Raw genomic sequence first — 101,138 nt, forward strand, 5'->3', positions numbered from 1 at the left:
TTTCGTCCTCTGGATGCGGTACTTGCACGCGCAAGTACCGCATCCAGAGGACGAAACGCGGGAGGGCGCGGACCGATAGTTAGCGAGACTCACGACTTCCGGCGGTGCCCAGGACGAAGCCCGCCTCCTAACGTCGATCACGGCCGCCTCCTCGGCGGTCCGACTGGGAGGTGTACCCCGATGCGATCGTCTCTCCGACGAACCCCGCTCAGAACACTCGCCGTCCTCGCCACCGTCGCGCTGCTGCCGGGTCTGGTCGCCCAGCCCGCGTCAGCCGCGGTGCCGGTGCACGGCTGGCCCGCCCCGATCGACGGGTCGACCTGGGAGAACCAGGACCACATGACGTGGGACGACTACCGCAAACCGCCCGGCACGAACTGGGCCGACCCCGCGTTGAAGCCGACGAAACGGACGTTCAAGGGTGCCGTGGTGCTCGCGGACTACCCCGATCAGGAGTTCGCGGTCACGCAACCGGCGCATTCGACGGTGTTCGGCAACCCCGGCCCCGCCGCGAGCGACATCCCGCGCGCGAACGTCGCGAAGTTCTACCAGGACTTCCTGAACAAGCCGCAGGCGATCAACCGCGGCCACACCATCAACGAATACTGGATGGAGGACTCCGGCGGCCGGATGGGCGTCGACCTGACCGCGTTCGGGCCGTACCGCCTGCCCGGCAAGTCCTTCGAATACGGCATGGAATTCCAGCCCGACGCCTGTCCGCCGGACGCGAACTGCAAACGCGACCTGCGCGCCGACGCGGGCGCGGCCTGGCGGGCGGACGTCGGTGACGTCGCCAAGCAGTTCGACTTCGTCTTCTATCTTTCCGCGGGCCAGGACGAGAGCGCGACCTGGCAGGAATTCGGCGTGATGAAATTCGGCGAACCGGGGAACGTGCCCGACGAATTCGGCCCCGGTGTCGCCGGAATGCCGAACGCCGCGTCCACCCGGTACGTTCCGTGGACGTCGTGGAAATCGGCGGCGAGTATCTGGCCGAACGCGGTCCCCGGTTCCTCGACCCAGGCCGAAAGCTCGGGCCAGGCGGTCTACGCGCACGAATTGAGCCATATCCTCGGCATCGGCGACAATTACAACAACCCGTTCGGCACTCCGCTGTCCAGGACCTACACCGGTCCGTGGGAGATGATGTCGCGCGGCAGCTTCAACGGTCCCGGGGGACCGCACACGCGCTGGCAGATCCCGGCGACGCAGGGCGGCTCGATGGGGTCGCACCACATGCTGCGCACCAAGATGAAGCTCGACATCATCGACCAGGAAGACGTTCTCAAACTCGACCGGAACTCCCTAGCCACGACCGGTCCGGTCTCGGCGAGGATCACCGCTCGTTCGGTCCTTCCCGGACAGGGCGCCTACAGCGGCATGAACATCGCGCTGACCGGCGGGGACCTTTCGCCGAAATGCGACCGGTCGAAGGATCCGTTCTGCGACGGCGGCGGATTCCACAATTACACCGTCGAGGTCGTCGACCGGATGGGCAGCGATTCCTTCGCCCCCGATTCCGGGGTCATCATCGCGAAGACGAAGAACCAGGACAACGCGCCGTTCGAATGGATCGTCGACGCGAATCCGGCCGACATCGGCATGACCGACTACAAGAAGCCGGACGGCACCCCGGTGCCGATCACGATCGGCGACTACCGCCAGCTCAACGACGCGGCGTTCAAGGCGGGCACCGGTTCCGCGAGCAAGTACGAGTACACCGACGAGGCGAACAGGCTGAAGTTCCTCGTCTCGGACGTCGAGCGCGACCGCAAGGGCGTGCTGTCCTACGTCGTCACGGTGGCTTCGCTCGACGGCGCGGGCTCGCGGGCCAGGGGCGTTTCGCTGTGGCCGTCGGCCCCGGCGTTCGCCAAGCAGGGCCTCGCGAGCTGCTCGTTCCCGGTGCTCAACACCGGCGACGCGAAGGGCGCCGTGGCGCCGTACGACACCGACACCTACCGCCTGAGCGCGTCCACCAACGCGAAGGGCTGGGAGGTGCGGCTGCCGAACGAGCTGTCCACCGTCCCGTTCGGCAAGCGGTCTTCGGCGACGGCGCACGCCAAACGGGCCGCCGGCGGTGACCACGTCGCGCATATCAAGCTGACCGCGACGTCGATCGCGGATCCGGCGAAGACGGCGACGTCGTTCTGCACCGCTTTCGCCTTCTGATCCAGCCCACCTCGTGAGCGGTAAGGACGGTTAGAACCGTCCTTACCGCTCACGAGGAAAGGGACAGGGCTACCCTCAGGGGCCATGAGCGCGGTGTACGACTGCAGCAAGCATGAATCCCGGGCCGACGGGCTCGCCGCGGCGGCGAGCGCCGTGCGCTCGAGCCGTCTCGTCGTCCTCCCGACCGACACGGTCTACGGCATCGGCGCGGACGCCTTCGACAGCGGCGCCGTCCAGTCCCTGCTCCGCGCCAAGAACCGCGGCCCGGACATGCCGGTCGGCGTCCTGGTCGGCTCCTGGTCCACTGTGGACGGACTCGTGCTCGGCACGCCGCCACAGGCCCGCGCGCTCATGGAGGCGTTCTGGCCCGGCGACCTCTCCATCGTCCTGCCGCACGCGCCGAGCCTGCAGTGGGATCTGGGGCAGTCACGCGGAACGGTGATGCTGCGGATGCCGCTGCACCCGGTCGCACTGGAACTGCTGCGTGACGTCGGCCCGATGGCGGTCTCCAGCGCCAACGTCTCCGGGCGGCCGCCCGCCTCCACCGCGCAGGAGGCCGTCGACCAGCTCGGCGACAGCGTCGCGGTGTACCTCGACGGCGGATCCACCGGGGAACCCGTCCCATCCACGATGGTCGACCTCACCGGCGACGACCCGGTCATCCTGCGGGAGGGCGCGGTCAGCCGGGCCGCCGTCGCGGAGGTACTGGGCGTGCCCGCGGAGTCGCTCGCCTAGCCGTCAAGCGTGATCGGACGGACGGCTCGCGAGCGGGTCCTGGTGACAGCAGGACCGTTGGCCGCCGTATCCCCCTGACGCGGTAGCGTGTTCGAGTGACTTGGACCTCGGTGGCGTAACGCATCATGCCTCCTACGCAAGGCCTCCCGATCCGGGAATACCTCCTCGTCGCCCTCACCGCGGCGGCCGTGACCTTCCTGCTCACCGGCGTCGTGCGCCGGGTCGCGATCCGGATCGGCGCGATCGCCAACCCGCGTGCCCGCGACGTCCACGTCACCCCGATCCCGCGGATGGGCGGGATCGGCATCTTCCTCGGTGTCGCCGCCGCGATGGGGCTCGCGCACCAGCTGCCCGCGCTGAGCCGCGGTTTCGACTTCTCCTTCGACTCACTGGGCGTCCTGCTCGCCGCGGGCGTGATCTCCCTGATCGGCGCACTCGACGACCGGTTCGAGCTGGACGCCTGGACGAAACTGGCCGGCCAGGTCATGTGCGCCGGGATCCTGGTGATCTTCGGTGTGCAGTGGGTGTCGTTCTGGGTGCCGTGGGGCGGCGGTGGCGAATCCTTCGGCCAGGTGCTGGTGCTGGACAAGAACCAGGGCGCGCTGCTGACCGTCGTGCTGGTGGTCGTCATGGTCAACGCGATGAACTTCGTCGACGGCCTCGACGGGCTCGCCGGCGGTCTCGGGTTCATCGCCGCCGCGGCGACCTGCTCCTTCTCCCTGGGCCTGCTCGACTCCTCGGGTGGCGACGTCGGCGCGTACCCGCCCGCCCTCATCGCCGCCACGCTCGCCGGGGCCTGTCTGGGCTTCCTGCCGTACAACTTCCAGCCCGCGAAGATCTTCATGGGCGACTCGGGCTCGATGATGATCGGCCTCATGCTGGCGGGCGCGACGACGTCCGCGTCGGGCCGCGTGCCCTATCCGCAGTTCAGCGGTAAGGACGCCCTCGCGCTGCTCTCGCCGCTCGTCGTGGTCGCCGCGGTGCTGTTCGTGCCGATGCTCGACCTGATCATGGCGGTCATCCGCCGCACCCGCCGCGGCGAGAGCCCGTTCGCCGCGGACAAGATGCACCTGCACCACCGCCTGCTGGAGATCGGCCACTCCCAGCGCCGCGCGGTACTGCTCATCTACTTGTGGGCTGGCCTGCTCGCGTTCGGCGCCGTTTCGGTCACGCTGTTCGACAGTGCCGCGGTCTTCTGGATCGTCGGGTTCGGTTTCCTGTTGGCGACCCTGGTGTCGATCGTGCCGAGGCTGCGGTCCCGGAACCGGACCGCCTGAACCGCCCGCGTCGGCGCGGGCCTACACTGGCGGGCTGAGACGACCAGGGAGTTTTCTGTGAGCGAGACCGAGAAGACCGTCGAGGCGGAGGAGAACCCTCACGCCAAGGTGGTCCTGCAGGCGGCCAACGCGATGACGAAGGCTTCCCTGAAGCTGGTTCCGCCCGCGGTGCTGATCTGCATCGTGGTGTTCACCATCCTCAATGGACTCCCGGGCCTGCTCGGCTCGGTCGTCGGTGGCGTGCTCGCCATCGTGTCCGCCCTCGCGACGCTGGGCCTGATGCGCTTCAGCGCCGGCATGGACCCGATGTTCGTGATGGTGATCGCTCTCGGTGGTTACGTGCTCAAGATCGTCCTCCTGTTCGGGGCGCTGACGCTGCTGCGCGGAGTGAGCTCGATCCACCCGATGGCCTTGGGCGTCACCATGATCGTCGCGATCCTCGTGGCCGCCGCGGTGGAGTTCGCCGCCTTCCGCAAGACCAAGATCCCGACGATCATCCCCGCTTCCCGCTGAGCGCGGGACCGAGGTCCTGACCTGGGGCGGGACCTAGGTCCTCGGCCGATCGGGGGCAATGTAGTACGCCTGTACGGCCCGCCGGTACCCCCTGATATGGTCCGCGTATGGGCGGCGGCCTCGGTCGCCGGCTCCTGATGACGAACCCCGAACAGCAGTGTGGCGACGGCGTTGAATCGTCCCTCTTACCCGCTGGTAGGCGTCTGTCTCCCGGGAGCACTGCATCGAGAATCCTCGTGTGCGGAACGTGAAGCCGTGTTCAGCACATCGTGGGGTGGCCGCCTCCGACGGCCCGATACGTGTCGGGTACGTTAAGTCCAGATCGTGACGATTCCCCCGGCGGAGTGAACGCCGGCCGGGAGAACCGGAAGGAGCCCAGTGGGCGCGCTGGTACTAGCCGAGGGTGCGGAGTTCGCGCCGCCTGGTGTCAAAGACTTCAACCTGCCGCCGTTGTTCGGTTCCGGCTATTGGTTGAGCTTCACCAAGCCGATGCTGCTGGTGATCATCTCCCTGATCATCATCGTCACCTACTTCATGGTGACGTCGCGCCGCCTCAAGGTCGTCCCCGGCAAGGGACAGTTCATCGCCGAAAGCATTTACAACTTCGGCCGCAACAACATCGCGCGTGAGCAGATCGGATCGGCCGACTTCAAGCCGTTCATTCCGCTGATCCTGGGGCTGTTCAGCTTCGTGCTGGTGAACAACCTGTTCGGGATCATCCCGTTCTTCCAGTTCCCGACCATGGCCCGAATCGGCTTCCCGGTCGCTCTCGCGTTCCTTGTCGTTTACCCGGTGTACCACTACGTCGGGTTCAAGCGCCACGGATTCAAGGGTTACCTCAAGAAGGAACTGGCTCCGGCGGGTATTCCCGGATTCGTTCTGCCGCTGTACTCCACCATCGAGTTCGCGCAGAAGTTCTTCATCGCACCGGCCACCCTGGCCATCCGAGTCTTCGCGGCGATGTTCGCCGGGCACCTCATCATCATGGTCTTCACGCTCGGCGGGAGTTTCCTGCTGACCGAGGGCGAAGGCATCGTGAAGGTCGCGTCGCCGGTGGCGTTCCTCTTCGCCATCGCGATGACGTTCCTGGAGGCCTTCATCCAGATCCTGCAGGCGTACATCTTCGCGCTGCTGTCCGCAGGGTACATCGGCGCCGCGCTGGCGTCGGAGCACTGAGAAACACCAAAAGCCCCCGATCCGCGTGAGTCGCGCGGACCGAGTTTGAAGGGAAACGCACGTGAGCAACATCGTTCTTGCGCAGGCCGCCACCGAGGCCGTCAGCATCAACAAGGGTCTTGCCGCCATCGGTTACGGCCTGGGCGCGATCGGCCCCGGTATCGGTGTGGGTCTCATCTTCGCCGCGGTCATCAACGGAACCGCCCGTCAGCCGGAGGCCCAGGGCAAGCTCCAGGGCATCGCCTTCTCGACCTTCGTGCTGACCGAGGTGCTCGCGCTGATCGGTATCGTCATCTACTTCCTCGCCTCCGCCTAGGGCTGAGTTCCGCTCATCGCTTAAGGAGACGTTGTGCTGAAGACCGAATTGGTGTTGGCCGCCGAAGAGGCGCCCAACCCGATCGTGCCGCACGTTCCCGAGCTCATCCTCGGGTTCATCGCCTTCCTTCTGCTGCTGTTCGTTCTGAAGAAGTACGTCGTCCCGCGTTTCGAGACGGCTTACGAGGAGCGGACCAAGCTGATCGAGGGTGGCATCGAGCGGGCCGAGAAGGCTCAGGCCGAAGCCGAAGAAAACCTTGCGCAGTACAAGGCGCAGCTGGCGGAAGCCCGTTCCGAGGCCGCGAAGATCCGCGACGACGCCCGGCTCGAAGCCGAGCAGATCAAGGCGGAGCTGCGGGCCGAGGCGGAGTCCGAGTCCCAGCGCATCGTCGCCCAGGGCCAGGCTCAGCTGCAGGCCCAGAAGGCGCAGATCATCGCCGAGCTGCGCGCCGAACTCGGCCGCAACTCCGTCGAGCTGGCCAGCCGCATCGTCGGCGAGTCGCTCGCGGACGACGCGCGCCGTCACGGCACCGTGGACCGGTTCCTTGCCGAGCTGGAGACCGCGGGCGCCTCCAACGGAGCGGGAAAGTAGACCAGAATGACGCTGCATGCTGCGAGCCGTGAAGCGCTCGACCTCGCCGAGAAGCGTCTCGGCGAGGTTCTGGCCGCCGCGGGCACCGACCCGGCGACGGTCGGCGACGAGCTGCTTTCGGTCGTCGCCCTGCTGGACCGGGAGATCGGCCTGCGCCGGGCCGTCGCCGACGGTTCGGCCACGCCCGAAGCCCGGATCGGCCTCGCCCGCGGGATCCTCGCGGGCAAGGTTTCCGAGCCGGCCCTGCAGGTGCTCGACTCCGTGGCGGGCAGCCGCTGGTCGAGCCCGCGCGAACTGACCGACGGGCTCGAGGCCCTCGGCCGCTCGGCGCTGCTCACCAGTGCGGAGAAGTCCGGGAACATCGACGCTGTCGAAGACCAGTTGTTCCGGGTCACTCGTATCGTTGCGGGTGCACCGGAGCTCGAACAGGCCCTGGCCGACCTGACCGCTCCCGCCGAGGCGAAGCGGACCCTCGTCCGCACCCTGTTCGCCGACAAGGTGGACGTGGTCACCAAGACCCTCGTCGAGCAGGTCGTCCTGCGCGCCAAGGGCCGCGGGGTCGCCAACGCCCTCGAGCGGCTGGTCCAGCTGGCCGCGGAACGCCGTCAGCGCTCGGTCGCCCAGGTGACCAGCGCGAGCGCGCTGTCCGACGAGCAGCACGCTCGGCTGAGCGAGAAGCTCAACGCCCTTTACGGGCGGCAGCTCGCGCTGCACGTCGAGGTCGACCCGTCACTGGGCGGCGGACTGGTCGTCCGCGTCGGCGACGAGGTCATCGACGGCAGCACCGCGGGGCGTATCGACGCCCTGCGTCGCCGCCTGGCCGGCTGACCCACAACAACGACTTTGCACACTGGCACGAACGAAGCGAGAGCGGGATTGAAATGGCGGAGCTGACGATCTCCTCGGATGAGATCCGTAGCGCGATCGAGAACTACGTCTCGAGTTACGCCCCGGACGTGAGCCGGGAAGAAGTCGGCGTCGTCATCGACGCCGGTGACGGTATCGCCCACGTCGAGGGGCTTCCCTCGGCGATGGCCAACGAACTGCTCGAGTTCCCCGGTGGGGTCCTCGGCGTGGCGCTGAACCTGGACGCGCGTTCCATCGGTGCCGCGATCCTTGGTGACTTCGAGACCGTCGTCGAAGGCCAGGAAGTCAAGCGGACCGGTCAGGTCCTCTCGGTTCCGGTCGGCGAGGGCTACCTCGGCCGGGTCGTGAACCCGCTGGGCGCCCCGATCGACGGCCTCGGCGAGATCGAGACCACCGGCCGCCGCCCGCTGGAGGTCAAGGCCGCTTCGGTGGTCGAGCGCCAGCCGGTGTCGGAGCCGCTGCAGACCGGTATCACCGCCATCGACGCGATGACCCCGATCGGCCGTGGCCAGCGTCAGCTGATCATCGGTGACCGCAAGACCGGTAAGACGGCCGTCGCGGTGGACACGATCATCAACCAGAAGGCCAACTGGGAGTCCGGCGACCCGAAGAAGCAGGTCCGCTGCATCTACGTCGCGGTCGGACAGAAGGGCTCCACGATCGCCGCGGTGAAGAAGTCCCTCGAGGACGCCGGCGCGATGGAGTACACCACCATCGTCGCGGCCCCCGCGTCGGACTCCGCCGGCTTCAAGTGGATCGCGCCGTACACCGGCTCGGCCATCGGCCAGCACTGGATGTACGAGGGCAAGCACGTCCTCATCGTGTTCGACGACCTGACCAAGCAGGCCGACGCCTACCGCGCGATCTCGCTGCTGCTGCGTCGCCCGCCGGGCCGTGAAGCCTTCCCCGGCGACGTCTTCTACTTGCACTCCCGTCTCCTCGAGCGGTGCGCGAAGCTCTCGGACGAGCTGGGCGCGGGCTCGCTGACCGGTCTCCCGATCATCGAGACCAAGGCGAACGACGTGTCGGCCTACATTCCGACGAACGTCATTTCGATCACCGACGGTCAGTGCTTCTTCCAGTCGGACCTGTTCAACGCCGGTCAGCGCCCGGCCATCGACGTGGGTATCTCGGTCTCCCGCGTGGGTGGTGCCGCGCAGGTCAAGGCGATGAAGGACGTTTCGGGTTCGCTCCGTATCGACCTGTCGCAGTATCGCGAGCTGGAGGCCTTCGCGGCCTTCGCTTCGGACCTCGACGACGCGTCGAAGGCGCAGCTCGAGCGTGGTGCCCGCCTGTACGAGGTGCTCAAGCAGCCGCAGTACTCGCCGATCCCGGTCGAGGAGCAGGTCGTCACGGTGTACCTCGGCACGAACGGTCACTTCGACACCGTTCCGACCGAGGACGTGCGCCGCTTCCGCGACGAGTTCGTCGACTCCGCGCGCCGCAAGCACGGAGAGCTCCTCAAGGACATCCGCGAATCGGGCAAGTTCTCCAAGGAGACCGCTTCCGGGCTGGTCGACGCGGTGAACGAGTTCAAGAAGGAGTTCACCACCTCCGAGGGCAAGAGCCTGGTCGAGGTCTCCGACGCGATGGACGCCGAGAAGGTCGGGCAGGAGACCGTCAAGGTCAACAAGCCCGCCCCGAAGAAGTGAGCTGATAGCTCATGGCCGCACAACTCCGAGAACTCCGGTCGCGTATCAAGGCGACCAAGTCCATCGGCAAGATCACCAAGGCGATGGAGCTCATCGCCACCGCGCGCATCACCAAGGCGCGGGCGAAGGTCGCGGCTTCCCGGCCGTACTCGGACGAGATCACGAACGTGCTCTCGGCCCTGGCCGGAGCCTCGGCGAACCTCGACCACCCGTTGCTGGTCGAGCGTCCGAACCCGAAGCGCGCGGCGGTCCTCGTGATCACCAGCGACAAGGGTCAGTGCGGTGGGTACAACTCCAACGTGCTGAAGGCGACCGAGGAGCTCCTCACGCTGCTGCGTGAGCAGGGCAAGGAGCCGGTGCTGTACGTGACCGGCAACAAGGGCCTGAGCTTCTACAAGTTCCGCGGGCGTGAGGTGGCCGAAAGCTGGACGGGATTCTCCGACCAGCCCGGTTACGTCAACGCCGCGGAGGCCGGTGAGCTCATCGTCGAGTCGTTCCTGAACGGCGCCGACGACGAGTCGGGCAACGCCGACGGCATCCTGGGTGTCGACGAGATCCACGTCGTCTACACCGAGTTCGTCTCGATGCTCACCCAGCGTCCCGTCGCCAAGCGCGTCGCGCCGCTCGAGGTCGAGTACACCGAGGGCGAAGAGGAGAAGCCCGACAGCCTGCTCCCGAGCTACGAGTTCGAGCCCAGCGCCGAGAAGCTGCTCGCCGCGTTGCTGCCGAAGTACATCAACACGCGGCTCTTCGCGGCGATGCTCGAGTCGGCGGCGTCCGAACTCGCGGCCCGCCGTACCGCGATGAAGGCGGCGTCGGACAACGCGAACGAACTGGTGAACACGCTGACGCGGGAGGCGAACCAGGCCCGCCAGGCGCAGATCACCCAGGAGATCTCCGAAATCGTCGGTGGGGCGAACGCTCTCACCGCAGCAGGAAGTGATGACTGATGACCAGTACTGAAGCCCGTGCCAAGGGGCGCATCGTCTCGGTGACCGGCCCGGTCGTCGACGTCGAATTCCCGCGCGGTTCCGTCCCCGACCAGTTCAACGCCCTCAAGGTCGAAATCGAGTTCGAGCAGCTGCGCAAGACGGTGACGCTCGAGGTCGCCAGCCACCTCGGCGACAACCTCGTCCGCACCATTTCGCTCCAGCCGCAGGACGGCCTCGTCCGTGGCGCCGAGGTCACCGACACCGGCGGCCCCATCACGGTGCCGGTCGGCGACAAGGTCAAGGGCCACGTCTACAACGCGCTCGGCGAGTGCCTCGACGAGCCTGGCTACGGCGACGACCTCGAGCGCTGGGGCATCCACCGCAACCCGCCGTCCTTCGACCAGCTCGAGGGCAAGACGGAGATGCTGGAGACCGGCCTCAAGGTCGTCGACCTGCTGACCCCGTACGTGCAGGGTGGCAAGATCGGCCTGTTCGGCGGTGCCGGCGTCGGCAAGACGGTGCTCATCAAGGAGATGATCACCCGTGTCGCCCGGAACTTCGGTGGTACCTCGGTGTTCGCCGGTGTCGGCGAGCGCACCCGTGAGGGCAACGACCTCTTCCTGGAGATGTCCGAGGACGGCGTCATCAACGACACCGCCCTCGTCTTCGGCCAGATGGACGAGCCGCCGGGCACCCGTATGCGGGTCGCGCTGTCCGCGCTGACCATGGCGGAGTACTTCCGCGATGTGCAGAACCAGGACGTGCTGCTCTTCATCGACAACATCTTCCGGTTCACCCAGGCCGGTTCCGAGGTGTCGACCCTGCTGGGCCGTATGCCTTCGGCCGTGGGTTACCAGCCGACGCTGGCCGACGAGATGGGTCAGCTCCAGGAGCGGATCACCTCGACCCGTGGTCGTTCGATCACCTCGATGCAGGCGATCTACGTCCCCGCGGACGACTACACCGACCCGGCCCCCGCGACGACGTTCGCCCACCTGGACGCCACCACGGAGCTTTCCCGTGGCGTGTTCCAGAAGGGCATCTTCCCGGCGGTGGACCCGCTGGCGTCGACGTCGACCATTCTCGACCCGGCCATCGTCGGTGAGGACCACTACCGCGTGGCCTCCGAGGTCATCCGGATCCTGCAGAAGTACAAGGAACTGCAGGACATCATCGCGATCCTCGGTATGGACGAGCTGTCGGAAGAGGACAAGCTGACCGTTCAGCGCGCGCGCCGCATCGAGCGGTTCCTGTCGCAGAACATGCTGGTCGCCGAGGCCTTCACCGGTCAGCCGGGCTCGACCGTGCCGCTGTCGGAGACCATCGAGTCCTTCGACCGCATCACCAAGGGCGACTTCGACCACTACCCGGAGCAGGCGTTCCTGGGTATCGGTGGCCTCGAAGACCTCGAGAAGAAGTACAAGGAAATCACCAAGAAGTGATGTTCCGATGAGCGGCGGGATCAGTGTCTACTGTGGACGCTGGTCCCGTCGTTCGCATTGATTCGAGGCAAGCTTTCCCGCCGAGAATCCATGAGCAGAGGGAACCTTGAAACTCCATTACACTCGGTGCCAGCACCTGAGGTGAAGGGAAGCTACGTGGCTGAGATTTCTGTCGAGCTGGTAGCCGTCGAGCGCCGTCTCTGGTCGGGTACCGCCACGTTCGTGGTGGCGCAGACCACCGAGGGCGAGATCGGCATCATGGCCGGTCACGAGCCGGTTCTCGGCCAGCTCGTCGAGGGTGGCGTCGTGAAGGTGACGACCACGGACGGCGAGACCGTGACCGCCGCGGTGCACGGCGGGTTCCTGTCGGTCACCGCGACCGGCGTGAGCATCCTCGCCGAGAGCGCGGAGCTTTCGGACGAGATCGACGTCGACGCGGCCAAGAAGGCGCTGAGCGGCGAAGACGAGCAAGAGCGGGCTAGGGCGACCGCCCAGCTCCGCGCGGCCGGTCAGTCAGTCTGACCGGGCGAAGGACAGGGGCCGGGCCGTGGAAATCGCCGTGGGTGTTCTCGGGGCCCTGACCGTCCTGGCCGTCGTCGTGGCCTGGTATTCGTTGCGGTGGGTCCGGATGCGCCGCGGTGGTGGCGTGAGTGTCGCCCTGCGGTGGCGTCCGGACGAGGCGCGGTCCAGCTGGCATCTGGGGCTGGGCCGCTACGAGGGCGACGAGTTCGTCTGGTTCCGGGTGTGGAGCCTGCGGACCGGCCCGGACCGGGTCTTCCAGCGGGCGAGTATGGAGATCGCGGACCGGCGCGATCCCTCCGGCACGGAGGCGTACGCCGTCCCCGAAGGCTCGATCGTCCTGCGGTGTGAGTCCGCCACGCAGGAGGCGATCGAGATCGCGATGGGCCCCGGCGCCCTCACCGGCTTCCTCTCCTGGCTGGAGTCGGCCCCGCCGGGCCGCCGCCTCCCGCGCGCCTCCTGAGCACGCGTGTCGTCCGTCTGATCACGTGAGTTACGCCTTCGATCACGCGAGTTACGGCTCTGATCACGCGAGTTACGGCTCTGATCACGCGAGTTCCGCGTTCGAGCACGCCGTATGCTCACGCCCGTGACCATCGTCGACATCCCCGGCTCGAAGTCGATCACCGCCCGAGGCCTGTTCCTCGCGGCCGCCGCCCACGGGACGACCGTGCTGAGCAGGCCGCTGCGTTCGGACGACTCCGAGGGTTTCGCCGAAGGCCTCCTCAAGCTCGGCTATCAGGTCTCCCGCTCCGAGTCGGAGTGGACGATCGAGGGCAGGCCCGAGGGCCCCGCCGTCGACAGCGCCGACGTCTTCTGTCGCGACGGCGCCACCACCGCCCGCTTCCTGCCCGCACTGGCCGCCGCCGGGCACGGCATCTTCCGCTTCGACGCCTCCGAGCAGATGCGCGCCCGTCCGCTGGGGCCGCTCACCGACGCGTTGCTGGAGCTGGGCGTCGACCTCACCTTCGAAGGCGAGCCGGGCCACCATCCGCTGGTGGTCCGCGCCGCCGGGATCAAGGGCGGGGAGCTGACGCTGGACGCGGGGCTGTCGTCGCAGTTCCTGACCGCGTTGCTGCTGGTCGGACCGCTGACGGCCGAGGGGCTGCGGATCACCGTGACCGACCTCGTTTCGGTGCCGTACGTCGAGATCACCATCGCGATGATGCGGCGCTTCGGCGTCGAGGTCGTCCGGGACGGGGACACGTTCGTCGTCCCGCCCACGCCGTACCGGGCCTGCCGCTACGAGATCGAGCCCGACGCCTCGACGTCCAGTTACTTCTTCGCGGCCGCCGCGCTGACCGGCAGCTCGGTGACCGTGCCGGGCCTTGGCGAGGGCGCGTTGCAGGGTGACCTGGCCTTCGTCGAGGTCCTGCGGCAGATGGGCGCGGACGTCCAGGTGGGCCCGGACGCCGTGACCGTGACCGGGACGGGCGGGCTGCGCGGCGTCACCGTGAACATGCGCGACATCTCCGACACCGTGCCGACGCTCGCGGCCATCGCGCCGTTCGCGGACGGGCCGGTGCGGATCGAGGACGTCTACAACACGCGGATCAAGGAGTGCGACCGGCTCGCGGCGTGCGAGGAGAACCTGCGCGCGATGGGTGTTTCGGTCGAGACGGGGCGGGACTGGATCGAGATCCGGCCGGGCGTGCCGGCGGGGACCTTGGTGAAGTGCCGTCGGGACCACCGGATCGCGATGGCGTTCAGCGTCACGGGGCTGCGGACGCCGGGGATCACGCTGGACGACCCGGGTTGCGTGAAGAAGACGTTCCCCGGCTTCCACGACGCCCTCGCTTCGCTTCGGGCTTCCTGGGGCCTCTGACGCATTTAGTCCTCTGAATGCGGCATTTCTACCGGCCTTCCGGTGTGATGCACGTCTATTCTCGGTCTATGACTCAGAGCGAGGACACGAACCGCTGGAGCCACCTTCCCGAACCCGTGTCCCTGGAGGACACGATCACGATGAAGGCGATCGACCCGGGCAAGGACGGCACGCCCGAAGTCGACCTCGAGCGCTATTGGGCAGCACAGGAGCAGGGCCGATTGTGAGCTGAAGGACGCTTTCGCCACATCCGATGCGGGAAAGCGTCCTTCAACTCGCCCCGCCGGGCTGCCACAGGATGTCGCCGTCCGGATTCGCCAGCCGCGACAGGATGAACAGCAGATCCGAGAGCCGGTTCAGGTACTTGATCGCCAGCTGGTTCGTCGTGGCCTGCTCGGCCTCGAACAGCGCCCAGCCGGACCGCTCCGCCCGCCGCGCGACCGTGCGGGCCTGATGCAGGAACGCCGCACCCGGGGTGCCGCCCGGCAGGATGAACGACGTCAGCTTCGGCACGCGCTCGTTGAACTCGTCGCACCAGCCTTCCAGCCGTTCGATGTACCGCTCGGTGATCCGCAGCGGCTCGTACGGCGGGTTCTCCACGATCGGCGCGCACAGATCCGCGCCGACGTCGAAGAGATCGTTCTGCACCGCACGCAGCACCCGCGTGATCTCCTCGGACAGGCCACCCATCGCGAGCGCGAGCCCGATGACGGAATTGGCTTCGTCGACGTCGGCGTACGCGCCCAGCCGCGGCGAGGTCTTCGGCACGCGGGAGCCGTCGCCGAGCGCCGTGGTGCCGTTGTCGCCGACCTTCGTGTACACGCGGTTGATGCGAACGACCATGAAGCCGACTCTACCGGCCCGGCGTAAGGCAAATCCGGGCGAGAGGGCATGATTGGCGCCCATGAGCGAGCACTTCGACGTGCACGGCGGAGCACGGCTGGTCGGCGAGGTCGACGTGGTCGGGGCCAAGAACAGCGTCCTGAAACTGATGGCCGCGGCCCTGCTGGCCGAGGGTACGACGACCATCACGAACTGCCCCCAGATCCTCGACGTCCCCCTGATGGGCGACGTCCTGCGCAGTGTCGGCTGCGATGTCGTCATCGACGGCGACACCGCCAAGATCACCACTCCGGCCGAGCTGTCGCACCGGGCCGATTCGGCCGCGATGGGCAAGCTGCGCGCGTCGGTGTGCGTGCTGGGCCCGCTGGTCGGACGGCTCAAGCAGGCCGTCGTGGCGCTGCCGGGCGGCGACGCCATCGGCTCCCGTCCGCTGGACATGCACCAGAACGGCCTGCGCAAGCTGGGCGCCACCAGCACCATCGAGCACGGCTGCGTCGTGGCGAAGGCCGACGGGCTGCGCGGCGCGCAGATCTGGCTGGACTTCCCCAGCGTCGGCGCCACCGAGAACATCCTGATGGCCGCCGTGCTCGCCGAGGGCACCACGGTCATCGACAACGCCGCGCGCGAGCCCGAGATCGTCGACATCTGCACGATGCTGACCGAGATGGGCGCGAAGGTCGAAGGCGCGGGCACCTCGACCCTCACCGTCGAGGGCGTCGAGAAGCTCCACCCGACGGAGCACCGCGTGATCGGCGACCGGATCGTCGGCGCGACCTGGGCGTTCGCCGCCGCGATGACCCGGGGCGACCTGACCGTCCGCGGCGTCAACCCGCACTACCTCGACCTGGTCCTCGACAAGCTCCGCCTGGCGGGCGCCGAGGTCGAGACGTTCGACGGCAAGGGTTTCCGCATCGTCCAGAACGAGCGCCCGAAGGCCGTCGACTGGGTGACGCTGCCGTACCCCGGTTTCGCGACCGACCTGCAGCCGTTCGCGGTCGCGCTGTCCGCGGTCTCCGAAGGCACGTCGATGATCACGGAGAACATCTACGAGGCCCGGTTCCGCTTCATCGAGGAGATGATGCGGCTTTCCGGCGACGCGCGTACCGACGGCCACCACGCCGTCGTGCGGGGCGTGGAGAAGCTTTCGAGCGCCCCGGTGTGGGCCGCGGACATCCGCGCCGGTGCCGGGCTGGTCCTGGCCGGGCTCTGCGCGGACGGCGTCACCGAGGTCTGGGACGTCTTCCACATCGACCGCGGTTACCCGCACTTCGTCGAGAACCTGAACCGGCTCGGTGCCAGGATCGAACGCGTGGCGGGAGAGCCCGACCGGGCTTGAGCGAACGCGCGTGAAGGCCCCCTTGCCTCGCTCAGCCGAGGAAAGAGGGCCTTCACGCGCGATCAGGGCAGGGCGACGAACGGCGCGAGGAAGTCACGCGACGACGGCGAGTCCAGCCGGTAGGTGACGTTGGTGGCGTAGCAGGGCCCGTCGCCGGTGATCGTCGTCGAGACCAGGACGCGCTTGCCGCCGATGGTGGCGAAGTTCGGCCCGCCGGAGTCGCCGTAGCAGGCGCCGCCGTTGCCCTGGGGCGCCGTCATCGCCAGCCGCACCCACGTGTTGTTGAGCGCGTTGAAGGTGACCGGCGCCTTCATCCGGACTCCGCCGCCCGGATGGGTGTGCCCGCCCGGCCCGTTCACGGCTTCCTGCGTGCCGTAGCCGGCGACCACGAACGGCGTCGAGTTCAGCCCCTGCGGCCCGAGCGCGTCGAGCTGGCCGGCGCTCGGCAACGTGGCCGGGGTGAAGCTCCAGCGCGCGGCGATCTGCTTCGCGGGCACCTGGACGACGGCGATGTCGTGCGAGTCGGCCGAGTTGCCGGGGTAGCCGGGCTCGTTGTGCGCGACCCCTTCCACGGCGACGGCCTTGGCGACCGCCACCGGGTCGCCGGGGTACTTCTTCGCCGCCGCGTCGAGACCCCCTTGCACGTCCTGGTCGAGCGAGACGAAGAACCGCACGTTCGCGGGCCAGTCGCTGGTGCAGTGCGCGGCGGTGAGGAAGGTGTCGGCGTCCACCATCGTGCCGGAGCACACCCAGTCGACCCGGTCGGGTGTGGCGGGGTCGCCGTCGTTGTCCCAGGTCGCGACCAGGGCGCCGACCTCGGTGCGCTCCGGTGCCGGGGTGGCGTTGTAGGAGTTGATCGCGGGCGCGGCGGTGGCGCCGCCCAGCAGCAGGGCGGCGGCCAGCGCCGCGACGGTGGCGGCGGGGGTGAACCTCACGAACGGCCTCCTCGTCTCGTGCTTCTGGAGACGGGATTCAACGTGGTGGGCGCCCGAAAGTCATCCGCCGAAAGTAGTCACGCGTCCCTGCGCCGCCGGGTCCCGGCGTACAGCGCGGCGCCCGCGGCCAGCGAACCCAGGCCGGTCAGCAGCACGGGTTCGAGCTCGAAACCGGTCTTGGCCAGCGAAGGCGGGCTCGCGACCGCGCTGTCGGCGCGAGGCGCGACGGCCGCGGCCTGGACCGCTGCCGGCACGACCGCGGGACGGACGACCTCGCCGTGCGATCCCCCGGGCGGGGGAGTCTCGGCCGGCGGGTTCGTGGCGGGCGGAGTCCGGTCCGGCACGCAGGCGGTGTGCGCGGGGTTGCCACGCCCGACGCCGTGGTTGCGGTCGCATTCGTAACCCGCGTTGGCATCGGAGCCTCCGGGCAGCTGTCCGGGCGGGTTCTTGTTGTCGGCCTTGCCGACGCAACCGGCGCAGGGCTTGCCGGCGGCCTCACCACCGCCGTTGCCGTTGGCCGACGGCGAACCGTCGCGTGTGGAGTCGTAGGGCCCGTGCTTGTTGGCACCGTGCCCGGAGAAGTCCGCTTTGGACGGCGGCTGCGGTTTGGTGGTGTCCTTGGCGTGGCCGGGAGGAGCGCCGCCGTTGCCGCGCTCTCCGGCGTCGGCCGGGCCCGCGCCGAGGAGAAGGAGGGAGAAGGCGGCTCCGACGATAACGCCGTAGGTCTTCTTGTTCATCGAAGCCTCCTAAGGTCGCGCCATTGCGACAACTGGAGTATCGCGTGAACGACCGAAGGGGTTACTCGAAAACTAGAGCGGCGCCGAAACCGACCAGCGCGGCCCCGGTGACGCCGTCGAGCGCGCGGCGCACTTTGCGGCGCTCCAGCCAGGCCCGCACGCGGTGCACGAAGAACAGCAGCAGAAGCTGGGCGACGGTGCCCGCCGCCGCGATCGTGTAGGCCAGCAGCAGGGCGTCGCCGGTGCCGGTGACGCCAGGGGTCAGGAACTGCGGCAGCACCGACAGGTACAGCACGAGGACCTTCGGATTGGTGAAGTTGGAGAGGAAACCCTCCCGCCAGCGGCGGAACCCGCTCCGCGTGGCGGCGGTTTCGGCGAGACGGCCGTAGTCGCCGCGGTAGGCGCCGATCAGGGCCCGGGCGCCGAGGTAGCAGAGGTAGGCCGCGCCCGCCCATTTCACGGCTTCGAACACCGGCCGCGAGTTCATGATGACCGCGCCGAGGCCGAGGGCCGCCGCCGTCGCCTGCGCGAGGTTCGCGACGCCGATGCCGAAACAGGCCCAGCCGCCACCGCGGACACCGCCGGACAGCGCGTTCTTCAGCACCACCATGTTGTCCGGCCCCGGAACGAGCGCCAGCGCCAGCATCATCAGCGCGAAACCGCCGTACACGCCCCAGGTCATGATTCGAGCACCAACGCCGCGCCGAAACCGACCAGCGCCGTCCCGGTGACGCCGTCGAGCGCGCGCCGGACCTTGCGGCGTTCCAGCCAGGCCCGCACGCGGTGCACGAAGAACAGCAGCGTCAGCAGCCAGACCGCGCCCAGCACCGCGACGGTGTACGCGAGCAGCAGCGCGTGCCATGCCGACGTCGTCGCCGGATCGAGGAACTGCGGCAGCACCGACAGGTACAACACGAGCACCTTCGGGTTGGTGATGTTGGAAAGGAAGCCCTCACGGAAGCGACGGAAGCCGCTCGACCGTTGCTGCTTCGCCGCGGTGACACCTGAGTAGTCGCCTCGCCACGCACCACGTAGCGCCTGGAAACCGAGGAAGACCAGATACGCGGCACCGACCCATTTGAGCGTCACGAACACCGGCTGCGACTGCGCGATGACGACGCCGAGCCCGAGCGCGGCGGCGGTGCCCTGGACGGCGTTGGCCACGAAGATCCCGGCCGTGGTGAGGAAGCCGCCGCGGGTGCCGCCCGAAAGCGAGTTCTTGAGCATCACCATCGTGTCCGGCCCCGGCGCGAGGACGATCAGGACGACGATGACCAGATAGCTGCTGTACGAACTCCACGTCACGGTCACCCACGCTAGACGCCGGGCACCGGGTGAGTCTCGCGGATTTCGGTCACAGTCCGGGCGGCTCCGGCGACTCGGATAGGTCCATTAGGCCCGGAATTTCACCGACGAACGGACACTCCTCGCCCATCCCCGGACGGGTAGTGTGCCGTGGCATGCATGAGGGGCAGATCGACCTCCTTCCAGGCGAACGGGTCATCTGGGCCGGGCAGCCGGTGCGCAGGCCCCTCTTCAATCCCGGCGACCGGTTCAACGTCCCCGTCGGCCTGCTCTGGCTCGGTGGCGTCACGCTGTTCTTCGCCGCCAACCACGAAACGGCGTTCCACCTGGCCGCGTGGGTCGTGCTCACCGCCGCGGGCGTCTTCCATCTCGCCGGCAGGCCGCTGATCCGCTATCTCAGGCTCGCCTCGACGACGTACGCCGTGACGGACGGCCGGGTCATCGCGACCAGTTCGCTCGTCCGGCGCAAGGAGGAGTCCGCTGCGCTGGCCGGGCTGGCCGACCCCGTTGTCACCCCCGGGCCGGGCAAGACCGGGACGATCACCTTCGGCAGGCTCGGCGTGCTGGCGTGGGCGTCGGCGAACTTCGGCGCGGGTACCGGGAAGGACCGCGAGCCGCCGATCATCCTGGTGGGGGTCAGCGATGTGGCCAAAGTGCGCGAGAAGCTCGCGAAAGCCGTCGACGAGGCAAGACAGCGTCAGGGATCGATGGCCGGAGAATGACCCGACTGTGTGCGATTCAACTTCGCAGCCGATGTTACCGGCCGGTACACTCAGGCGGTCGTCCAGTGCCGGAGGTGCACCGTGCCCTATCCCACGGACCGTGAACGGGACCGCCCCTGGGTGATGCGGACCTACGCGGGCCACTCGTCCGCGGCCGCGTCCAACGAGTTGTACCGCCGCAACCTCGCGAAGGGGCAGACAGGGCTCTCGGTCGCCTTCGATCTGCCGACGCAGACCGGCTACGACCCCGATCACCAGCTGTCCAAGGGCGAGGTCGGCAAGGTCGGCGTCCCGGTTTCGCATATCGGCGACATGCGGCGCCTCTTCGACGGCATCCCGCTCGCCGAGGCCAACACGTCGATGACGATCAACGCGCCCGCCATGTGGCTGCTGGCGCTCTACGTCTCCGTGGCGCGTGAGCAGGCCGAAGCCGAGGGCCGTGATGTGGACGAGGTGCTGGCGAAGCTCACCGGCACCACGCAGAACGACATCATCAAGGAATACCTCTCCCGCGGCACCTACATCTTCCCGCCGGGACCGAGCCTCCGCCTGATCACCGACATGATCGCGTGGACCGTGCACCACGTGCCGAAGTGGAACCCGATCAACATCTGCAGCTATCACCTGCAGGAAGCAGGCGCGACGCCGACGCAAGAGGTCGCGTACGCGTTGTGCACCGCCATCGCCGTCCTCGACGCGGTCCGCGATTCCGGCCAGGTGGAGCAGGCCGACATGGCCAAGGTCGTCGCGCGGATCTCGTTCTTCGTCAACGCCGGTGTGCGGTTCGTCGAAGAGATGTCGAAGATGCGCGCGTTCACCGCGCTCTGGGACGAAATCACCAGGGATCGTTACGGCGTCACGGATCCCAAGGCACGGCGGCTGCGCTACGGCGTGCAGGTCAACTCGCTGGGCCTGACCGAGGCGCAGCCCGAGAACAACGTCCAGCGCATCGTGCTGGAGATGCTCGCGGTCTCGCTTTCCCGCGGTGCCAGGGCCCGCGCGATCCAGCTGCCCGCGTGGAACGAGGCGCTCGGCCTGCCCCGGCCGTGGGACCAGCAGTGGGCGCTGCGGATGCAGCAGGTGCTCGCGTTCGAGACCGACCTGCTGGAGTACGAGGACATCTTCGACGGCTCCCACGTCATCCAGGCCAAGGTCGACGAGATCATGGCCGGCGCGCGCGAGGAGATCGCGCGCGTGCAGGATCTCGGCGGCGCCGTCGCGGCCGTGGAGAGCGGCTACATGAAATCCCAGCTCGTCGCCTCACTCGCGGAGTACCGGCGCGGTATGGAGAACGGCGAGCGGATCCTGGTCGGGGTCAACAAGTTCGAGACCACCGAGCCTTCGCCGTTGCAGGCCGAAGGGGCCAAGGCGATCGAGACGATCGACCCCGCCGTCGAGAAGCAGGCCGTCACCGCGATCGAGGAATGGCGGACGCGGCGCGACAACGCGGCCGCCGAGTCGGCGCTGGAGAAGCTGAAGACCATCGCGAAGACGTCGGAGAACCTGTTCGAGGCCACGATCGAGTGCGCCCGCGCGGGCGTCACGACCGGTGAATGGTCGGGCGCGCTGCGCGAGGTGTTCGGCGAATACCGCGCTCCCACCGGTGTTTCCGCGTCGGCGGCCGCGGGCGAGGGCAACGAGGAGATCCGCCGGGTCCGCGAGCGGGTCAAGGCGACGAACACCGAGATCGGCGAGCGGCTGCGGATCCTGGTCGGCAAACCCGGTCTCGACGGGCACTCCAACGGCGCGGAGCAGGTGGCCGTGCGGGCCCGCGACGTCGGTTTCGAGGTGGTGTACCAGGGCATCCGGCTCACGCCGGAGCAGATCGTCGCGGCCGCCGTCCAGGAGGGCGTGCACGTCGTCGGGCTCTCGGTGCTCTCGGGTTCGCATCTCGAGGTCGTGCCGCAGGTCGTGGACGGCCTGCGGGCCGCGGGCGCGGGCGACATCCCGGTCATCGTCGGCGGCATCATCCCGCCCGACGACGAGAAGCTCCTGCTCGAGCGGGGGATCGCGAAGGTGTTCACGCCGAAGGACTACGAACTCACCGACATCATGGACGGAATTGTCGGATTGGTGCGCGAGCGCCACGGCCTGAGCACCTAAAGTCACCGTAAATCTCGGTACCGTAACAGCGGATGGTTCGTCACCCGCTCACACTGCCCGCGCCAAGGTACCCACCTACGTTTCGATTAAAACCGATTAATCGAAAAGAGGTGCCGCGATGGTGCACGGCGAGTGGTCGAGGCGGGAGTTCTTTCGGCGGTCCGCGGTTCTCGGTGCGGTGACGATCGGCGGTCCGGTGCTGCTGTCCGCGTGCACGACGACGACGTCCGGGGACGCGTTGGAGGCGGCGAAAAGCGCCAAGAAGATCAAGATCGGTATCGCGAACGAGGCGCCGTACGGCTTCACGGACCAGAGCGGCAAGGTCACCGGTGAGGCGCCCGAGGTCGCCCGCGCCGTCTTCAAGGCCATGGGCATCGACAACGTGGACGCCGAAGCGGTCTCCTTCGACCAGTTGATCCCCGCGCTCAACGCCAGGAAGTACGACGTCGTCGCGGCGGGCATGAACATCAAGAAGGAACGGTGCGACGCGGCGGCCTTCTCGATCCCCGACTACTCGGCACTGACGGCTTTGCTGGTACCCAAGGGGAATCCGCAGCAGGTGCTGAAGTTCGAGGACATCGCGGCCAAGAAGGTCAAGGTCGCCGTGCTGTCGGCGGCCGTGGAGAAGGGGTACGCCACCGACTCCGGCGTCGCCGAGGACCAGATCGTCACGCTGGATTCGCAGGACAACATGCTCCGCGCGGTCACCGACGGCCGGGTCTACTGCGCCGCGCTCACCGACATCTCCCTCAAGGACGTGCTGAGCAAGAGCCCCGGCGCGGCCGCCGAGGTCACGCCAGGCTTCGACCCGATCAAGGACGGCAAACCGGTCGTGTCCGCCGGCGCCTTCGTCTTCCGCAAGGACGACAACCCGTTGCGCGAGGCGTTCAACGTCGAACTCAAGAAGCTGCAGGACAGCGGCGAATGGACGAGGATCGTGACACCGTTCGGGTTCTCGGCGGACAACCTGCCGAAGCCCGACGTCACCACCGAGAAACTCTGCGCGGTGTGACGAGGCGGACCACATGTCGTCGTCGGTATCGCATATCATCACGTCCGTCCTCAGTGGACTGACCGCGACCGTCACCGCGGCGCTCGGCGGGATCGCGCTCACCGTGGTGCTCTCGCTGGCCGCCGGGCTGGCGCTGAGGTCCCGGTCCCGGGCGGTGCGCGGGATCTCCCGGGTCTACGTCGAGATCTTCCGCGGCACCTCGGAAGTCGTCCAGTTGTTCTGGCTCTATTTCGTGCTTCCGGTGCTGGTCGGCCTCCAGCTGGTCCCGATGTTCGCCGGGATCCTGGTGCTGGGGCTCAACCACGGGGCCTACGGCGCGGAGATCGTCCGTGGCGCGGTGAACTCGGTCCCGCGCGCGCAGTTCGAGGGCGCCGTCGCGCTCAACCTGAGCCCGGCCCAGCGGATGCGGCGGGTGATCCTGCCGCAGGCGTTCGCGGAAATGCTGCCACCGTTCAACAATCTCTTCATCCAGTTGCTGAAGAGCACCGCGCTGCTGTCGTTCATCGGGGTACCGGAGATGGCCCGCCAGGGTGAACTGCTGCGGCCGGTGTTCAGTGCCGAGATCGGCTGGATCTACGGCACCGAACTCGTGCTCTACCTCGTGCTCGCGCTGCTGATCACGAGCGGGATGCGGCTGCTGGAACGGATCGCCGCACGGCGCCTCGGCCGGGCCCCGGCCAAGATGACGGCAACCGCGGGAGGTGTGTGATGGACTGGAGCTGGGAATCCGCCGCGAATTCGGTTCCCCTTCTGCTGGAAGGGCTTCTCGTCACCGTCGAGATCACGCTGCTCGCCTCGGCGGTCGGATACGTGCTCGGCCTGGTGTTCGCGTTGATCCACCGCACCGGGATACCCGTGCTGTCACAGGCGGTCCGGCTGTTCATCGAGTTCGTGCGCAGCACGCCGCTGCTGATCCAAATGTTCGTTCTCTACTACGTGATCCAGCCGGTGGGCGGCATGACCCTGTCCCCGTTCGTCACCGGCGTCATCGCGCTGGGCGTGCACTACGCGACGTACGCGGCCGAGGTCTACCGTGCCGGGATCGAAGCCGTCCCGAAAGGACAGTGGGAGGCCGCGACCGCGCTGAACCTCCCGAGGTCGCGGGTGTGGACCGCGGTCGTCCTGCCGCAGGCGGTGCCGCGGGTGCTGCCCGCGCTCGGCAACTACACGATCTCGATGTTCAAGGAAACGCCGCTGCTGCTGGCGATCGGCGTCGTCGACGTCCTGGCGAGGGCGAAGGAGGTCGGCGCCGACACGTTCCGCGTCGTCGAGCCGTACACCCTGGCCGGGGTGCTGTTCCTGCTGGTGAGCCTGCCGGCTTCGATTCTGGTGAGAAGGTTGGAGCGACGTGCCGCCCACAGTTGATTCCCCGATGATCCGGTTCTCGCAGGTGGTCAAGTCCTACGGGGAGCACGTCGTGCTGCGGGACCTCGATTTCACCGTCGCGCCGGGGGAGTTCGTCTCGCTGATCGGGCCGAGCGGGTCCGGGAAGACGACGATCCTGCGGCTGCTGATGACACTGGAGAAGGTCGACGGCGGGACCATCGAGGTCTGCGGCGACTACCTGAGTCATATGGAACGCGGCGGGAAACTGGTGCCCGCGGACGAGAAGTACCTGCGTGAGGCGCGCAAACGGATCGGCATGGTGTTCCAGCAGTTCAACCTGTTCCCCAACATGAACGTGCTGCGCAACATCACCGAGGCGCCGATCCATTCGCTCGGCGTCCCCAGGGACGAGGCCGAGGCGCGGGCCGTCGAACTGCTGGAAATGGTGGGGCTCACGGAGAAGAAGGACGAGCATCCCACCCGGCTTTCCGGCGGCCAGCAGCAGCGCGTCGCGATCGCCCGCGCGCTCGCGATGCGGCCGGACGTGCTGCTGCTGGACGAGGTGACTTCGGCGCTCGACCCGGAACTGGTCGCCGACGTCCTGCGCGTGCTGCGGGAGATCGCGACGTCCACCGACATCACTATCCTCTGTGTCACGCACGAGATGCAGTTCGCGCGCGATGTCTCGGACCGGGTGATGATGTTCGACCAGGGGCAGGTGCTGGAGGACGCCACGCCGGACAAGCTGTTCAACGATCCGGAGCACGACCGGACGCGGCGGTTCCTCAAGGCGGTCATCGACCGGGCTTGAGGCTCGGCTGTGCATGTCGCGAAAGCCACTTTCGGGACGTCAGACGTCCCGAAAGTGGCTTTCGCGACACCGGCGGGGCGAGCCCATCGCGCCTCAAAGGCTCGCCAGGATCTCCTTCGTCGAGGTGACCGTGGCGAACCCGCCGCCGTGCAGGTTCGTCGCGGTCGCCCGGTACAGCTCGTCCGCGGTCAGGACGCNTTCGGGACGTCAGACGTCCCGAAAGTGGCTTTCGCGACACCGGCGGGGCGAGCCCATCGCGCCTCAAAGGCTCGCCAGGATCTCCTTCGTCGAGGTGACCGTGGCGAACCCGCCGCCGTGCAGGTTCGTCGCGGTCGCCCGGTACAGCTCGTCCGCGGTCAGGACGCCGCCGTCCGGCCCGGCGAGGTCGAAGGTGAAGGTGGCGTCGAGCGCGAAAGTCACGTCGTAGCCGAGGTTCCCGCCGACGCGGGCGGTGGTCTCGCAGCAGAAGTTCGTCTGGATTCCGGCGAGCACGAACGACGTGATGCCGCGGGTCTTCAGCCAGCCGTCGAGATCGACGTCGCCGTGGAAGGCCGAGTTGACCTTCTTGCCGAACACCAGGTCCGCGCGCACGCCGTCGAGTTCGGGCTTGAAGTGGTTGCCCTCCTGCCCCGGCCGCAGCGACGAGCCGGGTTTCACGGAGTCGTGGTGCACCAGCACGATCGGCAGCCCGCGCTCCTGGAAGGCGTCGACGAGCGCCTTGATGTTGGCCTCCGCGCCGGGGTTGTTGCGCGGGCCCCAGACGGGCTTGTCGAAGCCGCGCTGGGCGTCGATCACGAGCAGGGCCTTGTTCTCAGTGGTCATGGCTTCGAGTTTCACGCGTTCCGCTGCCGGAGGGGAGTGGCAGAAGAAGCGCGATACGGTACTTTCCTGCCATGCGAACCGTGGGTGTGCTCCTCCTGCCGGGCAGCCGGTCCTTCGACCTGGGCGTGATCGGTGAGGTCTGGGGCGTGGACCGGACCGACAGCGGCATCGGGCCCTTCGAGGTCCGGCTCTGCGCGGCCGGCCGCGGCTCGATCGCCGTCCATCCGTTCGGCCGGATCGAGGCCACGCATGGGCTGAGCGGGCTGGCGGGCTGCGATCTCGTCCTCGTGCCCGGCCGGGTGGATCCGCACGCCGAGGTGCCCGCGGCGGTGGTCGCCGCGCTGCGCAAGGCGCACCGGGCGGGGATCACCGTGGCGTCGCTGTGCTCCGGGGCCTTCACGCTCGCCGCGGCCGGGTTGCTCGACGGCCGCTCCGTCACCACGCACTGGCGCCTCCTGGACGACCTCGAAGCCGCCGCTCGTGACGCCGTCGTCCAGCGGGACGTCCTGTTCACCGACGAGGGTGACGTCCTGACCTCCGCCGGGGTGGTCGGCGGGCTGGACCTCTGCCTGCATCTGGTGCGCCGCGATCACGGTGCCGAGGTCGCGGCCGCCCTCGCCCGGCGGCTGGTGATGCCGCCCGCGAGGGAGGGTGGCCAGCGGCAGTACGTCGACAACCCGTTGCCGCCCAAGCCGTCCCGGCCGAGCGTGTCGTCCACAATGGACTGGGCGCTGGAGCGGATCGCCGACGACATCGGCGTCGACGACCTCGTCGGGCACGCCGGGCTGAGCGAGCGGACCTTCCACCGCGAGTTCGCGGCGGCCACCGGCGTGACACCGGGGCGGTGGCTGCGCGCGCAGCGGGTGCGGCTCGCGCGACGGCTGCTGGAGACCACCGAGCTCCCGGTCGAGCGGGTCGCCCAGCGTTCCGGCCTCGGCACCGCCGCCAACCTGCGGCGACGGCTCCGTGCCGACGTCGGTGTCGGGCCCGATTCGTATCGCCGGACGTTCCGGTCGGTTACCGTCGAAGCATGGCCGAGTACGAGCACATCCTCGTGAAACGGGACGGGGACACCGTCACGATCACCATGAACCGCGCCGCGCGGCGGAACTCGCTGTCGGCGGACCACCTCGCCGAGCTCCTCGCGGCGTTCCGCGAGGCCGGGGAAACCGACGCCACCGGGATCGTCCTGGCGGGTGCCGGCCCGGTGTTCTCGGCGGGGCACGACTTCGGCGACGTCGCCGCGCGTGACCTGATGGGCGTGCGCGAACTGTTGCGGCTGTGCACGGACCTGATGGGCACGATGCAGTCCGTCCCGCAGGTCGTCGTCGCGCGGGTGCACGGGCTCGCGACCGCGGCGGGCTGCCAGCTGGTGGCCTCGTGCGACCTCGCCGTCGCCGCGGAGTCCGCCGGCTTCGCCCTTCCCGGTGGCAAGGGCGGCTGGTTCTGCCACACGCCCGCGGTACCGGTGGCGCGCGCGATCGGGCGGAAACGCCTGATGGAACTGGCGCTCACCGGCGACGTCGTCGACGCGGCCACCGCGCTGGACTGGGGCCTGGTGAACCGCGTCGTACCGGACGACTCGCTGGACGAAGCCGTCGCTTCGCTGCTCGGCCGTGCGACGCGCGGGAGCCGGGCCAGCAAGGCGATGGGCAAGCAGACCCTCTACGCGCAGCTGGACCGGCCCGAGGCCGACGCCTACGCGCTGGCGCTAGAGGTGATGGCTTCGGCTTCGCGGCTGCCCGGGGCGCGTGAGGGGATGGCCGCCTTCCTGGAGAAGCGTTCGCCGGTCTGGCCAGACTGAGTTCAGAGAACGCGCTCGCGCATGAGCAGAAGCGTGTAGGCGGCCAGCGTCTGGGAATCGGTGATGTCTCCCGAAGCGATCATCTTCTCGAACTCGCCTCGCTCGAACCACGCCGTGCGCATGTCCTGCTCCTCGACCTCGCGCTGGGCTTCGGCCTGCGTGAGCTCGGTGGCGAGGAACACGCGCCCGAGCTGGCTCGAAAACCCGGGCGCGACGTCGGTCCTGCCGAGGTCGGTCATCGAGCCCGCGATCAGCCCGGTCTCCTCCCGCAGTTCGCGGGCGGCGAGTTCGAGCGGCGGGACGTCGGCGAGCTCGGGCGCGGTGCCCATGGGGAACTCCCAGCGCCGCATCCCGACCGGATAGCGGAACTGCTCGACCAGGTGAAACCGGGCGCCGTCGAACGGGATCACCACGGCGCAGACCGGTTTGTCGACGACGGCGTAGATCCCCTCGGAACCATCGAGCCGCCGGACGGCGTCCTCGCGGACGGTCATCCAGTTGTTCCGGTACACCTCGCGGGAGCTGACACGCTGAACGGGGTCCATGCGCACAGTATCGCCGTGCTTGTCCTACCCTCGCGGGGTGCGCCTAGTGATCGCTCGCTGCCAGGTCGACTACGCCGGCCGTCTGACCGCCCATCTGCCGATGGCCACCCGGCTGCTGCTCGTGAAGGCCGACGGCTCGGTGTCCGTGCACTCGGACGACCGTGCCTACAAGCCGCTGAACTGGATGAGCCCGCCGTGCTGGCTGATCGAGGACGGCAAGCTGTGGATCGTCGAGAACAAGCAGGGGGAGAAGCTCGTCATCACGATCGACGAGATCTTCCACGACCACGCCCAGGAACTCGGCGCGGAACCGGGCCTGCAGAAGGACGGCGTCGAGGCGCACCTGCAGGAACTGCTCGCCGAGCACATCAAGACCCTCGGCGAGGGCTACACCCTGGTGCGGCGGGAGTTCCCGACCGCGATCGGGCCGGTCGACATCATGGCCCGCGACGCCGACGGCGCCAGTGTCGCCGTCGAGATCAAACGGCGCGGCGAGATCGACGGCGTCGAGCAGCTGACGCGGTACCTCGAACTGCTCAACCGCGACCCGCTGCTGGCGCCGGTGCAGGGCGTCTTCGCCGCGCAGGTCATCAAGCCGCAGGCGCGGGTGCTGGCCGAGGACCGGGGGATCCGGTGCCTCACGCTGGACTACGACGCGTTGCGCGGCATCGAATCGGACGAGTTCCGCCTGTTCTGAGTCTCCCCTCTCGCATTTAGTCCTCTGGATGCGGTAGTTGCGCGCGCAACCACCGCATCCAGAGGACTGAACGCGGCGGGTTCGGGCGCTGAACAGCCGATATCGAATCGAGTCCTCGGATTCGTATCTGCATTCTTTCCCGCGCCACAGAATGCCCTAAAGGGCGAGAGAAATTAACGAACTCGCGTTCTCCTGCAAAAGAACCAGCTGTTTTCGTGCCATTCGGGTGAACGCCGGATTGGCCGGTCTCGCGCTGTGTCACACTCGATTTCCGCGAGGGGTACCGCCGACATACGGCGGTCGCGGGCGCAGGGGTGATGGGCTATGGCCGATTCTCGGAAGAACGTCGATCTGGTGCTGGAAGGCGGCGGCGTCAAAGGCATCGGGCTGCTCGGCGCGGTACTGGAGTTGCACGACGCCGGTTATTCGTTTCCCCGGATCGCGGGGACGAGCGCGGGCGCGATCGTCGCGACACTGGTCGCCGCGTATCAGAAGGCGGGGAAGGATCTCGGCGGCCTGGAAGCGGTGATGAACGACCTGGACTGCCGCCGGTTCCAGGATCGGTCCCTGCTCGACAGGGTCACCGGCCCGATCGGGGACGGCGTCGATCTGCTCCTGCACGACGGGATGCACTCCGGTGACTATCTCGTCGAATGGCTCACGCCGTTGCTGGAAGAGGTCGGCGTGCGCACCTTCGCCGATCTCGCCATCGACGATCCCGAAGGTACTTTGCTTCCGTACCAACGGTATTCGCTCGTCGTCCACGTCAGCGACCTGACCAGGCGCGTACTCGTCCGGCTGCCTTGGGATTATTCCCAGTACGGCCGCGACCCCGGTGCGGAGAAGATCGTCGACGCCGTCCGCGCGTCGATGTCGATCCCACTGTATTTCCGGCCTGTGCAGTTCGACGTCCGCCCCGAGGGCACCGTCACGTGGGTCGACGGCGGTTTGCTCTCGAATTTCCCGATCACCGTCTTCGACCGGACCGACGCGAAGAAGCCGCGGTGGCCGACCTGGGGCGTGAAGCTGTCCGGCGAACCCGCGGGCGGCAAGGACAAGCCGGTGAAGAGCGCGTTGCGGATCGCCATCGGTTCGCTCGAAACCCTGCTGTCGGACTGGAATCGTTACCGGTTGCACGAGGAAGGTGTGAACCGGAGGACGGTGTACGTCGACACGACAGGGGTTTCCGCCGTCGACTTCGGGCTCGGCGAAGAGGAGAAGAAGCGCCTCTTCGAAAGCGGGCGTGAGGCCGCGCGGCGGTTTTTGGAAAAGATCGTGCCGCAATGAACTCGCCGGCGGTGTTTCCGGTGGGATGAGGGATAGGAGGATCCCATGCGTTATCGCCCGATCGGCAGTGACCCGGCGGACGGCCGCCTCGGCCGGTTCGTCCCGGACGACTGGCGCCACGTCGAGCGCTATCCGCTGACCGCGCTGGCCACCGAGGACCGGCCCACCCGGTCGCCGGTCGTCATCGGTGTCAACTGGTACAAGGAATTCGACGTACCGGAGAAGGACGAGAAGTCCGGCGAGTTCTTCGTCGCGAAAGGCGGCGCGAAATCGCTCACCAGGATCCGCGGCGGGCACTGCGTCTGCCTCGAACCCGGTGAATCGACCGACGGTGAGACCCAGTACGCCTTCTACGACCAGGGCAAGGAAGGCGCCTGCGTCGGTTTCGGCTGGTCGCGCTGCATGACGATGTTCAACGGCGACCTGTACGCCGCGCGGTGGCTGTGGGACCAGTCGAAGCTCCGTGACGAATGGGGCGAGACCAACCCCGGCGACAACAACGGCACGTCCGTCCGCGCGGCGGCCGAGGTGCTGCTCGAACTGGGCCACGTCCCGTGGTCGGAGACCTACGCGGACGACGACCACGTCGCGCGGGCCGCCTACACACCCGACGCCAAGAACGGCCTCCAGGCCTATCGCTGGGCGAAGACGGTCGACGAGGTGCACGAGGTCCTCGGCAACCCGCGGGCCGACGAACTCGGCGCCGTGCCGTTCCTCAACTCGTGGGGCTCGGGCTACCCGCACCGCACGTACCTGCCGGACGACGTCCTCGCCCGGTTGATCGAGGAGGACGGCGAAGTGGGCCTGCCCACGGACCGGTAAACCCCCGCCGGTCACGGGAAAGGGCCGTTCCGGCGACGGAGCGGCCCTTTTCCGCGATCATGACGGAGTGCGAGGAGAACCGCTGTCGAGAACATGGCCGCTCGCGCCGTCCGGCGCCACCGACTGGTTGCGTGAGATGTGCGGTGACGGCCTGACGGGGTTCATGCCGCCGCCGATGCCGGACGCCGTCTGGGTGCTCAGCGCGATGTACGAGCACGAGCAGGGGCCGTCCGAAACGTCGTACCACGAGCATCGCCAGGCTCTGGTGGCCGAAGGGAGCGTCGAGCCGCACATCATCGGCGGCCTCGATCTCGAAGCCGTGGGTGTGACCACCGGAGGGGGAATCGGCCGCTCCCGGCATCCCGGTCCCGGATGGCGGCGGCTGCGCTGGGCGGAGCTCGCCCGCCGCACCGGCGATCCGGTCGTCCCGCCGGGGATGATGCCGTGCTTCCGATGCTTCCCTTCGGTCAGGAAGGACGGCAGCTGGCCGCTCGGGATCATCCCGCCGGCCGAAGGGAGCCTGGACCGCGAGACCTGGACGCGGCTGATCGGCGTGCTCACCGAATTCGGTCCGGCGGGCCCGGATACTCCCTGCTTCGCCTACTACAACCCGCTGATCATGGGTGCCGAAGACTTCGAAAACCCGCACGTGCGGGCCGGGCGCCTCGGCGACGCCGAGCTCCTGTACGACCATTCCGAGGCGGATTTCAGCCCGTCCAATCTCTGGGCCGGAGATCGATCCTGGTGCCTGTGCACCGATTACGACCTGTGGGGCACCAAGGTCGCCGGTCCGCCCGCCCTGATCGAAGCCTTGCTGGACGACGCCGAAATCGAAGCGATCTCGACCGCCTGGTGACCGGACAAGAATTGTCAGGAACTGTCCCGAAACAGACACGTCGGGGCGGTCGTCGCCCACCCGCACTGCCGCTCCTGAATCCATGCAGTATGGTCCGCGATTGACGTGATCCAGGCGTTTCTCGTGGACATTTTCACTGTGGAGGTGAGTCGGTTGCACGTGCTGGCCGATGCGAACCTGCGGCTCGACGCGAGTCCGATCGACTACGTCCTGCTCGCCTTCTATTTCGCGCTGGTGCTCGGCATCGGGTACATGGCGCGAAGGTCGGTCTCGAGCAGCCTCGACTTCTTCCTCTCCGGCCGCTCGCTGCCCGCCTGGGTCACCGGTCTCGCCTTCATCTCGGCGAACCTCGGCGCGGTCGAGATCATGGGCATGTCGGCCAACGGCGTGCTCTACGGCCTGCCGACCGTCCATTACTTCTGGATCGGCGCGATCCCGGCGATGCTGTTCCTCGGCATCGTGATGATGCCGTTCTACTACGGCTCGAAGGTGCGCAGTGTCCCGGAGTTCATGCTCCGCCGGTTCGGCAAACCCGCGCACCTGGTCAACGGCATCAGCTTCGCGAGCGCGCAGATCCTCATCGCGGGCGCGAACCTGTTCCTGCTCGCCAGCGTGGTGAATCTCCTGCTCGGCTGGCCGCTGTGGGTGTCGATCATCGTCGCGGCCGCGGTCGTGCTCTCCTACACCGCGCTCGGCGGCCTCTCCGCCGCGATCTACAACGAGGTCCTGCAGTTCTTCGTGATCGTCGCGGCGCTGCTGCCGCTGACCATCGTCGGCCTGGTGAAGGTCGGCGGCTGGCAGGGCCTGGTCGACAAGGTCACCGCGAGCCCCGGCGGTGAAGCGCAGCTGCACTCGTGGCCGGGTGACAACCTCACCGGCTTCGGCAACAGCTTCCTGTCGGTGCTGGGTCTCGTCTTCGGTCTCGGTTTCGTGCTGTCCTTCGGTTACTGGACCACGAACTTCGTCGAGGTCCAGCGTGCGATGGCGTCGAAGAGCATGTCGGCCGCGCGGCGGACGCCGATCATCGGCGCCTTCCCGAAGATGCTGGTCCCGTTCATCGTGATCATCCCCGGCATGATCGCCGCGGTCACCGTCTCCGAGTACGTCCAGGACAAGCAGATCCTGCTCGAGGGCGGCGACGCGCCCAGCGGCGTGACCGCGAACAACGCGATCCTGCTGCTGATGCGCGACCTGCTGCCCAACGGCATGCTCGGCGTCGCGCTCGCCGGTCTGCTCGCCTCGTTCATGGCGGGCATGGCCGCGAACCTGAGCTCGTTCAACACCGTGTTCACCTACGACATCTGGCAGTCGTACGTGAAGAAGAACGAGTCGGACGGCTACTACCTGCGCCTCGGCCGCCTGGTCACCGCGATCGGCACCGTGCTCGCGATCGGCACCGCGTTCATCGCGTCGAACTCCGGCAACATCCTGACCTACCTGCAGGACCTGTTCTCCTTCTTCAACGCGCCGCTGTTCGCCACCTTCATTCTCGGTATGTTCTGGAAGCGGATGACGCCGACGGCGGGCTGGGTCGGCCTGGTGTCCGGTACCGCCTCCGCGATCACCGTGTGGCTGCTGTCGCAGGCCGGGGTCCTCGGGCTCACCGGGCAGGGCATCAGCTTCGTGGCCGCCGGTACCGCGTTCGTCGTCGACATCGCGGTCAGCGTCGGGGTCTCGCTCGCCACCGCGCCGAAGCCGGAGGCCCAGCTGGTCGGCCTCGTGTACTCCCTCACCCCGAAGGAGTCGCTGAAGCACGACGAGACCGGCGACGACGCGGGCTGGTACCGCAAGCCGGGACTGCTCGCGGGCATCGTGCTGATCCTGACCATCGTGCTCAACATCATCTTCTAGGAGGCCGGAGATGGCTGCGTCGCAAGCTCCCAAGAAGGCCGGCGTCTTCGACATCCGGCTGATCATCGCGCTGCTCATCGGCGGCTACGGGCTGGTGCTCACGATCATGGGCCTGTGGTTCACGACCGACGAGGAGCTGACCAAGGCCGCCGACGTCAACATCAACCTGTGGGCGGGCGTCGGCATGCTGGTGTTCGCGGCGCTGTTCGTGCTGTGGGCGAAGCTGCGTCCCATCGTGGTGCCGCCGAGCACCGAGGGCGAGGCGGGCGAATAGCCGGGTTGTCCGGACACCGGCGAGGAGCTCCGGCTACCGTGCACTTCGTGCTGTTCAACGCTCGACGTCGCCGGATCGCGTCCGTGCTGGCCCTGGTGGCCGCGCTCGGCGCGGTGTCGGCCTGCGGTCAGAACCTCGGCAAGTCCAACTTCGCCCGGACCACCGTCGCCGCCGAAGGTGGCTCCGGCGGGGTGCCCGACGGCGACATCAACGATCCCGCGGTCACCCCGGCGGTGCTGCGCACGATCGACCCGTGCGGGCTGGTGAGCAAGGAGGTCATGAGCGGCCTCGGGACTCCGGAGGAGCCGACGGCGAACCTCAGCTCGTTCGGCACCTGCCGGGCGAAGGCCGTGGACGCCGGAGGCAAGGCGCTCACGGTCAGGGTCGAAATCGGCGCGTCGACCTACTCCTCGAGCAACGGCGTCACCGTTTCGGCGGTCGAGGGATTGCCGCAGATCGAGCGGAAGGACAAGGACGGGAAGAGCTGCGACGTCGGCATCATGACGTTGCGCAAGCCCGAGCGCGGGATCAGCTTCTCGGTCACCTACGACGGCGGCGACGCGTGCGCGACAGGCCGTGCGGTGGCCGCGAAGGCCGTGAAGAGCCTGCACGCGTCACCGGCGAAGTACCCGGCCGTCGCGGGCACACTCACCGCGGTCGACCCGTGCACCGCCGCCGACACCGCCGTCCTCAACGAGGTGGTGCCGCATGGCGCGAGCACGCTGACCACCTTCCACTCCTGCGATTGGACGCCGGGCTCCAACCCGAGGATCTCGATCAATTTCCGCCGCGGCCTTCCGCCGGAGGAACGCGACGGGAACAAGAAGGTCGACATCGACGGTGTCAGCGCGTACCAGAAGATCGGCAGCGGCAGTGACGCCGAGTGCAAGATCGAGTGGCAGCACAAGCCGTGGGCCGACGACGAGGTCGAGATCGCCAGCGTGATCTACAAGAACTACGACGAGAAGAAGGACGAAGCGGCGTCGTGCGGCAAGGCGTCGAAGATCGCCAAATCGGTGATCTCCAAGCTCCCGAAGCCCTGACGCTGGCGGCATCCGGCCGCGCGAGGTAGGAAGGGGACACCCCACCCGCCGACGTGCCGGAGGCCACCCTTGAAGAAGATCATCAACGACCCGAAGACGGTGGTCGCCGAATCCTTGCGCGGGCTCGCCGCGGCGCACGCGGACGTCCTGCGCGTGGAGGACGACCCGGCGCTCGTGGTGCGCGTGGACGCGCCTGTGGCGGGCAAGGTCGCGGTGATCTCCGGTGGCGGCTCCGGGCACGAACCGCTGCACGGCGGCTTCGTCGGGCAGGGCATGCTCGCGGCCGCCGTCCCCGGCGCGGTGTTCACCTCGCCGACGCCGGACGCAGTGGAGGCCGCGGTCAAGGCCACCACCGGCGGCGCGGGCGCGTTGCTGATCGTGAAGAACTACACCGGTGACGTCCTCAACTTCGAGACCGCCGCGGAACTCGCCGCCGCCGAAGGGCTGGACGTGCGCAGCGTGGTGATCGACGACGACGTCGCGGTCAAGGACTCCACCTACACCGCCGGCCGTCGCGGGGTCGGCGGCACGGTACTGCTGGAGAAGGTCACCGGTGCCGCCGCCGAACGAGGCGACACACTCGACGCGGTGGAGGCCTTGGCGCGCAAGGTGATCGGCCAGGTCCGGTCGATCGGCGTCGCGCTCACCGCGCCGACCGTGCCCCACGCGGGCGAGCCGAGTTTCGACCTCGCCGACGACGAGATCGAGTTCGGCATCGGCATCCACGGCGAGCCCGGTATCGAGCGGACCGCGGTGGTGACGGCCGACGAGCTCGTCGCGCGCATGGTGGACGCGGTGGTCACGGATCTGCCCTTCGCCGAGGGCGACAAGGTCCTGCTGTTCACGAACTCGATGGGCGGGACCCCGCTGGTCGAGCTGTACCTGGCACACGGGATCGCCGAGCGGCTGCTGGCCGAGCGTGGCATCGTGGTCGAACGGCGGCTGGTGGGGCCGTACATCACCAGCCTCGAGATGCAGGGGATGAGCCTGACGTTGCTGAAACTGGACGACGAGCTGACCGAGTTGTGGGACGCGCCGGTGAACACCCCGGCCCTGAGGTGGGGAGTCTGATGGCCTGCACCGCCGAGACGCTCGCCGCCGCCTTGCGGGCGGCGGCCGCCGTGATCGCCGAGCACCGAGCCGAACTGGTCGACCTCGACCGCGCGATCGGCGACGCCGACCACGGCGAGAACATGGACCGCGGGTTCGGCGCCATCGTGTCCGCTTTGGACACCGCGACGCCAGAGACTCCCGCCGCGGTCGCGAAGCTCGCCGCCACGACGCTGATCTCGAAGGTCGGCGGCGCGGCGGGCCCGTTGTACGGCACGGCGTTCCTGCGTGCGTCGGTCAAGCTGGGCGACGCGGCCGAAGTGGACGGTCCGCTGCTCGTCGACGCCCTGCGCGCGGCACTCGAAGGAGTGCAGGCGCGCGGCAAGGCCGTCGGGGGAGACGCGACCATGGTCGACGCCCTGATCCCCGCCGTCTCCGCCGCCGAGGAGGCCTCCGGCTCCGGTATCGCGGAGATCCTGACCACCGCGGCGGACGCCGCGGACAAGGGCGCGGAGTCCACTGTGGAGCTCGTACCGCGCAAGGGCCGGGCCTCGTACCTCGGCGAGCGGGCGAAGGGCCATATGGATCCCGGTGCCCGTTCGACGGCTCTGCTGCTGCGCGCGTTCGCGGAGGCCGCCAAGTGAGCGTCGGAATCGTGCTCGTCTCCCACAGCGCCAAACTCGCCGAAGGGCTCGCGGAACTCGCCGCGCAGATGGCGCCGGACGTCACCATCGCGGCGGCGGGCGGCCTGGCCGACGGCGGGATCGGGACGGACTACGACGAGGTCGTCGCCGCGACGCAGCGCGCCGATTCGGGCGCGGGCGTCGTCCTGCTCTACGACCTCGGCAGCGCGCAGATGACCGCGGAACTGGCCGTCGAATCGCTCGCCGACCCGTCGGCCGCGGTCGTCGTGGACGCGCCGCTGGTCGAAGGCGCGATCGCCGCCGCCGTCGCGGCGCAGGGCGGGGCGGACCGGAAGGCCGTCGCCGAAGCCGCGGCGGCGGCGGGCGCGCCGCCGGACCTGACGTTCGACGAAGGCGCGCAGGACGGCGAGAGCAGCGTCGAACTCACGCTGCGGAACGACGTCGGGCTGCACGCGCGGCCCGCCGCCGTCCTGGTCCGGAGCATCGCGGGGCTGGACGCGCAGGTCACCGTGCGGCTCGGCGACGAGACCGCGGACGCCAACAGCGTGCTCGCGCTGATGGCGCTCGGTGCGCGTCAGGGCGACCGGATCGAGGTCCGCGCGAAGGGCGCGCAGGCCGAGGAAGCACTCAGCAAGGTGAAGGACCTCGTCGACCAGAACTTCGGAGAGTGAGCTGAGGCCGGCACCGACATGTCGCGAAAGCCACTTTCGGGACATCAGGCGTCTCGAAAGTGNAGGTCCGCGCGAAGGGCGCGCAGGCCGAGGAAGCACTCAGCAAGGTGAAGGACCTCGTCGACCAGAACTTCGGAGAGTGAGCTGAGGCCGGCACCGACATGTCGCGAAAGCCACTTTCGGGACATCAGGCGTCTCGAAAGTGGCTTTCGCGACATGGAGGGCCGGACGTTCGGGAGCGGGCGCCCACGACCGCGGTCAGGTGGTGGTAAAGGTCCCTTGATCCGGCCATCGACGCCGGAGGAAAAGCGTCTTCCGGCGTTCGTCCGCGAGTGACACTTACTCGATTCGGAGGGTGACAGCCGCTGCTTTCCACGCCCCGGCATGGCACGATCGGAGAAACTACCAGCGAGTAACCTCCGGAGGCCGGTTGTGGCGCGGGAAATCTCGAGTGTGGGAGTCATCGGTCTCGGCACCATGGGCGCCGGGATCGCCGAGGTGCTCGCGCGGAGCGGCGTGTCCGTGGTCGCGGTGGAGATCGACGACGACGGCGTCCACCGCGGCCGCGGTCATCTGGAGCATTCGACCGAACGGGCGGTGACCGGCGGCAAACTCGACGCCGGCGGCCGGAGCGCGCTGCTCGACCGGATCCGGTACACCACGTCGCTGGCCGAACTGTCCGATGTGGACCTGGTGATCGAGGCGATCCCGGAGAACCTCGAAGCGAAATCCGACGTGTTCGCCCAGCTGGACAAGATCACCGGCCCGGACACGATCTTCGTCTCGAACACCTCGTCGCTGTCGATCACCGAGATCGGCGTGCACACCGCGCGGCCGGGCAAGGTCGTCGGGATGCACTTCTTCAACCCGGCGCCGATCCTCAAACTGGTCGAGATCGTCCGCACCGTCGTCACCGAACCCGAGGTGGTCACCGACGTCGTCGCGTTCGCCGAACGCCTCGGCAAGACCCCGGTGGTGATCGGCGACCGCGCCGGGTTCATCGCCAACGCCCTGCTCTTCGGGTACCTCAACCACGCAGTGCGGATGTACGAGCAGCGCTACGCCACGCGCGAGGATCTCGACGCGGCGATGCGGTTCGGCTGCGGATATCCCATGGGGCCCTTGGCTTTGCTCGACCTCATCGGGCTGGACACCGCGTACGAGATCCTCGACACGATGTACCACCAGTCGCGCAACCGGCTGCACGCGCCGGCGCCGCTGCTGAAGCAGATGATCACCGCCGGGCTGCTCGGCCGGAAGACGGGCCGGGGTTTCTACACCTACGACGAGCCCGATTCGCCGACGGTGACCGACGCGGTGACGGAGTCCACAGTGTCCACATCGGACACTGTCCCGCCTCGCGAGGTGCGCAAGGTCGGCGTCGTGGGGACCGGGACCATGGCGACGGGCATCGTCGAGGTGTTCGCGAAACGCGGTTACGAGGTCATCCTCCGGGCGCGGAGCGCCGAGAAGGCCGCGGCGTCCGTCGCGCGGGTGAAGAAGTCGCTGGACAAGGCCGTCGTCAAGGGCAAGCTGTCCGAGGAGGACGCCGCCGCCGCGCTCGGCAGGATCTCGCCGGCGGTGGAGTTCGACGAACTGGCCGACGTCGACCTCGTCGTCGAGGCGGTGGCCGAAGACCTGGCCGTCAAGCAGGCGGTCTTCGCCGCGCTCGACGACGTCGTGAAGCCGGGCGCGGTGCTGGCGACGACGACGTCGTCCCTGCCGGTCATCGAATGCGCTGCCGCCACCTCGCGGCCTTCGGACGTGGTCGGCGTGCACTTCTTCAATCCGGCGGCGGTGATGAAACTCGTCGAGGTCGTCTCGACCATCGCCACCGCGCCCGACGTGATCGCGACCGTCGACGCCGTCTGCGCGGCGGTGGGCAAGCACCCGGTGCACTGCGGCGACCGGGCGGGCTTCATCGTCAACGCGCTGCTGTTCCCGTACCTGAACGACGCGGTGAAGATGCTCGAAGCGCACTACGCGGAGGCCGACGACATCGACACCGCGATGAAGGTGGGCTGCGGGCTGCCGATGGGCCCGTTCGAGCTGCTCGACGTCGTCGGGCTGGACGTCTCACTGGCGATCCAGCGGACCCTGTACAACGAATTCCGTGAAGAGGGCTTCGCGCCCGCGCCGCTGCTCGAACACCTCGTGACCGCCGGACGGCTCGGCCGGAAGACCGGAAAGGGCTTCAAGGACTACTCGGCCCGGTAACTTGGGGGCCATGCCGGTTTCCTCGGGGGTCAGGAAGCGGATCAAAGAGCTTCTCGATCCGGACGACGAGATCCACTACGTGTTCCCTGCCGACATCCTCGGCAGTACCAATCCCAGCGTGTTCTTCGCGGTGACCCGCAAGACGATCACGATCCTCACCACCGGGTACCTGAGCCGGAAGACCCCGAAACGGGTCGTCGCGACGACACTGCGGAACCACCGGATCGGACCGGTCGACACCTCGACCGTCCCGTGGTTCAAGTTCAACGGCGTCGACTACGAGATCGACGACGAGTACATCGCGGTCGTGCACGCCGCCGATGCCGAGATCATGCGGGCAAAACCTGAAGATCCGTTGCCGGACCTCTAAGCTCCCGGGAGTGCGTCAGCTCACCTACGACGGGGTGCCCATCCCCGGCCTGAACGACCTGGTCCGGACGGCCATCCGGCTGCATCCCGCGCCGGGGGTGCCCGGTCCGGACGAAAGCCACTTCGGCGGTCCGCTGCTCTGGCCGTCGGACGAGCCGTGGCCGGAGTGCCCGGTGACCTGGCCGCCCGACCCGGACGCGTCCGACGACGGGTGGCGGGCCGGGCATCGGCTCGACGGCCCTGTCCCGGCGATGGTCGGCGCGGCCCAGTTCTTCCGCGACGACTTCCCGGAGCTGCCCTTCCCCGAGGGCACCGACGTCCTGCAGATCCTCTTCTGCCCGATGGAGCACGACAGCCCGCATCACCAGGGGCCCGCGGTCCGGCTGGTCTGGCGTGATTCGGGCGAGGTGCGGGACATCATGGACATGCCTCCTATCCCTGAAAACGCCGTAGCCGCCTACCTGCCGGATCCCTGCGTTTTCGAACCGTGCTCGATCGACGAGCTTCCCCGGCTCTGCGACTTCCCGGCGGAGACCCGCGCCGCGCTCGGCATCCCCGAGGGCGCGGGTGATGACCCGGACGGCTGGCCCGAGCTGGACCAGTACTCGAAGATCGGCGGCTGGACCGCCTGGGACGCGACCGATCGGCACGAGCTGGGCTGCCGGGAGTGCGGCGCCGAACTGCGCCAGACGATCGCGCTGGCCTCGGAGGAACACGAGGTCGGCTGCGGATGCGAGGTCGCCGAGGGCGAGGCGGCGGGCTGGTCGTTCCGTCGTCAGGGCGTGCTGAACGTCTTCACGTGCCCTGCCGACGTCACGCATCCCTTCAAGGTCCGGATCGATTAGGCGGGCGGTAGCAAAGGTCCCCCGCTCCAGTGCTGGAAGACCAGGTTCGTGTGCACCCGGGCGACCTCGTCGCGGGCGGTCAGCTCGTCGAGGACCAGCCGTTGGAGCTCGGTCGCCGACGCGGTGGCGACGTGCGCGAGGAAGTCGTCCGGGCCGGTCAGGTGGTAGACGGCGCGGACCTCGGGCAGGGCCAGCAGATGCTCGACGAACGAATCGACCAGCGCCCGCCGGTGCGGGCGGACCTGGACGAACAGGAGCGCTTCGAGCGGGCGGCCGAGTTTGGCGGCGTCCACCTCGGCGCGCTGGCCGGTGATCACCCCGAGCTCGCGCAGCCGGTTGACGCGGTCGAGACAGGTCGAGGGCGCGACGCCGACCTCGGCCGCGAGATCCTTGTTCGAGATCCGGGCGTCGTTCTGCAACAGCCGCAGAATACGAAGATCAACCGTGCTCAGTTCGACGGAATCCGACATCGGCGAATGATATCCGAGGATATTGCGGTCGATCCGGTGAAAATCGCACCATCTGGGGCATGACCGCAACGCTGCGCACCCGAGCCGTCCACGCCGGCCGTGACGATCTCACGGACCTCGGCGTCCACGCCGCTCCGCTCGACCTGTCCACGACCTACCCGTCGCGGGACAGCGTCGAAGAGGCGGGCCGCATCGACGAATTCGCCGCATCGGGCTCGCTGTCCGGGCTCCCGGTCTACGGGCGGCTGAGCAACCCGACCGTCGAACGCTTCGAGAAGGCACTGGCCGAACTCGAAGGGTTCGAAGACGCCGTCGCGTTCGCCACCGGCATGGCCGCGGTATCGGCTTCATTGCTCGCCGCCGTCGCGCAGGGCAAACGGCATGTCGTCGCCGTCCGGCCGGTCTACGGCTGCACCGACCACATGCTCACGTCCGGCCTGCTCGGCACCGAGGTGACCTGGGCCGATCCGGAAGGCGTCGCGTCGGCGCTCCGGCCGGACACCGGGCTGGTGCTGCTCGAAACGCCCGCGAACCCGACCCTGCGGGAGGTCGACATCGCCGAGATCGTGCGTGCCGCGGGCGAGGTCCCGGTGCTGGTCGACAACACCTTCGCGACTCCTGTGCTCCAGCGGCCGGGGCGGCACGGCGCCCGGTTCGTCCTGCACAGCGCGACCAAGTTCCTCGGCGGCCACGGCGACGTCATGGGCGGCGTCGTCGCTTGCAACGCCGAAGACGCGGGGATGCTGCGGCAGATCCGCTTCGCCACCGGAGGCGTGCTGCACCCCCTCGCCGGATACATGCTGCTTCGCGGCCTATCGACACTTCCGCTGCGCGTCAACGCCGCGTCCGCGACGGCCGCCGAACTCGTCGAGCGGCTTCGCGGTCACGCGAACGTGAGCGCCGTCCACTACCCGGCAGTCGGCGGCCCGCTGATCGCGTTCGAGGTCGAGGGTGATCCGCACGCGCTCATCGGCGCGGTCCGGCTGATAACGCCGGCCGTCAGCCTCGGCAGCGTGGACTCGCTCATCCAGCACCCCGCCTCGATCAGCCACCGGATCGTCGCCGAGGACGACCGGCGCGGCGCGGGCGTCACCGACCGGCTCATCCGCATGTCGGTGGGACTGGAGGACGTCGAGGACCTGTGGCACGACCTGGATCAGGCACTCAAGACTTGCTGAGTTCTGCGATCGTCGTCACCGGGATGTCGACAAATCGTCCGGCCTGGCTAACCTGGTCGGGTGAAAGATCTGGTCTCGTCCTGGGTGGAATCTTCGGCTCGTAGCACACTTTCCCGGCTGCACCAGCAGATCGGTGTCGCCGGGCTGGCCGCTGCGGCGACCGTGCCCGGGCTGTCGGCCGTCTTCGATCAGCACTCCGCCGCGGTGCGGGACATCCTCGCGGCGGGGGTCGAAGGTTCGGCGGCGGTAGCCGGGGTCGTCCTTCTCGCCGGCTACACGCGCGGGCTGCTCGACGAGGCGAAGACCAAGGGGTGGACGTTCCGCATCCCGGCCGATCTGTCCGCCTGGACCACCAGCGACTGGATGACCGCGCGGCTGGTCGGCGTGTGTTCGCTGGCCGCCTCGATGGACGACCGGCGGACCCAGCCGAGCGGGAACGGGTAGGGCGGCCGGACGCCCCACCCGCTCCCGTGGAAGGTCAGCGGTACTCCGGCGGAGGGGGCATGTTTCCACCGGGAGGCCGCTGGCCGGGATCCTGGTGCTGGGGCACCTGACCCTGGCTGGGCGGGAACTGCTGGTGCTGCGTCGGCGCGTCCGGGTTCGCGGCGTGGTGCCCGGCGGACACCGGCTGGTGGACGGTCGTCCGCTCGGCGGGCACCCCGCCCGAGCGTCCGGCGTCCTCACGTCCGCGCTGGTAGGCCTCGGCCTGCGCCTTCGCGGCGGGGATCTCCGCCTCGGCCCGGCCGAGCCAGGTCTCCCAGCGCTGCTGCATCGGCTTGATGAGACCACCGCCGACACCGACGACGGCGATACCGCCGACCGTGGCGAGCACGGCGATCAGCACCGGCATCGTGACCGCGGTGGCCACGCCGATCTGGTTCAGCGCGGCGATCGCGCCGAGGCCCCAGATGAACACCGAGGCGATGGTGGCGAGCACCTTGCCGTAGGAGACACCGCCGAGGGCGTTGCCGATCAGGTCCTTGACCGCCTTGGCGACCGCGCCGGCGATCACCACGATGACGATCGCGACGATGGCGCGCGGCAGCCACGCGACGATGTCGTTGAGCAGCGCGCTCACCGGGTTCGGGCCGAACACGCCGAACGCGAACTGCAGGGCGATCAGCAGGATCGCGTAGTAGACGATCTTGCTGATGATGTTCGACGCGTCGAACTGGCTGCGCGCGAGCATCTGTTTGAAGCCCCCGCGTTCGAGGAGCCGGTTGAACCCGACCTTCTCGAGCACCATGCTCACGGCCTTCGAGAGCGCCTTGGCGATCAGCCAGCCGATGAACAGGATGACCAGGAACGCGAGCAGTTTCGGGACGAAGGTGGCGACCGAACTCCAGGCGCTCGACACGCCCTGACCGAAGTCGACGGCCGCCAGTGCTGATGTGGCCACTGGACTTTCTCCCTTCCCACCACTGGAGCTTCCAGACTGGTGGGAAAGGGGTACCCGCCATTCGGGCGATCACACGTTGCGCCACCCGAACGGGTGGGTCAACCGCAGCAGCCGCCTCCGCAGCAACCGCCTCCACTTGCGGGAACGGGGGCGGGGCCGGAAGCCGACCCGGTCAGCGCGACGGTCGTCAGCAGTTTGACGGTGTCCTGGTGGCCCTCCGGGCACGGGGCGGGCGCACCGGACTCGCTCATCGGCCGCAGGAGTTCGAAGGTCCCGGCGCATTCGCGGCAGCGGTAGGCGTAAGTCGGCATGTCCGGCATTATCCCATCTCCTTTCGCGCTCCGGGATGGCAAGCTGGCCTGGTGGAACTGCCTGTCGCGGCGCACGTGCCGCATCTCGGCCAAGTCGTCCCGTCCGTGCTCTCCGCCCTCGGCGCCGACGGGTTCGCGAACTCGTTGAGCCTGGCGGAGGCGTCCAGTGCCTGCGTCCTGCTCATCGACGGTCTCGGCTGGGAACTGCTGGCCGGGTACGCCGCCGACGCACCCGTGCTCACCCAGCTGGCGAAGTCGCCGCTGCGGGTCGGTTTCCCGGCGACGACGGCGGCCGGACTCGGCGCGATCGGCACCGGCCTGGCGTCGGGGGAGCACGGCCTGGTCGGCTACAGCTTCGAGGTACCGGGCACCGGCGTCCTGAACGCGCTGCGCTGGAGCAGCCATGTGGACGGCGGCGATCTCCGCGGCGCGCTGCCGCCGCGGGAGGTGCAGCCGCTGCCGACGACGTTCGAACGCGCGGCGGCCGCCGGGATCACGACGAGCGTGGTGTCCTCGGCGAAGTTCGCCGACACCGCGCTCACCCGCGCGACGCAGTCCGGTGCGCGTTACGTGGGTGTCCACGCGCTCGGCGATCTGGCCGCCTGTGTCCTGCACTGCCTCGGCACGCGGCCCGCGTTCTGCTGGGGCTATCACAGCGAACTCGACATGCTGGGCCACATCTACGGGCCCGGTTCGGCGCCGTGGCGGATGCAGCTGCGCCAGGTCGACCGGCTGGTCGAGTCCATTGTGGACGGGCTGACGCCCGGTGCGCTCCTCGCGGTCGTGGCCGACCACGGCATGGTGACGGTCGAGGGCGCGCTCGACATCGACGAGACCCCCGCGCTGCTCGGCGGTGTCCGGGCGATCGGGGGCGAGGTGCGGGCGCGGCACGTCTACAGCGAACCGGGCGCGGAGGCCGACGTCCTCGCCGCGTGGCGCGAGGTCGTCGGTGAGCGGGCGTGGATCCTCCCGCGCGACGAGGCCATCGAGGCCGGCTGGTTCGGCCCGGTTTCCGACCGGGTGCGCCCGCGTATCGGCGACGTCGTCGTGGCGTCGAAAGGACGGTTCGGGCTCGTGCGGGAGCTGGCGGAGGCCGTCGAGTCCTCTTTGATCGGCCAGCACGGCTCGCTGACGCCGGCCGAACAACTCGTCCCGCTGGTCCTCGCGCGCGGCTGACCCCCGCATTTCGTCCTCTGGATGCGGTCCTTGCGCGTGCAACTACCGCATCCAGAGGACGAAATGCGTCAGGCGGGCTTCCGGGCCGAGAACTTCACGGAGCGCTTCGGCACGTGGTCGACCTTGACGTCGGTGAACCCGGCGTCGGTGAGCCGGGGCCAGAGCGAAACCGGGTCGAGCGCGTTCATCGTGTCGCCGATGTGGAGCAGCCGGAACGGCAGGCTCTCCAGGCTGTCGATCGCGCGGAGGACACCGCCGGGGCGGAGCACGCGGAACGCCTCGGCGAAGATCGAGTCCTGCAACGCCGTCGTCGGCACATGGTGCAGCATCGTGAAGCAGACGACCGCCGAGAACTCGCCGTCCTCGAAGGGCAACGCCGCTCCGTCGCCCCGGACGATCCGCACCCGGCCGTCGAACTCCCGTTTGAGGAGGTCCGCCGACGCTTCGTCGATCTCAACGGCCGTGAGCCGGGGAACGAGACTTTCGAGGGCGCGCGTGGTCGCGCCGAAGCCCGGGCCGATCTCCAGCACGGAGTCGCCGAGGTCGAAGCCGGCGACGTTGCCCGGCATCTCGTGGGCGACGGCCTTCGCCCACAGCGCGGAACTGCAGAGTTTGCGGTGCACCAGGTTCATCGGCATGAAGCCGAACCTAACGGTGACCGGTAGGCGATAGGCTGCCAACTGATGTCGCAAATCGGACTCCTGCCGCCGATGTCGACGGCGATGGTGCTCGGCGAGATGGATCTGTCCGCGGGCACCTGGCTCCCGTGGCACGAGCACGACGGCCACCAGCTCGCCTGGGCGGCCAGGGGGATCTTGAGCGTGAACGTCGGCGATCGGTACTGGGTGCTGCCGCCGACGCGGGCGCTCTGGATCCCGGCGGGCGTCGTCCACCGGACCGGCGCCACCGCGCAGACCGTGTTGCGGGGGATCTACGCCGCCCGCGACCGATGCCCGGTGCGCTGGCCCGAACCGACGCTCGTCGCCGTCCGCCCGCTGCTGCGGGAACTACTGGAGCACCTCGGCGCCGCCGACCTCGGCGACGACGCGCGCCGCCGGGCCGAGGCCGTCGCCTTCGACCTGCTCGAACCGGTGGACGTCGTGCCGATCACCGTGCCGATGCCGTCGGACGGACGCGCGCTGACCGTCGCGCGGGCGGTGATCGCCGATCCGGCGGACCGCCGTGGTCTCGCCGACTTCGCGTACGAAGCGGGCGCGAGCGAACGGACCCTCGCGCGCCTGTTCCTGACGGAGTGCCGCACGACGTTCGGCGCGTGGCGGGTGCAGGCCCGGCTGCGCGCGTCCTTGCCGCTGCTGGCCGAGGGCATGCCGCTGACCGCGGTCTCCCGCCGGATCGGCTACTCCTCGCCGAGCGCGTTCGTCGCCGCCTTCCGGCGCGCGGTCGGTGTGACGCCGGGCGCCTACTTCGGCGGCTAGCCCGCGAGTTCCGTCTTCCGTCACGCGAGTTACGCCTTTAATCACGCGAGTTACGCCTTCAATCACGCGAGTTACGCCTTCAGACACGCGAGTTACGCCTTCAATCACGCGAGTTGCGTCTGCGATCACGCGAGTTCCGTCTTCCGTCACGCGTGATCGGATGGACACCACGCGTGATCCGGCCGACACGCGTGATTGGGTGGCCCACATGCGTGATCGGGTGGCCGCCATGTATCCACGGCCCGGTTCCACCACGTGCCGCCCCTCCGGTCACGTGTTGGCCACCCGATCACACGTGATGGCCGCCGGATCACGCGTGATCGCAGGCGGAACTCACGTGATCGCAGGCGGATCACACGTGGCTGGAGGCGTAACTCGCGTGTCTGGAGGCGTAACTCGCGTGACGGAAGGCGCAACTCGCGTGTCTGGAGGCGTAACTCGCGTGATCGGAGGCGTAACTCGCGTGTTCGACAGGCGGGACGAACACCGAGCGAGCGGGATCACACGGCATCCGGCCGTATACCGTTTCGGGCGTGCCACGACGTAACCGGCCCGAACGCGGTGGACGCCCCGACCTCGGCGCGTCGACCGGCTGGGCGCGTTCCGAATCCGCCGCCGACGGCGACTGGCTGGTGCGCACCGTGCCCGGCGCGCAGGCCACCAAGGACTACCGCTGCCCCGGTTGCGATCACGAGATCCGGCAGGGGACCCCGCATGTGGTCGCCTGGCCCGCCGACGACACCGGCGGGGTCGCCGACCGCCGCCATTGGCACAAGGCGTGCTGGGGCGCGCGGTCCAGGCGCCGTCCCGGACGCTGGTGACTCAGCGCCGCATGTGCAGTGAGGGCGCTCCCTCGAACTCCTCCTCCGTGTGGATCTTGAAGCCGAGCCGCTCGGCGACCCGGATCGACGGTTCGTTGGCCACCATGATGTTGGCGATCACCGGGACGTCGGGGATCTCCCGTTCGGCCCATTCGACGACGGCGGCCGCCATCTCCGTCGCGTAGCCCTTGCCCCAGGCGAACGGCCAGAAGCGGTACGCGAGGTTCAGCACGCGCTCGCCGTTCCATTCGTGATACCGGACGCCGCCGAACCCGACGATCACCTCGGGATCGTCCAAAGCGGACACCGCGAGATAGCCGAATCCGTGCTCGGCCCAATGCTTCATCCAGGCGTCGTACAGCTCCCGCGCGCCCTCGACGGTATGCGGCACGCCGTTGAACTTGTTCGTCTCCGGATCGGCCTGCAGCGCGACGATGTTCTCGCGGTCCGCCTCGCGCAGCCTCCGCAGCAGCAGCCTCTCCGTTTTGATCTCTGTCAGCACGGATCTGACGATAGCCCCAGGGTGCGACAGAATCATCGCCATGAAGGATCTCCCGCTGGTACTGCTGCACGCCTTCCCCGTCGACGCCCGCATGTGGGACGCGGTCCGCGCGCCGCTCTCGGAACGCCTGCGGCTGATCACCCCCGACCAGCGCGGCCTCGGCCGCAGCCCGCTGCCGGAAACCGACCGGGAACCGGATCTGGACGACGCCGCCCGCGACGTCGTGGCGCTGCTCGACCGGCTCGGTCTCGACAAGGTCGTCCTCGGTGGCTGCTCGATGGGCGGCTACCTGACGATGGCGGTGCTGCGCCTGGCGCCGGAGCGGGTCGGCGGCCTCGTGTTCATCGACACGAAGGCGACGGCCGACACCCCCGAGGCCGCGCAGGCCCGGCACGACGTCGCGGCCAGGGTGGAAGCGGAAGGCACCGCCTGGATGCCCGAAGCCGTCACGCCCGGATTGCTCGCCGAAAAGGCCCGTCCTGAAGTGGCCGAACGGCTTCGTGAACTGATCACGACGCAACCGCCGTCCGGCGTGGCGTGGGCGGCACGCGCGATGGCGGCGCGGCCCGATTCACTCGAAACGCTGCGTTCGGCGGACGTGCCGGCGTTGGTCGTGGTCGGCGAAGAGGACGGCCTGACTCCACTGGCGGAGGCGAACACCCTCGTGGAAACGCTGCCGGACGCCACGCTGGTCGTGCTGCCGGAGGCCGGGCATCTGACGCCGCTGGAGGATCCGGCCGGAGTCGTCGAAGCGATCTTGGGCTGGTATCCCGCGTAAAAACGTTTCCCCTGCCCCTTCCAAGGTATAGCGGACCCCGGGGCTTGCGGCAAGCCCCCATTCCCGGTCCACAATTCGTGCCTTCACGTTTTTGCCGAAGGGGGATTCCCATGCGTGTACTCCTGTCCACCATCGGGACGAGGGGTGAGGTGCAGCCGCTGGTGGCCTTGGCGGTGCGATTGCGGGAACTCGGTCAGGACGTCCGGCTTTGCGCGCCGCCCGATTTCCGCGGCTGGGCCGAAGGCCTCGGGATTCCTTTCGCGCCGCTGGGTCCGGAACTCCGGCCGACCGCGAAGCCGGATTCCGCCATGACCAAGGCGATGGCCACACCCGAGGGGCGGCGGGCGATGGCCGAGGCCATGGTCGTCGGGCAATTCGAGACGATGCCGGAGGTGGCCGAAGGCTGCGACGCCGTCGTCGCGGGAATGGCCTTGAACATCGCCGCGCATTCGGTGGCCGAGCGGAAAGGAATTCCTTATTTCTTCACCGCCTATTGCCCGATAACGCTGCCTTCACTGCACCATCGTCCGCCCGTTTTCCCGGGCTGGGCACCGAAGAATCCCGATGCCGCCATCCCGGCCCTGTGGGCGGACGACGCGGAACGGTGGAACGCGCAATGGGGTGGTGTGCTGAACGCACAGCGGGAAAAGCTCGGTCTCTCATCGGTCGACGACGTCCGCGGGCATATCTTCACCGAATCCCCGTGGCTGGCCGCAGATCCGGTGCTGGCGCCGTGGCGGGGACCATCGGCGCTCGACGTGCACCAGACCGGCGCCTGGCTCCTGCCGGACCACAGTCCGTTGTCCCCGGAGCTGGAGGCCTTCCTCGACGACGGGGAACCCCCGGTCTACTTCGGATTCGGGAGCATCCGCGCCCCGGAGGAGATCGCGAAGGCGATGATCGAGTCGGCGCGGGCGCACGGGCGGCGGGCGATCGTGTTCCGCGGCTGGACGGAGCTGGCGCCGATCGACGACGAACCCGACTGCCTCGCCATCGGGGACGTCAACCAGCAGGCGCTCTTCCCGCGGGTCGCCGCGGTCGTGCACCACGGCGGCGCCGGCACGACGACGGCGGCGACGCGGGCCGGGGTGCCGCAGGTGCTCGTCCCGCAGATGTTCGATCAGCCGTACTTCGCGCAGCGGGTCGGGGAACTCGGGGTGGGGACGTCGATCACCGGTGAGCCCTCCGCCGAAGCGCTGACGCTCGCTCTGGACGAGGTGCTGCGTCCCGGCGTCGCCGAGCGGGCGCGTCAGGTCGGGGGTGAGGTGCGGACGGACGGCGTCGACGTGGCGGCCGAGCTCCTGATCTCCCGCGTTTAGTCCTCTCGATGCGGTAGTTGCGCGTGCAAGGACCGCATTCAGAGGACTAAATGCGGGAGAAGTAGCGCTCCAGGGCGGCTTCGGCCTCAGGGAGCCGCGCCGGGAAGCGCCGCGCGATCACGAAGCGCCAAGGGACCTCGAACAACCGCCGCAACGCGATGAACGGCTCCAGCGACGCGGGCGTCACATCGGCCGGGTACGCGGCCAAGGTCTCGTGCCCGGCCTCCGCGAACAGCACGCCGAGGTCCCACCCGAGCGGTCCGCGCCAGGTGTCCTCGAAGTCGAGCCAGCACGGTCCGGCCGCCGTCGCGACGACGTTCCCCCGATGGGCGTCACCGTGCAGCGGCCGCGGCTCGGTGTCCGGCAGCGCGGCCGCCACCCGCTCGAGTTCCTCGTACAACCGGGGTGCCGCGTCCCCAAGGAGAGCCCCGTTCCGGTCGAGCAGCGTCCGGAGTTCGCGGACCGGTCCGAGTTCGGGCAGTTCACCGGGGTAGTCCGCGAGCGCGTCGTGCACCCGGGCGAGCGAAAGAGCCACCTCGCGCGGCGACAGCGTGTGCCCCGGCTCGTGCGGGGTGTAGTGCCAGAGAGTGACCGGGAGACCGCCGGCGAAATGCGGTCCCGCCGGGGGATCCGTGGTCGGTGAGACGACGAGCACACCACGTTCCGTGAGGTACCGCGACAGCTCGACGTCGCGCCTGAGCCAGTCTTCGGGCGAGGGTCGCGCGAAGCGCGTCGTGCCGGGCACCCGCGCCACCACCGGACCCAGTCTCACCAGCACGTTCGACTTGAAATGCAGGACCTCGGGGGCGCCGGTCGGCAGCCCGTACCGGGCACCGACGGCGACCGCCGCGGCCACTCCCGCACGGGTGTGTTCGTCGGTCACGGCGCGATCTTGCCAGCCGGTGCGCGCGACTGTCGGTAGTGAGGGCTACGATCCCCACTAGCCGCCGGAGTGGGTCCCGAACCCGCCCGGCGACCGCAAATTGACCACCACAAGGTTTGAGTGTTGGAGGCAGGAGTGACGGCCGTAGCCCCCAAGCCGATCGCCACGCGCCCGTATCCCGCGCGCGAGTCGGTTAAGGGTTCGTACCTGCTGCGGTTGTTCCGCACGACGGACCACAAGCAAATCGGCATCATGTACCTGGTCACGTCGTTCGCCTTCTTCATGGTGGGCGGCGCGATGGCGATGCTGATCCGCTCCGAGCTGGCGCGTCCCGGGCAGCAGTTCCTTTCGCAGGAGCAGTACAACCAGCTGTTCACCATGCACGGCACGATCATGCTGCTGCTGTACGCGACGCCGATCCTCTTCGGTTTCGCGAACTTCATCCTGCCGCTGCAGATCGGTTCGCCCGACGTCGCCTTCCCGCGGCTGAACGCGTTCTCGTACTGGCTGTACCTCTTCGGTGGCCTGATCGTGATGTCCGGCTTCCTGACCCCGGGTGGCGCCGCCGACTTCGGCTGGTTCGCCTACACCCCGCTGTCGGACGCCATCCACTCGCCCGGCGTCGGCGCCGACCTGTGGATCTCCGGTCTGGTCGTCTCCGGTCTCGGCACCATCCTCGGTGGCGTCAACATGATCACCACGGTGGTCTGCCTGCGCGCCCCCGGTATGACGATGTACCGGATGCCGATCTTCACCTGGAACATCCTGGTCACCAGCATCCTGATCCTGCTGGCGTTCCCGATCCTGACCGCGGCCCTGATGGGCCTGCTGGCGGACCGGCATCTCGGGGCGCACGTGTTCGACCCCGCGAACGGCGGCGTGATCCTCTGGCAGCACCTGTTCTGGTTCTTCGGCCATCCAGAGGTCTACATCGTCGCCCTGCCGTTCTTCGGGATCGTGTCGGAGATCTTCCCGGTCTTCAGCCGCAAGCCGATCTTCGGTTACAAGGGCCTGGTCTGGGCGACGCTGGCGATCGCCGCGCTGTCGGTGGCCGTGTGGGCGCACCACATGTACGCGACCGGCGCCGTGCTGCTGCCGTTCTTCTCCTTCATGACCTTCCTGATCGCGGTCCCGACCGGCGTGAAGTTCTTCAACTGGATCGGCACGATGTGGAAGGGCCAGCTGTCCTTCGAGACGCCGATGATCTTCTCGATGGGCTTCATCGTCACGTTCCTCTTCGGCGGTCTGACCGGCATCATGCTGGCCGCGCCGGCGATCGACTTCCACGTGTCCGACAGCTACTTCGTCGTCGCGCACTTCCACTACGTGCTCTACGGCACGATCGTGTTCGCCACGTTCGCCGGGATCTACTTCTGGTTCCCGAAGATCACCGGCCGCATGATGGACGAGAAGCTCGGCAAGTGGCACTTCTGGACCACGTTCATCGGCTTCCACGCCACGTTCCTGGTGCAGCACTGGCTCGGCGCCGAAGGCATGCCGCGCCGGTACGCGGACTACCTGCAGTCCGACGGGTTCACCACGCTGAACACGATCTCCACGATCGGCGCGTACATCCTCGGTGCCTCGACGCTGCCGTTCATCTGGAACGTCTTCAAGAGCTACCGGTACGGCGAGATCGTCACGGTGGACGACCCGTGGGGCTACGGCAACTCGCTCGAATGGGCGACGTCCTGCCCGCCGCCGCGGCACAACTTCACCGAGCTGCCGCGGATCCGGTCCGAGCGCCCGGCGTTCGAGCTGCACTACCCGCATATGGTCGAGCGCATCCACAAGGAGGGTGAGATCGGCTTCTTCGGGAAGCAGAAGGTCAACACCCATCGCGCGCCGTCCCAGGTGCTCACCGAGGCGGCCATGCCGGGTGACCACTCCAAGGACAACTCCAGCGAGAAGTGACCCGATAAGCGGAATCGGCGCGTGCCTTGCCTCACACAGGGGCAAGGCACGCGCCGTTTTCGCGTTCGGCTGAGGGAGACTGACCCCGTGACGCAGACACCAGTTCTCATCACCACCACCGGTCCCGACAAGCCGGGTGTGTCCTCGGTNCGGCGCGTGCCTTGCCTCACACCGGGGCAAGGCACGCGCCGTTTTCGCGTTCGGCTGAGGGAGACTGACCCCGTGACGCAGACACCAGTTCTCATCACCACCACCGGTCCCGACAAGCCGGGTGTGTCCTCGGTGCTGTTCGCCGTGCTGTCGCGCCACGACGTCGACGTCCTCGACGTCGAGCAGGTCGTCATCCGCGGCCAGCTGGTGCTCGGCGTGCTCGCCGGCGTGTACCGCGACCCCGAGGGCCTGCAGGAATACGTCGAGCAGGCGATGGCGTCGGTCGGGATGGAGGTCGAGGTGAAGATCGGATCGGCCATCGGCGCCGACCCGTTCGCCATCGGTCAGAAGGACTCGACGCATGTCCTGCTGATGCTCGGCCGCCCGGTGACCGCGCGGGCGTTCTCCGACGTCGCGCGCCGCCTCGCCGCGCTGGACGTCAACATCGACTCGATCCGCAGCGTCGCCGACTACCCGGTGACCGGGCTGGAGCTGTACGCCTCGCTCGCCCAGGACACCCCGGAGGCCGACGCCGCGCTGCGCACCGCGCTGGCGGACGCCGCCGTCGAGGCCGGGATCGACATCTCGGTCGAGCGGGCCGGGCTGGCCCGCCGTGCCAAACGCCTGGTCGTCTTCGACGTCGACTCCACGCTCATCCAGGGCGAGGTCATCGAGATGCTCGGCGCGCACGCCGGCGTCGAACCGCAGGTCCGCGAGATCACCGAGGCCGCGATGCGCGGCGAGCTGAACTTCGGCGAGTCGCTGGAGCGCCGGGTCGCGCTGCTGGAGGGGCTTCCGGAGACCGTGCTGGACGAGGTCGCCGCGTCCATCGAGCTCACCCCGGGCGCGCGCACGACCATTCGCACGCTGAAGCGCATGGGCTTCCGCTGTGGCGTCGTTTCGGGTGGTTTCACCAAGATCATCCAGTCCCTCGTGGACGACCTCGGTCTCGACTTCGCCGCCGCGAACGAACTCGAAGTGGTCGACGGCAAGCTCACCGGCCGGGTGGTCGGGGACATCGTCGACCGCGCGGGCAAGGCGACGGCGCTGCGCCGGTTCGCCGAGGAGTACGAGATCTCGCTGGAGCAGTGCGTCGCCGTCGGTGACGGGGCGAACGACATCGACATGCTGTCGGTCGCCGGGATGGGTGTCGCCTTCAACGCGAAGCCCGCGCTGCGCGAGGTCGCCGACACCGCGCTCTCCCACCCGTACCTCGACGCCGTGCTGTTCCTGCTCGGGGTCACCAGGGGCGAGATCGAGGCGGCCGACGCGGCCGACGGTCTCGAACTCTCCCGGCCATGAGCGTTCTGGAGCCGCTGGCCGCGCGCTACGCGTACTGGCTGGGGCTGCCCGCCGAAGACACGGAAGACACCTCGGACGAGGATCCCGCCGAGGTCCGCGCGATGCCGGTGATCCTGCGGATGGAACGGGCCGAACCACCGTCCCGTACCGCGTTGCTGGAGGCCGCGGCGGCCGCCGCGATCGCGGTCTGCCTCGACGAACGCACGTTGCCCGAAGGCGAATGGCACGAGCCGCTCAAGGCGTGGGTCGACGGCCGGATCCGCAAGGTCGCCCGGCGGGCGCGCGGCGCGCACTGGCACGCGGTCCAGGAGTTGCCGGGGATCACGATCGAGGTCGACGGCGCCGAGGCGCGGGCCTTGCTTCCCTGCCGCGTCGTCGAGACGCCGAAGGAGGTCTCGCGGCTGCAGATCTCCGGGAGCGAACTCCCGGCCGACGAGCCGGGCCCTGCACCGGACGGTGTCCCGCGGCTGCTGCTGAACCCCGAGGTCTCGATGACCGTCGGCAAGGGGGCGGCCCAGGTCGGGCACGCGACGATGATCCTCGCCGCACTGCTGGACGAGGCCGAACGGGCGGCCTGGGCCGAGACCGGGTTCCGGTGCTCGGTGCGGACGCCGCCGGTCGCGATCTGGAAGGCGCTTTGCCCGGTCGAGGACCCCGAAGGATCGTGGCGCCGTGACGGTGTCGTCGCGGTCCGGGACGCCGGTTTCACCGAAGTCGATCCCGGAACAGTCACGGTCATAGCCCAAAGGGCTTAGCCTCCTATACTCCCCGCATGGGTGACCGGCTGATCGCCGGGCGCTATCGCTTGGAGGAGCGGATCGGCGCCGGGGGCATGGGTGTGGTCTGGCGTGCCACCGATCTGGACCTCGGCCGGGTCGTCGCCCTCAAACGCTCGCAGGCCGGGGACAGCGGCCAGATCCGGCGCGAGGCGCGGATCGGCGCGGGCCTGCATCACCCGAATGTGGTCACCGTCTTCGACGCGGTGAACGACGGCGACGACCGCTGGCTGGTCATGGAGTACCTGCCTTCGCGAAGCCTCGCCGACGTCATCGACTCCGAGGGGCCGCTGCCACCCGGCAAGGTGGCCAAGATCGGCGTCCAGCTCGCCGCGGCGCTCGCGGCGATGCACGAGAAGGGCATGGTCCACCGCGACCTCAAACCGGGCAACGTCCTGGTGGCCGACGACGGTACGGCCAAACTCACCGACCTCGGCATCGCGCAGTGGGCCGAGGTGACCCGAACCGGCGGCGGCCTCGACGTGGGGACTCCCGGCTACGTCGCCCCGGAGATGGCCGAGGGGCGCCAGGCGGGTGCCGCGGCGGACGTGTTCTCGCTCGGCGCGACACTGTTCGCCGCCGTCGAGGGCACGTCGGTGTGGGGAGACGCGAGCGTCGGGCCGTTCGTCCAGCTCCGGCGGGCAACGTCGTACACGCTGGAGCCGATCCGCCGGGCGGGACCGCTGGCGCCCGCGCTGATGGAGCTGCTGCGGCGCAAACCCGCCGGGCGGCCGGACGCCGTCCGAGCCGCCGAGCTGCTTTCCGAGGTCGCGGACGTCGTCGTTCCCGCGCGGGTACGACGATTCCGGGTGACCAGGCGCGCCATCGCGATGGCGGTCGTCGCGGCGGTACTGGTGCTGACCGCGGGCTTGGTCTACGCCACGCGGGAACCGGCGTCGATCGCGGCGGGCCCGCCGTCCGAGCTGATCGGTGACCGGCGGTCGGCGGATCCTTGCGCGCTGGTGGACCCGTCCGTGCTGAACCACCTGGGATCCCCCGAACTGGACAGTGCCCGCGGCAATTTCAACTCCTGCGGTGTCCGGCTGCGCCTGAGCCCGGACGAGGACGACATCGTCGACGTCCGCCTCGAACTGACGACACCGACGTCACCCCTGCTGGAGAAGCCGGTGCCGGGGAAGCTGATCGTGCGCGAGATCCCGAGCGACTCCGAGGACAAATGCGCGCGTGGCATCCCGCTGCCGGACGGCAACCAGGTGTGGGTGCACGCCCGGCACATCCGGAACTGGCACGCGCATCTGTGCGATTACGTCGACCCGGTGGCCACGCACGCGGTGAGCGTGCTGAACCGGGAGCCGGTCGAGCGGCGTCCCGCGCCCTTCCCCGCCGGTTCGCTCGGGAGCCTGGACGCCTGCGCGCTGGGGGCGGACCTGCCGGAGGCGATCGTCGGCGGCCCGGCCACCCCGGATCCGGTCTTCGGCAACTGGGAGTGCTACTGGAACCATCGCGAGACGGAGGTGACGATCCGGTTCGAACGGGAACGGGCGCCGTTCGGGGACGGCGGCAGACGGGTCGCTCTCGGATCGCGGGAAGCCTTCGTGGAGGTCGCGCCGGAGTGGAAGGCTTGCCAGGCCGAGATCCCGCACCGGACCTTCACCGGCGACGGTCGTGCCATGATCGAGACGGTGGAGATCTATGTGGCGGACAAGGTCAAGCAGCCGCCCGAGATGTGCCCGGCCGCGGAACGGCTCGCCGGCGAGATCGCCCCCAGGCTGCCGCCACTCTGAAAGGGAGAACCGTGTCTTTGGAAGTCCAGCGCGACGGTGAGCACCGCTTCATCGGCCGCAACGAACGCGGTGCCGAGGTCGTGATCGGCCGCAAGGGCGCCGAGGGCGCCTTCTCACCCGCGGAACTGCTGCAGATCGCCGCGGCGGGCTGTTCGGCCGTCACCGCCGAGAACCTCATCACGCGCCGGATCGGGGAGGACTCGAAGTTCCGGGTCGGCGTGACCGCGGACCAGCGCGAAGGCGCTTCGGAGCTCGACGCCGTCCACGTGGCTTTCGATGTCGACGTGTCCTCGCTGGCCGCCGCGGATCGAGAGGCGCTTGCGGCGGCTGTGGACCGCGCGATCGAACGGTTGTGCACGGTGAGCCGGACGTTGAAGAAGGGCATCCCGGTCACGGAGGGCTTCCCGGTCGAGTAGCACCTGGGCTCAGTGTTTGGCGGGGTGGCCTTCGGCGCTCCAGACCACGTACGCCTCGTCGGCGTCGGTGGTCATGGCCTCGATGAACTTCTCGTTGTCGAAGCCGGGCAGCGTCTGCAGCCGCTCGATCAGCGCGTCGGCGGCCGGGTCGCCGCTGGGGATCGCGGTGCCCTTCCCGTCGGCGCCGGCGAGCATGAAGAAGACGTCTTCCTTCCACGGGCCTTCAGGGATCACTCTGACCACCACCGCGGACAGCTCGGACCACGTGACGGCTTCCTCGCTGCCGTCCGCGAGCTGGCGCCGCACTCCGGTGTCATCGACGCTGACGGTCCGGGATTGTGCGTTGGGCGACTCGTGGGACAACCGGTTCTCCCTGTCTTCGGCGTTCCGTTAACGGTACTCGGCCGTGTTCCAGGCCACTCAGGCCGGGGCGGCGGCGTCGAGGCGGCGCAGCGCGTCGCGGGCGACCTTCGGGTCCATGGTCGGCCAGAACGGCGGCAGCGAGGCGCGCAGGAATCCGCCGTAGCGGGCGGTGGCCAGCCGCGAATCCAGGATCGCCACGACGCCGCGATCGCTGACCGAACGGTGCAGCCGTCCGGTGCCCTGCGCGAGCAGCAGCGCCGCGTGCGTGGCCGCGACGGTCAGGAAACCGTTGCCGCCCCTGGCTTCCACGGCCCGTTGCCGGGCCGAGGAGACCGGGTCGTCCGGGCGGGGGAACGGGATCCTGTCGACCACCACGAGCTGGAGCGACGGACCGGGCACGTCGACGCCCTGCCACAGCGAAAGCGTGCCGAACAGGCAGGTGCGCGCGTCCTCGGAGAACTTCTGCACCAGCAGGCCGGTGGCGTCGTCACCCTGGCAGAGGATCGGCAGGTCGAGCCGCTCCCGCATCTCCTCGGTGGCCTGCTTCGCCGCGCGCATCGAAGAGAACAGGCCGAGCGTGCGCCCGCCGGCGGCCTCGATCAGCTCGGCCAGCTCGTCCATGGTCGAGGGCTGCAACCCGTCCCGGCCCGGCGGCGGCAGATGCTTGGCCAGGTACAGGATGCCGTTGCGTTTGTGGTCGAACGGGGAGCCGACGTCGAGACCGGTCCACTTCGGGCCGTCCGCGTCGTCACTGTCGGCGGGGGCGGCCTTGTCGGTCGCCGCGCCAGGTGCCTTCTCGACGCGCATACCGCCGGGCGGGAGACCCCACTGGCGGGCCATCGTGTCGAACGTGCCGCCCAGGGTCAGCGTCGCCGAGGTGAGGACCGTCGTGTGCTGGTTGAAGACCCGCTCGCGCAGCAGACCGGCGACACCCAGCGGGGCGACCTTCAGCGCGGGCGGGCGCGGGTTCGTGGAGAAGCGGTCCCCGGTCAGCCAGACGACGTCGCGCTGGTGCGCCTTGTCGTCGTCGAAGGCCTCCAGAAGCCGGACCGCGGTGTCGTGGACCTCTTCGAGCAGCGACCGCGCCAGCTTGCGGGCGGTGGCCTCGTCGACGTCCTCCTTGCGATCCTTGCCGAGCGCGGTGAGGCAGCGATGCGCGGCGTCACGGACCGCGGGGATCGCACCGGTGAGGGCCTGCGGCAGCGAGTCCATCCGGCCCGACGGCAGGTCGTCGAGGATCAGGGCCAGCCCGTCGCTCGCCTCCAGCAACTGGTCGGCCACGTCGTCGTCGACCAGTTTCCCGCAGCGCCGGGCGGCGGCGGAGACCATGCCGCTGGTCAGCTCGCCGGTCGCCACGGAGGTCACGCGGTCCACCAGGTCGTGCGCCTCGTCGATGATCACCAGGTCGTGCTCGGGGAGCACCTGGTAGCCCTGCAGCGCGTCGATCGCCAGCAGGGCGTGGTTGGTGACGACGACGTCGGCCTTGCCCGCCTCGGCGCGGGACCGCTCGGCGAAACAGTCCGTGCCGATGGGGCAGCGTGACGCGCCAAGGCATTCCTTGGCCGTGACCGACACCTGGCGCCACGCCTGGTCCGAGACGCCGGGGACGAGCTCGTCGCGGTCGCCGGTTTCGGTGTCGGACGACCATTCCCGCAGGCGGGTGACCTCCTTGCCCAGCCTGGAGACGGCGAACGGGTCGAACAGCTGCTGATCCTCCGGCTCGTCCGGGGCGCCGGAATCGAGCCGGTGGAGGCAGAGGTAGTTACGGCGGCCCTTGAGGATCGCGAAGGTGGGCTCGCGGCCGAGGGGTTTCTTCAGTGCCTTCGCCAGCCGGGGGAGATCTCTGTCGACGAGCTGGCGCTGCAGCGCGATGGTGGCCGTGGAGACCACGACCGTGGCCTCCTTCTCGACCGCGTGGCGGATCGCGGGTACGAGATAGGCCAACGACTTCCCGGTGCCCGTGCCGGCTTGGACGGCCAGGTGCTCGCCGGTGCGGATGGCCCGGCCGACGGCGTCCGCCATCTTGACCTGGCCCTCGCGTTCGGCACCGCCCACGGACTCGACCGCGTGGGTCAGGAGTTCGAGGACACCGGGGAAATCAGCACGGGAGGGCACGGGACAAGACGATAGCCGGGGGCACCGTCAAGATCGTCCGCCCCGTGCGATGAAAGGTCCCTTGCTCGCAAAATTTGCGGGCAAGGGACCTTTCATCGCGGCTTGTGGGGTGGTGAAAGGGCCGGTCACGACTCCTTGCGGAAGCGAGAGACCAGCGCCCAGGTGCCCGGAAGCAGCGCCGCCGCGACGGCGATCTTCAGCGCGTCACCGATGAGGAACGGCACGACACCCTTCTCCAGTGCGGTCGACAGGCCGAAGCCGGTCGACGCCATCAGCCACGGCACGCCGACCGAGTAGATGGCGAGGTTGCCCAGCACCATCGTCCCCGCCGTGCGCAACGGTGTGCGGTCACCGCCGCGGCCGGCGAGCGCGCCGACCAGCGCGCCCGCGAGCACGAAGCCGACGATGTAGCCGGCGCTGGCGCCGAACAGGCCGGAAGAACCGTTCTGGAACCAGCCGAACCCGGCGGCGCCGACGGCGAGGTACAGCGCCATCGACAGCGCGCCGCGCTTCCAGCCGAGCGCCGCGCCGACCAGCAGGGCGGCGAACGTCTGGCCGGTCATCGGCACCGGGGAGCCGGGCACCGGGATCAGGATCTGCGCGGCCGCACCGGTCAGGGCGGCCCCACCGGCGACCAGGACCGCGTCACGGGCCAGAGCGCCGGGAACGAGGTCGGCGAGGACCGGACGGCGACCGGCCACAGACAGCGAAGACACTCAGACCTCCTATGAGTACACGAATGTGAACCGAGGTTAACGCCAGACGACGGGCCGCGGACCGAATGTCGGCCACCTCACGGTCATCGCGCGTCCACTCGTCCGGGTGGCATGACCCTGCAGGGGCCAGGCGGTTGGTGGAGGCTGCCGGATATGAGGAAACCCGTTTCGAGGCTGTTGTCGGTGACGATGCTGACCGGGGCGCTGGTGGCGGGAGGTCCGGCGGCCGCGTCGGCCGGTCCCGCGCCCGCGACGGCGGCCGCGTCGGTCGGTTCGGTCGACGTGGAGATCGGCGACGAACACGTGGTCACGGGCGAGCTCGCGCCGTGCGACGTCGACGGTCCTTTGAGCGCGAAGACCCAGGGCGGGTCCGTCGGTGACTTCGCCCGGTTCAGCGGGGGTGAGTCGCGCTGCGGCCGGAACGGCGCGGTGGCCGTCGGCGAGGCGGCCGGGCGGCGGTTCGAGACGACGTTGCTCAACCGCTTCGGCGGCCCGGTGCTCAAGGTCCGCTCGTTCATGGCGAAGTGCAGCACCACCGAGGACGGCAGCCTCGGCTACATCGAGTTCGGCGACGTCACCGGGTTCACGCTGCCGGAGAACATCCCGCAGAACTACCGGCTGACCATCCCGGGCGGGAAGGCCGGGACGCCGCTGGCGTCGCTCACGGTCAACGAGACCGTCACGCCGACCCCGCCCGACGGGAGCCTCGTGACGCACATGCTGCACATCAAGCTGTTCCCGCAGGGCGGCGGACCGGCGAAGGGCGACATCTACCTCGGTACCGCGCGCTGCGACCCGTACGGCAAGAAGAAGCCGACCCCCTGAACCCCGCGTTTCGTCCTCTGGACGCGGTCCTTGCACACGCAAGTACCGCATCCAGAGGACTAACTGCGTCAGGTGCGCGAGACGTACTTCGCGGCCGCGGCGACGAACTCGCTCGCCCGGGCCGCCAGATCGGTCAGCGACCCTTTCGAGGTGAGCGCGTCGCCGAGAAGCGGCGTGGCGGCCGCGACGGCGATCGAGCCGGACTCGAGGTAATTCGCGACGTCGGCCAGGTGGACGCCGCCGGTCGGGACGAGCGGGATGTCCGGCATCGGCGCCCGGATCGCCCGCAGGTAGGCGATCCCGCCGACGGCCGCGATCGGGAAGACCTTCACCGCCGCCGCGCCGAGACGCCACGCCTGGTCGATCTCGGTCGGCGTCAGCGCGCCGCAGACCACCGGCAGCCCGCGTTCGTGCGCGCGCTCCATGACCAGCGGATTCACCGTCGGCGTGACCAGGAAGGTCGCGCCCGCGTCCGCCGAGATGTCCACATCGGACACCTCGCGCACGCTCCCGGCGCCGATATGCGCGTCGTCGCCGAGCTTCTTGCGGATGGTCGCGATGGCGTCCGTGGCGCCAGGCGTGGTCAACGCCGCTTCGAGCACCCGCACGCCCGCCGCGTGCAGCACCGTTGCGGCGTCGGCGAACCGGCTCGCGTCCGCGGCCCGCAGGATCGCGACGAGCCGGTTTTCGATCAGGGTGTCCTGGAGGTCGTGCTGGATCATGCGGCCGGGACCGGCGCCTTCCCGGTGTAGGTCACGCCCGCCTCGTCGAAGTCCTTGAGCGCGGCGTCGACGGTCGGCTGCGAGCCCCCGACCGTGAGGTCAAGCAGCACCCGGACCTTGAAACCGGCCTTCGCCGCGTCGAGCGCCGTGGCGCGGACGCAGAAGTCGGTCGCGATGCCGACGACGTCGACCTCGGTGACGTCGTGCTCCTTCAGCCACGCGTCGAGCGTCTTGCCGTCGCGCGCGTTGCCTTCGAAACCGGAGTACGCGGCGGTGTACTCGCCCTTGGAGAAGACCTCGCGGATCGGGACCACGTCGAGCGCGGGGTGGAACGACGCGCCGGAAGTGCCCGCGACGCAGTGACGCGGCCAGCTGTCCTTGAAGTCCGGCGTCTCGCTGAAGTGATCGCCCGGGTCGATGTGGTAGTCGCGGGTGGCGACGACGTGCGCGTAGCCGCCTTCCGCGGCCTGCTTGGAGATCGCTTCGGCGGCGGCGGCGCCTCCGGGCAGGCCGAGCGACCCGCCTTCGCAGAAGTCGTTCTGCACATCGACCACGATCAAGGCGGTCCCCATGTGTTGCTCCTGAGTTCTCTTTAGACGAATACGGTCGGGATGGCGGGTTCTCCGTGCGAGAGCTTGAGGCCTTCCCACGGAAGGCTCACCAGTGCCCGCCGAAGCCGCTGGCGCGCGTCGTCCAGCGTGGGCAAATCATCCACCGTCCGGCCGTCCCGGACCAGCGGAATCTGCAATTCGTGGTCGTCCGGTCCCTGTTCCGGGACCTCCGAGCCGGCCGTCCAGATCACCTCTTCGACGGCGGTGCCGGTCTCGCGGTGCCGCCGCAGCGCGGATTTCCTGCCACCGCGTGATTCCTTGTGCGCGCTGCGCTTGGCGACCGGCCTGCCGTCGACCTCGACGAGCTTGTAGACCATGCCCGCGGTCGGCGCGCCGGAACCGGTGACGACCGAGGTCCCGACGCCGTACGCGTCGACCGGTTCCGCCCGCAGCGCCGCGATGGCGTGTTCGTCGAGGTCGCCCGACACCACGATGCGGGTGTCCTTGGCGCCGAGGGCGTCCAGCTGCTCGCGGGCCTTGCGCGCCAGCGGGCCCACGTCGCCGGAGTCGATGCGGATCGCGCCGAGCTCGGTGCCCGCCACCCGGACGGCCGTCTCGATGCCCTTGGTGATGTCGTAGGTGTCCACCAGGAGGGTGGTGTCGGTGCCCATCTTGTCCACCTGCGCGCGGAACGCCTGCTCTTCGCTGTCGTGCAGCAACATGAACGCGTGCGCGACGGTGCCCCGCGTCGGGATGCCGTAGCGGCGGCCGGCTTCGAGGTTGGAGGTCGTGGCGAACCCGGCTAGGTACGCGGCCCGCGCGGCGGCGACGGCGGCGTACTCGTGCGTGCGGCGGCCGCCCATCTCGATGATCGGCCTGCCGTGCGCGGCGCCCGACATCCGTGCCGCGGCGGACGCGATCGCGCTGTCGTGGTTGAGGATCGAGAGGATCAGCGTCTCCAGCACGACGGCCTCGCCGAAGGAGCCGGTGACGGTCAGGATCGGGGAGCCGGGGAAGTAGAGCTCGCCCTCGGGGTAACCGTCGATGTTCCCCGAGAAGGAGTAGTCCGCGAGCCACGAAAGGGTGGCGTCGTCGACGACGGCCGTCGCCTCCAGCTGGCTCAGCTCGGCGTCGGTGAACCGGAAGTCGGCGATCGCGTCGAGGACCCGCCCCGTGCCCGCGACGACGCCGTAGCGGCGGCCGTCGGGCAGACGACGTGCGAAGACCTCGAAGACGCATGGCCGGTCCGCCGTCCCGTCGGACAGGGCGCTGGCCAGCATGGTCAGCTCGTAGTGGTCGGTGAGCAGCGCGGTGCTGGCGCCAGTGGCCGCCTCGGGGGAACCCATGGCACCAGCCTATTCACCCACATGGCCGGACCTGCCAGCCCATACCGGAACCGGCCCGTGACACCATGGAGTGCATGTCCACGCCTGTCGCATCCGAGCAGACGCAGGTTGATCCACAGGGAGTAGAGGTCGTCTCTGAGGACAAACCCTGGCGGACGGTCGTCTGGAACGATCCGGTGAACCTCATGTCCTATGTGACGTACGTGTTCCAGAAGCTGTTCGGTTACAGCCGGGACCACGCGACGAAACTGATGCTCGACGTGCACCAGAAGGGCAAGGCGATCGTGTCGTCCGGTTCCAAGGAGAAGGTGGAGACCGACGTCGCGAAGCTCCACGCGGCCGGCCTCTGGGCCACCATGGAGCAGCCTTCATGAACGGATGGCGCCGTAAGGGCGACACCATCGTCGCGGGGTTCGAGCAGCAGGAGGCCGCGGTGCTGCGCGGCCTGGTCAGCCAGCTGGAGGACATGCTCACCGCGCGCGCCGAGGAGGCGCCCCAGGACGAGCTGGCGGAGCTGACCGGGATCCGGATGGGCCCGACCGAATCGCCGGACGACCCGGTGCTTTCCCGGCTGCTGCCGGACTTCCACAAGCTGGACCCGGACAACCCGACCCGCGAGGACATCGACTCGGCCGCCGCGATGCGGTCGATCCACGAGCCCGAGCTGCTGGACAAGAAGGTCGGCGTCGCCAAGATCGTGCTGGACACCCTGCCGCGTGACGGCGGGAACGTGCGGCTGACCTTCGAGCAGGCCGACGCGTGGCTGGGCGCGCTCAACGACGTCCGGCTGGCGCTGGGCACCGCGCTCGACGTCACCGAGGACATGCCCGACGAACTGCCCGAGGACGATCCCCGCGCGCCGCATCTCGGCGTCTACCACTGGCTGACCTGGGTGCAGGAGACCCTCATCCAGTCGCTGACGTCATGATCACCGACGTCCCGGGGGTGCTGGTCGGGCATCACGAGCGGGTCGGCGGCGGCTGGGCGACCGGGACGACGGTCGTGCTGGTCCCCGGCGGCGCGGTCGGGGCCGTCGACCAGCGCGGCGGCGCGCCCGGAACGCGCGAGACCAACCTGCTGGAGCCGGAGAACCTGGTCCAGCACGTCAACGCGATCTGCCTGTCCGGCGGGAGCGCGTACGGCCTGGCCGCCGCGGACGGCGTCATGCGCTGGCTGGCCGAGCGGAACCTGGGCATCCCTGTGGGCACTCAGCCGCACGAGGTGGTGCCGATCGTGCCCGCCGCGGTGTTGTTCGACCTGCCGCGCAGCGAGTGGGGAAACCGTCCGGACGCCTCCTTCGGTTACGCGGCCTGCGAAGCGGCTGCCGGAGGTCCGGTCGCGCTCGGGACCGTCGGCGCGGGCGCCGGGGCGAAGGCGGGATCGCTCAAAGGCGGGATCGGGACGGCCTCGGAGAAGGTCGGGGAGTTCACCGTCGGCGTCGTCGCCGCCGTGAACGCCGCCGGCGAGGCCGTGGATCTCTCGACGGGCCGCGCGTACGCGGCGGACCACGAGGTCGACGGCGAGTTCGGTGTCCGCTGGCCCGAGCGGCCGGGCGACGTCGAGGCGAAGGCCGCCGGCCTCAACACGACCATCGGCGTGGTCGCGGTCGACGCGGCGCTGTCCAAGGCGGAGGCGCGGCGGCTCGCGGTGGCCGCGCAAGACGGTCTCGCCAGGGCAGTGCGGCCCGCGCACACGATGTTCGACGGTGACACGGTGTTCGCGCTGGCGACCGGCGACCGGGAACTGCCCGGCGGCGCGGGCCCCGTCGCGGCTGCGCGGCGCGCGATGGTGCTGGACACGCTGTGCTCGGCGGCCGCCAGGGTCTTCGGGCGCGCGATGGTGCACGGAGTGCTTTCGGCCACTTCGGCGGGGGACATGCGCGCGTACCGGGACGTCTGGCCGGAAGCCTTCTCCTGACCCCCGCGTTTCGTCCTCTGGATGCGGTCCTTGCGCGTGCAACTACCGCATCCAGAGGACGAAATGCGGGGAGTCAGGCGGCGAAGTGCTCCAGCAGCAAGACCTGCGCCTCGCCGACGGCGAAACCCAGGACGGCACCGGTCGCGATCAGTATCCATTCGTCCTGCNTCCTCTGGATGCGGTCCTTGCGCGTGCAACTACCGCATCCAGAGGACGAAACGCGGGTGGGGAGTGGCGGCGATCTCAGAGTGTGGACCCACCCTTTCCAGCACCTAAGATGGGCGACGTGCTCCGGATCCGCCGTGAACTCGTCGACGAGATCGTCGCCCATGCCCGTCGTGACCATCCCGATGAGGCGTGCGGGGTGATCGCCGGTCCCGAGGGGTCGGACAGCCCCGAGCGGTACATCCCCATGCTGAACGCGGCGCGCTCGCCGACGTTCTACGAATTCGACTCGGGCGATCTGCTCAAGCTCTACCGCGAGATGGACGCCAACGACGAGGTGCCGGTGGTCATCTACCACTCGCACACCGCGACCGACGCCTATCCGTCCCGCACCGATGTCTCGTACGCCTCGGAACCCGACGCGCACTACGTGCTCGTTTCCACCAAGGACCCCGATTCGCACCAGTTCCGGTCGTACCGGATCGTGGACGGGGAGATCACCGAGGAGCCCGTCGAGATCATCGGCTGAACCCTGGCCCGGGAATATCCCGGACCGGCCCGAACGTCTGCGTAGCAGAGAACCCACCGGAGGTAGAAAACCATGGCCGTGACCGTGTCCATCCCGACCATCCTGCGTACGCACACCGGCGGCGAGAAGTCCGTCGAGGCGACCGGCAAGACCGTGCTCGAGGTGATCGACGACATCGAGTCCCGCCACGGCGGCCTCAAGGCCCGCCTGGTCAAGGAAGAGAAGCTGCATCGCTTCGTCAACGTCTACGTCAACGACGAGGACGTCCGTTTCTCCGGCGGTCTCGAGGCCGAGGTCAAGGACGGCGACACCCTGACCATCCTGCCCGCCGTGGCCGGTGGCTGATCGATGGCTCGCTTCGAGTCGCTGCTCGACGCGCTCGGCGGCACCCCGCTGGTCGGGCTTCCCCGGCTTTCGCCCACCCATGACGTGCGGTTGTGGGCGAAGCTGGAGGACCGCAACCCGACCGGTTCGATCAAGGATCGCCCCGCGCTGGCGATGATCGAGGCCGCCGAGCGCGAAGGCACGCTCCGGCGCGGCTCCACGATCCTGGAGCCGACGTCGGGCAACACCGGGATCGCGCTCGCCATGGCCGCGAAGCTCAAGGGCTACGGCCTCGTGTGCGTGATGCCGGAGAACACCTCGACCGAGCGCAAGCAGCTGCTGCAGGCGTACGGCGCGCGGATCGTCTTCTCCCCGGCCGCCGGCGGATCCAACGAGGCCGTGCGCCGGGCGAAGGAACTGGCCGAGGCCAACCCGGACTGGGTGATGCTCTACCAGTACGGCAACCCGGCGAACGCCGACGCGCACTACCGCGGCACCGGGCCCGAACTGCTCAAGGACCTGCCGACCCTGACACATTTCGTCGGCGGCCTCGGCACCACCGGCACCCTGGTCGGTGTCGGGCGCTACCTGCACGAGGCGAAGCCGGACGTGCAGATCATCGCGGCCGAACCACGCTACGGCGAGCTGGTGTACGGCCTGCGGAACCTCGATGAGGGCTTCGTCCCGGAGCTCTACGACGCGAGCGTGCTCAACGGCCGGTACTCCGTCGGCGCGTACGACGCGCTTCGCCGGACACGCGAGCTGCTGGAGCACGAAGGCATCTTCGCGGGGATCTCGACGGGGGCCGTGCTGCACGCGGCGCTCGCCGTCGCCGAGAAGGCCGCCGCGGCGGGGAAGCCCGCCGATGTGGCCTTCGTGGTCGCTGACGCGGGGTGGAAGTACCTCTCGACGGGCGCGTACTCCGGCTCGCTCGACGAAGCGGCCGAAAGGCTCGACGGGCAGCTCTGGGCCTGACCCCTCGCGCTGGGCCTGGTCTTGGTGATCCCCACCGAAAGGGTCCGTGAAGGACCCCTTCATTGCGTCTAGCGCAGTGAAGGGGTCCTTCACGTATTCGGCGAGGTGTGAAGGTCGAGTTTCTCCGGCTGTGTCGAGGGAGGGCGCCTTCACGCGCCACCGCTGTGACTCCTGGGACAGGTGGTGTTGCCCGGCTTCGGATGGCGATCGCGTAGTCCGTGAAGGCCTCCTTGCCTACCCTCAAGGTAGGCAAGGAGGCCTTCACGGACCTTCGACCAACGCCACGTCCAGCAGGTACCTAACCGTCCTCACCACTCACGAGACCCGGCGCCCGCGCGGCGCTGGCACGATGGCGGACATGAAGGTCATCGGGTTGCTGGGCGGGATGAGCTGGGAATCGTCGGCCGAGTACTACCGCCTGGTCAACGAACGCGTCCGCGAGCTGCGCGGTGGGTACCACTCCGCGCGCACCGTGCTGTACTCCGTGGACTTCGCCGAGATCGAAGCGATGCAGGCCGAAGGACGCTGGGACGACGCCGGGCGGGAACTGAACCGCGCCGCCCTCGCCCTCGAAGCCGCCGGAGCCGACTTCGTCGTCCTCTGCACCAACACGATGCACAAGGTCGCCGACCAGCTCACCGACGGGCTGGGCGTGCCGCTCCTGCACCTCGCCGACACCACGGCGGCCGCGATCAAGGCCCGGCAAATCACCAGGGTCGGGCTCCTGGGCACCGGGTTCACCATGGCCCAGCCGTTCTACCGCGAACGCCTCGCCGCGCACGGCCTCGACGTGCTCGTGCCCGGCGAAGAGGACCGCGAGACGGTGCACCGGGTCATCTACGACGAGCTCGTCCACGGCGTCGTCACCGAGGATTCCCGTGAGCGGTACCGCGAGGTCATCGCGAGGCTCGTCGAGGCGGGCGCGGAAGGCGTGATCTACGGGTGCACGGAGATCGAACTGCTCGTCGGCCCCGAAGACAGCAAGGTGCCCACCTTCCCCACCACCAGGCTGCACGCCGAAGCGGCCGTGGACTACGCGCTGGGCAAGGCCTCACTCCCTCCCACGGTGTGACGTTCGTGCTGGGCGACGGCCTGCCGCCACAGCCTGTCCTGTTCTTCACCGGTGAAACCATTGCGAGCCACGCCGAAGACGTCCTCGAGCGCCGTCCACCACTCGGCCGGTGATTCCAGCACGGTCTTGCCGCCCGGCAGACCGCTCAAGGTCAGGGCGCGCAGCGAATCCACCCCCTCCGCGTCGCGCCGCTGCACCACCAGCGTGCGGACGAAGCCGGAATCCTCGGACGTGGACAGCTCGACGTGCTTTTCGGCGAAATCGGCCATCACGGCCGCCTCCGGCGCGAAATCCATCCCGACGAAACTGCCCTGCGGATCGTGGTCGAACCGCCAGCCGCCGGGCGTGATCTCCGACGGCCGTATCCGGAACACCAGCGGGCCCTGTTTGTACTCGCCTTCACGCAACGGCAGCGGCTCGTGGATGCCGTCCCCGAGCCCGACGTCGACCAGCCAGCCGGCGTCGGGCTCGTCCGGCAGCCCGGTCACCGTCAGGGCCAGGTGGTTGAGGTGGATCCCGGCCTGCGCGTCCGGCATCTGTGCCCCGCTCGGGTGGCGGGTGACCTGGTAGCCGAGCGCCCGTAGCAGCGCCGAGAACGCGCCGTTGAGGTGATAGCAGTAGCCGCCGCGGCCGGCGGCGATCCGGCCGAACGACACCGCCGGGTCCAGCGAGGTCACCCGGCCCAGCTGGACTTCGAAATCCTCGTACGGCACCCGCTCCACATGGGCCTTGTGCAGCCGGACGAGGGCGTCGAGGCTCGGCGGCTCGTGCTCGAGGCCGAGTCGCGCGAGGTAGGCGGGCACGTCGACGTGCTCGGAAGAAGGGAACCCCATGCGATCGACCGTAGCGGCACCCACCGACAATTCAGGGTTCTCACGGAGGCGATCCCGCCGTTCGCCGCCGTAGCCTGTGGAGGTGACCACTTTGCCTTCCCAGCCGGTCCCGGCGAGCGAGCCCGGTAGCGATCCGGCCAAACGCGTCCTGCCGCCGAACCCGAGGGCCGCCGCGATCGTCGCGCTGGCCTTCACCGCGCTGCTCTACCTGGTCGAGCTGGTCGACGTCGTCCTGCCAGCCGACCTCGATCAGAGCGGCGGCATCGTCGCGCGCGAGCTCTCCGACCTCGACGGCGTCCTCTGGGCGCCGTTGCTGCACGCGGGCTGGGGGCATCTGTTCTCCAACACCGTCCCGGTGCTGGTGTTCGCCTTCCTCGCGATGTCCGCGGGTATCGGCCGGTGGGTGCTGGTCACCGCGATCATCTGGGTGCTTTCCGGCGTCGGTGTCTGGCTGATCGCGCCGGGTGGCACGGTGACCGTGGGCGCGTCCGGCGTCGCCTTCGGCTGGCTCGCGTTCCTGCTGGTCCGAGGCATTTTCAACCGCGCCGTCGGGCAGATCCTGGTGGCCGTGGTGCTGCTGGGCATCTGGAGCGGGATGCTCTGGGGACTGCTTCCGGGCGACCCGGGCGTCTCCTGGCAGGGTCACCTGTTCGGCGCGCTGTCCGGGGTCTTCGCCGCCTGGTTGATGGCGCGGGTGGACAGGTCCCAGGCCAGGAAAGCGACCGGTCCCGGTAGCCTCGCCGTGTGACCAAGCCGAGCGCCGACGCCCCCATCGGCGTCTTCGATTCCGGAGTGGGCGGGCTCACCGTCGCCAGGGCGATCCTGGAACAGCTGCCCGGTGAGCAGTTGCGCTACGTCGGCGACACCGCCCGCAACCCGTACGGTCCGCTTCCCATCGCCACCGCGCGCCAGTACGCGCTGGAAGCGCTGGACGACATCGTCGAGGGCGGGGTGAAGGCGCTGGTCATCGCCTGCAACACCGCCTCCGCCGCCTGCCTTCGCGACGCGAGGGAGCGCTACGACGTCCCTGTGATCGAGGTCGTCCTCCCGGCCGCGCGCCGGGCCGTTTCCGCGACGCGCTCCGGCCGTATCGGTGTCATCGGCACCGAGGGAACCGTGCGGTCGCGCGCCTACGACGACGCCTTCAACGCCGCGCAAGACGTGCAGATCACCAGCGTCGCGTGCCCGCGGTTCGTCGACTTCGTCGAACGCGGGATCACCACCGGGCGCCAGGTGCTCGGGCTCGCGCAGGGCTATCTCGAACCACTGCTGGACGCGCAGGTCGACACGCTGGTCATGGGCTGCACGCACTATCCCTTGCTGTCCGGGGTGCTGCAGATCGTCATGGGCCAGGACGTCACGCTGGTGTCCAGCGCCGAGGAGACCGCGCGTGACCTCGTGCGCGTCCTCACCGAGGCCGACCTCCTCGCCGAGCGCGACACCCCGCCGCGGCACGAGTTCGTCGCCACCGGATCCGCCGAGCCGTTCACGAGGCTCGCTCAGCGGTTCATGGGCTTCGCTCCGGGTGTGCTGGCTCCCACCAGCGCCTAAAATCGCCGATTCCGTGCTTAAGGTGTCACAGTGCGTCTCACGATCCTCGGCTGCTCCGGCAGCATCCCCGGGCCCAACGCCGCCGCGTCCGGCTACCTGATCGAGGCGGACGGGTTCGTCCTGGGGCTCGAGCTCGGCAACGGGACGCTCGCCAGGCTGCAGGCGCTGCGCGACCCGTTCGATCTGGACGCGCTGATCCTTTCGCACCTGCACCCCGACCACTGCGCCGACGTCAGCGCGCTCACCGTGCTGCGCCGGTACCACCCCGCGCTGCCGTACCCGGCGAGGCCGCGGCGGCTGCCGGTGTACGGGCCGTCGGACGTGCGGGAGCGGCTCACCTACGCGTACGCGGCGAACCAGGACGAGCGGGCGACCACCGATCTCACGGACGTCTTCGCCTTCGAGACGCTGCGGTGCGAGCCCATGAAGATCGGGCCGTTCGAGGTCACCGCGGTCCCGGTCGACCATCCGACCCCGGCGTTCGGCCTGCGGTTCGCGCACGGCGGCAAGACCCTCGCCTACACCGGGGACACCGGCGTCTGCGACAACCTGACCGATCTCGCGGGCGGCGTCGACGTCCTGCTGTCCGAAGCGTCGTGGACCGACTCGCCCGACCGGCCCGCCGGCGTCCACCTGTCCGGCAAGGAGGCGGGGGAGCTGGGACGCAAGGCCGGGGTCGGGCGACTGCTGCTCACCCACGTCGCGCCCTGGACCGACCGCGACGCGGTCCTCGCCGAGGCGGCCGTCGCGTTCCCCGCGGCCGAGCTGGTCGAGCAGGGCGCCGTCTACGACCTCTGACGCGGGGTTCTAGAGTGGCGGCCGTGGCGAGAAAAGACGGCAGGAACGACGACCAGCTTCGCGACATCAAGATCACCCGCGGTTTCCAGCGGTGGCCCGCGGGCTCGGTGTTGATCGAATTCGGCGACACCCGGGTGCTGTGCGCGGCGAGCGTCACCGAAGGCGTCCCCCGCTGGCGGGCCGGTTCCGGCCTCGGCTGGGTCACCGCCGAGTACGCGATGCTGCCGTCGGCGACCAACACCCGCAGCGACCGCGAATCCATCAAGGGCCGCGTCGGCGGCCGCACCCACGAGATCTCCCGGCTGATCGGCCGGTCGCTGCGCGCCTGCATCGACCTGGCGGCGCTGGGGGAGAACACGATCGTCATCGACTGCGACGTCATCCAGGCCGACGGCGGCACCCGCACGGCCGCGGTGACCGGCGGTTACGTCGCGCTCGCCGACGCCGTCACCTGGCTCGGCGCGGCGGGCCGCCTCGCCGACCCGCAGCCGCTTTCGTCTTCGGTGGCCGCGGTGAGCGTCGGCGTCGTCGACGGCCGGGTGCGCCTCGACCTGCCCTACGAAGAGGACTCGCGCGCGGAGGTCGACATGAACGTCGTCGCCACCGACGCGGGCACCTTGATCGAGGTGCAGGGCACCGGCGAGGGCGCCACCTTCGCCCGCTCCACTTTGGACACCATGCTGGACATGGCGCTCGCGGGCTGCGAGGAACTGACCCGTTTGCAGACCGAGGCGCTCGCGTTGCCGTATCCCGGCGAACTGCCCGAGCCGCGTCCGGACAAGAAGAAGGGCGCGAAGTGACCAAGCTGCTCCTCGCCACCCGCAACGCGAAGAAGCTCGGCGAGCTCCGGCGCATCCTGGTCGCCGAAGGGATCGAGGGCGTCGAGGTCATCGGCCTCGCCGACGTCCCCGAGTTCCCCGAAGCGCCCGAAACCGCTCCGGACTTCGAAGGCAACGCGCTCGCGAAGGCCCGGGACGCGGCCGCCGCGACCGGTCTCCCGGCCATCGCCGACGACTCCGGCATCGCCGTGGACGCGCTCAACGGCATGCCGGGCGTGCTCTCGGCACGCTGGTCGGGAAAGCACGGCGACGACGAGGCGAACCTGGATCTCGTGCTGGCGCAGCTGTCCGACACCCCAGACGAGCGCATGGGCGCGGCTTTCGTCTGCGCGGCCGCTTTGGTCGTCCCCGGTGGCGACGAAACCGTGGTGCGCGGGGAATGGCGCGGCTCGCTGATCCGGGAACGCCGTGGTACCAACGGATTCGGGTATGACCCGATCTTCGTGCCCGAGGGGGAGACGCGGACCTCGGCGGAGCTGGAACCGTCCGAAAAGGATGAAGCTTCGCATCGGGGGAAGGCGTTGCGGGCGTTGGTGGGGGAGCTGCGGAAGCTGGCCGGCTGAGTTGGTCGCGAGTGGCCGTTTCGGGTTATTGAGGCGTAAGACGACGTGTCAGGTCCCGACGAGCCCAGACGTCACAAGGGCCTGGGGGCCGCGACTGTCCACAAGGGACCCAAGGTCAGTCCCTGGTGACCGATTTGAGCGCCTTGCGCCTTCTTGTGCCGGGATCGTGAGTGACAATGAGGGTTGTTGAGGGGTAAGGCGACCTGGCGTGTTTGTGGTGCCGGTCAGCGGCCCTGCGAAACGTCCGGCCCCGGGACGAACACTGTGTGGATTTTTGGACGTTGGATGACCAGAAATCCACACGGTCCCCGTGTGACCGGTCCGGTCACGACGGCCAGACCGCCGGAGATGCGAGGGTGTGTGGAAATAGGGACGTTGAACGTCCCTATTTCCACACACCCCTCACTCGCAGTAAAATGCCCCATTAACCACCCCGAGTGACCACCCGGGGGGCGAAGACACAGTCTCTCAGCGACCGATCGCGACTACGCGACACGTTTGCCTACCCCTCAATTGAACTCGGAAAACAGGGTGCGGTGCTCTTCGCCGATCGCGTTCTCCGCCCGCATGGTCGTCCCGTCGCGGCGGCTGGAGTGTTTCTCGAACCAGTCCTTCGGGCGGTCGTCGCGGCGCGAGCTCTCCGAAGACACGGAAAGGCTGAGGTAGGCGACCGTCAGCGGCAGCGTCGGCTGGTCGTCTTTGGTCAGCCCGAGCAGATCGAGCCTGTCCAGTTTCCGCGCGAGCAGGCTCAGGTACTCCGCCCTGAACTCCGCGTCGTGGTCGGTTCCCGCGGGAGCGGTGAGGCTCGTCTTCGGGACCCGCGCGAGGAGCTGGTCCAGCTGGTCCGACTGCCGGGACAGGCGTCCCAAGATCTCGGCGAGCGTCGTCGGCTGGAACGACGGCAGATGCCGCACCACCATCACCAGATGACGGCAGGCCTGATCCAACGCCAGTTCGTACAGCTGCGCCGCCCGCTCGGCGAGCAGGGCCGAGCGGGCGGGGAACTGTTCGCGGACGCGCCGGGCCAGAAGTTCCGGATCGGCGTCGTCCGCCAGGAGGGCTTCATCGGAGAGATCGACCTTGCCGAGCGTGTCTTCGACAGCGAGGAACGCGGCGTCGATCTCGTTTTCGGGCAGCGACGAGAAGCGCGCGGTGAGGACCGGCTTCAGCTCGTCGGCCACCTGCAGGCCGATCGTCTCCACCAGGTTCTCGAGCTTGCGTTTCTCCAGCGGACCTTTGAGCTCGTCCGCCGCCAGCTCGGCGAGGCTCGACTCGCGCTCGGTCTTCTTGCGCCGTCGTTGCAGCCACGACTTCGCCGCGTGCGTGGCGATACTGCCGCCCAGTTTGAGTGCGGGCCCCTCCAGTCCCGTCATCGTCAGGACGCCAGGTCGAGGTCCCGCAGCAGTTTCGCGACGTGGCCGGTGGCGCGCACGTTGTACTGCGCCACGGCGATCTTGCCCTCGGGGTCGACGACGAACGTCGAGCGGATGACGCCTTCGTAGACCCTGCCGTAGTTCTTCTTCTCGCCGAAGGCGCTGTACGCCTTGAGGACGGTCTTCTCGGTGTCGGACAGCAGCGGGAAGGTCAGCCCCTCCGCCTCGGCGAACTTCGCGAGCTTCGCGGGCTTGTCGGGCGAGATGCCGAGCACCTGGTAGCCGGCGTCGTTGAGCTGCGCGAGGCTGTCCCGGAAGTCGCAGGCCTGCTTCGTGCAGCCCGGCGTGCCGGCGTTCGGGTAGAAGTACACGACGACCGACTTGCCGCGGAAGTCGCTGAGCTTGACGTCGTTGCCCTCACTGTCGGGGAGGGTGAAGTCGGGCGCTTTGTCGCCGGGGGAAAGTCGCTGCTCGGTCATGACGCACACGGTAGCGAATCGGCGGCGTCAGACCTTTCCGCAGTACTTCGCGGCGACCGGCTCCGCAGGGCTCGGCCGCACCTGAAGGCGGAGGTTCACCGGCCTGTCCGGAACGGCGAAGGCGAGGTTCAGCTGGACCGACCGGCCGGGCGCCACGTCCTTGCCCGCGTCCGCGATGCCGTTGTAGCCCTGCACCGGGTCGACGACCTGTTTGACCGCTGAAGCCTCTCCGTCGACCTCGCCCGTCACGGACAGGCCGGAAAGCCGGTAGGTGGCGTCGCCCGCGTTCGTCACCTCGATGGCGAAGGCCACCGCGCGGGGGCTCTGCGGGTACGCCGACGCGCTGGGGCGGAACGCCTTCGGTGCCGGCACGGAGATCGTGACCCCGGTGGCGAACCGGTGCGGGGCGCCGAAGGCGAGGTCGCCGTCCGCGTGCGTCGCGGCCAGGCCCTGCGCCGGAGCGTCCGCGCCGAGCACGGCGGCCCCTTTTTCCGGTGCCGGGACCCCGCACGCGGTCGCCAGCAGCAACGAGCAGGCGGCGATCAAGAGCTTCGGGGTGCGCGGGGGCGCCATGTGGGGTTACTCCAGTCGGCGGTGCGGGTGGGCCGTTCGAGGTAGGTATTAGTGCCGAAGAGTCCAGACTGACGGTCTTCCGCAGCCGAGAGGAGCGGCGAAGCCGGGTTGAGGCGCACCTGGTGTACAGCCGTGGCCGATCCGTGATCGGAAGGACACGACTAGTGACAGTCGTCACCTCGGTGACACATCGCCAGGGGTCAGACGGCGAAGGCGAAGAACAGGATGAAGATCGCCAGACCGGACACCCAGGCCACGATCAGCCAGCCGAAGTCGCGCATCGGATCGACCGCCCGGCTTTCCTCGCCGGGGACGTAGACGCCGCGCTCTTCGAACCAGTCGGCCCATCGGGTCAGCCAGCGAATGGGGCTTCGAGACGCCATGTCGTCACAGTACGGGTATGCGTGAGCCGCGTCAGCCATGGAGGGCGCCCCGAAAGGGCGAATCGGACGTGTCGGCTATCGCCCGCTAAGGCCTTTTGCCCCACTCGTTCACCCGTCAGGCTGTAACCAGGGCGCTGGGAATTGATATCTACAGCCGCTATCAATCCGTCACCTATCGGCGCGCAGTCAAGGATCACGGCGTGACCTTCGTGTTCGTCAAGCTCACCGACGGTGGCGGCCTGCCGAACGGCGGGCGCAACACCGGCGACGCGCTGGTGGCGAGCCCTTCGCCCGAGGCGCAGGCCGACGTGTTCATCGCGGAGGTGCGGCGGCTCGGGGCGACAGGCTGTGTCCGATGCTCGATCTCGAGGACAACCCGCCGGGTTCGGGGCACCGAACATCCCCGACGGGCGCGAACGGGACTTCTCGATCAGTTTCTGCGAACGCGGAAACGGTGCCCTTGTTCCGAAAAGTGTCTCTTGTGGACAGTCGCGCGCGGTGTCGCCAAGGAGCCGCGAAGGCACATCGCTCCCGAACCCTGCTCAAGGGAAGGTGACGACCTGCCGGACGGCGGCGCCCCGCCGAAGCCGGTCGAATCCAGTGTTGATCTCCTCCAGCCCGATCCGGTGTGTCAGCAGCACCTCGACGGGCAGCAGCCCGGCCCGGTACAGGGCGATGAACCGGGGGATGTCGCGCCGGGGGACGCACGAGCCGAGGTAGCTGCCGCGCAGCGTCTTTTCCTCCGCCACCAGGCTTTGCGCGGGCAGCGCGAGCTCGGCGGAGGGATCGGGAAGGCCGACGGTGACCGTGGTGCCGCCCGGTCGGGTGGCCCGGTACGCCTGATGAAGGGCGGCGACCACACCGGTGGTGTCGACGGCGTGGTCGGCGCCGCCGCCGGTGAGTTCCTTGATCACCTCGACGTCGCCCTCGAGTGCGTGGGTGGCGCCGAGGGACAGTGCCAGTTCGCGCTTTTCGGCGACGAGGTCCACGGCCACCAGGGGCGCCGCGCCGGCGACCTTCGCGGCGAGGAGCGCGGCGAGGCCGACGCCACCGAGGCCGAACACGGCGACGCTGTCTCCCGGCCGTACGTCGGTCGCGTTGAAGACGGCGCCGGCGCCGGTGAGCACCGCGCAGCCGAAGAGGGCCGCGACGTCGAACGGCAGTGTGTCGTCGACAGCGACCGCCGAACGCGCCGAGACGACGATGTGCTCGGCGAACGCGGAGACGCCGAGGTGGTGCCCCGGCCGGTCGCCGGGGGAAGACCAGCGTGTACCGCCGCCGAGCAGGGTGCCGTTCCGGTTCGACTCGGCCGCCGGACCGCACAGGGCGGGACGTCCGGTGAGGCAGGGCCGGCAATCGCCGCAGGAGGGCACGAACGACAGCACGACATGCTGACCCGCCGTGAAACCGGTGCCCTGCCCCGCCTCGACCACCTCACCCGCGGCCTCGTGTCCCAGGACCATCGGCAGCGGCCGGGGCCGCGAGCCGTCGATCACCGACAGATCCGAGTGACACAGACCGGCGGCCCGCACCCGGACGAGCAGCTCACCGGGCCCGGGCCGCTCCAGCGTCATCGTCTCGATCTTCAGCGGGCGGCCGACTTCACGGAGCACCGCGCCCCGCACCCGCATCATCGCTCACTCCCGGCCGGAACACAGGTGGTGACCTGGCGTTCGGACAGCAGCGGCACGACCTCGCCGAGCACGATCCGCCGGAAGTGCTCCGACTCGCAGTGCGCGGTGAAGTCCTGTTCGGACTCGTACTCCTCGACGATCACCACCACTCCGTCCCCGGTTCCGGAGTGGACGGTGTAACTGAGACAGCCGGGCTCACGCCGCGAGGCGGCGGCCATCGGCTCCAGCAGTCCGAGGACGTGGTCCCGGTGCGCGGTCACGTACCGGGCCACCACGACGAAACTCATTTTTCTCCTGAGCTCAGCCGGGACCGGGTCAACGACCACAGCCCCGAATCGGACGACGCGGCGCCCAGTGCGCCCATCGCGAGGGAATGCGCCACCCCGGACCGGTCGGTGACGAAGCCGGCCGCCACGAACGGCGACATGACTTCGCGGGCCTGCGCCGACATCCACGGGATGATCGGCGCGGGCATGAGCTCCACCAGGTCGGGGCGGCTGCGTTTCACCGCTTCCAGGCTGCGGTTCAGGTTCGACCGGTCGGTGACGAACACCTTGTGCATCGTGAGCATCGACAACGTGCGCGCCCGTTCGATCGGGGCGACCCGGGTGCTGACCACCCCGGTCGCCCCGATCTCCTGGAGGAAGTCCACGCCGCCGCGGTCGGTGGCGAGGCCGGGACAGGAATCGATGTTGACGAAGAGGATCTTCTCCAGTCCCGTCAGCACCGGCACGATCTTGGCCAGCTGCCCGACCGGGACCGCCGCGAGGATGCCGACGCGGGACGCCGAGTTCGCGAAGTCGCCCACCTTGGTGGTGCCGACCACCGACGCGCATACCGGGACGTCCGCGAACGCCGCCGTGATCCTCTCGTTCATACGGTCCACAGTGGTCGATCAGCTCGTGGAGTCAAGGGGGTTCGGCCCGAAGTCACTGGGCAACCCGAGTTTGCCCGGGTTGAGCAGGCCCTGCGGATCGAGGGTTCGCTTCACGGCGACGAAGGTGTCGAAGCCCGTGCCGAGCGTGTCCGCGAGGTACGGTCCGCGAAGCAGACCGGAACCGTGGTGGTGGCTCAGCGCGGCCCCGTTGCGCACGAGCACGGCATTGGCCGCGTCCCACGCCGAGCGGTACCAGTGCCGCCGCTTCTCCGGCTCCACGTCGCCGCGCAGCGAGAAGTACAGGCAGGCGCCGTCGGTGTAGGCGTGGGACTGGTGCGCGGACGCGGCCAAGGTGCCGGGAACGGCCTTGATCGCGGCCACGACCTCGTCGTAGATCACGGGCAGCGCCGACCACGGGCCTGCCATCTCGAGGGTGTCGGCGACGAAACCCGGGCCGGGGGTGAATCCGTCGGCCGACTTGCCGACCAGCATCCGCTCGTCCAGCCAGCGCTCGAAGAGGGCCTCACCGTCCAGTTCGGACCCGGTCGCCGCGCAGACCTCTGAGCTGACACGGAGCATCGCGTCGACCAGCACCGGGTCGCCTTCGTCGGCGATCAGCAGCAGGTTGGTGTCCGGCAGGCCGAAATGCGTTCCGCTCTCCAGCTTGTCGTAGAGCCGCATCGCGGCCGGGGTCGCGCCGCGCTGCATGATCAGACGGCACGCCTCCAGTCCCTCGGCGAAGGTTTTGAAACCGTAGGCGACGGCCTTGGCATAGCCGGGCAGCGGATGGGTGCGCAGCCGCACGGAGGTGATCACGCCGAGCGTGCCCTCCGAACCGACGAACAGCTGGCGCAGGTCGGGGCCGGTGGCGGCGCGCGGGTAGTCGCCGAACCGGGCGAGCGTGCCGTCGGCCAGCACGACGTCGAGGCCGACCACCATGTCTTCGATCTTCCCGTAGCGGGTGGAGAGCTGACCCGCGCCGCGGCAGGCCACCCAACCGCCCACAGTGGACAGTGCGAAGGCCGACGGCCAGTGTCCCGTGGTGGCACCGTGCGCCTTCTGCAGCTCGGTTTCGAACAGGTCGCCGAACATGCCTGCCTGCACGTCGACGATCTGGGAGTCCGCGTCGAAGGACAGGATCCGGTTCAGCCCGCAGACGTCCAGCACCACCCCGCCGAAGACCGGGAGCGCCGCGCCGGTGACGTTGCTGCGCCCGGCGGACACGGTCAGCGGCACCCCGTGCTCACCGCACAACCGGACCACGGCCTGGACCTGCTCGACCGTGCTCACTTCGGCGATCACCGCGTCCGGGGTCGCCGGGTTCCCGGCGGTCTCGCCGATCATCGATCCGGCCCACCAGTCACGGGTGCGCAGCACGACCTCGTCGTGGTCGGTGTGCACCGCGTCCGCGACGCCCCGCAGCGACTCGGTCAGCGCGGCGGGCACGGCGACGGTGGTCGTCTGCAACGAGGCCGCGCCTTGGCCGGGTGGGGTGCGGTCGCCCCAGCGTGGCGGCGTCGGCGCGCCGACCACGTACTTGCCCCGGTTGAACGGGTGGGCGATGGCCTGGCTGCTGATCATACGTTGTCTCCCAACAGAATCGACTTCTCCCGGGCGACGTCCGCCCGATAGTCCTCCACTTGCGCGGCCACGGTTTCCTGCGACAGCCCGAGTTCGGCGCCGAGCAGTTCGCCCACGAGCGGAGCGGCCTCGACGGAGGCGTCCCTGGCGAACAACCGCAGCCGGGTGCGCCGGGACAGCACGTCGTCCACCGAACGCGCCATTTCCGACCTTGCCGCGAACACGACCTCGGCCTTGAGATGCGGCTGGCCGGGGATGAGCGGCTCGCCGAGCGCCGGGTCCTCGTCGACGAGCTCGCTCACGAAACGGGCTTCGGTGCCGTAGCGGCCGCCGAGATGCGCGGCGATCCCGCCGGTCGCCGCGGTGGCCTCGGCGTCGTATCCGGCGCCGCCGAGCAGAGGCAGGTTCTTGGTGCGGCAGCGGGCTTTCCGGTCCAGCAGGCCGAGGGCCTTGTCCACGACGAGTTCGCCCATATGCCTGCTCGTGGTGAGCTTGCCGCCGGTCACGGTGACCATGCCCGAGGCGACGGTGATGTGATGATCGCGCCGCATGTCGAGCGTGGTGCCCTCGGAACCGCCGACGAGCGGCCGCAGACCCGCGTAACCGCCCAGCACGTCTTCAGGACCGAGCTTGGTGTCGAAGGCGATCGTGGCGCCTTCGAGCAGGAACTCCATCTCGTCGCGGGTGCAGTGCACGTCGTCGGTCGGGCCGTCGTAGTCCGTGTCGGTGGTGCCGACGACGACCACATCACCCCAGCGGGTGCACGTCGCCCGCCTCGCCCGGCCCGGGATCGGCACCGTCACCGTGCAGTCGTTGCGGATCTTGGACCAGGGCAGCACGATGTGGACGCCCTTCGCCGGGCGCACCTGAGGCCGGTGTCCCGCGGAGGCCATGCCGTCGACGCTGTCCGCCCACACCCCGGTCGCGTTGACGACCACGCGTGCCCGGACGTCGATCCGCTCGCCGTCGGCATCGACCGTCGCACCGGTCACCCGTCCGCCGGTGGTGCGGAGACCGGTCACCTCGGCACCGTTGACGACGACCGCGCCGAGCCTGACCGCACTGCGCACGATCGCGAGGGTCAGCCGGGCGTCGTCGGCGCGGCTGTCGTAGTACATCAGCCCGCCGCGCAGATGGTCCGCGCGCAGGGTGGGGGCGTGCGCCAGCACCTCGTCGACCGTGAGCCGCTGGTGCAGTTTGCCGATCCGCCAGCCGCCCGCGAGGTCGTATGTCCACAAGAGACTCTCGAAGGCGCGGGCGATCCTGGCGTCGAAAACGCCGTCCTTCGCCAGGATCGGGAACAGGAAGGGCAGGCGCTGCACCAGATGCGGGGCGTTGCGGCGGAACCGCTGGCGCTCCAGCAGGGAATGCCGCACCAGATCCAAGTTGCCCTGTTCGATGTAGCGCAGCCCGCCGTGCACCATCTTGGACGATTTGGACGACGTCCCCGAGGCGAAGTCGTCCCGTTCGACCAGCGCGACCGACAGACCGCGGGAGACGGCGTCCAGCGCGGTGTAGGCGCCGGTGATCCCGCCTCCGATCACGAGCAGGTCGAACTCGCCGGTGTCGAGTCCGGTGAGCGCGGTGCGACGGTCCAGCCGCAGTGGTGCCGAAGGGGTCGCTCCCGCGACGACGGCGTTGGGCCGCCGGGACGGCAGTGTGAACATCGAGAAGCCTTTCCGATCAGAACAAGGGGTATTCACGACAGCGAAACGGCGAGCACGTCTTGCCAGCGCGCCCGCAGCTTCAGCCGGTCGGTTTCGGCGAGGCCGGGTTCGAAGATCCGCTCCGGGGGCCGGTGGGCTACCGCGTCGGCCAGCGACGGCCACAGCCCGAGCCGCGTGCCGGCGAGATAGGCGGCGCCGCGCAGGCTGGCGGTCGCCGAATCCGCCACCCGCTCGATGGCGAGACCGGTGAAATCGGCCTGGCTCTGGAGCAGCGCGTCGCTCGCCGCCAGACCGCCGCCCACCCGCAGATGCGTCATCGGCCGGTCCATGGTCGTCCGCAAGGCGTCGACGGTGTCGCTCACCGCGTGGGCGATCCCGTCGATCACCGCGCGTGCCAGGACTTCCCGTGTGGTGGCCAAGCTCAGCCCGGCCAGCACACCGCGCGCTTCGGGCCGCAGCACCGGCGTGCGCAGCCCGGCGAGCGTCGGCACGAACCAGGTCGCCTCGCCACTCGGCTGGGTCGCGGCCAGCGCGCTGATCTCGGCCGCCGACGTGAACAGGCCGAGATCCTCGGTGAGCCAGCGCAGGGCGGAGCCGGTGGTCGAGGTGTAGGCCTCCAGGCTGAACCGGCTGTGGCCGCGGCTACGCCAGGCGACCAGGCACAGCACGCCGTCGAGCCCACCCACCGCCTCGGGCGGTTCGTCACCGGCCAGCGCGCCGACGAACGTGCCGGTGCCGTGGACGCAGGTGCCCTGGCCCGGCGACAGCGCGCCGAGCGCGATCAGCGAGGCGTGCTGATCGCCCATGACCGCCGCGATCGGCACACGGATACCGAGCAGTTCCGGGTCCGTGTACCCGTAATCGCCGTCGTCGTCTTGGGGCGGCGGTGCCAGCTCGGCGGGAAAACCGAGTGCTGCCAACCATTCCTGGTCCCACGCGTGCTCACGCAACCGATATCCGCCGAACGCGACGGCGTTGGTCGCCGAGATCGTGAAGCGCTCGCGACCGCTGAGATGCCACACCAGCCAGGTGTCGACGGAACCGAACAGCACCCGCTCCGCCGGGACGTCGAGCCGCTCGAGTTGCCGTGCCGCCCACAGGAACGGGGCGCGAGTCCCCACCGGACGCCCGGTCGCCGGCCACAGGTACCGGTCCCACTCCGGAGCGAGCTGCGCCAGCTCCGCGGCGTAACGGCTGTCCTGCCACACCACGGCGGGGGCCAGCGGACGACCGGTCTCCCGGTCCCACAGGACGGCCGTCGCCCGCTGCGTGCAGATCGACATGCCCTCGATCTCCACGCCGTTCCCGGCCGCCCACGCCACCGCTTGACGGGCGACGTCGAGGGTCCGGTCCAGCAGCTGCATCGCGTCCTGTTCGACCTGCGCCGGTTCGGGGTGGCTCACGTCGATGGAGGTGTAGAAGGAGGGCCCGCACCTGCCGTCCTCGCCGACGACGGCCGCCCTCGTGCCGGTGGAACCCTCGTCGACGGCCAGGATCCCGCGCCGCATCAGGCGCTCCCGAGCCTGAGGTCGATCGTCTCGTCGTCGGGGTCGATCCCGCTGCGCGTGGGGTCCCAGCGCACGATCAGGCACGAGACCAGGCCGAGGAACGGCACCACCGCGAGCAGGGCGATCGTCGGCCCGAGGCCCATCGCCTCCTTGATCTGCGGGAACACGTACAGCCCGATGACGCTGCCGAAGCTGCCGAGCATCCCGGTCACCCCGGTGCCGAGCGTGCGGATGTCGCTGCGGTAGGACAGCGCCGCGATCGACTTGCCGTTCGCGCCGGGGCCCGCGGAGTGGAAGAAGATGAACAGGAACGGGAGCAGGAAGCCGACGGCGATGGGCAGCTTCCCGAAACCCAGCCCCATCACCAGCAGGATGGCGAACGCGAACGCGTAACCGATGGCCGAGCTCGTCCGGAGCCCGATCTTCCTGCCGACGTACGCCGACAGCGCGCCGCCGATGATCCCGGCGATGTTGAAGATCATCGAACCGAGGGTCGCGGTCTGGAACGCCTGCCCGAAGATCGCCAGGCTGATCACCGGCAGGTACCACCCGACGGCGAAGTACTGCATCGACTGCGTCAGCGAGATCGCCGTGGACAGGAAGGTCCGCGGCAGATACGGCTTGCGGAACAGCACGCCCGCGTGCCGGAACCCGATCTTCTGTTCCGTGGCGGGATCCGGCCCGCTGCTCGCTCCGGGGGTCACCTGGAAACCGTAGATCCGGCGGAGGCTGACCGCGGCCTCGGCGAGCCTGCCCTTGGCCGCGAGCCACGACGGGCTCTCGACGAGGAACGTCACCTGCAGGACCAGCAGCACGATCGCGAAGACACCGGCCGAGCCGACCGACCACCGCCAGATCCCCACCCCGGCGTCGAGGTGGAAGAACACCAGCGTCAGCCCCAGGTTCACGGTGGTGGCGACGTACCAGACGGACTGCCAGAGGTTGAGCCGTCCGCGCAGTTTCGCGGGGGTGTACTCGGCGAGCATGGCCATCGCGACCGCGAAGTCGATGCCGTAGGCGACACCGACCAAGCCGCGACCGAACCACACCTCGCCGAAGCCGCCCGCCGTCGCCGTCAGCACGGCGCCGATCGCCGCGATCGCCTTGGCGGCGATGAGCGGTTTGACGCGCCCGACGCGGGCGGCCAGCCAGCCGCCGATCGGGTTGAACAGGATGGCGACCGCGGGCGCGGTCGCGGTCAGCACGCCGACCTGGGTGGAGCTGAGGCCGAGTTCCTTGATCATCGGCGACAGGCCGGCGCCGAGCGCGGCGTTGGAGTAGGCGTCCAGGAACAGGCCGCCCAGCACGAGGTACCACAGCAGATTCGCCTTGCGCGGCAACCTCGAAAGGCTGTTGATCAGCGCGGCTACCTGGGAAACGTTCGAGATCGAGCCTGTCGGGCTGAGCGTCGATGAACTCATGGACCGCCAACTTTCTGCGCTGGCTGTCAGCGATCCGACACAAAAAAACAGACACGACGAAGACCGCTGACAGTGGCTCTTCGTCTGTGCCTGTCTGAAGGGAGAAGAGTAGATCCCGATCCGTGGCCCGTCAAGACGGTGCTCGGTCCGGCCACAAAGGACAGTCGTCGGCCGCGCTCATCGCCTCCCGGTCCGACACCGGGAGCCACTGCCGCTCCGGGTCGAACGGCCGGTAGGCGGAGCGGACGTGCTCGATCAGCGACCGCAGCGTCGGGTGCCGGTTCTCGTACCGCCACAGCAGGGAGAACGGATACACCGGCGTCGGGTCGACGAGCGGGATCTGGACGACGTCCGGATGCCACGGCACGTGCATTTTCGCGCCGACGAAACCCAGCCTGTCCGTCGACTCGCTCAGCACCTCGATGTGGTGTTCGAGCCCGAAGTTCGGGCCGTCGGTGTCGACCAGGATGCCGAACTCCGGGCACAGTTCCTGCCAGAACTCCGCCCATTCGCTGGCCCGCGCGTTGTAGGGCATCCACGCCGTCAGGCCTGCCAGCTCCGCCATCGCGACCCGGCGCCGCCGTGCGAGCGGATGCCGTCGTCCGACCAGCAGGTTCGCCGGCTCCAGGTAGGCGGGCGTGCGGGCGATGCCCGGGGACGGCACGGTGCTGACGCGGGCGAAGGCCGCATCGACGGAATCCGGCAGCAGGGACCGGCGCATCGCGCCCAGCCCGGGCGTGACGATCTCCAGTTCGTCGTCGTGTTCGGCGTGGAAGGCCCGGACGACCTCCATGGTCGCCAGCCGCGTGCCGAGGACGTCGACGCGCAGCGCCCGCCGCCTGCCGCGGAGGCGTTCGACGGCCTGGTCCGCGAGGCTGATCAGCGCACGGGCGTGAGTGAGGAACTCTTCGCCGTCTTCGGTCGGCTCGGCCCCGCCGCGGGTCCGTGACAGCAGCCGCACGCCGAGATCCGACTCCAGCTTCGCGACGCGTTTGGAGATCGCCTGCTGGCTGATCTCCAGCCGGATAGCCGCCTCGCTGAAGTACCGGTCGTCGGCCACCGCGACGAACGCGCGCACCGCGCCCAGATCCAGCTCCACTGTGTCTCCCTACAACTTCTGGTTGTCGACGGTCGCGTGTCGCTTGTTGGACAACATCGGCACGGCGACGGTCCAATCGCCGCGTCGGACCGGAATCGTACAACCGTGGGGAGTGACCGGTGGACTCCTTCGTGCACCTGCACGTTCATACCGAGTACTCGATGCTCGACGGCGCGGCCAAGATCGCGCCCCTGTTCGCCGAGGCCAAGCGGCTCGGCATGCCCGCGGTGGGCATGACCGACCACGGGAACATGTACGGCGCGGACGAGTTCTACCGGCAGTCCGTCCAGGCGGGGCTCAAACCGGTGATCGGCATCGAGGCCTACCTCGCGCCGGAGTCCCGTTTTCACAAGAAACCGGTGTCCTGGGGACGGCGTGGGGACGGCGGCGACGTCTCCGGTGGCGGCGCCTACACGCATATGACCATGCTGGCGGAGAACGCGACCGGGTTGCGGAACCTGTTCAAGCTGTCCTCGCTGGCCAGCCTGGAGGGTTACTACCGCAAACCCCGGATGGACCGCGAACTCCTCGCCCGGCACCACGAAGGCATCATCGCCACCACCGGATGCCCGTCGGGCGAGGTGCAGACCAGGCTCCGGCTCGGGCAGCCCGGCGAGGCGATCCAGGCGGCATCGGACTACCGCGACATCTTCGGCGCGGACGGCTTCTTCCTCGAACTGATGGACCACGGGCTCCCGATCGAACGGTCCGTGCGGGACGGGTTGCTGGACATCGGCCGCAGACTCGGGCTGAAACCCTTGGCCACCAACGATTCGCATTACGTCACGCGGGACAAGGCCGCCGCGCATTCGGCGCTGCTGTGCGTCCAGTCCGGCAAGACCCTCGACGATCCCGGCCGGTTCAAGTTCGACGGCGACGGCTACTACCTCAAGTCCGCGGAGGAGATGCGGGAGTACTGGGACACGGAGGTCCCAGGCGCGGCGGACTCCACGTTGCTCATCGCCGAACGGATCGAGCCGTACGACGACGTCTACCGGCACGTCGACCGCATGCCGGTCTTCGAGGTCCCTGACGGGCATGACGAGGAGTCCTGGCTACGCGAGGAGGTCGCGGCCGGGCTGCGGCGTCGTCTGCCGGACGGTGTCCCCGAGGCGTACCTCGCCCGCGCCGAGTTCGAGATCGGCGTGATCGCCGAAAAGGGTTTCCCGGCGTACTTCCTGATCACCGCCGACCTGATGAACCACGCGCGCCGCGTCGGCATCCGCGTCGGGCCGGGCCGCGGCTCGGCGGCGGGCTCGCTCGTGGCGTACGCGCTCGGCATCACCAACCTGGACCCGATCGATCTCGGCCTGCTCTTCGAACGGTTCCTCAACCCGGAGCGGGTCTCCATGCCGGACATCGACATGGACTTCGACGACCGGCGCCGCGGCGAGATGATCCGGTACGCCACCGACAAGTACGGTGCCGAGCACGTCGCACAGGTGATCACCTTCGGCACCATCAAGACGAAGGCGGCCATCAAGGACGCCGCCCGTGTCCACTATGGACAGAGCGGATACGCGATCGCGGACCGGATCTCGAAAGCGCTCCCGCCGCCCGTCGCGGCGAAGGACATCCCGCTCGCGGGGATCGTCGAGCCGGGCCACGAGCGGTACGCCGAAGCGGCGGAAGTCCGCGCGCTGCTGGAAGGCGACGGTGAGGCGGCCAAGATCTTCGAGACCGCGCGCGGTCTCGAAGGCCTGATCCGCAACGCCGGCGTCCACGCCTGCGCCGTCATCATGTCGAGTGAACCGCTGCTCGACGCGATACCGTTGTGGCGGCGGGACGACGGCGCGGTCATCACCGGCTGGGACTATCCGTCGTGCGAGGCCATCGGCCTGCTGAAGATGGACTTCCTGGGCCTGCGGAACCTCACTGTCATCGGTGACGCGCTCGACAACATCAAGGCCAATCGCGGCGAGGAGATCGATCTCGACACGCTCGGCGTCGAGGATCCGGCGACCTACGAACTGCTCGCCCGCGGAGACAGTCTCGGCGTCTTCCAGCTCGACGGCGGCGCGATGCGGGATCTGCTGCGCAGGCTGAGGCCGACCGGATTCGGCGACATCATCGCGGTGAACGCGTTGTACCGGCCGGGCCCGATCGCGATGAACACGCACAACAACTACGCGGACCGCAAGAACGGCAGGCAGCCGATCGAGTCGATCCACCCCGAACTCGCCGAGCCCCTACGCGAGATCCTGGCCGAGACGCACGGCCTGATCGTGTACCAGGAACAGATCATGCGGATCGCGCGGGACGTAGCGGGCTACTCCATGGGGCGCGCCGACGTGCTGCGCAAGGCGATGGGCAAGAAGAAGAAAGAGGTACTGGAGAAGGAGTTCGAGGGTTTCCGCGACGGCATGGTCGCCAACGGCTTCTCGCGCGAGGCCGTGCAGGCCCTTTGGGACGCGATCCTGCCGTTCGCCGGCTACGCGTTCAACAAGTCCCATGCCGCCGGCTATGGCCTGGTCGGCTATTGGACCGCGTACCTGAAGGCGAATTACCCGGCCGAGTACATGGCGGGCCTGCTGACTTCGGTGGGGGACAACAAGGACAAGTCGGCGGTCTACCTCTCGGAATGCCGTCGGCTGGGGATCAAGGTGCTGCCGCCGGACGTCAACGAATCCGGGCTCCGGTTCTCCGCGGTGGGGGACGCGATCCGGTTCGGGCTGGGCGCGGTGCGCAACGTCGGCGCGAACGTCGTCGACGCGATCATCAAGACCCGGCAGGAGAAGGGGAAGTACGCGTCGTTCACCGACTTCCTCGGCAAGTCGGAACTGGTGGCCTGCAACAAACGTGTCATCGAATCCCTGGCCAAGGCGGGTGCGTTCGATTCGCTCGGGCATACGCGGCTCTCGATCCAGCGAGTGCACGAGGACGCGGTGGACGCCGTGGTGCCGCTGAAGCGCAAGCAGGCGATGGGCCAGTTCGATCTCTTCGGGCCGGGTGAGGAGAGCGACGACGGCACCTCGCCGCTCGCGCACCTCAAGCTCGGTGTCGAAGAGTGGCCCCGTAAGGAATTGCTCGCGCACGAACGGGAAATGCTCGGGCTGTACGTGTCCGCGCATCCGCTCGATGGCGCCGAACACGCCCTGCGGGCGCACGCGCCCCGGCCGATCGCGGCGATCCTCGACAATCCGCCGCGCGAGGGTGAACTGGTCGTCGCCGGGATCGTCACGTCACTGGAGCGGCGGGTGAACAAGAAGGGCGAGCCGTGGGCGATCTGCACGATCGAGGATCTGGACGCCGCGCTCGAAGTGCTGTTCTTTCCCAAGGCGTACGCGCTGTTCGCGGCGGATCTCGCCGAGGACGCCGCCGTCCGCGTCAGCGGCCGGGTGAACTGGCGGGAGGACAAGATGTCGGTGTTCGGCGGCGGTCTCGTGCCGCTCGATCTCTCCGCGGCGGGCGACGGTGAGCCGCCGCTGACGCTGCACGCGACCGCCGAGCGGCTGACCGAGGACGCGGTCCTCGAACTGAAGCGGACTTTGCTGGCGTACAAGGGAAGAACCCCGGTCCGCGTCGAACTCGCCGGGACGTTGTACGCGCTCGACGACTATCCGGTCGCCGTCAGTTCGATGCTTCTCGGCGAGCTGAAGTCCATCCCCGGCGTCACACCGAGCCGCGCCGCAGCAACCTGAGCTGCCCGATCTCGGCCACGTTCTTCATCAGTTCGGAGTTCACCCAGGCGACAGTGTGGGCGAAGGTCAGCCCGGCGTCCTCGCCCCACGGATAGGCGGAAGGCGCGTCCAGGTCGGTGTCGGTCAACCGATCCAGCACCGCCAGCCATTCCTCGCGGAGACCGCGCAGCCACTCGATGGTGGAATCTTCGCCGGGCCAGGTGATTTCCTCGCGCTCGCGCGGAGCCCGTCCGTTCGCGTGATCCAGCGCGACACTCCACCACCAGCCGATATGCCAGGTGAGCCAGGCGATCGTGGGGACCGGGATCGGGTCGGGTTCGGTGCCGGCCCAGTCCGGGGTGCCGTCCGGCCGGATCGTCCAGCACCGGGCCGAGGGCTCCCAGCGGAAGTCCGCCGGTTCGAGATCGGCGAGGTGGTAATCGAACAACGACCAGGTCAGATCGAACTGCCAGCGCGACAGCTCGGTACGCGATGCGGACACCCGCGGGATCCTTCCGCCGGGGCACGGCGCCCGCAACCGGATTACGGTGCGGGCATGAGTCCTCATGTCGCGCAGCTGAACGGCCGGACGGCGACCGCCGAAGAGCTGGCGCCGCTCGCCTTCGCCGGTTTCGCGCATTTCACCGCCATGCAGGTGCGGGACGGCCGGGTGCGCGGTCTCGACCTGCACCTGGGCCGGCTCCGCACCGCCTCGCTGGAGCTGTTCGGCGACGCCCTGCCCGACGACCGGATCCGTTCGTATATGCGCGAGGCACTGAAATCCGGCCCGGCGGACGTCTCCCTGACCGTGACGGTCCACCTGCCGGGTGACCTCGAAGTCCTGGTGCGCACCCGGCCGCCGGCGTCCGGTCCGGCGGGGCCGCTGGCGCTGACGGCCGTGGAACACGAGCGCGCCCTCCCCGCCTTCAAGCACACCGGCGAGATGGCGAAGACGTACTACCGGCGGCGGGCTATCAGCGAAGGTTTCGACGACGCGGCGTTCGTCGACCGTCGGGGCAGGCTGAGCGAGGCGACGATCTGGAACCTCGCCTTCTGGGACGGCGATACGGTGGTGTGGCCGGACGCCGACCTGCTGGCGGGGACCACGATGGGCGTCGTCCAGCGGCGGCTGGGGGCGCTCGGTGTGCCGCAACGGGTCCAGGAGGTCACGCTCGCCGAATCGCCGGGGCTCGCGGGCGCGGTGGTCATGAACTCGTGGACGCCGGGGATCGCGGTCCGCCGGATCGGCGCGACGCCGCTGCCGGAAGCGACGTCGTTCGTCACGGCGCTGCACCGGGCTTACGAAACCGAACCACTCACGCGACCTTGAAGGGAAAGACGCCGATGAAGATCCTCGTGATCGGTGCCACCGGGACGATCGGAGCCGCCGTCTCGTCGGTACTCACCGCGCGCGGGCACGCCGTGCTCCCCGCGTCCCGCTCCGGTGAGGTCAAGGTGGACGTCGAGCAGCCCGCCACGTTCGACGAGCTCTTCGCCGCCGAGCCGGGGATCGAGCACGTCGTGTGCTGTGCGGGGAGCGGCTCGCTGGTGCCGGTCGACGGCGGTACCGACGAAGAGTTCACCCAAGGGCTGCAAGGGAAACTGCTCGGTCAGGTGTTCCTGCTGCGGCGCGCGATCCCTCATCTGCCGGATGGCGGCTCGGTCACCTTGACCGCCGGCCGGATCCCGGAGACGTTGCGCGGCAGCGCTTTCGGCGTCCTGACCAACGCCGGTCTCGAAGAGTTCGTCGCCGCGGCCGCGCGTGAACTGCCGCGCGGCATCCGGGTCAACGCCGTCAGCCCCGGCTGGGTGAGCGAAACCCTCGCCGCGCTCGGCGAGCCGGAAGGCGGCACCCCGGCGGCCGACGTCGCGCGGAGCTATGTCGAAGCCGTGGAGAACGCGAGCCTCACCGGGCGCACGCTGGTGCCGTAAGTCGCTTGACCGCGCTGCCACAGTGGACAGCCGTGACCACCCATGACAAGGACAGACAGGAATTCCTCCGGCTGGCGGGGCTCGCGACGCCGATGGCGCTGCGGGTCGCGGTGACCTTGGGGCTGCCGGACAGGTTGTCCGGACCCTGCGCGGCCGTCGACGATCTGGCGGCGGAGCTGGGCCAATCCCCGCTCGCCCTCGGCTTGTTGCTCGGACATCTCGCGACCCTCGGCGTCGTCGAGGCGACTCCGGACGGCTATCGCACCACCGAGTACGGGGCGAAACTCCGCGCAGACGCGGGGAACGGGCTCGCCGGGCTCCTGGACATGAACGCCGCCGGCGGGCGCGGTGAGCTGGCGTTCATCGAACTCGCGCATAGCATCGCCACCGGCGAGGCGGGCTACATCCGCCGCTATGGCAAGGACTTCTGGACGGATCTCGCCGAGAACCCCCGGCTGCGGGAGACGTTCGACCGCCAGATGACCCAGCGGTTCCTGGCGCAGGCGCCGCGATTCGTCGCCGGATTCGACTGGTCCCGCTTCGGCACGCTCGTCGACGTCGGCGGGGGTCACGGCAGCCTGCTCGCCGCGATCGTGAAGGCCAACCCCTCGATGCGAGGCCATCTCGTCGACCTCGCGCCGACCGCCGCGGCCGCGGAACGGGAACTGCGCGCGCAAGGCCTCGAAGACCGCGTCGAGGTCACCGCGGGCAGCTTCTTCGACCCGCTCCCGGCAGACGCGGACGCCTACCTGCTCTCCGACATCCTCCACGACTGGGACGACGAGCACGCCCATCGCATCCTGGCCCGCTGCGCCGACGCGGCCGGCCAGAGAGGCCGGATCCTCGTCATCGAGGCGGTCGGCGGGCTCGGGGCCCAGACCGAATGGGACCTGGTCATGCTCGTGCTCTACGGCGGCCGAGAGCGGCGCCTCGACGAACTTCGCGACCTCGCCGCCGCACACGGGCTGGTCCTCGACTCCGTCACCACCCTGACCGAGGAGCGAAGCCTCCTGGAGTTCCATCGCCAAGATATTCCTTGACAGGAATATTCTGCTAAGTGAATACTTCTGGGCATGGAGCAGATCGCAGCGGCACTGGGGGACGGAGCGAGGCGGCGCATCGTCGAGCTTCTCGCCGAGCGGCCGAGATCCGTCGGTGAACTCGCCGAGCTGACCGGCCTGCGGCAGCCGCAGACCACGAAGCACCTGCAGACCCTTGCCCGCGCCGGCCTCGTGACGGTCTTCCCTCTGGGGCAGCGCCGGGTCTACGCCGTCGAAGCGAGCCCGCTGAAGGACTTCGAAGGACGGCTGCGGGCGCTGATCGCGACCATCGAAGCGAACGAGGGCGAGCGAGATGTCCTCACGCGCTATCAGGCCGCGATCTCCGCGGACACCGCATCCGCGGACCGGGATCGGTGGGCGGACGGCCGGGCGTTCACGTTCGACCGTCTGCTCGCCGCGTCACCGGACGAGGTCTGGCGGCATTGGACCGAGCCCGCGCTGCTCGCGTCCTGGTGGGCGCCGCCTTCGATGACCGTCACCGACTGCGTCATCGAGCCGCGGGCCGGGGGACGGGCCGTACTCGACTACCGCGACGCCGAAGGGCGATACCGCTCCTCGGGCGAGGTCCGCGCCGCGACCGAACCCGAACACCTCGAATTCGACCTCTCGGTGCTGGATGCCAAGGGGGACACCTTCTTCACCGGTCATTACGACCTGAAGTTCACCGAGGCGCCGGGCGGGACCCGGCTCGGGCTCCGCCTGCGCATCACCGAAACGACCGTCGAGGCGGTCCCCTTCATCGCCGGTATCGAAACCGGCTGGGGCCAGGTGCTCGACAACCTCGCAGCTCAGCTCACCCAGGAAAAGGACTGAACGACATGACGAACCCGACCCGCCGCCGCGTCACCGCGAACATCAGCCTCACCCTCGACGGCCACTACAGCGGCCCCGGCGGCCCTGGCGACATGGGCGCGATCGTCTCGTACGCCACCACCGACGTCGCCCGCGCCCACCTCGCGCGTATCCACGAGACGGCGACCACGGCGGTGCTCGGCAGGCTGAACGCCGAAGGCTTCCTGGGCTTCTGGCCGGCCATCGCCGCCGACGAGAACGCCGACCCGCGCGACCGCGCCTACGCGAAGTGGCTGGTGGACGCCGAAAAAGTCGTCTTCTCCACGACCCTGACCGAAGCGCCCTGGGACCGCGCCCGCGTCGTGAACGCCCCTGTCGCCGACGTCATCACCGACCTGAAGGCGAACGGGGAAGGCGACATCCTGGTCAACAGCAGCGCCAGCGTCATCAAGGCCCTGCTCGCCGACGACCTGCTCGACCGGCTGTACCTGATGATCTGCCCCGAGATCACCGGCGGCGGGCAGCGGCTGTTCGCCGACGGCCTGCCGGCGTCGAAGTGGGCGCTGGCTTATCAGGAGGTCGGGGAACTGGGGGAGATGGCGCTGGTCTACGACCGGGCGCGCTAAGCCCGGGTGCCGTACTATAAGACAGGTGAATGTACTATAGTTGGCATTCCAGTACTATAGTTGCCAGTCTCGGGAGTCGGGCAGTGGACTTGAGCCGGCCGTTGATGACGGTCACCCCAACGCTCGACGGCGACGTGCTCGCCGTCCTCGCCGGCCATGACGGCATTTTCACGACAGGGCAGTTGCATCGCCTGCTGGCCAGGCATTCGGAGGAGGGGATCCGCAAGGTGCTGCGGCGCCTGGTGAAGCAGGGCGTGGTGGAGTCCGACCGGGTCGGCAACGCCTTCACGTACCGGCTCAACCGCGATCACCTCGCGGCGGAGCACATCATCGCGCTCGCTCAGCTGCGGAAGACCCTCCTGGAACGCATCGAGGATCGCCTGGAGTCTTGGCAGGTCCCGCCGGTGTACGCCGCGGTATTCGGCTCGGTGGCACGCGGGGAGGCGACGGAGGGCAGCGACGTGGACCTGCTGTTGATCCGGCCCGATGACGCCGACGCCGACCGCTGGGAAACGCAGGTCGATGAATTGGCGGTCGAGGTGACCCGCTGGACCGGCAACGACACCCGTCCCCTGGAGTTCGCCGAAGCCGAACTCGCCGAACGGGCTTACGACGAGGCTGTTCTGCGTGACGTGGCTCGAGACGGGCTGACCGTGGCCGGGAGCCGGGCATGGCTGACCGGTCATCTGCGAAAGAGAAATGGCTGACGTGCGGATCAGGAAATGCGACGCGAGCGTTCAGCGGGGGCGGCTGCACAAGGCGACCCAGTTCAACGAGGCGGCGGACATGATCCGCGAACTCGCCGATGAGCACGAGGACATCGCCGCTGCGTACGTGACCTTGTGCGTTCACGCCGGCATCGCGGCCTCCGACGTCATCTGCTGTGCCAGGTTGGGCGAACACGCGCAGGGTGAGAACCACGACGAAGCGATCGGTTTGCTGGCTCGGGCCGACAAGGAGACCGCGAAGCACCTGCGAGCCCTGCTCAAACTGAAGACCAAGGCGGGCTACAGCCACACTCCGGCCACCGTCGACGAGTTCAAGCGTGCGGGCAGGGCGGCACAGACGCTGGTCGAAACAGCCCGACGGGTGGCCACCGCACGCTGAGTCCAAGCGTCTCGAGCAGGTGAGGGTGGGCCCGGAGAGACTCGAACTCTCACTGGCACGGACCTAAACCGTGTGCCTCTGCCAATTGGGCTACGGGCCCCCAGTACTGCCCCGAAATCGTAGCGTGCGACACGATCCGCGTTTCTCGGCGTGGCCGGTGCCACGGTACGGGGTGGCGTCCTCTAACGTGGGCTTCCAGCAAGTCCGTCGCGGCGAGGAGGACACGTGGCTCGCGATCCCGAGACCATCGAGCGTGAGATCGAGCAGGCCAGGAACGCGCTGGTCGCCACGCTCGACCAGCTGGGCACGAAGGCGAACCCCGCGAAGCTGGTGGATTCCGCGAAGACCGGTCTGCGCGCGAAGCTGGACGAGCCCAAGGTGAAGTACCCGCTCATCGGCGGGGCGGTGCTGATCGGCGTGCTGCTGATCCGCAAACTCCTGAAGTAGGTCTCAGGAGGTCTGGGCCGCCTTGGCGGGTGTCTTGGCGGGCTCGGGCTTCTCCTTGGACTTCGCCTCGTCGACGGCCTTCGGGAGTTCCTTGCCCTGAGGCACCGGCGGCTTGGCGGCCTTCTCCTTGGCTTTGCCGTTCGCCGGCGGAGGAACCTCGAGCGGTTCGATCTCCGGAAGCGTGAGCCTCGCCGTCATATAGGCGGCGGTGAACTCGAGCGCACTGCCGTTGAGCAGGTGCACCACCGTCGAATGTTCCGGCGGGGACAGCTTCTCGACCAGCTGGTCGGCCCGGTCCCGTGCCGCGATGATGCCCGGCGCGCGACCGGTCAGTTCCTTGCCGGAGCCGCTGACCGTGACCTTCCAGTCGCCGTCCTCCTGGACGTACGACGCGGTGATCGGTTCGGTCATCCGCCTCACCCCTCTCCTCGCGAGCATGCGTCACTCAATGGACTCGGTCACGCCGCCGTCATGACGCCACTTTCGGGTGGTGGCGCCCCCTCCTGACGGAGGCCGCGACTGTCCATCAGACTTTCTACAGTGTCATCGATACAGTAGGACAACTCTGTGTCACAAGACACTGGCGGCAATGTGCTCTGAGTGACGACCGAATGGCCTAATGCACGAGCATCTTCACAGTCGTTTCAGCGGGCCCGCGCGGACAGGCCTGACCAGAGCACATCCATGGCGTATCCGGTGGCCGTTTCGGGGCTGACGTCCTCGTGCCGTTCGCACCAGATCGCGAGCCGCTCGCACGCCCCGACGACGAACTCCGCGGACGCCTCGGCGCGGAGGTCGTCCCCCGCGTCGAAGTAGTCACCCATCAGTGCGGCGATCAGGTCGGTCTGCTGGCGCCGGGTCTGCTCGATCTCGTCGGCGGCGCCGGTCCCGATCAGGGCCATCTCGTGGCGGAGCAGCGACCAGGCCTGCCGCCGTTCCCGGATGAAGACGAAGAAGGCGAGCAGTCCGCGCCGCAGCGCGTCCTCGGCGGACGTCGCGCCCACGGTCGCCTGTTCGGTGACCTCGCGCAGCGCCGCCCGGGACTGCTGGATACAGGCCAGCAGCAGTCCCTCTTTCGAGTTGAAGTACTCGTAGAGCATCGGCTTGGAGACCCCGACGCGTTCCGCGATGTCGTCCATCGACGCCGCGCTGTAGCCGCGTTCGGCGAAGACCTCTTCAGCGATTTCGATCATCTGCCGCATCCGCTCTGCTCGTGGCATGCGTTTGCGCTTCGCCGTCGTCACCACAACACTCTACCGAAGGTAACCTACTTCGAGTAAGGTGGACTTCCGGTAACAGGTAAAACGAACGAGAGGTCGGGTCATGGGCAACCGCACCGAGACCGGTGTCGTCATCGTCGGAACCGGCTTCTCCGGGCTGGGCATGGCCATCCAGCTGCGCAAAGAGGGCCGCGAGGACTTCGTCATCCTGGAGAAGGCCGACGACGTGGGCGGCACCTGGCGGGACAACACCTACCCGGGCTGCGCCTGCGACATCCCCTCGCACATGTACTCGTTCTCGTTCGAGCAGAACCCCGGCTGGTCCCGCGCGTACTCACCGCAGCCGGAGATCTGGCAGTACATGCGCGACGTCGCCGCGAAGTACGACCTGCACCGCTTCATCCGCTTCGGCCAGGAGATGACCGGCGCCCGCTGGGACGCGGACGAGAACCGCTGGCACGTCGCCTCGAAGTCGGGCGACGAGTTCGTCGCGCCCGCGCTGGTCGCCGGGGTCGGCGCGCTGCACCTGCCGCAGATCCCGAAACTGCCCGGCATCGAGCGCTTCAAGGGCCGCGCCTTCCACTCCGCGCGGTGGGAACACGACTACGACCTCACCGGCAAGCGCGTCGCCGTGGTCGGCACCGGCGCGAGCGCGATCCAGTTCGTGCCTCGGATCGCGAAGGACGTCGCCGAACTGACGCTCTTCCAGCGGACTCCGCCATGGATCATGCCGAAGCCGGACCGCGAGATGCCCGAAGCGCTCCGGAAGACGTTCAGCTCGGTGCCGCTGCTGCAGCGCGCCTTCCGCAACTTCCTCTACTGGGGTCTCGAAGCCCGCGCGATCGGCTTCAACGGGCAGCCGTGGGTGATGAAGATCGGCCAGCGCATCGCGAAGCGCAACATCCACAAGAGCGTCAAGGATCCGGAACTGCGCCGGAAGCTGACGCCGGACTACACCATGGGCTGCAAGCGGGTCCTGGTCTCCAACGACTACTACCCGGCGCTCGCGCGGGACAACGTCGACGTCGTGACCGACGGCGTGAAAGAGGTCCGCGAGCACAGCGTCGTCGACGGCGCCGGCGTCGAGCACGAGGTCGACGCGATCATCTACGGCACCGGATTCCACGTCACCGACGCCTTCGACGATCTGGAGATCATCGGCCGCGACGGGCGCAACCTCGGCAAGGAGTGGTCGACCGAGGGCATGCGGACGTATCAGGGCATCACCGTGTCCGGGTTCCCGAACCTGTTCTTCCTGCTCGGCCCGAACACCGGGCTGGGGCACAACTCCGTGGTGTTCATGATCGAAGCGCAGATCTCCTACGTCGCGCAGGCGCTGCGGCTCGCCCGCGGCAAGGCGCTCGACCCGCGGCCGGAGGCGCAGGAGCGCTTCAACACCGAAATCCAGCGCAAACTCGCGAAGGGCATCTGGACCCAGGGCGGCTGCAAGAGCTGGTATCTCGACGCGAAGGGCGTCAACCGCACGATCTGGCCGGGCTTCACCTGGCGGTACTGGCTCGACACCCGCAAGGTGCGCCGCGAGGACTACGAACTCCTCGGCTGAAAAAGAGGGGGAGGTCCGTGAAAGCCAAGATGGGGGGCATGGCTCTCACGGACCGGGGAACGCCGCGCTCATGAGGGGTTGAGCCGGCGAAGCCTTCCGATGAGATCGACGGTGGGGATGCCGCAGAGCTCGGCCATCCGCTCCAGCGCCGCGAGGTCCAGATGGACCTCGGCGGAGCCGTTGTCACCCGACCGTTTGAGCCGGTCGTCCGCCCACCGCCGAAGGGGGAGCAGTTCCTCCTGCTCGTCCTTGATCACCTGGCGCAGGTCGATCCGGACGCGGCCCGGTTCGTCCACGAACACCCGGCGATGCACCTTGGCCAGCAGATCCTGTGGCAGCTCGTCCATCGCGACGCACAGTTCGACCAGCCGCACCACGGAACAGTGCCGGGTGCCCAGCTCGTAGGTCGCCAGCGTCTGGAGCGAGATCTCGCTCTGCAGATGCTGGTTCAGTTCCTTGCGTGTCCAGCCACGTTTACGGCGGAGCTTGCGGAGCTCGTCTCCGAGTATCCGCTGATAGCTCTCAGCGTCGATCAGCACTCCCCATCCCCTGCCTTGCCAACCTTCTCCACCGCCCGCCCCGTGTGACAAAACCGGGGACGAGCGCGCTCACGTGTATGAAAGTCGGCAGGGACGCCGCTCTTACGCGGTTTCGGGGGTGCTTTTCCTATCGATTTTGGCTCGCTGGGCCGAATGGGTGAAGGAAAGGGCGTGCGGAGGGGTGTTTGAGTGGTCGTCAGGGCTCATCCGGCCGTTGCGCCGCGTGGGGTGGGCGTGTCGCGAAAGCCACTTTCGGGACATCTGACGTCCTGAAAGTGGCTTTCGCGACGCCACTTTCGGGACATCTGACGTCCTGAAAGTGGCTTTCGCGACATGTGCCGGAGGTGGTGCCGCGCCTGAGTGCCGGCGCAAGCCGCTGCGAGCCCGCCTGCCCGGAGGAGCGCCTGCGTCAGTTGACGCAGGGCACGCCTTCGGCCGTGATCGGCTTCTCGGCGGACTGCTCGGGCGGGGGCGCGGCGGCCGACGAGCTGGCGGCGTTCTGCGAGGAGCCGGAGCCTTCGGCACCGCTCGGCGCCTTGAAGTCCGAGCCGAGGAAGACCGTCACGTGCCCGGCCTGGACGCTCTTGTCCTCCTGGACGGTCGGGTTGCCGCCGAGCGCGTCGGCGACCGCCTGGCCCGCCGCCTTCTCGCCCTTGGCGACCCAGACCACCGTCTTCTTGCGCGCGCTCGCGGTGGCCGTGTCGCCCGCGGTGAAGCCCTTGTCGACGAGCTGCTTCAGCACCGACGAGGCCAGCCCGTCCCGGTTGGTCGAGTTGCGGACGTCGACCGTGGTCGCCTTGTTGGGCGACTCGGCGGGCGGCGCCTGCTGCTGTTCGCCCGGCTGCGGGCCCGCGAGCCCCTGCACGAAGTTCTTGACCTGCTTCGGGTCGACCTGGATGGCGACGCCGTCGTTCGGGGTCTTGTACTCGATGTTGACGATCGGGATCGTCCGGAACTCGAGCTGACCGCCGGTCAGGCTCTTCATCTGCTGCGCGAAGCCGAAGACGTCCCAGTTCTGGTTGAGCACGACCGACTTCTTGATGGCGGTGATCAGGTCGTTGAGCTTGCCCGGGTTCGCGAGCGTGCCCGCCGACAGCACCTTCCGCGCCATCCCGGCCATGAACACCTGCTGCCGGACGACGCGGTCGAGGTCGCCGCGCGGCAGCCCGTGCCGCTGCCGGACGAAGCCGAGCGCCTCGACACCGGAGATCGTGTGCGGGCCCTTGGTGAACTTCGCGCCGGAGAACTGGTCGTTGACGTCGTTGTTGAGGCAGACGTCGACGCCGCCGATGGCCTGCGTGATCTCGCTGAAGCCCAGCAGGTTGATGGCGGCGTAGTTGTCGATGGTCGAACCGGTCAGCTGCTCGACCGTCTTGATCAGGGTCTTCGCCCCGGCCTCGTTGGCCTTCTGGTCGAGTTCCTTCGGGTCGGAGACGCCGTTCTCCTGTTGCTTCTTGCGCTCGTCGAGCATCGCGCGGGCGTAAGCGGAGTTGATCTTGTGCTTTCCGTAGCCGCCGGGGATGTCGACGTAGGAGTCACGCGGCAGCGAGATCGCGACGGCCTTGGAGCCGTCGTTCGGGATGTGCACGAAGATCAGCGAGTCGGTGTTCAGCTCGCCGTCCGCCTGCCCGGCGCGCAGCTGGGCCAGGAGCTCCTTGGACAGTGGGTTGCCCTGCGCGTCCGTGCGGCTGTCGAGACCGACGAGCAGGATGTCGCGGGCGCCGTCGGCGGGCTTGTCGCCTTCGTCCGCGCCGATGCCGACGTTCGCGAAGGTCAGGCCGTCCATCGCGGCCCACGCGTACCCGGTCAGGCCCATCACCAGCAGCGAGACCAGGCCGAGAGCGATCTTGGGGCCGCGGAACGACCGCCGCGGGGCCGGGCGCCGGGGCGGGCCCGCGGCCGGGCGGGCGTTCCGGG

The 101,138-nt window shown here is 68.9% G+C and carries 110 protein-coding genes and 1 tRNA gene; 72 read left to right on the forward strand and 39 right to left on the reverse strand.

Annotation, left to right across the window (positions count from 1 at the left end; all coding sequences use genetic code 11):
• Positions 1-180 precede the first annotated feature (180 nt).
• The 15 genes from ACXIZN_RS41860 to ACXIZN_RS41930 all read left to right on the forward strand — a co-directional run bounded on the left by ACXIZN_RS41860 (position 181) and on the right by ACXIZN_RS41930 (position 14,238).
• The gene (locus tag ACXIZN_RS41860; protein ID WP_457960262.1) at positions 181-2,166 is read left to right on the forward strand and encodes a M6 family metalloprotease domain-containing protein; all 1,986 of its coding nucleotides are present in this window, start codon (positions 181-183) and stop codon (positions 2,164-2,166) included.
• Positions 2,167-2,250: 84 nt separating this feature from the next.
• Complete coding sequence (locus tag ACXIZN_RS41865; protein WP_457960263.1) at positions 2,251-2,901, forward strand: L-threonylcarbamoyladenylate synthase; 651 nt, start codon at positions 2,251-2,253, stop codon at positions 2,899-2,901.
• Positions 2,902-3,026: 125 nt separating this feature from the next.
• The gene (locus ACXIZN_RS41870) at positions 3,027-4,178 is read left to right on the forward strand and encodes a glycosyltransferase family 4 protein (RefSeq protein ID WP_457960264.1); all 1,152 of its coding nucleotides are present in this window, start codon (positions 3,027-3,029) and stop codon (positions 4,176-4,178) included.
• 57 nt (positions 4,179-4,235) lie between these two features.
• Complete coding sequence (locus ACXIZN_RS41875) at positions 4,236-4,691, forward strand: hypothetical protein (protein WP_063277148.1); 456 nt, start codon at positions 4,236-4,238, stop codon at positions 4,689-4,691.
• Positions 4,692-5,069: 378 nt separating this feature from the next.
• Complete coding sequence (gene atpB / locus ACXIZN_RS41880; RefSeq protein ID WP_378443760.1) at positions 5,070-5,867, forward strand: F0F1 ATP synthase subunit A; 798 nt, start codon at positions 5,070-5,072, stop codon at positions 5,865-5,867.
• A 61-nt stretch (positions 5,868-5,928) separates the two neighbouring features.
• Positions 5,929-6,183, forward strand: a complete 255-nt coding sequence (locus ACXIZN_RS41885) for an ATP synthase subunit c family protein (protein WP_063277150.1) — start codon at positions 5,929-5,931, stop codon at positions 6,181-6,183.
• 33 nt (positions 6,184-6,216) lie between these two features.
• A complete protein-coding gene (locus ACXIZN_RS41890; protein WP_378443761.1) occupies positions 6,217-6,774 on the forward strand; it encodes a F0F1 ATP synthase subunit B in 558 nt (185 codons plus the stop codon).
• Between the two features lie 6 nt (positions 6,775-6,780).
• Entirely contained in the window at positions 6,781-7,602 is an 822-nt protein-coding gene (locus tag ACXIZN_RS41895) for a F0F1 ATP synthase subunit delta (protein ID WP_378443762.1), read from the forward strand.
• Between the two features lie 53 nt (positions 7,603-7,655).
• A complete protein-coding gene (gene atpA / locus ACXIZN_RS41900; protein ID WP_457960265.1) occupies positions 7,656-9,293 on the forward strand; it encodes a F0F1 ATP synthase subunit alpha in 1,638 nt (545 codons plus the stop codon).
• A gap of 11 nt (positions 9,294-9,304) precedes the next feature.
• Positions 9,305-10,243 (forward strand): F0F1 ATP synthase subunit gamma, encoded by a 939-nt coding sequence (locus ACXIZN_RS41905; protein WP_378443764.1) that lies wholly within the window; start codon positions 9,305-9,307, stop codon positions 10,241-10,243.
• The gene (atpD, locus tag ACXIZN_RS41910) at positions 10,243-11,667 is read left to right on the forward strand and encodes a F0F1 ATP synthase subunit beta (protein WP_125673800.1); all 1,425 of its coding nucleotides are present in this window, start codon (positions 10,243-10,245) and stop codon (positions 11,665-11,667) included. The genes ACXIZN_RS41905 and atpD overlap by 1 nt, the downstream gene beginning before the upstream one ends.
• 156 nt (positions 11,668-11,823) lie before the next feature.
• Positions 11,824-12,189 (forward strand): F0F1 ATP synthase subunit epsilon, encoded by a 366-nt coding sequence (locus ACXIZN_RS41915; protein WP_044852809.1) that lies wholly within the window; start codon positions 11,824-11,826, stop codon positions 12,187-12,189.
• A gap of 25 nt (positions 12,190-12,214) precedes the next feature.
• Positions 12,215-12,649: a DUF2550 domain-containing protein gene (locus ACXIZN_RS41920; RefSeq protein WP_126732655.1), complete on the forward strand. Its 435-nt coding sequence runs from the start codon at positions 12,215-12,217 to the stop codon at positions 12,647-12,649.
• Between the two features lie 126 nt (positions 12,650-12,775).
• The gene (gene aroA / locus ACXIZN_RS41925) at positions 12,776-14,011 is read left to right on the forward strand and encodes a 3-phosphoshikimate 1-carboxyvinyltransferase (protein WP_457960266.1); all 1,236 of its coding nucleotides are present in this window, start codon (positions 12,776-12,778) and stop codon (positions 14,009-14,011) included.
• Between the two features lie 68 nt (positions 14,012-14,079).
• A complete protein-coding gene (locus ACXIZN_RS41930; RefSeq protein WP_225949323.1) occupies positions 14,080-14,238 on the forward strand; it encodes a hypothetical protein in 159 nt (52 codons plus the stop codon).
• A gap of 43 nt (positions 14,239-14,281) precedes the next feature.
• Here ACXIZN_RS41930 and ACXIZN_RS41935 read toward each other — a convergent pair whose 3' ends face one another.
• On the reverse strand, positions 14,282-14,854 hold the full coding sequence (locus ACXIZN_RS41935) for a cob(I)yrinic acid a,c-diamide adenosyltransferase (protein WP_457960267.1): 573 nt from the start codon (positions 14,852-14,854) through the stop codon (positions 14,282-14,284).
• Positions 14,855-14,915: 61 nt separating this feature from the next.
• On the opposite strand from ACXIZN_RS41935, the gene murA reads away from it, so the two are divergent.
• Positions 14,916-16,190, forward strand: a complete 1,275-nt coding sequence (gene murA, locus ACXIZN_RS41940) for a UDP-N-acetylglucosamine 1-carboxyvinyltransferase (RefSeq protein ID WP_457960268.1) — start codon at positions 14,916-14,918, stop codon at positions 16,188-16,190.
• 62 nt (positions 16,191-16,252) lie between these two features.
• Here murA and ACXIZN_RS41945 read toward each other — a convergent pair whose 3' ends face one another.
• The 4 genes from ACXIZN_RS41945 to ACXIZN_RS41960 all read right to left on the reverse strand — a co-directional run bounded on the left by ACXIZN_RS41945 (position 16,253) and on the right by ACXIZN_RS41960 (position 19,167).
• On the reverse strand, positions 16,253-17,125 hold the full coding sequence (locus ACXIZN_RS41945) for a trypsin-like serine protease (RefSeq protein ID WP_457960269.1): 873 nt from the start codon (positions 17,123-17,125) through the stop codon (positions 16,253-16,255).
• Between the two features lie 77 nt (positions 17,126-17,202).
• Positions 17,203-17,862, reverse strand: coding sequence for an LPXTG cell wall anchor domain-containing protein (locus ACXIZN_RS41950; RefSeq protein WP_457960270.1), 660 nt, complete (start codon positions 17,860-17,862; stop codon positions 17,203-17,205).
• Between the two features lie 61 nt (positions 17,863-17,923).
• Complete coding sequence (locus ACXIZN_RS41955; protein ID WP_457960271.1) at positions 17,924-18,544, reverse strand: LysE family translocator; 621 nt, start codon at positions 18,542-18,544, stop codon at positions 17,924-17,926.
• The gene (locus ACXIZN_RS41960) at positions 18,541-19,167 is read right to left on the reverse strand and encodes a LysE family translocator (protein WP_457960272.1); all 627 of its coding nucleotides are present in this window, start codon (positions 19,165-19,167) and stop codon (positions 18,541-18,543) included. Before ACXIZN_RS41960 ends, ACXIZN_RS41955 begins: the two co-directional genes overlap by 4 nt.
• 155 nt (positions 19,168-19,322) lie before the next feature.
• Here ACXIZN_RS41960 and ACXIZN_RS41965 point away from each other — a divergent pair, with 155 nt between their 5' ends.
• From ACXIZN_RS41965 to ehuA, 6 genes are all read left to right on the forward strand, one after another.
• Positions 19,323-19,889 (forward strand): hypothetical protein, encoded by a 567-nt coding sequence (locus ACXIZN_RS41965; protein ID WP_457960273.1) that lies wholly within the window; start codon positions 19,323-19,325, stop codon positions 19,887-19,889.
• Positions 19,890-19,970: 81 nt separating this feature from the next.
• Positions 19,971-21,992, forward strand: coding sequence for a protein meaA (locus ACXIZN_RS41970; protein ID WP_457960274.1), 2,022 nt, complete (start codon positions 19,971-19,973; stop codon positions 21,990-21,992).
• Between the two features lie 118 nt (positions 21,993-22,110).
• Positions 22,111-23,004, forward strand: coding sequence for an ectoine/hydroxyectoine ABC transporter substrate-binding protein EhuB (gene ehuB, locus ACXIZN_RS41975; RefSeq protein ID WP_457960275.1), 894 nt, complete (start codon positions 22,111-22,113; stop codon positions 23,002-23,004).
• 13 nt (positions 23,005-23,017) lie between these two features.
• Complete coding sequence (gene ehuC, locus ACXIZN_RS41980) at positions 23,018-23,713, forward strand: ectoine/hydroxyectoine ABC transporter permease subunit EhuC (protein ID WP_457960276.1); 696 nt, start codon at positions 23,018-23,020, stop codon at positions 23,711-23,713.
• Positions 23,713-24,369 carry an ectoine/hydroxyectoine ABC transporter permease subunit EhuD gene (ehuD, locus tag ACXIZN_RS41985; protein ID WP_457960277.1) on the forward strand — a complete coding sequence of 219 codons (657 nt, stop codon included), beginning with the start codon at positions 23,713-23,715 and terminating at the stop codon, positions 24,367-24,369. Before ehuC ends, ehuD begins: the two co-directional genes overlap by 1 nt.
• A gap of 7 nt (positions 24,370-24,376) precedes the next feature.
• Entirely contained in the window at positions 24,377-25,141 is a 765-nt protein-coding gene (gene ehuA, locus ACXIZN_RS41990; RefSeq protein ID WP_457960736.1) for an ectoine/hydroxyectoine ABC transporter ATP-binding protein EhuA, read from the forward strand.
• Between the two features lie 261 nt (positions 25,142-25,402).
• On the opposite strand, the gene ACXIZN_RS41995 is transcribed toward ehuA, so the two are convergent.
• Positions 25,403-25,963, reverse strand: coding sequence for a cysteine hydrolase family protein (locus ACXIZN_RS41995; RefSeq protein ID WP_457960278.1), 561 nt, complete (start codon positions 25,961-25,963; stop codon positions 25,403-25,405).
• A 71-nt stretch (positions 25,964-26,034) separates the two neighbouring features.
• On the opposite strand from ACXIZN_RS41995, the gene ACXIZN_RS42000 reads away from it, so the two are divergent.
• On the forward strand, positions 26,035-27,021 hold the full coding sequence (locus tag ACXIZN_RS42000) for a GlxA family transcriptional regulator (RefSeq protein ID WP_457960279.1): 987 nt from the start codon (positions 26,035-26,037) through the stop codon (positions 27,019-27,021).
• Positions 26,994-27,767 carry an enoyl-CoA hydratase-related protein gene (locus ACXIZN_RS42005; protein ID WP_457960280.1) on the forward strand — a complete coding sequence of 258 codons (774 nt, stop codon included), beginning with the start codon at positions 26,994-26,996 and terminating at the stop codon, positions 27,765-27,767. Before ACXIZN_RS42000 ends, ACXIZN_RS42005 begins: the two co-directional genes overlap by 28 nt.
• A 2-nt stretch (positions 27,768-27,769) precedes the next feature.
• On the opposite strand, the gene ACXIZN_RS42010 is transcribed toward ACXIZN_RS42005, so the two are convergent.
• Entirely contained in the window at positions 27,770-28,312 is a 543-nt protein-coding gene (locus ACXIZN_RS42010; protein ID WP_457960281.1) for an NUDIX domain-containing protein, read from the reverse strand.
• Positions 28,313-28,349: 37 nt separating this feature from the next.
• Between ACXIZN_RS42010 and nucS the strand changes: the two genes are divergently transcribed.
• From nucS to ACXIZN_RS42075, 13 genes are all read left to right on the forward strand, one after another.
• Positions 28,350-29,009, forward strand: a complete 660-nt coding sequence (nucS, locus tag ACXIZN_RS42015; RefSeq protein WP_185927077.1) for an endonuclease NucS — start codon at positions 28,350-28,352, stop codon at positions 29,007-29,009.
• Between the two features lie 324 nt (positions 29,010-29,333).
• Positions 29,334-30,296, forward strand: coding sequence for a patatin-like phospholipase family protein (locus ACXIZN_RS42020; protein ID WP_457960282.1), 963 nt, complete (start codon positions 29,334-29,336; stop codon positions 30,294-30,296).
• A gap of 45 nt (positions 30,297-30,341) precedes the next feature.
• Positions 30,342-31,118 (forward strand): hypothetical protein, encoded by a 777-nt coding sequence (locus ACXIZN_RS42025; protein WP_457960283.1) that lies wholly within the window; start codon positions 30,342-30,344, stop codon positions 31,116-31,118.
• A gap of 67 nt (positions 31,119-31,185) precedes the next feature.
• Positions 31,186-31,974, forward strand: coding sequence for a hypothetical protein (locus tag ACXIZN_RS42030; protein WP_457960284.1), 789 nt, complete (start codon positions 31,186-31,188; stop codon positions 31,972-31,974).
• A 153-nt stretch (positions 31,975-32,127) separates the two neighbouring features.
• On the forward strand, positions 32,128-33,825 hold the full coding sequence (locus ACXIZN_RS42035; RefSeq protein ID WP_126732870.1) for a sodium:solute symporter family protein: 1,698 nt from the start codon (positions 32,128-32,130) through the stop codon (positions 33,823-33,825).
• A 10-nt stretch (positions 33,826-33,835) separates the two neighbouring features.
• Positions 33,836-34,099, forward strand: a complete 264-nt coding sequence (locus ACXIZN_RS42040) for a hypothetical protein (RefSeq protein ID WP_126732675.1) — start codon at positions 33,836-33,838, stop codon at positions 34,097-34,099.
• Positions 34,100-34,146: 47 nt separating this feature from the next.
• Positions 34,147-35,142: a DUF3558 domain-containing protein gene (locus ACXIZN_RS42045; RefSeq protein WP_457960285.1), complete on the forward strand. Its 996-nt coding sequence runs from the start codon at positions 34,147-34,149 to the stop codon at positions 35,140-35,142.
• A 69-nt stretch (positions 35,143-35,211) separates the two neighbouring features.
• A complete protein-coding gene (dhaK, locus tag ACXIZN_RS42050) occupies positions 35,212-36,213 on the forward strand; it encodes a dihydroxyacetone kinase subunit DhaK (protein ID WP_457960286.1) in 1,002 nt (333 codons plus the stop codon).
• Positions 36,213-36,836: a dihydroxyacetone kinase subunit DhaL gene (gene dhaL, locus ACXIZN_RS42055; RefSeq protein ID WP_457960287.1), complete on the forward strand. Its 624-nt coding sequence runs from the start codon at positions 36,213-36,215 to the stop codon at positions 36,834-36,836. The genes dhaK and dhaL overlap by 1 nt, the downstream gene beginning before the upstream one ends.
• On the forward strand, positions 36,833-37,507 hold the full coding sequence (dhaM, locus tag ACXIZN_RS42060) for a dihydroxyacetone kinase phosphoryl donor subunit DhaM (protein WP_457960288.1): 675 nt from the start codon (positions 36,833-36,835) through the stop codon (positions 37,505-37,507). Before dhaL ends, dhaM begins: the two co-directional genes overlap by 4 nt.
• A gap of 432 nt (positions 37,508-37,939) precedes the next feature.
• Positions 37,940-39,724, forward strand: a complete 1,785-nt coding sequence (locus ACXIZN_RS42065; protein WP_457960289.1) for a 3-hydroxyacyl-CoA dehydrogenase family protein — start codon at positions 37,940-37,942, stop codon at positions 39,722-39,724.
• Between the two features lie 10 nt (positions 39,725-39,734).
• Positions 39,735-40,094 (forward strand): hypothetical protein, encoded by a 360-nt coding sequence (locus tag ACXIZN_RS42070; RefSeq protein WP_457960290.1) that lies wholly within the window; start codon positions 39,735-39,737, stop codon positions 40,092-40,094.
• Between the two features lie 10 nt (positions 40,095-40,104).
• On the forward strand, positions 40,105-40,938 hold the full coding sequence (locus ACXIZN_RS42075) for a hypothetical protein (RefSeq protein WP_457960291.1): 834 nt from the start codon (positions 40,105-40,107) through the stop codon (positions 40,936-40,938).
• On the opposite strand, the gene ACXIZN_RS42080 is transcribed toward ACXIZN_RS42075, so the two are convergent.
• Positions 40,935-41,408: an Lrp/AsnC family transcriptional regulator gene (locus tag ACXIZN_RS42080; RefSeq protein WP_125673773.1), complete on the reverse strand. Its 474-nt coding sequence runs from the start codon at positions 41,406-41,408 to the stop codon at positions 40,935-40,937. The two genes, ACXIZN_RS42075 and ACXIZN_RS42080, sit on opposite strands and share 4 nt — an antisense overlap.
• 59 nt (positions 41,409-41,467) lie before the next feature.
• On the opposite strand from ACXIZN_RS42080, the gene ACXIZN_RS42085 reads away from it, so the two are divergent.
• Complete coding sequence (locus ACXIZN_RS42085; RefSeq protein WP_457960292.1) at positions 41,468-42,586, forward strand: trans-sulfuration enzyme family protein; 1,119 nt, start codon at positions 41,468-41,470, stop codon at positions 42,584-42,586.
• Between the two features lie 60 nt (positions 42,587-42,646).
• Entirely contained in the window at positions 42,647-43,030 is a 384-nt protein-coding gene (locus ACXIZN_RS42090) for a DUF6401 family natural product biosynthesis protein (RefSeq protein WP_457960293.1), read from the forward strand.
• 34 nt (positions 43,031-43,064) lie between these two features.
• Here the strand turns inward: ACXIZN_RS42090 and ACXIZN_RS42095 are convergent, their stop codons facing one another.
• On the reverse strand, positions 43,065-43,985 hold the full coding sequence (locus ACXIZN_RS42095; RefSeq protein WP_457960294.1) for a membrane protein: 921 nt from the start codon (positions 43,983-43,985) through the stop codon (positions 43,065-43,067).
• A 98-nt stretch (positions 43,986-44,083) separates the two neighbouring features.
• Positions 44,084-44,296: an FmdB family zinc ribbon protein gene (locus ACXIZN_RS42100; RefSeq protein ID WP_457960295.1), complete on the reverse strand. Its 213-nt coding sequence runs from the start codon at positions 44,294-44,296 to the stop codon at positions 44,084-44,086.
• 51 nt (positions 44,297-44,347) lie between these two features.
• Between ACXIZN_RS42100 and ACXIZN_RS42105 the strand changes: the two genes are divergently transcribed.
• Complete coding sequence (locus ACXIZN_RS42105) at positions 44,348-45,472, forward strand: alkaline phosphatase family protein (protein WP_457960296.1); 1,125 nt, start codon at positions 44,348-44,350, stop codon at positions 45,470-45,472.
• 68 nt (positions 45,473-45,540) lie between these two features.
• Here ACXIZN_RS42105 and ACXIZN_RS42110 read toward each other — a convergent pair whose 3' ends face one another.
• Positions 45,541-46,104 carry a class I SAM-dependent methyltransferase gene (locus ACXIZN_RS42110; RefSeq protein WP_457960737.1) on the reverse strand — a complete coding sequence of 188 codons (564 nt, stop codon included), beginning with the start codon at positions 46,102-46,104 and terminating at the stop codon, positions 45,541-45,543.
• Positions 46,105-46,155: 51 nt separating this feature from the next.
• Between ACXIZN_RS42110 and ACXIZN_RS42115 the strand changes: the two genes are divergently transcribed.
• Together ACXIZN_RS42115 and ACXIZN_RS42120 are read left to right on the forward strand one after the other, a co-directional pair.
• Complete coding sequence (locus tag ACXIZN_RS42115) at positions 46,156-46,908, forward strand: AraC family transcriptional regulator (protein ID WP_457960297.1); 753 nt, start codon at positions 46,156-46,158, stop codon at positions 46,906-46,908.
• Between the two features lie 533 nt (positions 46,909-47,441).
• Positions 47,442-47,729 (forward strand): hypothetical protein, encoded by a 288-nt coding sequence (locus ACXIZN_RS42120; protein WP_126732689.1) that lies wholly within the window; start codon positions 47,442-47,444, stop codon positions 47,727-47,729.
• 1 nt (position 47,730) lies between these two features.
• On the opposite strand, the gene ACXIZN_RS42125 is transcribed toward ACXIZN_RS42120, so the two are convergent.
• Entirely contained in the window at positions 47,731-48,273 is a 543-nt protein-coding gene (locus ACXIZN_RS42125; protein WP_457960298.1) for a GNAT family N-acetyltransferase, read from the reverse strand.
• Here ACXIZN_RS42125 and ACXIZN_RS42130 point away from each other — a divergent pair.
• Positions 48,272-49,009: an alpha/beta fold hydrolase gene (locus ACXIZN_RS42130; protein ID WP_192743193.1), complete on the forward strand. Its 738-nt coding sequence runs from the start codon at positions 48,272-48,274 to the stop codon at positions 49,007-49,009. The two genes, ACXIZN_RS42125 and ACXIZN_RS42130, sit on opposite strands and share 2 nt — an antisense overlap.
• A gap of 110 nt (positions 49,010-49,119) precedes the next feature.
• On the forward strand, positions 49,120-50,328 hold the full coding sequence (locus tag ACXIZN_RS42135) for a glycosyltransferase (RefSeq protein ID WP_457960299.1): 1,209 nt from the start codon (positions 49,120-49,122) through the stop codon (positions 50,326-50,328).
• A gap of 46 nt (positions 50,329-50,374) precedes the next feature.
• Here the strand turns inward: ACXIZN_RS42135 and ACXIZN_RS42140 are convergent, their stop codons facing one another.
• The gene (locus tag ACXIZN_RS42140; RefSeq protein WP_457960300.1) at positions 50,375-51,211 is read right to left on the reverse strand and encodes a phosphotransferase; all 837 of its coding nucleotides are present in this window, start codon (positions 51,209-51,211) and stop codon (positions 50,375-50,377) included.
• Positions 51,212-51,346: 135 nt separating this feature from the next.
• Here ACXIZN_RS42140 and ctaD point away from each other — a divergent pair, with 135 nt between their 5' ends.
• From ctaD to ACXIZN_RS42165, 5 genes are all read left to right on the forward strand, one after another.
• Positions 51,347-53,125, forward strand: coding sequence for an aa3-type cytochrome oxidase subunit I (gene ctaD, locus ACXIZN_RS42145; RefSeq protein WP_034308844.1), 1,779 nt, complete (start codon positions 51,347-51,349; stop codon positions 53,123-53,125).
• Positions 53,126-53,347: 222 nt separating this feature from the next.
• Positions 53,348-54,577: a phosphoserine phosphatase SerB gene (serB, locus tag ACXIZN_RS42150; protein ID WP_457960301.1), complete on the forward strand. Its 1,230-nt coding sequence runs from the start codon at positions 53,348-53,350 to the stop codon at positions 54,575-54,577.
• The gene (locus tag ACXIZN_RS42155) at positions 54,574-55,332 is read left to right on the forward strand and encodes a peptidyl-tRNA hydrolase (protein WP_457960302.1); all 759 of its coding nucleotides are present in this window, start codon (positions 54,574-54,576) and stop codon (positions 55,330-55,332) included. Before serB ends, ACXIZN_RS42155 begins: the two co-directional genes overlap by 4 nt.
• A gap of 17 nt (positions 55,333-55,349) precedes the next feature.
• Positions 55,350-57,098, forward strand: a complete 1,749-nt coding sequence (locus ACXIZN_RS42160; RefSeq protein ID WP_457960303.1) for a serine/threonine-protein kinase — start codon at positions 55,350-55,352, stop codon at positions 57,096-57,098.
• 11 nt (positions 57,099-57,109) lie between these two features.
• Positions 57,110-57,514 (forward strand): OsmC family protein, encoded by a 405-nt coding sequence (locus tag ACXIZN_RS42165; protein WP_457960304.1) that lies wholly within the window; start codon positions 57,110-57,112, stop codon positions 57,512-57,514.
• Between the two features lie 9 nt (positions 57,515-57,523).
• Here the strand turns inward: ACXIZN_RS42165 and ACXIZN_RS42170 are convergent, their stop codons facing one another.
• The 3 genes from ACXIZN_RS42170 to ACXIZN_RS42180 form a co-directional block, all read right to left on the reverse strand.
• Positions 57,524-57,877 (reverse strand): hypothetical protein, encoded by a 354-nt coding sequence (locus ACXIZN_RS42170; RefSeq protein WP_126732697.1) that lies wholly within the window; start codon positions 57,875-57,877, stop codon positions 57,524-57,526.
• 57 nt (positions 57,878-57,934) lie between these two features.
• Entirely contained in the window at positions 57,935-59,992 is a 2,058-nt protein-coding gene (locus ACXIZN_RS42175; protein ID WP_126732698.1) for an ATP-dependent DNA helicase, read from the reverse strand.
• A 125-nt stretch (positions 59,993-60,117) separates the two neighbouring features.
• Entirely contained in the window at positions 60,118-60,708 is a 591-nt protein-coding gene (locus tag ACXIZN_RS42180) for a biotin transporter BioY (protein WP_126732699.1), read from the reverse strand.
• A 153-nt stretch (positions 60,709-60,861) separates the two neighbouring features.
• Here ACXIZN_RS42180 and ACXIZN_RS42185 point away from each other — a divergent pair, with 153 nt between their 5' ends.
• A complete protein-coding gene (locus ACXIZN_RS42185) occupies positions 60,862-61,533 on the forward strand; it encodes a choice-of-anchor P family protein (protein WP_457960305.1) in 672 nt (223 codons plus the stop codon).
• A 68-nt stretch (positions 61,534-61,601) separates the two neighbouring features.
• Here the strand turns inward: ACXIZN_RS42185 and ACXIZN_RS42190 are convergent, their stop codons facing one another.
• Genes ACXIZN_RS42190 through ACXIZN_RS42200 form a run of 3 tightly spaced genes read right to left on the reverse strand, consistent with a single transcriptional unit; the run spans position 61,602 to position 64,152 of the window.
• Positions 61,602-62,255, reverse strand: coding sequence for a bifunctional 4-hydroxy-2-oxoglutarate aldolase/2-dehydro-3-deoxy-phosphogluconate aldolase (locus ACXIZN_RS42190; protein WP_457960306.1), 654 nt, complete (start codon positions 62,253-62,255; stop codon positions 61,602-61,604).
• Complete coding sequence (locus tag ACXIZN_RS42195; RefSeq protein ID WP_125673754.1) at positions 62,252-62,827, reverse strand: nicotinamidase; 576 nt, start codon at positions 62,825-62,827, stop codon at positions 62,252-62,254. Before ACXIZN_RS42195 ends, ACXIZN_RS42190 begins: the two co-directional genes overlap by 4 nt.
• A gap of 20 nt (positions 62,828-62,847) precedes the next feature.
• Complete coding sequence (locus ACXIZN_RS42200; RefSeq protein ID WP_457960307.1) at positions 62,848-64,152, reverse strand: nicotinate phosphoribosyltransferase; 1,305 nt, start codon at positions 64,150-64,152, stop codon at positions 62,848-62,850.
• A 74-nt stretch (positions 64,153-64,226) separates the two neighbouring features.
• On the opposite strand from ACXIZN_RS42200, the gene clpS reads away from it, so the two are divergent.
• The 7 genes from clpS (at position 64,227) to ACXIZN_RS42235 (ending at position 69,134) form a co-directional block, all read left to right on the forward strand.
• Positions 64,227-64,526 (forward strand): ATP-dependent Clp protease adapter ClpS, encoded by a 300-nt coding sequence (clpS, locus tag ACXIZN_RS42205; protein WP_005165655.1) that lies wholly within the window; start codon positions 64,227-64,229, stop codon positions 64,524-64,526.
• Positions 64,523-65,080: a DUF2017 domain-containing protein gene (locus ACXIZN_RS42210; RefSeq protein ID WP_034308812.1), complete on the forward strand. Its 558-nt coding sequence runs from the start codon at positions 64,523-64,525 to the stop codon at positions 65,078-65,080. The genes clpS and ACXIZN_RS42210 overlap by 4 nt, the downstream gene beginning before the upstream one ends.
• Complete coding sequence (locus ACXIZN_RS42215; protein ID WP_457960308.1) at positions 65,077-66,069, forward strand: P1 family peptidase; 993 nt, start codon at positions 65,077-65,079, stop codon at positions 66,067-66,069. Before ACXIZN_RS42210 ends, ACXIZN_RS42215 begins: the two co-directional genes overlap by 4 nt.
• A 277-nt stretch (positions 66,070-66,346) precedes the next feature.
• On the forward strand, positions 66,347-66,763 hold the full coding sequence (locus ACXIZN_RS42220) for a M67 family metallopeptidase (RefSeq protein WP_016336788.1): 417 nt from the start codon (positions 66,347-66,349) through the stop codon (positions 66,761-66,763).
• Between the two features lie 72 nt (positions 66,764-66,835).
• Positions 66,836-67,108 carry a MoaD/ThiS family protein gene (locus ACXIZN_RS42225; RefSeq protein ID WP_005165659.1) on the forward strand — a complete coding sequence of 91 codons (273 nt, stop codon included), beginning with the start codon at positions 66,836-66,838 and terminating at the stop codon, positions 67,106-67,108.
• A gap of 3 nt (positions 67,109-67,111) precedes the next feature.
• Positions 67,112-68,062 carry a PLP-dependent cysteine synthase family protein gene (locus tag ACXIZN_RS42230; protein ID WP_034308799.1) on the forward strand — a complete coding sequence of 317 codons (951 nt, stop codon included), beginning with the start codon at positions 67,112-67,114 and terminating at the stop codon, positions 68,060-68,062.
• A gap of 358 nt (positions 68,063-68,420) precedes the next feature.
• Positions 68,421-69,134 carry an aspartate/glutamate racemase family protein gene (locus ACXIZN_RS42235; RefSeq protein ID WP_457960309.1) on the forward strand — a complete coding sequence of 238 codons (714 nt, stop codon included), beginning with the start codon at positions 68,421-68,423 and terminating at the stop codon, positions 69,132-69,134.
• Here ACXIZN_RS42235 and ACXIZN_RS42240 read toward each other — a convergent pair.
• Positions 69,095-69,967 carry an arylamine N-acetyltransferase family protein gene (locus ACXIZN_RS42240; RefSeq protein WP_457960310.1) on the reverse strand — a complete coding sequence of 291 codons (873 nt, stop codon included), beginning with the start codon at positions 69,965-69,967 and terminating at the stop codon, positions 69,095-69,097. The genes ACXIZN_RS42235 and ACXIZN_RS42240 overlap by 40 nt on opposite strands.
• Positions 69,968-70,058: 91 nt before the next feature.
• Between ACXIZN_RS42240 and ACXIZN_RS42245 the strand changes: the two genes are divergently transcribed.
• The 5 genes from ACXIZN_RS42245 to rdgB are packed head-to-tail and all read left to right on the forward strand — an operon-like array spanning position 70,059 to position 73,718.
• A complete protein-coding gene (locus tag ACXIZN_RS42245) occupies positions 70,059-70,715 on the forward strand; it encodes a rhomboid family intramembrane serine protease (protein ID WP_257489903.1) in 657 nt (218 codons plus the stop codon).
• The gene (gene murI, locus ACXIZN_RS42250; RefSeq protein WP_457960311.1) at positions 70,712-71,518 is read left to right on the forward strand and encodes a glutamate racemase; all 807 of its coding nucleotides are present in this window, start codon (positions 70,712-70,714) and stop codon (positions 71,516-71,518) included. Before ACXIZN_RS42245 ends, murI begins: the two co-directional genes overlap by 4 nt.
• Positions 71,519-71,548: 30 nt before the next feature.
• Positions 71,549-72,316, forward strand: a complete 768-nt coding sequence (locus ACXIZN_RS42255) for an MBL fold metallo-hydrolase (RefSeq protein WP_457960312.1) — start codon at positions 71,549-71,551, stop codon at positions 72,314-72,316.
• 23 nt (positions 72,317-72,339) lie between these two features.
• A complete protein-coding gene (gene rph, locus ACXIZN_RS42260) occupies positions 72,340-73,116 on the forward strand; it encodes a ribonuclease PH (RefSeq protein WP_126732709.1) in 777 nt (258 codons plus the stop codon).
• Entirely contained in the window at positions 73,113-73,718 is a 606-nt protein-coding gene (gene rdgB / locus ACXIZN_RS42265; protein WP_457960313.1) for an RdgB/HAM1 family non-canonical purine NTP pyrophosphatase, read from the forward strand. Before rph ends, rdgB begins: the two co-directional genes overlap by 4 nt.
• 509 nt (positions 73,719-74,227) lie before the next feature.
• Here rdgB and ACXIZN_RS42270 read toward each other — a convergent pair.
• The 13 genes from ACXIZN_RS42270 to ACXIZN_RS42330 all read right to left on the reverse strand — a co-directional run bounded on the left by ACXIZN_RS42270 (position 74,228) and on the right by ACXIZN_RS42330 (position 86,313).
• Positions 74,228-75,091 carry an NACHT N-terminal Helical domain 1-containing protein gene (locus ACXIZN_RS42270; protein ID WP_457960314.1) on the reverse strand — a complete coding sequence of 288 codons (864 nt, stop codon included), beginning with the start codon at positions 75,089-75,091 and terminating at the stop codon, positions 74,228-74,230.
• 2 nt (positions 75,092-75,093) lie between these two features.
• Positions 75,094-75,570 (reverse strand): thioredoxin-dependent thiol peroxidase, encoded by a 477-nt coding sequence (gene bcp, locus ACXIZN_RS42275; RefSeq protein ID WP_457960315.1) that lies wholly within the window; start codon positions 75,568-75,570, stop codon positions 75,094-75,096.
• Positions 75,571-75,597: 27 nt separating this feature from the next.
• Positions 75,598-76,143 carry a hypothetical protein gene (locus tag ACXIZN_RS42280; protein ID WP_457960316.1) on the reverse strand — a complete coding sequence of 182 codons (546 nt, stop codon included), beginning with the start codon at positions 76,141-76,143 and terminating at the stop codon, positions 75,598-75,600.
• A gap of 200 nt (positions 76,144-76,343) precedes the next feature.
• Entirely contained in the window at positions 76,344-76,526 is a 183-nt protein-coding gene (locus ACXIZN_RS42285; RefSeq protein ID WP_034308775.1) for a hypothetical protein, read from the reverse strand.
• 193 nt (positions 76,527-76,719) lie between these two features.
• The gene (locus ACXIZN_RS42290; RefSeq protein WP_457960317.1) at positions 76,720-76,920 is read right to left on the reverse strand and encodes a hypothetical protein; all 201 of its coding nucleotides are present in this window, start codon (positions 76,918-76,920) and stop codon (positions 76,720-76,722) included.
• A 148-nt stretch (positions 76,921-77,068) separates the two neighbouring features.
• Complete coding sequence (locus ACXIZN_RS42295; RefSeq protein ID WP_457960319.1) at positions 77,069-78,160, reverse strand: zinc-binding dehydrogenase; 1,092 nt, start codon at positions 78,158-78,160, stop codon at positions 77,069-77,071.
• Positions 78,157-78,447 (reverse strand): putative quinol monooxygenase, encoded by a 291-nt coding sequence (locus tag ACXIZN_RS42300; protein WP_457960320.1) that lies wholly within the window; start codon positions 78,445-78,447, stop codon positions 78,157-78,159. The genes ACXIZN_RS42295 and ACXIZN_RS42300 overlap by 4 nt, the downstream gene beginning before the upstream one ends.
• A complete protein-coding gene (locus ACXIZN_RS42305; protein WP_457960321.1) occupies positions 78,444-79,037 on the reverse strand; it encodes a glycerol-3-phosphate responsive antiterminator in 594 nt (197 codons plus the stop codon). Before ACXIZN_RS42305 ends, ACXIZN_RS42300 begins: the two co-directional genes overlap by 4 nt.
• A gap of 18 nt (positions 79,038-79,055) precedes the next feature.
• On the reverse strand, positions 79,056-80,618 hold the full coding sequence (locus tag ACXIZN_RS42310) for an FAD-binding oxidoreductase (protein ID WP_457960322.1): 1,563 nt from the start codon (positions 80,616-80,618) through the stop codon (positions 79,056-79,058).
• On the reverse strand, positions 80,615-82,285 hold the full coding sequence (locus ACXIZN_RS42315) for an FAD-dependent oxidoreductase (protein ID WP_457960323.1): 1,671 nt from the start codon (positions 82,283-82,285) through the stop codon (positions 80,615-80,617). The genes ACXIZN_RS42310 and ACXIZN_RS42315 overlap by 4 nt, the downstream gene beginning before the upstream one ends.
• A gap of 32 nt (positions 82,286-82,317) precedes the next feature.
• Entirely contained in the window at positions 82,318-83,793 is a 1,476-nt protein-coding gene (locus ACXIZN_RS42320; protein ID WP_457960324.1) for an FGGY family carbohydrate kinase, read from the reverse strand.
• Positions 83,793-85,214, reverse strand: coding sequence for an MFS transporter (locus ACXIZN_RS42325; RefSeq protein WP_457960325.1), 1,422 nt, complete (start codon positions 85,212-85,214; stop codon positions 83,793-83,795). The genes ACXIZN_RS42320 and ACXIZN_RS42325 overlap by 1 nt, the downstream gene beginning before the upstream one ends.
• Positions 85,215-85,344: 130 nt before the next feature.
• Positions 85,345-86,313: a LysR family transcriptional regulator gene (locus tag ACXIZN_RS42330; RefSeq protein ID WP_457960326.1), complete on the reverse strand. Its 969-nt coding sequence runs from the start codon at positions 86,311-86,313 to the stop codon at positions 85,345-85,347.
• Between the two features lie 119 nt (positions 86,314-86,432).
• On the opposite strand from ACXIZN_RS42330, the gene dnaE reads away from it, so the two are divergent.
• Positions 86,433-89,954: a DNA polymerase III subunit alpha gene (dnaE, locus tag ACXIZN_RS42335; RefSeq protein ID WP_457960327.1), complete on the forward strand. Its 3,522-nt coding sequence runs from the start codon at positions 86,433-86,435 to the stop codon at positions 89,952-89,954.
• Here the strand turns inward: dnaE and ACXIZN_RS42340 are convergent.
• Positions 89,926-90,435 carry a DinB family protein gene (locus ACXIZN_RS42340; protein ID WP_457960328.1) on the reverse strand — a complete coding sequence of 170 codons (510 nt, stop codon included), beginning with the start codon at positions 90,433-90,435 and terminating at the stop codon, positions 89,926-89,928. The genes dnaE and ACXIZN_RS42340 overlap by 29 nt on opposite strands.
• Positions 90,436-90,489: 54 nt before the next feature.
• Between ACXIZN_RS42340 and ACXIZN_RS42345 the strand changes: the two genes are divergently transcribed.
• The 7 genes from ACXIZN_RS42345 to ACXIZN_RS42375 all read left to right on the forward strand — a co-directional run bounded on the left by ACXIZN_RS42345 (position 90,490) and on the right by ACXIZN_RS42375 (position 95,451).
• On the forward strand, positions 90,490-91,263 hold the full coding sequence (locus ACXIZN_RS42345) for an aminotransferase class IV family protein (RefSeq protein ID WP_457960329.1): 774 nt from the start codon (positions 90,490-90,492) through the stop codon (positions 91,261-91,263).
• A gap of 14 nt (positions 91,264-91,277) precedes the next feature.
• Positions 91,278-91,865: a short chain dehydrogenase gene (locus ACXIZN_RS42350; RefSeq protein ID WP_457960330.1), complete on the forward strand. Its 588-nt coding sequence runs from the start codon at positions 91,278-91,280 to the stop codon at positions 91,863-91,865.
• A gap of 32 nt (positions 91,866-91,897) precedes the next feature.
• Positions 91,898-92,905, forward strand: coding sequence for a methyltransferase (locus ACXIZN_RS42355; RefSeq protein WP_457960331.1), 1,008 nt, complete (start codon positions 91,898-91,900; stop codon positions 92,903-92,905).
• 33 nt (positions 92,906-92,938) lie between these two features.
• Complete coding sequence (locus ACXIZN_RS42360) at positions 92,939-93,739, forward strand: metalloregulator ArsR/SmtB family transcription factor (RefSeq protein ID WP_457960332.1); 801 nt, start codon at positions 92,939-92,941, stop codon at positions 93,737-93,739.
• Between the two features lie 5 nt (positions 93,740-93,744).
• Entirely contained in the window at positions 93,745-94,344 is a 600-nt protein-coding gene (locus ACXIZN_RS42365) for a dihydrofolate reductase family protein (protein WP_457960333.1), read from the forward strand.
• A gap of 104 nt (positions 94,345-94,448) precedes the next feature.
• Positions 94,449-95,051: a nucleotidyltransferase domain-containing protein gene (locus ACXIZN_RS42370; RefSeq protein WP_457960334.1), complete on the forward strand. Its 603-nt coding sequence runs from the start codon at positions 94,449-94,451 to the stop codon at positions 95,049-95,051.
• Positions 95,044-95,451, forward strand: coding sequence for a hypothetical protein (locus tag ACXIZN_RS42375; protein WP_457960335.1), 408 nt, complete (start codon positions 95,044-95,046; stop codon positions 95,449-95,451). The genes ACXIZN_RS42370 and ACXIZN_RS42375 overlap by 8 nt, the downstream gene beginning before the upstream one ends.
• Positions 95,452-95,477: 26 nt before the next feature.
• On the opposite strand, the gene ACXIZN_RS42380 is transcribed toward ACXIZN_RS42375, so the two are convergent.
• Positions 95,478-95,551 (reverse strand) — tRNA-Leu (locus ACXIZN_RS42380).
• 125 nt (positions 95,552-95,676) lie between these two features.
• Between ACXIZN_RS42380 and ACXIZN_RS42385 the strand changes: the two genes are divergently transcribed.
• On the forward strand, positions 95,677-95,898 hold the full coding sequence (locus ACXIZN_RS42385) for a DUF3618 domain-containing protein (RefSeq protein WP_005165704.1): 222 nt from the start codon (positions 95,677-95,679) through the stop codon (positions 95,896-95,898).
• 3 nt (positions 95,899-95,901) lie between these two features.
• Here ACXIZN_RS42385 and ACXIZN_RS42390 read toward each other — a convergent pair whose 3' ends face one another.
• Both ACXIZN_RS42390 and ACXIZN_RS42395 read right to left on the reverse strand, forming a co-directional pair.
• Positions 95,902-96,309: a hypothetical protein gene (locus tag ACXIZN_RS42390; RefSeq protein ID WP_457960336.1), complete on the reverse strand. Its 408-nt coding sequence runs from the start codon at positions 96,307-96,309 to the stop codon at positions 95,902-95,904.
• A gap of 233 nt (positions 96,310-96,542) precedes the next feature.
• Entirely contained in the window at positions 96,543-97,100 is a 558-nt protein-coding gene (locus tag ACXIZN_RS42395; RefSeq protein WP_378444830.1) for a TetR/AcrR family transcriptional regulator, read from the reverse strand.
• Between the two features lie 121 nt (positions 97,101-97,221).
• Here ACXIZN_RS42395 and ACXIZN_RS42400 point away from each other — a divergent pair, with 121 nt between their 5' ends.
• Positions 97,222-98,682 (forward strand): flavin-containing monooxygenase, encoded by a 1,461-nt coding sequence (locus ACXIZN_RS42400; RefSeq protein ID WP_457960337.1) that lies wholly within the window; start codon positions 97,222-97,224, stop codon positions 98,680-98,682.
• 68 nt (positions 98,683-98,750) lie between these two features.
• On the opposite strand, the gene ACXIZN_RS42405 is transcribed toward ACXIZN_RS42400, so the two are convergent.
• Together ACXIZN_RS42405 and ACXIZN_RS42410 are read right to left on the reverse strand one after the other, a co-directional pair.
• The gene (locus ACXIZN_RS42405; RefSeq protein ID WP_126732732.1) at positions 98,751-99,221 is read right to left on the reverse strand and encodes a helix-turn-helix domain-containing protein; all 471 of its coding nucleotides are present in this window, start codon (positions 99,219-99,221) and stop codon (positions 98,751-98,753) included.
• Positions 99,222-99,630: 409 nt separating this feature from the next.
• Positions 99,631-101,138 (reverse strand): LCP family protein (locus ACXIZN_RS42410; protein WP_457960338.1); only part of this gene is annotated, 1,508 nt, incomplete at its 5' end.

Source organism: Amycolatopsis sp. TRM77291 (genome assembly GCF_054166285.1).

Coding starts and splice junctions, on each gene's coding strand:
- ehuA (WP_457960736.1), top strand. CDS start 24,377: ATGATCCGGTTCTCGCAGGTGGTCAAGTCCTACGGGGAGCACGTCGTG.
- atpD (WP_125673800.1), top strand. CDS start 10,243: ATGACCAGTACTGAAGCCCGTGCCAAGGGGCGCATCGTCTCGGTGACC.
- ACXIZN_RS42375 (WP_457960335.1), top strand. CDS start 95,044: ATGGCTGACGTGCGGATCAGGAAATGCGACGCGAGCGTTCAGCGGGGG.
- ACXIZN_RS42220 (WP_016336788.1), top strand. CDS start 66,347: ATGGGCGACGTGCTCCGGATCCGCCGTGAACTCGTCGACGAGATCGTC.
- ACXIZN_RS41955 (WP_457960271.1), bottom strand. CDS start 18,544: ATGACCTGGGGCGTGTACGGCGGTTTCGCGCTGATGATGCTGGCGCTG.
- ACXIZN_RS42300 (WP_457960320.1), bottom strand. CDS start 78,447: ATGAGTTTCGTCGTGGTGGCCCGGTACGTGACCGCGCACCGGGACCAC.
- ACXIZN_RS42360 (WP_457960332.1), top strand. CDS start 92,939: ATGGAGCAGATCGCAGCGGCACTGGGGGACGGAGCGAGGCGGCGCATC.
- ACXIZN_RS42130 (WP_192743193.1), top strand. CDS start 48,272: ATGAAGGATCTCCCGCTGGTACTGCTGCACGCCTTCCCCGTCGACGCC.
- ACXIZN_RS41950 (WP_457960270.1), bottom strand. CDS start 17,862: ATGAACAAGAAGACCTACGGCGTTATCGTCGGAGCCGCCTTCTCCCTC.
- ACXIZN_RS42200 (WP_457960307.1), bottom strand. CDS start 64,152: ATGGGTTCCCCCGAGGCGGCCACTGGCGCCAGCACCGCGCTGCTCACC.
- ACXIZN_RS41965 (WP_457960273.1), top strand. CDS start 19,323: ATGCATGAGGGGCAGATCGACCTCCTTCCAGGCGAACGGGTCATCTGG.
- ACXIZN_RS42315 (WP_457960323.1), bottom strand. CDS start 82,285: ATGTTCACACTGCCGTCCCGGCGGCCCAACGCCGTCGTCGCGGGAGCG.
- ACXIZN_RS41870 (WP_457960264.1), top strand. CDS start 3,027: ATGCCTCCTACGCAAGGCCTCCCGATCCGGGAATACCTCCTCGTCGCC.
- ACXIZN_RS42370 (WP_457960334.1), top strand. CDS start 94,449: ATGACGGTCACCCCAACGCTCGACGGCGACGTGCTCGCCGTCCTCGCC.
- ACXIZN_RS42000 (WP_457960279.1), top strand. CDS start 26,035: ATGCGAACCGTGGGTGTGCTCCTCCTGCCGGGCAGCCGGTCCTTCGAC.
- ACXIZN_RS42345 (WP_457960329.1), top strand. CDS start 90,490: ATGAGTCCTCATGTCGCGCAGCTGAACGGCCGGACGGCGACCGCCGAA.
- ACXIZN_RS42350 (WP_457960330.1), top strand. CDS start 91,278: ATGAAGATCCTCGTGATCGGTGCCACCGGGACGATCGGAGCCGCCGTC.
- ACXIZN_RS42310 (WP_457960322.1), bottom strand. CDS start 80,618: ATGATCAGCAGCCAGGCCATCGCCCACCCGTTCAACCGGGGCAAGTAC.
- murA (WP_457960268.1), top strand. CDS start 14,916: ATGAGCGAGCACTTCGACGTGCACGGCGGAGCACGGCTGGTCGGCGAG.
- ACXIZN_RS41865 (WP_457960263.1), top strand. CDS start 2,251: ATGAGCGCGGTGTACGACTGCAGCAAGCATGAATCCCGGGCCGACGGG.
- ACXIZN_RS41935 (WP_457960267.1), bottom strand. CDS start 14,854: ATGGTCGTTCGCATCAACCGCGTGTACACGAAGGTCGGCGACAACGGC.
- ACXIZN_RS42285 (WP_034308775.1), bottom strand. CDS start 76,526: ATGGCGTCTCGAAGCCCCATTCGCTGGCTGACCCGATGGGCCGACTGG.
- ACXIZN_RS42210 (WP_034308812.1), top strand. CDS start 64,523: ATGAACGGATGGCGCCGTAAGGGCGACACCATCGTCGCGGGGTTCGAG.
- ACXIZN_RS42320 (WP_457960324.1), bottom strand. CDS start 83,793: ATGCGGCGCGGGATCCTGGCCGTCGACGAGGGTTCCACCGGCACGAGG.
- bcp (WP_457960315.1), bottom strand. CDS start 75,570: ATGACCGAGCAGCGACTTTCCCCCGGCGACAAAGCGCCCGACTTCACC.
- ACXIZN_RS42160 (WP_457960303.1), top strand. CDS start 55,350: ATGGGTGACCGGCTGATCGCCGGGCGCTATCGCTTGGAGGAGCGGATC.
- ACXIZN_RS42110 (WP_457960737.1), bottom strand. CDS start 46,104: ATGAACCTGGTGCACCGCAAACTCTGCAGTTCCGCGCTGTGGGCGAAG.
- ACXIZN_RS42070 (WP_457960290.1), top strand. CDS start 39,735: ATGCCGGTTTCCTCGGGGGTCAGGAAGCGGATCAAAGAGCTTCTCGAT.
- ACXIZN_RS42325 (WP_457960325.1), bottom strand. CDS start 85,214: ATGAGTTCATCGACGCTCAGCCCGACAGGCTCGATCTCGAACGTTTCC.
- clpS (WP_005165655.1), top strand. CDS start 64,227: ATGTCCACGCCTGTCGCATCCGAGCAGACGCAGGTTGATCCACAGGGA.
- dhaL (WP_457960287.1), top strand. CDS start 36,213: ATGGCCTGCACCGCCGAGACGCTCGCCGCCGCCTTGCGGGCGGCGGCC.
- atpA (WP_457960265.1), top strand. CDS start 7,656: ATGGCGGAGCTGACGATCTCCTCGGATGAGATCCGTAGCGCGATCGAG.
- ACXIZN_RS42230 (WP_034308799.1), top strand. CDS start 67,112: ATGGCTCGCTTCGAGTCGCTGCTCGACGCGCTCGGCGGCACCCCGCTG.
- ACXIZN_RS42080 (WP_125673773.1), bottom strand. CDS start 41,408: ATGTCGGATTCCGTCGAACTGAGCACGGTTGATCTTCGTATTCTGCGG.
- ACXIZN_RS42365 (WP_457960333.1), top strand. CDS start 93,745: ATGACGAACCCGACCCGCCGCCGCGTCACCGCGAACATCAGCCTCACC.
- ACXIZN_RS42195 (WP_125673754.1), bottom strand. CDS start 62,827: ATGGGGACCGCCTTGATCGTGGTCGATGTGCAGAACGACTTCTGCGAA.
- ACXIZN_RS42270 (WP_457960314.1), bottom strand. CDS start 75,091: ATGACGGGACTGGAGGGGCCCGCACTCAAACTGGGCGGCAGTATCGCC.
- ACXIZN_RS42025 (WP_457960283.1), top strand. CDS start 30,342: ATGCGTTATCGCCCGATCGGCAGTGACCCGGCGGACGGCCGCCTCGGC.
- ehuB (WP_457960275.1), top strand. CDS start 22,111: ATGGTGCACGGCGAGTGGTCGAGGCGGGAGTTCTTTCGGCGGTCCGCG.
- ACXIZN_RS42100 (WP_457960295.1), bottom strand. CDS start 44,296: ATGCCGACTTACGCCTACCGCTGCCGCGAATGCGCCGGGACCTTCGAA.
- ACXIZN_RS42240 (WP_457960310.1), bottom strand. CDS start 69,967: ATGGGGTTCCCTTCTTCCGAGCACGTCGACGTGCCCGCCTACCTCGCG.
- ACXIZN_RS42085 (WP_457960292.1), top strand. CDS start 41,468: ATGACCGCAACGCTGCGCACCCGAGCCGTCCACGCCGGCCGTGACGAT.
- ACXIZN_RS41905 (WP_378443764.1), top strand. CDS start 9,305: ATGGCCGCACAACTCCGAGAACTCCGGTCGCGTATCAAGGCGACCAAG.
- ACXIZN_RS42155 (WP_457960302.1), top strand. CDS start 54,574: ATGAGCGTTCTGGAGCCGCTGGCCGCGCGCTACGCGTACTGGCTGGGG.
- ACXIZN_RS42280 (WP_457960316.1), bottom strand. CDS start 76,143: ATGGCGCCCCCGCGCACCCCGAAGCTCTTGATCGCCGCCTGCTCGTTG.
- ACXIZN_RS42115 (WP_457960297.1), top strand. CDS start 46,156: ATGTCGCAAATCGGACTCCTGCCGCCGATGTCGACGGCGATGGTGCTC.
- ACXIZN_RS42395 (WP_378444830.1), bottom strand. CDS start 97,100: ATGCGGCAGATGATCGAAATCGCTGAAGAGGTCTTCGCCGAACGCGGC.
- ACXIZN_RS42400 (WP_457960337.1), top strand. CDS start 97,222: ATGGGCAACCGCACCGAGACCGGTGTCGTCATCGTCGGAACCGGCTTC.
- ACXIZN_RS42225 (WP_005165659.1), top strand. CDS start 66,836: ATGGCCGTGACCGTGTCCATCCCGACCATCCTGCGTACGCACACCGGC.
- ACXIZN_RS42020 (WP_457960282.1), top strand. CDS start 29,334: ATGGCCGATTCTCGGAAGAACGTCGATCTGGTGCTGGAAGGCGGCGGC.
- ACXIZN_RS41995 (WP_457960278.1), bottom strand. CDS start 25,963: ATGACCACTGAGAACAAGGCCCTGCTCGTGATCGACGCCCAGCGCGGC.
- ACXIZN_RS42125 (WP_457960298.1), bottom strand. CDS start 48,273: ATGGCGATGATTCTGTCGCACCCTGGGGCTATCGTCAGATCCGTGCTG.
- ACXIZN_RS41930 (WP_225949323.1), top strand. CDS start 14,080: ATGACTCAGAGCGAGGACACGAACCGCTGGAGCCACCTTCCCGAACCC.
- ACXIZN_RS41895 (WP_378443762.1), top strand. CDS start 6,781: ATGACGCTGCATGCTGCGAGCCGTGAAGCGCTCGACCTCGCCGAGAAG.
- ACXIZN_RS42295 (WP_457960319.1), bottom strand. CDS start 78,160: ATGATGCGGGTGCGGGGCGCGGTGCTCCGTGAAGTCGGCCGCCCGCTG.
- ACXIZN_RS42235 (WP_457960309.1), top strand. CDS start 68,421: ATGAAGGTCATCGGGTTGCTGGGCGGGATGAGCTGGGAATCGTCGGCC.
- ACXIZN_RS42215 (WP_457960308.1), top strand. CDS start 65,077: ATGATCACCGACGTCCCGGGGGTGCTGGTCGGGCATCACGAGCGGGTC.
- ACXIZN_RS42135 (WP_457960299.1), top strand. CDS start 49,120: ATGCGTGTACTCCTGTCCACCATCGGGACGAGGGGTGAGGTGCAGCCG.
- ACXIZN_RS42185 (WP_457960305.1), top strand. CDS start 60,862: ATGAGGAAACCCGTTTCGAGGCTGTTGTCGGTGACGATGCTGACCGGG.
- ACXIZN_RS42305 (WP_457960321.1), bottom strand. CDS start 79,037: ATGAACGAGAGGATCACGGCGGCGTTCGCGGACGTCCCGGTATGCGCG.
- ehuD (WP_457960277.1), top strand. CDS start 23,713: ATGGACTGGAGCTGGGAATCCGCCGCGAATTCGGTTCCCCTTCTGCTG.
- ACXIZN_RS41860 (WP_457960262.1), top strand. CDS start 181: ATGCGATCGTCTCTCCGACGAACCCCGCTCAGAACACTCGCCGTCCTC.
- ACXIZN_RS42390 (WP_457960336.1), bottom strand. CDS start 96,309: ATGACCGAACCGATCACCGCGTCGTACGTCCAGGAGGACGGCGACTGG.
- ACXIZN_RS42190 (WP_457960306.1), bottom strand. CDS start 62,255: ATGATCCAGCACGACCTCCAGGACACCCTGATCGAAAACCGGCTCGTC.
- ACXIZN_RS42040 (WP_126732675.1), top strand. CDS start 33,836: ATGGCTGCGTCGCAAGCTCCCAAGAAGGCCGGCGTCTTCGACATCCGG.
- ACXIZN_RS42010 (WP_457960281.1), bottom strand. CDS start 28,312: ATGGACCCCGTTCAGCGTGTCAGCTCCCGCGAGGTGTACCGGAACAAC.
- ehuC (WP_457960276.1), top strand. CDS start 23,018: ATGTCGTCGTCGGTATCGCATATCATCACGTCCGTCCTCAGTGGACTG.
- ACXIZN_RS42005 (WP_457960280.1), top strand. CDS start 26,994: ATGGCCGAGTACGAGCACATCCTCGTGAAACGGGACGGGGACACCGTC.